Annotated in this window: 114 protein-coding genes (2 of these 114 running past the window's edge); 48 read left to right on the top strand and 66 right to left on the bottom strand. The window is 64.0% G+C overall.

Translation table 11 applies throughout. The features are described from left to right. From AC56PL_RS02820 to AC56PL_RS02770, 11 genes are all read left to right on the top strand, one after another. Positions 1-343, top strand: the 3' end of a protein-coding gene (locus AC56PL_RS02820; RefSeq protein ID WP_495514901.1) for a UTRA domain-containing protein. 428 nt of this gene lie to the left of the window's left edge; only the last 343 of its 771 coding nucleotides appear in the window; its start codon lies beyond the left edge, outside the window; the stop codon is at positions 341-343. After that, entirely contained in the window at positions 340-777 is a 438-nt protein-coding gene (locus AC56PL_RS02815) for a phosphonate C-P lyase system protein PhnG (protein WP_495514900.1), read from the top strand. The genes AC56PL_RS02820 and AC56PL_RS02815 overlap by 4 nt, the downstream gene beginning before the upstream one ends. Next, the gene (gene phnH, locus AC56PL_RS02810) at positions 777-1442 is read left to right on the top strand and encodes a phosphonate C-P lyase system protein PhnH (RefSeq protein WP_497152963.1); all 666 of its coding nucleotides are present in this window, start codon (positions 777-779) and stop codon (positions 1440-1442) included. The genes AC56PL_RS02815 and phnH overlap by 1 nt, the downstream gene beginning before the upstream one ends. 1 nt (position 1443) lies before the next feature. Beyond that, positions 1444-2556: a carbon-phosphorus lyase complex subunit PhnI gene (locus tag AC56PL_RS02805; protein WP_495514898.1), complete on the top strand. Its 1113-nt coding sequence runs from the start codon at positions 1444-1446 to the stop codon at positions 2554-2556. Continuing rightward, positions 2556-4412 (top strand): alpha-D-ribose 1-methylphosphonate 5-phosphate C-P-lyase PhnJ, encoded by a 1857-nt coding sequence (locus AC56PL_RS02800; RefSeq protein WP_497152962.1) that lies wholly within the window; start codon positions 2556-2558, stop codon positions 4410-4412. Before AC56PL_RS02805 ends, AC56PL_RS02800 begins: the two co-directional genes overlap by 1 nt. A gap of 8 nt (positions 4413-4420) precedes the next feature. Continuing rightward, on the top strand, positions 4421-5182 hold the full coding sequence (locus AC56PL_RS02795; RefSeq protein ID WP_497152961.1) for an ATP-binding cassette domain-containing protein: 762 nt from the start codon (positions 4421-4423) through the stop codon (positions 5180-5182). Next, positions 5179-6411: an alpha-D-ribose 1-methylphosphonate 5-triphosphate diphosphatase gene (locus tag AC56PL_RS02790; protein ID WP_497152960.1), complete on the top strand. Its 1233-nt coding sequence runs from the start codon at positions 5179-5181 to the stop codon at positions 6409-6411. The genes AC56PL_RS02795 and AC56PL_RS02790 overlap by 4 nt, the downstream gene beginning before the upstream one ends. Positions 6412-6619: 208 nt before the next feature. After that, complete coding sequence (locus tag AC56PL_RS02785) at positions 6620-7579, top strand: phosphate/phosphite/phosphonate ABC transporter substrate-binding protein (protein ID WP_497152959.1); 960 nt, start codon at positions 6620-6622, stop codon at positions 7577-7579. 60 nt (positions 7580-7639) lie between these two features. Beyond that, positions 7640-8461, top strand: coding sequence for a phosphonate ABC transporter ATP-binding protein (phnC, locus tag AC56PL_RS02780; protein ID WP_495514893.1), 822 nt, complete (start codon positions 7640-7642; stop codon positions 8459-8461). Between the two features lie 104 nt (positions 8462-8565). After that, positions 8566-10203 carry a phosphonate ABC transporter, permease protein PhnE gene (gene phnE / locus AC56PL_RS02775; protein ID WP_495516018.1) on the top strand — a complete coding sequence of 546 codons (1638 nt, stop codon included), beginning with the start codon at positions 8566-8568 and terminating at the stop codon, positions 10201-10203. 25 nt (positions 10204-10228) lie between these two features. Then, the gene (locus tag AC56PL_RS02770) at positions 10229-11023 is read left to right on the top strand and encodes an inositol monophosphatase family protein (protein WP_495514892.1); all 795 of its coding nucleotides are present in this window, start codon (positions 10229-10231) and stop codon (positions 11021-11023) included. Positions 11024-11047: 24 nt separating this feature from the next. Here the strand turns inward: AC56PL_RS02770 and AC56PL_RS02765 are convergent, their stop codons facing one another. Genes AC56PL_RS02765 through AC56PL_RS02725 form a run of 9 tightly spaced genes read right to left on the bottom strand, consistent with a single transcriptional unit; the run spans position 11048 to position 18838 of the window. Next, positions 11048-11935 carry a PaaI family thioesterase gene (locus AC56PL_RS02765; RefSeq protein ID WP_497152958.1) on the bottom strand — a complete coding sequence of 296 codons (888 nt, stop codon included), beginning with the start codon at positions 11933-11935 and terminating at the stop codon, positions 11048-11050. Between the two features lie 34 nt (positions 11936-11969). Further along, a complete protein-coding gene (locus AC56PL_RS02760; protein WP_497152957.1) occupies positions 11970-12842 on the bottom strand; it encodes an SDR family NAD(P)-dependent oxidoreductase in 873 nt (290 codons plus the stop codon). Further along, positions 12839-14095, bottom strand: a complete 1257-nt coding sequence (locus AC56PL_RS02755) for a hypothetical protein (RefSeq protein ID WP_497152956.1) — start codon at positions 14093-14095, stop codon at positions 12839-12841. Before AC56PL_RS02755 ends, AC56PL_RS02760 begins: the two co-directional genes overlap by 4 nt. 7 nt (positions 14096-14102) lie before the next feature. Then, positions 14103-14654, bottom strand: coding sequence for a nuclear transport factor 2 family protein (locus tag AC56PL_RS02750; protein ID WP_495514888.1), 552 nt, complete (start codon positions 14652-14654; stop codon positions 14103-14105). Positions 14655-14669: 15 nt separating this feature from the next. After that, a complete protein-coding gene (locus AC56PL_RS02745) occupies positions 14670-14861 on the bottom strand; it encodes a ferredoxin (RefSeq protein ID WP_495514887.1) in 192 nt (63 codons plus the stop codon). 29 nt (positions 14862-14890) lie between these two features. Further along, a complete protein-coding gene (cyp51, locus tag AC56PL_RS02740; RefSeq protein WP_495514886.1) occupies positions 14891-16243 on the bottom strand; it encodes a lanosterol 14-alpha demethylase in 1353 nt (450 codons plus the stop codon). Then, positions 16240-17034 carry an SDR family oxidoreductase gene (locus tag AC56PL_RS02735; RefSeq protein WP_495514885.1) on the bottom strand — a complete coding sequence of 265 codons (795 nt, stop codon included), beginning with the start codon at positions 17032-17034 and terminating at the stop codon, positions 16240-16242. The genes cyp51 and AC56PL_RS02735 overlap by 4 nt, the downstream gene beginning before the upstream one ends. After that, positions 17034-18251 (bottom strand): cytochrome P450, encoded by a 1218-nt coding sequence (locus tag AC56PL_RS02730; protein ID WP_495514884.1) that lies wholly within the window; start codon positions 18249-18251, stop codon positions 17034-17036. The genes AC56PL_RS02735 and AC56PL_RS02730 overlap by 1 nt, the downstream gene beginning before the upstream one ends. Then, positions 18251-18838 carry a TetR family transcriptional regulator gene (locus AC56PL_RS02725; RefSeq protein ID WP_495514883.1) on the bottom strand — a complete coding sequence of 196 codons (588 nt, stop codon included), beginning with the start codon at positions 18836-18838 and terminating at the stop codon, positions 18251-18253. The genes AC56PL_RS02730 and AC56PL_RS02725 overlap by 1 nt, the downstream gene beginning before the upstream one ends. A gap of 78 nt (positions 18839-18916) precedes the next feature. On the opposite strand from AC56PL_RS02725, the gene AC56PL_RS02720 reads away from it, so the two are divergent. From AC56PL_RS02720 to AC56PL_RS02680, 9 genes are all read left to right on the top strand, one after another. After that, entirely contained in the window at positions 18917-20383 is a 1467-nt protein-coding gene (locus AC56PL_RS02720; RefSeq protein ID WP_497152955.1) for an aldehyde dehydrogenase, read from the top strand. A 12-nt stretch (positions 20384-20395) separates the two neighbouring features. Then, the gene (locus AC56PL_RS02715; protein ID WP_495514881.1) at positions 20396-21133 is read left to right on the top strand and encodes an SDR family oxidoreductase; all 738 of its coding nucleotides are present in this window, start codon (positions 20396-20398) and stop codon (positions 21131-21133) included. Beyond that, positions 21130-22044 (top strand): NAD(P)-dependent oxidoreductase, encoded by a 915-nt coding sequence (locus tag AC56PL_RS02710; protein WP_497152954.1) that lies wholly within the window; start codon positions 21130-21132, stop codon positions 22042-22044. The genes AC56PL_RS02715 and AC56PL_RS02710 overlap by 4 nt, the downstream gene beginning before the upstream one ends. Next, positions 22041-22463, top strand: coding sequence for a carboxymuconolactone decarboxylase family protein (locus tag AC56PL_RS02705; RefSeq protein ID WP_495514879.1), 423 nt, complete (start codon positions 22041-22043; stop codon positions 22461-22463). The genes AC56PL_RS02710 and AC56PL_RS02705 overlap by 4 nt, the downstream gene beginning before the upstream one ends. After that, positions 22460-23452, top strand: a complete 993-nt coding sequence (locus tag AC56PL_RS02700; protein ID WP_497152953.1) for an LLM class flavin-dependent oxidoreductase — start codon at positions 22460-22462, stop codon at positions 23450-23452. The genes AC56PL_RS02705 and AC56PL_RS02700 overlap by 4 nt, the downstream gene beginning before the upstream one ends. A 175-nt stretch (positions 23453-23627) precedes the next feature. After that, complete coding sequence (locus AC56PL_RS02695; RefSeq protein ID WP_497152952.1) at positions 23628-23900, top strand: hypothetical protein; 273 nt, start codon at positions 23628-23630, stop codon at positions 23898-23900. 244 nt (positions 23901-24144) lie between these two features. Further along, positions 24145-24522, top strand: a complete 378-nt coding sequence (locus AC56PL_RS02690) for a hypothetical protein (RefSeq protein WP_497152951.1) — start codon at positions 24145-24147, stop codon at positions 24520-24522. Continuing rightward, complete coding sequence (locus tag AC56PL_RS02685; protein WP_497152950.1) at positions 24519-26144, top strand: TPR repeat domain-containing protein; 1626 nt, start codon at positions 24519-24521, stop codon at positions 26142-26144. The genes AC56PL_RS02690 and AC56PL_RS02685 overlap by 4 nt, the downstream gene beginning before the upstream one ends. Positions 26145-26898: 754 nt before the next feature. Next, on the top strand, positions 26899-27135 hold the full coding sequence (locus AC56PL_RS02680; RefSeq protein ID WP_497152949.1) for a hypothetical protein: 237 nt from the start codon (positions 26899-26901) through the stop codon (positions 27133-27135). A gap of 362 nt (positions 27136-27497) precedes the next feature. On the opposite strand, the gene AC56PL_RS02675 is transcribed toward AC56PL_RS02680, so the two are convergent. Then, the gene (locus AC56PL_RS02675; RefSeq protein ID WP_497152948.1) at positions 27498-27650 is read right to left on the bottom strand and encodes a hypothetical protein; all 153 of its coding nucleotides are present in this window, start codon (positions 27648-27650) and stop codon (positions 27498-27500) included. A 439-nt stretch (positions 27651-28089) separates the two neighbouring features. On the opposite strand from AC56PL_RS02675, the gene AC56PL_RS02670 reads away from it, so the two are divergent. Next, positions 28090-29301: an HNH endonuclease gene (locus AC56PL_RS02670; RefSeq protein ID WP_497152947.1), complete on the top strand. Its 1212-nt coding sequence runs from the start codon at positions 28090-28092 to the stop codon at positions 29299-29301. 175 nt (positions 29302-29476) lie between these two features. Beyond that, positions 29477-30412 (top strand): amidohydrolase family protein, encoded by a 936-nt coding sequence (locus AC56PL_RS02665; RefSeq protein WP_497152946.1) that lies wholly within the window; start codon positions 29477-29479, stop codon positions 30410-30412. A gap of 14 nt (positions 30413-30426) precedes the next feature. Here AC56PL_RS02665 and AC56PL_RS02660 read toward each other — a convergent pair whose 3' ends face one another. Further along, positions 30427-30708 (bottom strand): DUF2277 family protein, encoded by a 282-nt coding sequence (locus AC56PL_RS02660; protein ID WP_495514874.1) that lies wholly within the window; start codon positions 30706-30708, stop codon positions 30427-30429. A 30-nt stretch (positions 30709-30738) separates the two neighbouring features. Next, complete coding sequence (locus AC56PL_RS02655) at positions 30739-31707, bottom strand: NADPH:quinone oxidoreductase family protein (RefSeq protein ID WP_497152945.1); 969 nt, start codon at positions 31705-31707, stop codon at positions 30739-30741. Positions 31708-31748: 41 nt separating this feature from the next. On the opposite strand from AC56PL_RS02655, the gene AC56PL_RS02650 reads away from it, so the two are divergent. Next, positions 31749-32438, top strand: a complete 690-nt coding sequence (locus tag AC56PL_RS02650; protein WP_497152944.1) for a class I SAM-dependent methyltransferase — start codon at positions 31749-31751, stop codon at positions 32436-32438. 11 nt (positions 32439-32449) lie between these two features. On the opposite strand, the gene AC56PL_RS02645 is transcribed toward AC56PL_RS02650, so the two are convergent. From AC56PL_RS02645 to AC56PL_RS02635, 3 genes are all read right to left on the bottom strand, one after another. Continuing rightward, entirely contained in the window at positions 32450-32968 is a 519-nt protein-coding gene (locus AC56PL_RS02645) for a metallophosphoesterase family protein (RefSeq protein ID WP_497152943.1), read from the bottom strand. Positions 32969-32995: 27 nt separating this feature from the next. Then, on the bottom strand, positions 32996-34696 hold the full coding sequence (locus AC56PL_RS02640; protein ID WP_497152942.1) for a class I adenylate-forming enzyme family protein: 1701 nt from the start codon (positions 34694-34696) through the stop codon (positions 32996-32998). Positions 34697-34777: 81 nt separating this feature from the next. After that, positions 34778-35596, bottom strand: coding sequence for an alpha/beta fold hydrolase (locus AC56PL_RS02635; protein ID WP_497152941.1), 819 nt, complete (start codon positions 35594-35596; stop codon positions 34778-34780). Positions 35597-35765: 169 nt separating this feature from the next. On the opposite strand from AC56PL_RS02635, the gene AC56PL_RS02630 reads away from it, so the two are divergent. Together AC56PL_RS02630 and AC56PL_RS02625 are read left to right on the top strand one after the other, a co-directional pair. After that, positions 35766-36746: a zinc-dependent alcohol dehydrogenase gene (locus tag AC56PL_RS02630; RefSeq protein WP_497152940.1), complete on the top strand. Its 981-nt coding sequence runs from the start codon at positions 35766-35768 to the stop codon at positions 36744-36746. Positions 36747-36755: 9 nt separating this feature from the next. Next, a complete protein-coding gene (locus AC56PL_RS02625; RefSeq protein WP_495514867.1) occupies positions 36756-37529 on the top strand; it encodes an SDR family oxidoreductase in 774 nt (257 codons plus the stop codon). Between the two features lie 3 nt (positions 37530-37532). Here the strand turns inward: AC56PL_RS02625 and AC56PL_RS02620 are convergent, their stop codons facing one another. Genes AC56PL_RS02620 through AC56PL_RS02610 form a run of 3 tightly spaced genes read right to left on the bottom strand, consistent with a single transcriptional unit; the run spans position 37533 to position 40737 of the window. Beyond that, complete coding sequence (locus AC56PL_RS02620; RefSeq protein ID WP_497152939.1) at positions 37533-38432, bottom strand: IclR family transcriptional regulator; 900 nt, start codon at positions 38430-38432, stop codon at positions 37533-37535. Then, positions 38429-39394 carry an alpha/beta hydrolase gene (locus AC56PL_RS02615; protein WP_497152938.1) on the bottom strand — a complete coding sequence of 322 codons (966 nt, stop codon included), beginning with the start codon at positions 39392-39394 and terminating at the stop codon, positions 38429-38431. Before AC56PL_RS02615 ends, AC56PL_RS02620 begins: the two co-directional genes overlap by 4 nt. Beyond that, entirely contained in the window at positions 39391-40737 is a 1347-nt protein-coding gene (locus AC56PL_RS02610) for an NAD(P)-binding domain-containing protein (RefSeq protein WP_495514864.1), read from the bottom strand. The genes AC56PL_RS02615 and AC56PL_RS02610 overlap by 4 nt, the downstream gene beginning before the upstream one ends. 99 nt (positions 40738-40836) lie before the next feature. On the opposite strand from AC56PL_RS02610, the gene AC56PL_RS02605 reads away from it, so the two are divergent. Beyond that, the gene (locus tag AC56PL_RS02605; RefSeq protein ID WP_495514863.1) at positions 40837-41442 is read left to right on the top strand and encodes a TetR family transcriptional regulator; all 606 of its coding nucleotides are present in this window, start codon (positions 40837-40839) and stop codon (positions 41440-41442) included. A 44-nt stretch (positions 41443-41486) separates the two neighbouring features. Here AC56PL_RS02605 and AC56PL_RS02600 read toward each other — a convergent pair whose 3' ends face one another. Continuing rightward, entirely contained in the window at positions 41487-42305 is an 819-nt protein-coding gene (locus AC56PL_RS02600; protein ID WP_497152937.1) for an aldo/keto reductase, read from the bottom strand. A gap of 289 nt (positions 42306-42594) precedes the next feature. On the opposite strand from AC56PL_RS02600, the gene fdxA reads away from it, so the two are divergent. Further along, entirely contained in the window at positions 42595-42912 is a 318-nt protein-coding gene (gene fdxA, locus AC56PL_RS02595) for a ferredoxin (RefSeq protein ID WP_495514861.1), read from the top strand. Beyond that, the gene (locus AC56PL_RS02590; RefSeq protein ID WP_497152936.1) at positions 42909-43898 is read left to right on the top strand and encodes an NAD(P)/FAD-dependent oxidoreductase; all 990 of its coding nucleotides are present in this window, start codon (positions 42909-42911) and stop codon (positions 43896-43898) included. The genes fdxA and AC56PL_RS02590 overlap by 4 nt, the downstream gene beginning before the upstream one ends. Positions 43899-44000: 102 nt before the next feature. On the opposite strand, the gene AC56PL_RS02585 is transcribed toward AC56PL_RS02590, so the two are convergent. The 13 genes from AC56PL_RS02585 to AC56PL_RS02525 all read right to left on the bottom strand — a co-directional run bounded on the left by AC56PL_RS02585 (position 44001) and on the right by AC56PL_RS02525 (position 60141). Continuing rightward, positions 44001-44522, bottom strand: a complete 522-nt coding sequence (locus AC56PL_RS02585; RefSeq protein WP_497152935.1) for an aromatic-ring-hydroxylating dioxygenase subunit beta — start codon at positions 44520-44522, stop codon at positions 44001-44003. Beyond that, positions 44522-45862, bottom strand: a complete 1341-nt coding sequence (locus tag AC56PL_RS02580; protein ID WP_495514858.1) for an SRPBCC family protein — start codon at positions 45860-45862, stop codon at positions 44522-44524. Before AC56PL_RS02580 ends, AC56PL_RS02585 begins: the two co-directional genes overlap by 1 nt. Positions 45863-45990: 128 nt before the next feature. Beyond that, positions 45991-47229 (bottom strand): MFS transporter, encoded by a 1239-nt coding sequence (locus tag AC56PL_RS02575; protein ID WP_495514857.1) that lies wholly within the window; start codon positions 47227-47229, stop codon positions 45991-45993. A 226-nt stretch (positions 47230-47455) separates the two neighbouring features. Continuing rightward, positions 47456-48367 (bottom strand): ABC transporter permease subunit, encoded by a 912-nt coding sequence (locus AC56PL_RS02570; protein WP_495514856.1) that lies wholly within the window; start codon positions 48365-48367, stop codon positions 47456-47458. After that, positions 48364-49536 (bottom strand): ABC transporter permease subunit, encoded by a 1173-nt coding sequence (locus tag AC56PL_RS02565; protein WP_495514855.1) that lies wholly within the window; start codon positions 49534-49536, stop codon positions 48364-48366. Before AC56PL_RS02565 ends, AC56PL_RS02570 begins: the two co-directional genes overlap by 4 nt. Then, positions 49533-51191 (bottom strand): ABC transporter ATP-binding protein, encoded by a 1659-nt coding sequence (locus tag AC56PL_RS02560; protein WP_497152934.1) that lies wholly within the window; start codon positions 51189-51191, stop codon positions 49533-49535. Before AC56PL_RS02560 ends, AC56PL_RS02565 begins: the two co-directional genes overlap by 4 nt. Before the next feature lie 3 nt (positions 51192-51194). Next, complete coding sequence (locus AC56PL_RS02555) at positions 51195-52265, bottom strand: BMP family ABC transporter substrate-binding protein (protein ID WP_495514853.1); 1071 nt, start codon at positions 52263-52265, stop codon at positions 51195-51197. Between the two features lie 47 nt (positions 52266-52312). Further along, positions 52313-52999 carry a flavin reductase gene (locus tag AC56PL_RS02550; RefSeq protein WP_495514852.1) on the bottom strand — a complete coding sequence of 229 codons (687 nt, stop codon included), beginning with the start codon at positions 52997-52999 and terminating at the stop codon, positions 52313-52315. Positions 53000-53247: 248 nt separating this feature from the next. Beyond that, positions 53248-54636 (bottom strand): NtaA/DmoA family FMN-dependent monooxygenase, encoded by a 1389-nt coding sequence (locus AC56PL_RS02545; RefSeq protein WP_497152933.1) that lies wholly within the window; start codon positions 54634-54636, stop codon positions 53248-53250. After that, positions 54633-55274 carry an isochorismatase family protein gene (locus AC56PL_RS02540; RefSeq protein ID WP_495514850.1) on the bottom strand — a complete coding sequence of 214 codons (642 nt, stop codon included), beginning with the start codon at positions 55272-55274 and terminating at the stop codon, positions 54633-54635. Before AC56PL_RS02540 ends, AC56PL_RS02545 begins: the two co-directional genes overlap by 4 nt. After that, complete coding sequence (locus tag AC56PL_RS02535) at positions 55271-56326, bottom strand: LLM class flavin-dependent oxidoreductase (RefSeq protein ID WP_497152932.1); 1056 nt, start codon at positions 56324-56326, stop codon at positions 55271-55273. Before AC56PL_RS02535 ends, AC56PL_RS02540 begins: the two co-directional genes overlap by 4 nt. 102 nt (positions 56327-56428) lie before the next feature. Next, positions 56429-58621: a cytochrome P450/oxidoreductase gene (locus AC56PL_RS02530; RefSeq protein WP_497152931.1), complete on the bottom strand. Its 2193-nt coding sequence runs from the start codon at positions 58619-58621 to the stop codon at positions 56429-56431. 68 nt (positions 58622-58689) lie between these two features. Further along, positions 58690-60141, bottom strand: a complete 1452-nt coding sequence (locus AC56PL_RS02525) for an aldehyde dehydrogenase family protein (protein WP_497152930.1) — start codon at positions 60139-60141, stop codon at positions 58690-58692. Between the two features lie 58 nt (positions 60142-60199). Here AC56PL_RS02525 and AC56PL_RS02520 point away from each other — a divergent pair, with 58 nt between their 5' ends. Continuing rightward, positions 60200-61315 carry an alcohol dehydrogenase catalytic domain-containing protein gene (locus tag AC56PL_RS02520; protein ID WP_497152929.1) on the top strand — a complete coding sequence of 372 codons (1116 nt, stop codon included), beginning with the start codon at positions 60200-60202 and terminating at the stop codon, positions 61313-61315. Between the two features lie 79 nt (positions 61316-61394). On the opposite strand, the gene AC56PL_RS02515 is transcribed toward AC56PL_RS02520, so the two are convergent. The 4 genes from AC56PL_RS02515 to AC56PL_RS02500 all read right to left on the bottom strand — a co-directional run bounded on the left by AC56PL_RS02515 (position 61395) and on the right by AC56PL_RS02500 (position 65784). Then, entirely contained in the window at positions 61395-62477 is a 1083-nt protein-coding gene (locus tag AC56PL_RS02515; RefSeq protein WP_497152928.1) for a TauD/TfdA family dioxygenase, read from the bottom strand. Positions 62478-62648: 171 nt separating this feature from the next. Further along, positions 62649-63698, bottom strand: coding sequence for a phosphotransferase (locus AC56PL_RS02510; protein WP_497152927.1), 1050 nt, complete (start codon positions 63696-63698; stop codon positions 62649-62651). Positions 63699-63703: 5 nt separating this feature from the next. Continuing rightward, complete coding sequence (locus AC56PL_RS02505; RefSeq protein ID WP_495514843.1) at positions 63704-64798, bottom strand: TIGR03857 family LLM class F420-dependent oxidoreductase; 1095 nt, start codon at positions 64796-64798, stop codon at positions 63704-63706. 125 nt (positions 64799-64923) lie between these two features. Next, positions 64924-65784 (bottom strand): LLM class F420-dependent oxidoreductase, encoded by an 861-nt coding sequence (locus AC56PL_RS02500; protein ID WP_497152926.1) that lies wholly within the window; start codon positions 65782-65784, stop codon positions 64924-64926. Between the two features lie 251 nt (positions 65785-66035). Here AC56PL_RS02500 and AC56PL_RS02495 point away from each other — a divergent pair, with 251 nt between their 5' ends. Continuing rightward, complete coding sequence (locus AC56PL_RS02495; RefSeq protein ID WP_497152925.1) at positions 66036-67325, top strand: lipase family protein; 1290 nt, start codon at positions 66036-66038, stop codon at positions 67323-67325. A gap of 23 nt (positions 67326-67348) precedes the next feature. On the opposite strand, the gene AC56PL_RS02490 is transcribed toward AC56PL_RS02495, so the two are convergent. Further along, entirely contained in the window at positions 67349-67771 is a 423-nt protein-coding gene (locus AC56PL_RS02490; protein WP_495514840.1) for a winged helix-turn-helix transcriptional regulator, read from the bottom strand. A gap of 134 nt (positions 67772-67905) precedes the next feature. Here AC56PL_RS02490 and AC56PL_RS02485 point away from each other — a divergent pair, with 134 nt between their 5' ends. After that, positions 67906-68781 (top strand): aldo/keto reductase family oxidoreductase, encoded by an 876-nt coding sequence (locus AC56PL_RS02485; RefSeq protein ID WP_497152924.1) that lies wholly within the window; start codon positions 67906-67908, stop codon positions 68779-68781. A gap of 31 nt (positions 68782-68812) precedes the next feature. Here AC56PL_RS02485 and AC56PL_RS02480 read toward each other — a convergent pair whose 3' ends face one another. The 4 genes from AC56PL_RS02480 to AC56PL_RS02465 form a co-directional block, all read right to left on the bottom strand. After that, on the bottom strand, positions 68813-69961 hold the full coding sequence (locus tag AC56PL_RS02480) for a prenyltransferase (protein WP_497152923.1): 1149 nt from the start codon (positions 69959-69961) through the stop codon (positions 68813-68815). Positions 69962-69964: 3 nt separating this feature from the next. Further along, positions 69965-70720: a class I SAM-dependent methyltransferase gene (locus AC56PL_RS02475; RefSeq protein ID WP_497152922.1), complete on the bottom strand. Its 756-nt coding sequence runs from the start codon at positions 70718-70720 to the stop codon at positions 69965-69967. Between the two features lie 9 nt (positions 70721-70729). After that, the gene (locus AC56PL_RS02470; RefSeq protein WP_495514836.1) at positions 70730-71992 is read right to left on the bottom strand and encodes a glycosyltransferase; all 1263 of its coding nucleotides are present in this window, start codon (positions 71990-71992) and stop codon (positions 70730-70732) included. A gap of 120 nt (positions 71993-72112) precedes the next feature. Next, entirely contained in the window at positions 72113-73831 is a 1719-nt protein-coding gene (locus tag AC56PL_RS02465) for an FAD-dependent oxidoreductase (protein ID WP_495514835.1), read from the bottom strand. A gap of 282 nt (positions 73832-74113) precedes the next feature. On the opposite strand from AC56PL_RS02465, the gene AC56PL_RS02460 reads away from it, so the two are divergent. Next, the gene (locus AC56PL_RS02460) at positions 74114-74923 is read left to right on the top strand and encodes an acyl-ACP thioesterase domain-containing protein (protein ID WP_495514834.1); all 810 of its coding nucleotides are present in this window, start codon (positions 74114-74116) and stop codon (positions 74921-74923) included. Positions 74924-74935: 12 nt separating this feature from the next. Here AC56PL_RS02460 and AC56PL_RS02455 read toward each other — a convergent pair whose 3' ends face one another. Genes AC56PL_RS02455 through AC56PL_RS02430 form a run of 6 tightly spaced genes read right to left on the bottom strand, consistent with a single transcriptional unit; the run spans position 74936 to position 78463 of the window. Beyond that, positions 74936-75508: a DUF3558 family protein gene (locus AC56PL_RS02455; protein WP_495514833.1), complete on the bottom strand. Its 573-nt coding sequence runs from the start codon at positions 75506-75508 to the stop codon at positions 74936-74938. Then, the gene (locus AC56PL_RS02450) at positions 75505-76068 is read right to left on the bottom strand and encodes a DUF3558 family protein (RefSeq protein ID WP_495516017.1); all 564 of its coding nucleotides are present in this window, start codon (positions 76066-76068) and stop codon (positions 75505-75507) included. The genes AC56PL_RS02455 and AC56PL_RS02450 overlap by 4 nt, the downstream gene beginning before the upstream one ends. A 43-nt stretch (positions 76069-76111) precedes the next feature. Next, positions 76112-76498 (bottom strand): S4 domain-containing protein, encoded by a 387-nt coding sequence (locus AC56PL_RS02445; protein WP_495514832.1) that lies wholly within the window; start codon positions 76496-76498, stop codon positions 76112-76114. After that, entirely contained in the window at positions 76499-76696 is a 198-nt protein-coding gene (locus tag AC56PL_RS02440) for a hypothetical protein (protein WP_497152921.1), read from the bottom strand. It lies immediately after the preceding gene. Positions 76697-76745: 49 nt separating this feature from the next. Next, positions 76746-77537 carry a DUF4873 domain-containing protein gene (locus AC56PL_RS02435; RefSeq protein WP_497152920.1) on the bottom strand — a complete coding sequence of 264 codons (792 nt, stop codon included), beginning with the start codon at positions 77535-77537 and terminating at the stop codon, positions 76746-76748. Then, positions 77534-78463 carry an AurF N-oxygenase family protein gene (locus tag AC56PL_RS02430; RefSeq protein ID WP_497152919.1) on the bottom strand — a complete coding sequence of 310 codons (930 nt, stop codon included), beginning with the start codon at positions 78461-78463 and terminating at the stop codon, positions 77534-77536. Before AC56PL_RS02430 ends, AC56PL_RS02435 begins: the two co-directional genes overlap by 4 nt. A 146-nt stretch (positions 78464-78609) precedes the next feature. On the opposite strand from AC56PL_RS02430, the gene AC56PL_RS02425 reads away from it, so the two are divergent. Continuing rightward, the gene (locus AC56PL_RS02425; RefSeq protein ID WP_495514828.1) at positions 78610-79113 is read left to right on the top strand and encodes a MarR family transcriptional regulator; all 504 of its coding nucleotides are present in this window, start codon (positions 78610-78612) and stop codon (positions 79111-79113) included. A gap of 31 nt (positions 79114-79144) precedes the next feature. Here the strand turns inward: AC56PL_RS02425 and AC56PL_RS02420 are convergent, their stop codons facing one another. The 6 genes from AC56PL_RS02420 to AC56PL_RS02395 all read right to left on the bottom strand — a co-directional run bounded on the left by AC56PL_RS02420 (position 79145) and on the right by AC56PL_RS02395 (position 85085). Continuing rightward, positions 79145-80578 (bottom strand): aldehyde dehydrogenase family protein, encoded by a 1434-nt coding sequence (locus AC56PL_RS02420; protein WP_497152918.1) that lies wholly within the window; start codon positions 80576-80578, stop codon positions 79145-79147. Between the two features lie 173 nt (positions 80579-80751). Next, on the bottom strand, positions 80752-81621 hold the full coding sequence (mmsB, locus tag AC56PL_RS02415) for a 3-hydroxyisobutyrate dehydrogenase (protein ID WP_497152917.1): 870 nt from the start codon (positions 81619-81621) through the stop codon (positions 80752-80754). Beyond that, positions 81618-82799: an acyl-CoA dehydrogenase family protein gene (locus tag AC56PL_RS02410; protein WP_495514826.1), complete on the bottom strand. Its 1182-nt coding sequence runs from the start codon at positions 82797-82799 to the stop codon at positions 81618-81620. The genes mmsB and AC56PL_RS02410 overlap by 4 nt, the downstream gene beginning before the upstream one ends. A 9-nt stretch (positions 82800-82808) precedes the next feature. After that, the gene (locus AC56PL_RS02405; RefSeq protein WP_497152916.1) at positions 82809-84329 is read right to left on the bottom strand and encodes a CoA-acylating methylmalonate-semialdehyde dehydrogenase; all 1521 of its coding nucleotides are present in this window, start codon (positions 84327-84329) and stop codon (positions 82809-82811) included. Positions 84330-84426: 97 nt separating this feature from the next. Continuing rightward, positions 84427-84588, bottom strand: a complete 162-nt coding sequence (locus AC56PL_RS02400) for a DUF5302 family protein (protein ID WP_495514824.1) — start codon at positions 84586-84588, stop codon at positions 84427-84429. A gap of 80 nt (positions 84589-84668) precedes the next feature. Then, positions 84669-85085, bottom strand: coding sequence for a toxin-antitoxin system YwqK family antitoxin (locus tag AC56PL_RS02395; RefSeq protein ID WP_495514823.1), 417 nt, complete (start codon positions 85083-85085; stop codon positions 84669-84671). Positions 85086-85233: 148 nt separating this feature from the next. Here AC56PL_RS02395 and AC56PL_RS02390 point away from each other — a divergent pair, with 148 nt between their 5' ends. The 3 genes from AC56PL_RS02390 to AC56PL_RS02380 all read left to right on the top strand — a co-directional run bounded on the left by AC56PL_RS02390 (position 85234) and on the right by AC56PL_RS02380 (position 87887). Then, positions 85234-85683 (top strand): flavodoxin domain-containing protein, encoded by a 450-nt coding sequence (locus tag AC56PL_RS02390; RefSeq protein WP_495514822.1) that lies wholly within the window; start codon positions 85234-85236, stop codon positions 85681-85683. An 81-nt stretch (positions 85684-85764) separates the two neighbouring features. After that, a complete protein-coding gene (locus AC56PL_RS02385; RefSeq protein WP_497152915.1) occupies positions 85765-87135 on the top strand; it encodes an FAD-binding oxidoreductase in 1371 nt (456 codons plus the stop codon). A 95-nt stretch (positions 87136-87230) separates the two neighbouring features. Next, positions 87231-87887, top strand: coding sequence for a hypothetical protein (locus AC56PL_RS02380; protein ID WP_497152914.1), 657 nt, complete (start codon positions 87231-87233; stop codon positions 87885-87887). Between the two features lie 86 nt (positions 87888-87973). On the opposite strand, the gene AC56PL_RS02375 is transcribed toward AC56PL_RS02380, so the two are convergent. Next, positions 87974-89335, bottom strand: coding sequence for a dihydrolipoyl dehydrogenase family protein (locus tag AC56PL_RS02375; protein WP_497152913.1), 1362 nt, complete (start codon positions 89333-89335; stop codon positions 87974-87976). A gap of 49 nt (positions 89336-89384) precedes the next feature. Then, complete coding sequence (locus AC56PL_RS02370) at positions 89385-90272, bottom strand: DMT family transporter (protein ID WP_495514818.1); 888 nt, start codon at positions 90270-90272, stop codon at positions 89385-89387. 173 nt (positions 90273-90445) lie between these two features. Here AC56PL_RS02370 and AC56PL_RS02365 point away from each other — a divergent pair, with 173 nt between their 5' ends. Further along, positions 90446-92830 carry a phosphoketolase gene (locus AC56PL_RS02365; RefSeq protein WP_495514817.1) on the top strand — a complete coding sequence of 795 codons (2385 nt, stop codon included), beginning with the start codon at positions 90446-90448 and terminating at the stop codon, positions 92828-92830. Next, positions 92815-93474 carry a hypothetical protein gene (locus tag AC56PL_RS02360; RefSeq protein WP_497152912.1) on the top strand — a complete coding sequence of 220 codons (660 nt, stop codon included), beginning with the start codon at positions 92815-92817 and terminating at the stop codon, positions 93472-93474. The genes AC56PL_RS02365 and AC56PL_RS02360 overlap by 16 nt, the downstream gene beginning before the upstream one ends. Before the next feature lie 18 nt (positions 93475-93492). On the opposite strand, the gene AC56PL_RS02355 is transcribed toward AC56PL_RS02360, so the two are convergent. After that, positions 93493-94566 carry an FAD-dependent monooxygenase gene (locus tag AC56PL_RS02355; protein ID WP_497152911.1) on the bottom strand — a complete coding sequence of 358 codons (1074 nt, stop codon included), beginning with the start codon at positions 94564-94566 and terminating at the stop codon, positions 93493-93495. A 119-nt stretch (positions 94567-94685) separates the two neighbouring features. Here AC56PL_RS02355 and AC56PL_RS02350 point away from each other — a divergent pair, with 119 nt between their 5' ends. Beyond that, positions 94686-94997, top strand: a complete 312-nt coding sequence (locus AC56PL_RS02350; RefSeq protein ID WP_497152910.1) for a hypothetical protein — start codon at positions 94686-94688, stop codon at positions 94995-94997. Between the two features lie 6 nt (positions 94998-95003). Here the strand turns inward: AC56PL_RS02350 and AC56PL_RS02345 are convergent, their stop codons facing one another. Continuing rightward, complete coding sequence (locus AC56PL_RS02345; protein ID WP_497152909.1) at positions 95004-95987, bottom strand: NAD-dependent epimerase/dehydratase family protein; 984 nt, start codon at positions 95985-95987, stop codon at positions 95004-95006. Between the two features lie 45 nt (positions 95988-96032). Here AC56PL_RS02345 and AC56PL_RS02340 point away from each other — a divergent pair, with 45 nt between their 5' ends. Next, complete coding sequence (locus tag AC56PL_RS02340; protein ID WP_495516016.1) at positions 96033-96497, top strand: histidine phosphatase family protein; 465 nt, start codon at positions 96033-96035, stop codon at positions 96495-96497. Between the two features lie 15 nt (positions 96498-96512). Here the strand turns inward: AC56PL_RS02340 and AC56PL_RS02335 are convergent, their stop codons facing one another. Beyond that, complete coding sequence (locus AC56PL_RS02335; protein ID WP_497152908.1) at positions 96513-98132, bottom strand: acyl-CoA dehydrogenase family protein; 1620 nt, start codon at positions 98130-98132, stop codon at positions 96513-96515. Positions 98133-98279: 147 nt separating this feature from the next. Here AC56PL_RS02335 and AC56PL_RS02330 point away from each other — a divergent pair, with 147 nt between their 5' ends. Then, a complete protein-coding gene (locus AC56PL_RS02330; RefSeq protein ID WP_497152907.1) occupies positions 98280-99023 on the top strand; it encodes a type 1 glutamine amidotransferase in 744 nt (247 codons plus the stop codon). On the opposite strand, the gene AC56PL_RS02325 is transcribed toward AC56PL_RS02330, so the two are convergent. From AC56PL_RS02325 to AC56PL_RS02305, 5 genes are all read right to left on the bottom strand, one after another. Then, the gene (locus AC56PL_RS02325) at positions 99008-99964 is read right to left on the bottom strand and encodes an esterase/lipase family protein (RefSeq protein ID WP_497152906.1); all 957 of its coding nucleotides are present in this window, start codon (positions 99962-99964) and stop codon (positions 99008-99010) included. The two genes, AC56PL_RS02330 and AC56PL_RS02325, sit on opposite strands and share 16 nt — an antisense overlap. A 49-nt stretch (positions 99965-100013) precedes the next feature. Beyond that, positions 100014-101090 carry a DNA polymerase IV gene (locus AC56PL_RS02320; RefSeq protein ID WP_497152905.1) on the bottom strand — a complete coding sequence of 359 codons (1077 nt, stop codon included), beginning with the start codon at positions 101088-101090 and terminating at the stop codon, positions 100014-100016. A 79-nt stretch (positions 101091-101169) separates the two neighbouring features. Then, positions 101170-102225 carry an ABC transporter substrate-binding protein gene (locus tag AC56PL_RS02315; protein ID WP_497152904.1) on the bottom strand — a complete coding sequence of 352 codons (1056 nt, stop codon included), beginning with the start codon at positions 102223-102225 and terminating at the stop codon, positions 101170-101172. A gap of 30 nt (positions 102226-102255) precedes the next feature. After that, positions 102256-103200 carry a TauD/TfdA dioxygenase family protein gene (locus tag AC56PL_RS02310; RefSeq protein ID WP_497152903.1) on the bottom strand — a complete coding sequence of 315 codons (945 nt, stop codon included), beginning with the start codon at positions 103198-103200 and terminating at the stop codon, positions 102256-102258. Positions 103201-103227: 27 nt separating this feature from the next. Continuing rightward, positions 103228-104184 (bottom strand): TauD/TfdA dioxygenase family protein, encoded by a 957-nt coding sequence (locus tag AC56PL_RS02305; RefSeq protein WP_497152902.1) that lies wholly within the window; start codon positions 104182-104184, stop codon positions 103228-103230. 215 nt (positions 104185-104399) lie between these two features. Here AC56PL_RS02305 and AC56PL_RS02300 point away from each other — a divergent pair, with 215 nt between their 5' ends. The 7 genes from AC56PL_RS02300 (at position 104400) to AC56PL_RS02270 (ending at position 111486) form a co-directional block, all read left to right on the top strand. After that, positions 104400-105158, top strand: a complete 759-nt coding sequence (locus AC56PL_RS02300) for an IclR family transcriptional regulator (RefSeq protein ID WP_497152901.1) — start codon at positions 104400-104402, stop codon at positions 105156-105158. A 145-nt stretch (positions 105159-105303) separates the two neighbouring features. Beyond that, positions 105304-106377, top strand: a complete 1074-nt coding sequence (locus tag AC56PL_RS02295) for an ABC transporter substrate-binding protein (RefSeq protein ID WP_497152900.1) — start codon at positions 105304-105306, stop codon at positions 106375-106377. Then, positions 106374-107213: an ABC transporter ATP-binding protein gene (locus AC56PL_RS02290; RefSeq protein ID WP_497152899.1), complete on the top strand. Its 840-nt coding sequence runs from the start codon at positions 106374-106376 to the stop codon at positions 107211-107213. The genes AC56PL_RS02295 and AC56PL_RS02290 overlap by 4 nt, the downstream gene beginning before the upstream one ends. Beyond that, on the top strand, positions 107206-108081 hold the full coding sequence (locus tag AC56PL_RS02285; RefSeq protein ID WP_497152898.1) for an ABC transporter permease: 876 nt from the start codon (positions 107206-107208) through the stop codon (positions 108079-108081). The genes AC56PL_RS02290 and AC56PL_RS02285 overlap by 8 nt, the downstream gene beginning before the upstream one ends. 27 nt (positions 108082-108108) lie before the next feature. Continuing rightward, the gene (locus AC56PL_RS02280; protein WP_497152897.1) at positions 108109-109449 is read left to right on the top strand and encodes an LLM class flavin-dependent oxidoreductase; all 1341 of its coding nucleotides are present in this window, start codon (positions 108109-108111) and stop codon (positions 109447-109449) included. Then, the gene (locus AC56PL_RS02275; RefSeq protein ID WP_497152896.1) at positions 109446-110738 is read left to right on the top strand and encodes an MFS transporter; all 1293 of its coding nucleotides are present in this window, start codon (positions 109446-109448) and stop codon (positions 110736-110738) included. The genes AC56PL_RS02280 and AC56PL_RS02275 overlap by 4 nt, the downstream gene beginning before the upstream one ends. Next, a complete protein-coding gene (locus tag AC56PL_RS02270; RefSeq protein WP_497152895.1) occupies positions 110689-111486 on the top strand; it encodes an SDR family NAD(P)-dependent oxidoreductase in 798 nt (265 codons plus the stop codon). Before AC56PL_RS02275 ends, AC56PL_RS02270 begins: the two co-directional genes overlap by 50 nt. A 13-nt stretch (positions 111487-111499) precedes the next feature. Here AC56PL_RS02270 and AC56PL_RS02265 read toward each other — a convergent pair whose 3' ends face one another. The 3 genes from AC56PL_RS02265 to AC56PL_RS02255 form a co-directional block, all read right to left on the bottom strand. Further along, positions 111500-111955 (bottom strand): nuclear transport factor 2 family protein, encoded by a 456-nt coding sequence (locus AC56PL_RS02265; protein WP_497153549.1) that lies wholly within the window; start codon positions 111953-111955, stop codon positions 111500-111502. Then, positions 111939-113708, bottom strand: a complete 1770-nt coding sequence (locus tag AC56PL_RS02260) for an N-acyl-D-amino-acid deacylase family protein (protein WP_497152894.1) — start codon at positions 113706-113708, stop codon at positions 111939-111941. The genes AC56PL_RS02265 and AC56PL_RS02260 overlap by 17 nt, the downstream gene beginning before the upstream one ends. Positions 113709-113815: 107 nt before the next feature. Further along, positions 113816-114857, bottom strand: the 3' portion of a protein-coding gene (locus tag AC56PL_RS02255) for an NAD(P)/FAD-dependent oxidoreductase (protein ID WP_497152893.1). Its footprint extends 113 nt past the window's final position; the window shows 1042 of its 1155 coding nt (coding positions 114-1155); the start codon falls outside the window, past its right edge; its stop codon occupies positions 113816-113818.

The following is a 114857-nucleotide window of genomic DNA, read 5'->3' as shown; positions in this document are numbered from 1 at the left end:
TCAAGATGTGGTCCCCCAATTGGCCGACGGTATGCGGGTCGAGGAATCACTCGATGAGGTCCTGCGCCAGATGGGCCACGTCCGTTCGGTTCGATCCTGGTGCCGGACCGCCTCCGATATTCCACCACCCGAGATCCAGGCACGCCTGCAACTGGTGACCGCAACCCCGGTCTGGGTGGTCGAAAGCGTGAACCGTGACGCCGATTCGGGAAGGGCACTGACCTACAGCAAGGGCTGGATGCGGGGCGATTCCGTGCGGGTCGTCATGGAAATCGGTACATCGCCCGCCGACCGCGACACCAACAACCTCACCACCGACACGAAAGAAGTTGCATGGAAATGACATCCACGGGATACAGCCGGGAACGGATCGCCGAGCTACTCGCTGTGGCCGCCGAGGAAGACCTTGTCGAACTCGCCGACGCAGCCCTGGCATCGGGCGCCGAGCTCACAGTTCTCACCGCACCGGAGATCGGGACGATCGCGGCGCAGGTCCGTGAGCCGATCGCCTACGACCGGTTCTTTCTCGGCGACGTCCTGGCCTGCCGCGCCGAGGTGAGTCTGGCCGGAACTCACGGCTGGGCAATGCGTATGGGAGACAACCGGGCCGCAACCCTGGCCGCTGCCATCTGCGATGCGGAAGTCCAGGCCGGCGGTCCGATCAGCTCAAGGGTGATCGAACTGTGTTCCCGCGTCGAAGCCGATCTCGAGCTCGCAGACCGTGGCGAGTGGGCCCAATTGGCGCCCACCGTCGTCCAATTCGAGGAGTTGACCTGATGACCGATCTGTTCACCGGAACCACCCTGGGGGTTGGCGTTGATCCCCTCGTGTCGCAGAGCATCTTCCGCGCCATCCTCAACGCCTTTGCACGGCCGGGGATCGTCGAGACACTGCCCCAGAGCACCTACCCGGCCGCGATGTTGCCTGCGCTGGCCCTTGCCGACCTCGAGACGGGCACGCACCTGATCGAAGAGTCGCCTGGCACATGGGCTTCGGTGTTGTCCGTCGCGACCGGAGCCCCCGCTGCCGCACTGGACACAGCCAAGTTCGTGACAGCGCTACGACCACTGACCGATCACGAGTTCGGTGCGGTGTCGGTGGGCACTCCACTGAGCCCGGAATCCGCCGCCACCGTGATCCTGTCCGTCGACGCCTTGTCCGGCGGAAGGCGGGTGGCGATCGAGGGCCCCGGCATCGCCTCGCCGATCGACTTCGCGCCGCGCGGTATCTCCGCTGACTTCTGGAACGTGCGGCGCCGACTGGTCTCGGAGTTCCCCACCGGGGTCGACCTTCTGTTCGTCAGTGCCGACGGGAAGCTCGTCGGAATACCCCGCACCACCGTGGTCCACGCCGTCGACCACCACACCCCGACTCCAAACGTCGACCACCACACCCCGACTCCAAACGTCGACCTCAACACACCGACCGCAAAGGCCAACTGACATGGGATATTCGGGAGCACGAGGCGGTCTGGATGCGATCCTCGCCGCAGAGTCATTGGTTCGCGGTGCCAGGAATCAGGACCCGGCGCCGTGGCTGACCACCAAGCAGATCACCGGCCGCATGCGCCTGGCCGTCGACCGGGTGATGGGCGAAGGCAGCCTCTACCACGAAGAAACAGCCGCAGATGCGCTGCGGCAGGCCGAGGGCGACGTCATCGAGGCCACCCACCTGGTCCGCGCACACCAGTCCACGTTGCCCCGACTGGCGGTGAGCGAGCCGATCGACCCCGACGAGATGGTGGTGCTGCGGCGAATCGTCCCGGCGCACCGCGTACCCGACGGCCCCCAGCTCCTCGGCCGCACAAGCGATTACACCGGACGCATGCTCGACCGGAACCAAGAGTCGACGTCCGCGGTCATCGGCCAGACCGAGCACGGCCAGACCGAACGAACCGAGTCCGAGCGTCACCCGCGACGGTTCTCCGACATGCTCCGCGAGATGGATCTTCTTGTCGACAATCGGCCCTCCGACGTCGACACCGACGATGCGCCGTTTGACATCTCGCGTCATCCCGCGCGTCCGCCTGCACCCCGGTCGGCCGTTCTGGCCAGCATGGCGCGAGCCGAAACCGGTTCGCTCATCGGTACCTGGTACCGCTCGATCCGCGGTACCGAAGGGAACTTCCACGAGGTCACCCTCGGTGAGGTACGGCATGGTCGCCTCCCCCTCCGAGTTCTCCACCCTCACACCGGAAAACCGGTGCAGCTCGGTCACATTCGGGCCTCCGAATGCGAGGCCATCGAAGATCTGGACGGCCCGGACGAGGACCGGAGCCGCTTCGACGTCGGATACGGACTCTGCTTCGGACACAACGAACGCAAGGCCATCGCCATGGCCAACCTCGACATCGCGTGCCGACGGTACGGCGACTCCGCCGGTCTCGAACAGGTACTGCTGCTCACCACCGACGGACTCGATTCCTGCGGATTCCTCGAGCATCTCAAGCTCCCGCACTACGTCACGTTCCGCTCGATGATCGACCGCAAACGCGCCGTCCGCGGTGTCGACGACGACACTGCCCGCCCCGCTGAACCCATTGGAAGGACCTGCTGATGACGCTCACCGACACCGTCACCACATCGCCAACCGCCACCACATCCGACGTGCTGGCGACCATCGATTCCGCCGCGTATCCGCAGGGCATTCTCGACGAGGGTTCCAAACGTGAGATCCGCCGTGCCACCCTCGCCGCGGTCTGTGTTCCGGGGTACCAGGTGCCCTTCGGATCCCGTGAGATGCCGGTCGCCCGGGGTTGGGGTTCAGGTGGATTGCAGGTCACCCTCGGAATGCTCGGCACCGACGACACCGTCAAGGTCATCGACCAGGGTGACGACGACGGGGTGAACGCAACCAATCTGCGCCGCCTGATCGTCAACAGTGAACGCTGCCTGCAGACCCAGGACACGCGCGAGTCCACCGTGATCCAGAGCCGTCACCGGATCCCCGAGGAACCGATGGCCGAGGGCCAGACCCTCGTTCTCCAAGTTCCCGTCGCCGAACCACTACGCGGAGTGCAGAAGTCGGTACGCGAATGCGCACGCATGCACTCCGAGGCCGACTACTCGATGATCTGGGTCAGCCTCTACGAGGACCTGGTGCGCAATGGTGTCATCACCAAGACCACCGGCTACCCCGTGCTGGTCAACGGCCGGTACATCATGATCACCACCCCCATCCCCCGCTGGGATGTGCCCCGCCTCGACGACGCACCACATCTCACACTGTTCGGCGCGGGCCGCGAGAAGCGGATCTTCGCGGTACCCCCGTACACAACGGTCGAGCCGATCACCTTCGACGACGTGCCGTTCGAGGTCGAGGGAAGCACCCAACAGCGCTGCGCCCGTTGCGGTTCCGCCGACACGTTTCTTGTCGAAGCCCCCGGTGACCGGCTGGCCTGCAGCGACATCGAGTGGTGCACGCGAACACTGGACGGCGATGTCGATCAGGAACTGCACACGGCGTATGCACCGCTGCACTTCTTGCCCGATACCTCGCGCCGAGTCCGCGGCAGCGCAGCGACCACGGTCCGCGAGCGCCGCGAACCGGTGAGCCGCCCGGCCGAGGCCACCGCCGAGGGTTGGACGCTGGCAGCGCGTGGCGTCGGCAAGATCCACGGACCGGGCGGCGCCGAGGCGGTACCCGGTACCGGCCCCGATGCCGGTACGGCAATCAGCCCACGCACCGGCGCGATCGTCGCCGCCTGGGATGTGAACTTCGATGTGGCGCCCGGCGAAGCACTCGGTCTGATCGGCGAATCCGGCTCGGGCAAATCGACCGTATTGCGTTGCCTGGTCGGCGAGGACATCGCCACATCCGGGTCGATGTTCCTGACCTCCGTGGACGGAGGCCGCACCGACATCTTCGGTCTCGATGCCGCGGCCCGCCGTGCCCTCCGGATCGACACCCTCGGACTCGTCCACCAGAATCCGGCCGACGGGCTGACGATGAACGTATCGGCAGGCGGAAACATCGCCGAGCGTCTGACCGCGGCCGGTTGGCGGAACTATCACGAGATCCGCGACCGCGCAGCCTATCTGCTCGAGAAGGTGGAGGTCCCGCTCGACCGGATGGACGATCCGGTCAAGCACTTCTCCGGAGGCATGCGGCAGCGTGTGCAGATCGCAAAGGCCTTGGCCACCGACCCGCGCGTTCTCCTGCTCGACGAGCCCACCACCGGTCTCGACGCCTCTGTCGCCGCGGGTGTGCTGGACCTGCTGCGCAAGCTACTCGCCGAGCGCGACACCGCAGCCGTTGTGGTCAGCCACGACTTCGCCGTGATCGAAGCCCTCACCGACCGCTGTCTGGTGATGAATGTCGGCCGCGTGGTCGAGAACGGTCTGACCGATCAGCTCTTCCAAGATCCACACCACCCCTACACTCAGCGGCTCGTTGCGGCTGCACGAAGGTGACACCCACGATGTATGAAGCAGTGAATCCGACCACCGACACCCCGGTACTGTCCGTCCGGGATCTACGTAAGACGTTCACCCTGCACACCATTGACGGTCGCACCGTGACCTCACTGCACGGCGTCGACCTCGACGTCGCAGTCGGGGAACACGTGGCGCTGGCCGGCCCCAGCGGCGCAGGCAAGTCCAGCCTGCTGCGATGTGTGCACCGTAGCTACCTCCCCGATTCCGGCACAGTCGCCCTGAACACCGGGTCGGCGACGGTGGAGTTGACTTCGCTGCCAGACCGAGAGATGGCCAGGATACGGGGCCGGGAGCTGGGTTACGTCTCGCAGTTCTTATCCGCCCCACCCCGCACCGCCCCCCTGGAAGTTGTTGCCACAGCGGGCCGTCGGCGCGGAATGTCGCGCGAGGAAGCCCGTGACGCCGCCGCAGCCTCGCTGCGACGACTCGCCCTCGACGAAGCGCTGTGGGACGTCGACTGCAGCGTTCTGTCCGGTGGAGAACGTCAGCGGGTGAATATTGCTGCAGGAACGGTCAATCCACCCAGGCTACTACTCCTCGACGAACCGGTTTCCGCCCTCGACCCCGCCAACCGCGAACTGGCACTTGAACTCATCGCGTCACTGTCGGCACAGGGTGTTGCCGTCCTCGCGGTATTTCACGATCTGGATGCCATGCGGCAGCTGGCATCCCGAGTCATCCGTTTCAGCGACGGTCGCATAGCTCAGCAAGGTACCCCCGCAGAAGTCCTGGAGGCAGCAGCATGACCGAAACAACTCAGACACTCTCCCGGCCCACGGCCTGGTCACTGCCACAGGCACCGAGTAACTATGTGCTCGGACACGTCCGGGCGATCCTGCCCGGCGAGGTCCTCGACGACGCCCGGGTCGTGGTGCGCGACGGACGGATCGTCGAGGCCGGACCCATGGTCACCGGATCACCGATCGACGTCGACGGCGGCGGGCTGTATTGCCTTCCCGGACTTGTGGACGTGCACTCCGACGGACTCGAGCGTGAACGGATGCCACGTCCCGGAGCCGAGCTGCCCTGGATGTTCTCGATGATGTCCTTCGAGGGCAAGTTGCGCGCCGCAGGCGTCACCACCGTCTTTCACGGGGCATCGTTCTCCGACCGGGAGTCGGCACAGCAGCGCAGCGTCCACGCAGCGGTGTCGATGTGCGAGGCAATCGATGCCTGGAACGGCCGCGAGAGTGATGGACGGCTGGTCGATCACCGGGTCCTGCATCGCCTCGACGTGCGCTCCGCTGCCGGACTCGCGGCCTTGCGTCACCGGTACGACCAACAGTGCGCTGTCGGTCAGATCAGCGACACCCTGCCTGCGGTCATCTCTCACGAAGACCACACCCCGGGCATCGGGCAGTACGCCGACCGCACCTTCTACGAGCGGTACATCGCCGGGATGCGCGGTATCTCCGATGACGCCGCCCGCGCGATCGTCGATGACGTTGCGCGCCAACGGGAAAGCAACATCGGTGTTCGCGAAGAGGCGATGGATTGGCTGGCCGGGAGCGCGGCGACCGGCTTCGTCCGCATCTTCGGGCACGACCCCGAATCAGCCGTCGAGATCGCCGACCTGGCGCGGCGCGGTGGCAATGTGGCCGAGTTCCCCACCACCGAGGAGGCAGCTCGAGAAGCGCGTGACCGGGGTATGTCCGTCGTGATGGGCGGCCCGAACGTCCTGCGCGGAGGCTCCCACTCCGGCAACGTCTCCGCCGTGGAGCTCGCAGGACTGGGATTGGTCACGGCACTGGCATCGGACTACCTGCCTTCATCGCTCCTCGGTGCCGCCTTCAGTCTCGCCACCGACAAGACGATGGCTCTGCACGATGCGGTCTCGCTGATCACCAGTGGTCCCGCCACCGCCGTCGGCCTGTCCGACCGGGGCGCTCTGGAACCCGGGCAGCGCGCCGACATGGTGCTGGTGGGAGTCGAACACGGTTGTCCCGTCGTCCGTTCCGTTCTGCGCGGGATCTGACCGAGAGCTTTGTGGGACAACCTTCGGTTACCGACGCCTGGCCGTTTCGTCTGGTTCATCCAGGGTTGTCCCACTCGTTGCCGCGGTAGAGGACGCTCAGTTCCGACCGCGTTTTCACACCCACCGCGAGTCCCAGTCACTTGCCCGACTTCCCTCCTGAATCCGGGTTCAGCAATACCTGATTACAGACAACAAGGAGCACACCTTCATGGGTAGCCGACCACACCGCTCACTGGCCACCATCGCCTGCGGCGCCGCAGCCCTTTTCGCGCTCGCCGCTTGCGGCTCGAGCGCAGCTGACACGTCCTCTTCGGACGCTTCGACGAGTTCTGATCCGACAACGCTGGTCCTGGCGTCCATTCCTTCCGAGGACTCACAGAGCCTTCAGCAGCAGTACGCCACCATCGGCTCGGTCATCGAAAAGGAAACCGGCCTCAAGGTCGAGTTCCAGAACGCCACCGACTACGCCGCGGTCATCGAGGGGCAGCGGGCAGGCAAGATCCAGATCGCCGCGTACGGTCCGTTCTCGTATGTCACTGCAAAAGACAGTGGCGTCAACACGAATCCAGTCGCCGTCCCGGTCAATTCCGCCGACGAGGAGCCCGGGTACCAGTCGTACGCGATCACCAAGTCCGGGTCAGACATCAAGAGCCTCGAAGATTTCCGCGGCAAGACCATCTGCTTCGTCGACCCCTCCTCGACCTCCGGGTATCTGTACCCCTCTGCCGGACTCCTCGCGGTGGGCATCGACCCCGTCAAGGACGTGACCCCGGTCTTCGCAGGCGGCCATGATGCGTCTGTACTGGCGGTCAACAGTGGCCAGTGCGACGCCGGATTCGCCTACGACACCATCGTCGACAAGGTCCTCATCGAGAAGGGCCAGATCAAGCCCGGCGACATCACCACGCTGTGGAAGTCCGACTTGATCGCCGCGAGCCCGATCGCCATCTCCGGCGACCTCTCACCCGGGCTCCAGGCCGAACTCACCGACATCTTCCAGAACAAACTCACCCGACCGGCACTGGTGGCGGCGGGCTACTGCGATGACGAGGCATCCTGCCCGCTCCCCGACGACGTCGAGTATGGCTACGTGGCGGTGAACGACAGCATCTACGACGGTGTCCGCAAAGTCTGCGAGACCACCAAAGCCGAAGCCTGCCAGGGCTGATCAAGGCCAGTCGCACCGAACCAGCCCCGTCCGAACATCCTCCACAGCAGGGAGAGCCCGATGACCGACTCCGACCATGCCGCGCTCGGCGCGTCCATCGACCGCATCCTCACACCATCGATTGTTCTCGAGAATGTGACCAAGGATTTCGGCCCGCAGGTACGCGCACTCGACGACGTATCACTCCAGATTCATCCGGGAGAGGTCGTTGCCTTGCTCGGCTTGTCGGGGTCGGGTAAGTCGACCCTGCTGCGGCTACTGGACGGATTACATCTCCCCACCGACGGCGCGGTGACCGTACTCGAGCACAACGTGGGCACCGCCCGCGGGCGCGAGCTACGCGAACTGCGCCGCCAGGTGGGATTCGTGTTTCAGCAGTTCCATCTGGTCGGCAGCATGTCCGTCCTCGAGAACGTGTGCACCGGTGCTCTCGGTGCTCTGCGGGGACCACGTTTCGGTTTGTTCACCTATCCGAAGTCGGTACGCCTGGCCGCCATGGAACAACTCGATAGAGTCGGGCTCGCCGACCGGCCATTTCAGCGGGCCGACACGCTGTCCGGCGGCCAGCAGCAGCGAGTTGCGGTGGCCAGGGCCCTCATTCAGCGCCCGAAGATTCTTCTCGCCGACGAGCCCGTCGCATCCCTCGACCCGGAATCGTCGGTCCAGGTGATGGCACTGATCTCGCGCATCGCCTCCGAGGACAACCTGACCGTGGTGTGCAGCCTCCATCAGGTCGAGCTCGCACTGTCCTGGGGCCACCGCCTGATCGGGTTGCGCTCGGGCCGGGTCGTTCTCGACAAGGTGGTCGAGGGGATGAGCCGCGAAGAGGCGATGAGGATCTACACGAGCGTCGCCTCACCGACATCACCGCAACTGGTTTGACGCCGGTGTCCGTTCTCTCACCACAGCGGCCCGACAAGACCCGGGATTCCCTGCCGCACACTCTTCCCCGCCCGTCCCCCACCTCGATCGGCGTGAGCGTGGTGATGGCCGTCTGGTTGATCGCCTCCATCTGGTCGATCGCTTCCCTGAAGATCAACCTGGCAACGTTTGCGGACAGCTTCCACAACGCCACCGACTTCATCTCCAGGATGTTCCCGCTCGACTTCCCGCCGGTCGATGAAATCCTCACCATGACCGGTCAGACCCTGGCCATCGTCACCTGCGCGACCGCCCTCAGTGTCGCGCTCAGCATGCCCGTCGCCCTGATGGCAGCCCGCAACACCACCGCAGGCACGCCGCTGCAGTGGGGCGCCCGGGTGATCATCGTAATCACCCGTGCGGTTCCCGAGATCGTGCTGGCCATCCTGTATCTGCGGCTGTTCGGCCTCGGCGCCGTCGCCGGGATCCTGGCACTGGGAGTCCACTCGGTGGGCATGGTCGGCAAGATGTATGCCGACGCCATCGAGGACACCGACGCAGGCCCTCGCGACGCCCTGCGCGCCGCAGGCGCCACCTGGTGGCAACAGATCACCGGTGGAGTCATCCCGCAGGCACTTCCCGCATTTGTCGCAATTGCCCTGCACCGCTTCGACATCAACCTGCGCGCCTCGGTGATTCTGGGTTACGTCGGGGTGAGCGGCATCGGCATGGAACTGTCTCTTGCGATGAAGACCCTCAACTACCAACGAGGGATGGCGCTGGCGCTGTTTGTCGTCGCACTCTGCGTCGCGGTCGAGATGATCTCCGGTGCGATCCGGAAATCCCTACTCGGAGAACAACTGCCAACGCGCATAAACCTGTGGGGACGTCTGCGGCGACGCGTGACCCGCTCCTCCGGTGGTTGGCTCGACGCCGAGGTCGGCACCGCACAAACCGCCGTGCGCACCAAATCCGGCGAGTACCGGGTGAGCCCACCGTGGACCGGCGAACGCATTCGGCGAACCCTTTACATCGGGCTCACCGTGGCTGCTCTTGTCCTGGCGACCTGGGGCGCAAAGATCGACTTCTCCCGCGTGCTGGATGGCCTGGCCACGACCTCGACCACCCTGGGACTGTTCTTCCCACCCGGCACCGGCGGCATCTGGGACGAACTGGTCGCGCAGCTGATCATCACGGTCCAGATCGCGCTGGCGGCAACCTTTCTCGGTTTGATTCTGGCGATTCCCATCGGTGTCCTTGCGGCACGCAACGTGTCCCCCACGCCGGGTATCGCCAGAATGTTCCGCATCATCATCGTCCTGGTCCGCGGAATCCCCGACCTCATCATCGCGATCATCTTCATCGTCATCACCGGCCTCGGTGCCACCGCGGGGGCGTTGGCCTTGTCGGTCGGCGTGGTCGGCCTCTTCGGAAAGCTGATCGCCGACTCGCTCGAGGAAACCGACGTTCGGGTACAACAAGCCGTCACCGCAGGCGGTAGCAGCCGCAGCCAGGTGTTCGTTGCGGCCACGCTGCGGCAGTCCGCGCCGGCGCTGATCGCACACCTGTTCTACCAACTCGACGTCAACATCCGCGCAGCCACACTCCTCGGTGTGGTCGGTGCAGGCGGCATCGGTTTCTACCTGATGAACGCTGCCCGCGTCATGCAGTTCGACGTGGTCACGACCATCGTCCTGATGGTGTTCGCCGTGGTGATGGTCGTCGAAGGCATCGCCATGTGGATGCGTCGTGCAATGTCGTGAAACCCCAATTGATGAAAGAGATTCCGTGAGCTCAATCGAAAGTGTCAGAACCCGAACCAATTCCGCGCTCCAGGCGGCCTCGGATGCGGCGATGGAGGCCCATCGCCGGGCCATCCAGAGCCACACCCGAGAGGAATTGCGTTCGGTCGTGATGGAGGGTGCCGACGGGACCCCCACCATGCTCATCGACGTCCTCGTCGAGGACGCGATCATCGATGCTTCGACCGCGGCAGGCGTCAACGTGCTGTCGGAAGAGCGCGGATGGGTCGACGTCGGATCTGCCGTCACGCTGGTCATCGATCCGGTGGACGGGTCGGCCAACGCTGCCGCCGGGGTGCCCCTGGCCTGCTTCAGCGCGGCAGTGGTCGTCGACGGGGTGTTCGTCGAAGCGATGACCACCTGGCTCCACACCGGCGAGAGTTGGTGGGCCTCGAGAACTGCCTCGCCCTACCGCACGAGTGGATGCACCAGCGTCGCGAATGCCGCCGTCTCCGTGCTCCGTCCTCACGAGCGCAACTGGGACGCCTGGTCCCGGGTTGCCAAGCGCGCCACCAGGGTCCGAATCCTCAGTTGCAGCACCATCGATTCGGCATTCGTGGCCACCGGAGCCGTCGACGCATTCCTCGATGCCGGCAGTGACACGCACCGCCTCATGGACATCGCAGCCGCGGTTGTGCTGGTCGAGTCGTCCGGTGGGGCCGTCATCGACGCCTACGGACGCCCCATCGAGTTCGATACCGACCTCACCCGCCGTTGGAGCGGAATCGTCGCGGCCACCCCGGATCTCGCCGAGGAACTGCGCGCACTCGTGGTCGGGTAGTGCCTCGCGCTTCCGCCGGGCAGGTCAGGCGATGGCGTCGGCGGTTGCCTGGGCGACAACTGTGCCGTCCGGGTGACTCATGGTCGCGGTGACAGAACAGATCCTGCGGCCGGACTTCACAGCGTGGACCGTGACCGTCAAGTCGCCCTGGTCGATGGCGGGTGAACGGAGGAAACTCACGGTGAGGTCGGACACCTGGTAACGGCCGCCTGCCCTGGCTGACAGCTCGGCACCCAGTGAGCAACCTTCGGCCATGATCGACGTCACGATCCCGCCATGCATCGTGCCCATCCGATTCGCCATGCCTGGACTCGGCGTCACCGCGAGCTCGACCACGTCGTCACCGACAGCAGCGACGCGCAGGCCCAGAAGACGCTGGATCGGCCCGGGAGCAATCGAACCGTCCGTCAGACCCGCCAGGATCTGCCTGCCGGTCAGATCCGGGTCGAGGGGCTCCGGCAGCGACGACTGTTCGCGATCCTCGCTCGCACCGACCTGCCTGCCGAGTTCGAGCTCCGGGATTTCCCCGATGGCACGGCGGACGAGGACACCCCGCCCGGTCGCCACACAGACCACGGTGCCCGCATCGTCGACCAATTCGGCAGAGGTGACCCCGTGGTGACCGGTGGCACCGACCAGGCGGCCTGTGCCTCGCACGCGACTGCCAGATCTCGCCGGGACGGGGGCGGACAACGACAACCGCGCCTGAACCGTCGCCGAACCCTCCGGATGGGAGCGATAGAAGGCATTGCCGCCGACGATTTCCGCCAACGTGGCATACGACGACATCCCGGCGATCCCCCGATGATCGACGACATCGGTCCCGAGGAACTGGCTGAACGTCCGAGCCCCTTGGTCGTCGACAACATGTTCGATGCCGAGTACTTCCATGGGATCTTTCGTCTGCGTCATGAAAACATGCCTATCACGCGCACGGAACCCAAGTTCAATCGGCGAGGATGGCCTGCAGTTCGGCCAACGAATACGGCGGTTCGGGATCGTGGCCGCGGTAGGCCACGAACGCCGGCTCGAAAGCCGGATACTTTCCGATGAAACCACCTGCTGCACTGTAGATCTGGCCGGTGATGCCGTCGGCCAGATCACTTGCGAGATAGGCATACAGCGATGCCACGTACTCCGGCGGCGCCGGATCCAGCGCGGCGTCGCGGGTGAACTCGTCAAGCAGGCCACGCTCGTGCAGGTCCCGGATATGAGCTTCATATCCGGCGCCCGTCGACAACCGCGTTCTGCCGCCCGGGCAGACGACGTTGACCCGCACACCATGGGGACGCAGATCCGCGGCCAGCGCCAGCGACAGACTGTTGACCCCACCTTTGGCGGCTGGGTACCCCGTCCCTCCGAAGTTGCCTGCCGACGCCGCCGACCCGGTGGTGACAATCGCACCGAAGCCCTGTTCCACGAGGATCGGTGCGGCCGCGCGCACTAGTTCGAATGTGCTGACCAGATGCGCATCGAGCTGGGCAAAGAACTCATAGGTACTCATGGTCAGGATCGACGATCCCTCCGGTTCGGCAACACCGGCGCAGTTGATCACCACATCGAGCCCACCGAACTCACGCATCGCGGTGGACACCAACTCCTGCGCGACATCCTCCTCCGCGACGTTGCCAACCACTGGAACCGCGACGCCGCCATCGTCGACGATCTGCGCTGCGGCGGCCTTGACCGTGGAGTCGTCGCGGCCATTGACCACCACCGATGCACCCTCCGCGGCAAGCTTGCTCGCGACCGCCAGGCCGATGCCGCGACTGGATCCGGCGATCACGGCCCGCTTGCCCTGCAGGTGTTGCGAACTCACACTGCTGAGACCGGTGTGATCGACAACGGGATCCCGCGGTCCGCGAACTCGAACGTCGCCCCGCCGCTGAAGCGCGCGATGGCGACCTCGCCGGACTCCTTGATCGCCTCACCGCGCGCGATCTCGATCACCACGTCATCCCCCTCGAGATGACCGGTGACCGAGGACCACGTGGGATGTACAGCCGACGACATCGCCAGGACCGGCTCGAGGTGTTCGGGATCGATATATGCAATCCATCCGTTGTCGGCGACCGCGTCGGAGTTCCCGGGCAGCCGCAACCGAACCGTCACCTCGTCCCCCACACCGTGGATCGACACCTGCGCGCCGACATACTGTTCGGGCCCCAGGATCGGGTGAATCCGCAACACCGCTGCCAGCCCCTCGGCGTCTTGTTCCACGCCCAGACAGTGGCGCAGTCGATCAGCCGTCAGGCCCGAGATGCCGGTCAGCTGCTTGCGGAAGATACTGTCGGCCTGGTCCTCGTCCTCGGACTTCTCCCGCACCGACATCGCAAACCCGAGCGCCAGCAGTTGGTGTTGCAGCGCAACCTCTTCCGCCATCCGGATCAGCGCAGAGTGTGACCAGTCCGCGAACCGCAGATCGTCCCAGACCGGGCCTCGGTAGTCGTCGTGGCCTTCGCCGCCTGCGATGATCGGCGACAGTTCGACGTTCGCCGCCCGCGTCGCCGACATGATGATCGACTGCTCCGGCAACGGTAGTTCGTCGCGGTCGGGTTCGATGGTCACCGTCCACGCGCAGTGGGGATGTCGGTCCGCCGGCCGCCGTGGTGGCCGGTGGATCGGACGGATCCGCGCCCGCCTGTTGGTGGCGATGGCGGTCGCGTCGAAGGTCGGATCCTCGATGTCATGACACATCGAGGTCACGTAGTCGTCGCCCATCGGCTCGACATCCATCAGTGCGCCACAATGATTCAGGACGAACTCACCGTGGTAGTCGTCGAAGATCGTGTACCGGAAGTCCATGAACTGCGGCGGTGCACCGATGTCGAGCTGCAGGCACTTGAACATGTCCGCGACGCCATCGCCGTCGATCTGCAACGCGGAACGCATCCGTTTGGTGTAAACCGGGCTGGCCGCCATCCACTCTTCGATCGCGATCTGGGCCATGGTGTCCCGCCCGAAAGCACCGATACAGTGGGCCATTCCGGAACGGTCGATCAATTGCCCCGAGAGCAGCAGCTCCGGCAGGAGTCTGGCCAATGTCGGGCGATCGAGGTCTGCGTACGACATCGAGTCGTCACCACATCTCGACTGGAGTCTTGCCCAGCGGATACCAGCCCGGCAGAAGCTCTTTGGCGTTCATGACCCGGTCGATCCGGCCCTGCATTCCCTTGCTCATCACACCGTCGGTCATCATTTCCATGAACAGTGCGGTGACGTTGCCGTAGTCGAAGAAGTCGCGCTGCCATCCCCACTGGAAGTTTCCGGCGTATTTGAACCAGCTGCCCTGGATACCCTCGAGTCCGTAGTGGGTGCCGTCGTCGCGGGTGGCCTCGAAGATCTGCTTCCACAGACCCATCATGTCGCCGGTCTTCTCGTCGATCACCCAGGTCTGGTACGGGTACGTCCAGCCGTCGAGACCGTCCATCTCGAAACCGATTGCATAGTCGCGGATCTGGTCGCGGCCGATGGCCATGAAGTCATGCTTGGCACCGTAATTCCACCCGTAGGTGGCATCTTCGGTGTAGTACTCCGCGAGCGGCCGCCAATCGCCGGTCTTCTCGCAATCGATGTTGGCCTGCAGCCAACGCTCCACCATCTCGTCGAGTTCAGCGCGTTCAAATGACATGGGAGTATCCAACTTTCATTCTTCAACAATTTTGAGGGCTTGGGTCGGACAGTAACGCACCGCACGCTCCACGTCTGCCAAATGACTGCTATCCGGTTGGGGATCAAGCAGTTTCACCGATTCGCGTTCGGCTTCGAAGATGTCGGGTGCTTCCATCTCACACATGCCGTGCCCCTGGCACAGGTCCAGATCTACTTCGATTTTCACAGGAACCACCTCCACCGCAGCTCTGGGTACTACCTGTTGCGCTTGCGGTACTTGACCTTGCACGGCTGTGCGAGCTGCACAACCATCTTCGAGTGATCGTTCTTGTACGACTCCGGCGGCTGGGCCATCTCGAACTCGTAGTTCTGCAGCAACACCGAGAAGATCGCCTTGAGCTGCATGATCGCGAATTGCGCTCCGACACAACGATGCCGGCCGGCGCCGAACGGGATCCAGGTCCAGCGGTTGACCAGGTCCTCCTGCCGGGGCTCGAAGTAGCGGTCCGGGTCGAAGCTGTCGGGATTCGGGAAATCTTCGGGCAGGCGGTTCGAGATCGCCGGTGAGACCGCGATCAACTGTCCGGGCTCGAGCTCGACGTCCTCGACGACGAACCCGTGCTGGACGACCCGCATCAGCACGATGAGAGGCGGATGCAGCCGCAGCGCTTCTTTGAGTGACGCCTCAAGTTTGGGGATCTGACGCATCGCGCCGAAGCTGTATTCCGCTCCGCCGGCGTAGATCTCGTCGAGTTCGGCGGTGACCTGATCCATGTATTCCGGATGGCGCAGGAGCTCGATCAACGTCCACGCCGCTGTGCCCGAAGTGGTGTGGTGGCCTGCGAACATCATCGAGATGAACATGCCGGTGATCGTGTCGGCGGTGAAGCGCAGGTTGCCTTCGTCGTCCTTGATCGAGATCAGCACATCAAGCAGGTCACGGTCTTCATCGGTCGGCGGATCCCCCGCGATCCGGGTGTCCATGATCTCCTGCACCAATTCCACGAGCCCGACACGGGCGGCATCCCGCTTGCGGAAGCTCTCGATGTCGGCGTAGGCGTCGACGTACGCGATCGGGTCGGTGCCCTTCTCGAGGTCGTGGTAGAGGTGCGCGAACCGGCCGTCGAGCTGTTCGCGAAACTTCTTGCCCACCAAGCACGCCGACGACGTGTAGATGGTCAGCTCGGCAAAGAACTCCAGGAGGTCGATCTCACCTTCGTCGCCCCAGTTGGCGATGATGCGCTCGGTCTCTTCGGGAATCGTGATGGCGTGCTGCTTCATGTGAGCGCCCTTGAGCGCCTGGTTGTGCAGCATCTCCGACCGACGTTCGGGGCTCGCGTCGAATACCACGCCCTCGCCGAAGATCGGCGTCATGAACGGATAGGCGGCGGCCTGATCGAGGTCCTCTTCCGAAGCGCGGAAAAACGTCTCATTCGCGGGGGCACCGGAGACCAGGGCCACCTCGCGGTCGGCGAGCTGGAATACCCCGACATCACCGCACTCCTCGCGAACCCGCCAGAACAGGCCGATCGGGTCGCTGGCCAGTTCGTCGAGGTGTCCGTGTTCGCCTTCACCACCGGATACGCGCTTTGGCTTCGTGAGAGTCACTTCTTGTCTCCTTCGATACGGGGGACCGGGGCTTCGGCCTCGACCTCGACCAGGCGCATGTGCGCTCCGCGAGGCATGGAAACGATCGTCAAAACTGCGGTGGCCAAATGTTCTGGCTTGAGGAAATTGCTGTGCCGCGCCAGGCCCCACGGAATCCAGTCGTTGAGAACGGATTCGGCGACCTCGGGCGTGAAGTTCATGCCCATGCCGGTCATCACCTGTCCGGGACGGACGAGGCTGGCCCGGACACCGGTGCCTTCGAGTTCCATCTGGGCCACTTCGGCGAGGCCTTCGACCCCGCGCTTGGCTGCCACATACGCACCCATCTGAGGCCTCGGACGTTCGACCACATCAGAGCTGATGAACACGAAATCGCCACGCCGCCTGTCGATCATCTCCGGGACCACACGCCGATAGATCCGTTGGGCACCGAGCAGATGAATGTTCACCTGGGCGGCAAAATCGTCGTTGCTGAACTCGTGCACACGGCCCGGGTCCAGATCGCCTGCGCCAGAGACCACGATCTCGGCTGGTCCGAGTTGCGCTTCGGCCTTGGTGACGAACTCATCGATCGATTCGGCGTCGGTGACGTCCAGCGGCAATGCCACCGCTTCACCACCCGCGGCGACGATCTGATCGACGAACTCCTGCGACTTCGCAACCCGCCTGGCGCCCAGGGCAACCGGATATCCGGCGGCGGCCAACATCACCGCGGTTGCGGCACCGATGCCGGACGACGCGCCGGCGACGATGACAGGACGGCGATCGGGATGAGCGGGGAAACGGGGCATCAGCGCACCTTCACCTTCATGGGGAGCGAAGCAAATCCACGGACGTTGACCGAGTGCACGCGGACGGCGTTGTCGATATCGATGTCGACCTGGTTGATCGACTGCACGATCTGTTCCAGGGCCACATTCGCCTCCAGGCGCGCCAGATGCGCTCCCAGGCAGAAGTGGGTGCCGAGACCGAAGCTGGTGAGTGTCTGCGAGCTGTCCCGGCCGATGAGGTAGCGATCGGGGTCGTCGAAGACATCCTCGTCGCGATTGGCCGATCCGAGGAGCAGCAGCACCCGCTGACCCGCGGCGATGGTGTAACCGCCGTATTCGACGTCTTCGAGCACGCGACGCAACACGATCTGCGTCGAATTGTCGTACCGCAGAGTCTCTTCGGTCCACTGGGGCACGGTTTCGGGGTCGGCCATCGGAATCGCCAGCTGATCCGGGAAGCGCCAGCCCCAGTACACCGCATTGGACAACAACTTGGTGGTGGTCTCGTTGCCCGCGACGATCATCAGGATCATGAAACCGATGATCTCGTCGTCGGTGAGTTTGGTCTTCTCGCCGGTTTCGTCGTCGAGGATCTCGGCGTCGAGCAGCGCCGAGACCAGGTCGGTGCCGGGGTTCTTGCGGCGGTCGACCAGCAACTCGGTGTAATAGCGGGTCAATTCGAAGTAGGCGTAGATCGCCGCTTCGGGGACGTCGAACACGCCTTCGTCGCGGTGGATCAGCAGATCCGACTGGGTCCGCAGGTTGGCGCGGTCGCTCACCGGCACGTCGAGCAGCTCGGAGACCACATCCATCGGCAACAGACCGGCGAACTCGGTGACGTAGTCGAACTCACCCATCTCCAGGCAACGGCTCCAATGTTGCTTCGTGAGTTCACCGATCCGGTCGGCGAGTTCGGCGACACGCTTGGGGGTGAAGCCCTTCGACACCAGCTTGCGGATCCGCATGTGCTTCGGATCATCCAGCGCCAGAAAGGACATCGATTTGTGTGCGTCGGGTCCGTATGCCGCCGGGTCGAGCGAGACACCCCAGCTGTTCGACAACCGCGCGGCATCCCGGAACCCGTTGCGGACATCCTCGTGCTTGGCAAATGCCCAGAAGTCCATGTCCGCGTTGTGATACACCGGCGCCTCGGCGCGGAGCCGTGCGTAGGTGGGATAGGGATCCTCGTGGAAGTTGTAGTCGTACGGATCAAATGAGAGCTTCGTCGGGACGGTCATCAGCGCTCCAGCAGTAGTTTTGCCGCGGCGACAAGCCGATCGGCGATGGCGGAATACGTTTCGTAACCCATGCCGGCGCGGACGAGAGCGCCGGAGTACAGCATTTCGAGGGCTTCGAGCTCCCCTTCGTCGACGGCCTCACCCGAATCACCGACCAACGCATCTGAGATTCGTTGCCGGATCAACACGCCGATCCGAAGCCGGAGATGCTCGACGTCGGGGTCGGAACCCAACAGCGATGCGGTGACCGCCCGCGCGAGATGGTGATCGTCGTCGACCGCAAGGGACACCGAACGCAGCACAACGGCCACCCGGTCCGCACGGGGGGCAGACGGATCGGGTTCGGTGATGCCCTCTGCCAGCCGGCGCCAGAACAGTTCGGCGACGACGTGCCCCTTCGAGCTGAAGTATGTGTAGGCGGTTGCCGGGGCAACCCCGGCACGCTTGGCCACCGACCGCACCGTGAGGGCGTCGTAACCGACCTCACGAAGAACTTCGACCGCCGCCTCGGTGAGCTTGGTGACGGTCTCTGCCTGCGCGGTTGTGAGTCGGCGGCGAGTGGATTCGAAAGAAACCGGACTGGACATGGACAGTGACGTTACACTACGTTCAAACCACAGTCCAGACACGTGTCCAGCCAGTCATCCACGAAGGAGAGACCAGCAATGTCGCTCAGACCAGAAACCAGCTCCGAGCTGCTGATAGATGGGAAGTTGGTGCCTGGATCGGGGGGCACGTTCGCGATCATCAACCCGGCAACCGAAGAGGTCATCGGCCACGCCGCCGACGGCACCACCGAGGACATGGAAGCCGCCATCGGCGCCGCTCGGACCGCGTTCGACACCACCACGTGGCCGGTCGACCATGCCTTCCGGGCACATTGCCTGCGCCAACTCCGGGACGCGCTGCAGGGCCACATCGAAGAACTCCGCGAGATCACCATCGCCGAGGTCGGCGCCCCGGCATTCCTCACCTCCGGCCCCCAGCTCGAAGGACCGATCGCCGATCTCGGCTACTTCGCCGACCTGGCCGAGAGCTACGAGTGGGAGACCGACCTCGGCCGCGCGAAGCCGATGGGCATCAAGACCCATCGCAAGGTGCAGCGTGAGGCGGCCGGTGTCGTCGGTGCGATCACCCCGTGGAACTTCCCACACCAGATCAATTTCGCGAAGATCGGTCCCGCGCTGGCCGCTGGTTGCACCGTGGTGCTCAAGCCCGCCCCCGACACTCCGTGGTGTGCGGCGCTGGTCGGCAAGGTGATCGCCGAGGAAACCGACTTCCCGCCCGGTGTCATCAACATCGTCACGTCAAGTGATCACAGCGTCGGGGCGTTGCTGTCGTCCGATCCGCGCGTGGACGTTGTCTCCTTCACCGGTTCAACGGCCACCGGCAAGAAGGTGATGGTCGCCGCGGCAGAGACACTCAAGCGGGTCTTCCTCGAACTCGGCGGCAAGTCGGCGTACATCGTCCTCGACGACGCCGATCTGGGGGCCGCCTGCTCGATGGCGGCGTTCTCCGTGGTCACCCACGCCGGCCAGGGCTGTGCACTCACCACCCGCATGCTGGTACCCCGCGAGAAGTACAACGAGGCAATCGAATTGGTCAAGGCCGGTCTGGCCGGGCTCCCCGCCGGCGACCCGACCAACCCCGGAACCATATGCGGTCCGGTGATCTCCGCGGTCCAGCGCGAGCGGATCGAGGGTTATCTACAACTCGCCCGCGACGAAGGCGGCACCATCGAGATCGGCGGCGGGCGTCCGGCCGACAAGGACAAGGGCTTCTTCATCGAGCCGACCTTGATCTCGGGGCTGGAGAACTCCGCGCGGGTGGCACAGGAGGAAATCTTCGGGCCGGTTCTGGTGATCATCCCGCACGACGGCGACGACGACGCGATCGCCATTGCCAACGACTCCCCCTACGGCTTGTCGGGTGCGGTCTGGGGCACCGATCCGGATCGGATCAAGAAGGTCGTCGACGGCGTACGCACCGGAACCATGGGCATCAACGGCGGTATCTGGTACGCCGCCGACGTTCCGTTCGGCGGCTATAAGCAGTCCGGTATCGGGCGCGAGATGGGCGTGGCCGGATTCGAAGAATATTTGGAAATCAAAGCGGTAGCGACACCTGCATAAGGAGATCGACTGATGAGCAACAACAGATTTGAAGGCAAGACCGCGATAGTCACCGGAGCTGCGGGTGGCATCGGCGAGGTCTACGCTCGCCGGCTCGCTGCCGAAGGTGCGAATGTGGTGGTCGCCGATCTCAATGACGAGGCCGGTAAGCAGGTGGCCGCCGACATCGGTGGTCTGTACGTCAACACCGATGTCGCCGAACCCGAATCGGCCCAGGCCCTGGCCGCGGCGACACTGGAAACCTACGGTCAGATCGACTATCTGGTGAACAATGCGGCCATCTACGGCGGCATGCAGCTGGACTTTCTGATCACCGTTCCGTGGGACTACTACAAGAAGTTCATGAGCGTGAACCTCGACGGCGCATTGAACGTGACCCGCGCGGTCTACGGGCACATGAAGCCCGGTAGCGCCATCGTGAACCAGTCCTCCACTGCCGCATGGCTGTACAGCGGCTTCTACGGCTTGGCGAAGGTCGGGGTGAACGGTCTGACCCAGCAGCTCGCCACCGAACTCGGCGGGTCCGGGATCCGCGTCAACGCGATCGCCCCCGGCCCCATCGACACCGAGGCCACCCGCTCGACCACCCCGAGCAACATGGTCAAGGACATGGTCAGCAAGCTTCCGTTGTCGCGCATGGGAACTCCCGATGACCTCGTCGGCATGTGTCTGTTCCTGCTCTCCGACGAGGCCGGCTGGATCACCGGGCAGATCTTCAACGTAGACGGCGGACAGATCATCCGATCATGAGCGAACAACAGGCATCCGACACCGCAACGGACCAGAGCGCACCGGTCGGGTTCATCGGACTCGGCAACATGGGCGCACCGATGGCCGAGCGACTGGCGAAATGGCCGGGCGGCCTGGTGGTCTGCGATACGCGACCCGAGGCCACGATCGAAGGGTCGACCCGCGCCGACTCCCCCGCCGAAGTGGCCAAGACCGCCACCGTCATCGGCGTGACCGTCCTCAACGACGAGCAGGTCAACACCGTGGTCGCCGGGTCACACGGCATCCTCGAGACGGCCGCACCGGGAACCGTCATCGCCATCCATTCCACAATCGGGCCGCAGACCGCGATCGATCTGGAGAAGGTATGTGCCGCGCAGGGGGTTTCGCTGGTCGATGCACCTGTCTCCGGCGGCGCGGGTGGCGCCAAAGAGGGCCGTCTGGCCATCATGGTCGGCGGTGAGCGCGAGGCCTACCTGAAGTTGAAGCCTCCGTACTCACTGATGTCCGACATGCTCATCCACGCCGGCCCGATCGGCGCCGGCACCAAGATGAAACTGGCCCGCAACCTACTGCATTTCATCTCGTTCACCGCCGCCACCGAGGCGTCTCGGCTCGCCGAAGCTGCCGGCATCGACATCGTCAAACTCGGCAAGGTGGTCCGTCACACCGATGCGATCACCGGGGGCGCCGGTTCGATCATCCTGCGGGACACCACAGCTCCCATCCCGCCGGACGACTTCTGGTACGACATCTTGAGCCACGTGCGTGACCTCGGCGAAAAGGACCTCGGTCTGGCGCTGGCCCTGGGCAGCGAACTCGGCATCGAACTCCCTCTTGGCGAAGTAGCTCTCGACCGTTTCGCCGACGGCCTGGGCGTGGGCGGAGACGCAGCGGAGCGTAGCTCGACCCGTGGAAAGGAAAAGAAATGACAACCGAACAGAGTTCCTCGAACGGCGAACTGCCACCGACATCGGAGCTACGCCAAAAGGGCATGGACACGATGGCCAAGGTGTACGGCTTCGAGATGCAGGATGGGCCGGGTGACTTCTACGCCTACCTCACCGAACATCTCTTCGCCGACGTCTGGAACCGCGAGGGCCTGAACTTCCGGGATCGTCGCCTGCTGATCTTCGGCGTCCTGGCAGCAACCGGTCAGATCGATGTGGCCGAGATCCAGGCCGGCGCCGCACTCGCCAACGGTGAAATCACCGGCGACGAACTTCTCGAAATCGCCCTGTTCCTCTGCTATTACGTGGGATGGCCGCAAGGTTCGAGAATGAACATGATGTTTGGTTCCGTCATCCAGAAGCACGAGGCCAAACTCGCAAAGCAGAACAAGTCGACATGACCTTCTTCGCGACGCGCTACGACTTTCGTGCGCCCGGGGCCACACCGCAGGGGCGGGCCGAACTGTTCAAGCGCGCCGTGGAGCAGGTCACGTATCTCGACACCCATGATCAGGACGCCGTGATGCTCTCTGAGCATCACGGCTCACCTGATGGCTATCTGCCGAATCCACTGATCGTCGGCTCGGCATTTGCTGCCTGTACCACCCGAATCCAGATCACCATCTCGGCGATCGTGGTGAACCTGCACGACCCACTGCGCCTGGCCGAGGACATCGCGCTCCTCGACAACCTCAGCGGTGGCCGGGTGTCGTACACGCTCGGTCTCGGTTACCGGCGAGAAGAATACGAACAGTTCGGCAAATCCTGGACCACCCGGGGCGACGACATCGAACGCGCCATCGGCGTGCTGCGTGAGGCCTGGACGGGTGAGGAGTTCGAGTACAACGGCAGAAGGGTTCGCGTCACACCGACTCCCCTGTCGCAGCCACATCCGTTCCTGTTCTACGGCGGCGGTTCTCGGGCCGCCGCACGCCGCGCCGGCCGACTCGATCTGGGCTTCGCACCGCAGGTCGCCGACCCCGAACTCCGCAAACTCTACGACGACGAATGCCGTGTCCACGGCCGGAATCCCGGCTTTGTCATGACACCACCACCAGGACCATCCACCGTTTTCTGCGCCGAAGACCCCGACAAGTTCTGGGACGCCTACGGCGAATACCTCCTCGCCGACGCCCGCGCCTACGACGCCTGGCACGGCGATCATGCTTCTCACGTCCGCGACAGCTCTACCTCTGTCGACGAACTTCGAAGCGGCACCGGATATGTCGTCTGCACACCGGACGAAATCATCGAACGCTGCCGCAGCAAAGAGTTCCGGCTGGTGACCAGTCATCCACTCTGCGGCGGCATGCCGGAGGAGCCATCCTGGGACAGCGTGCGGTTGATCGGAGAGAAGGTCATCCCGACCCTGCGCACCCACCCCAGATAGTTCATTCAGGGGCCGCGCTCGCGGTCTTTACGTCACAGTCGGACCTATCGTCACGCCCCGGTATCGTCGCGCTACTCTCACAGAGGGAATGTGTTAACACACATAGGGGGATGCAATGACAACACAGGTAGATCCGGAAGATCTGCGTACTGCGGCGCGACAGATCGGGAGCGGCATGACCGGCACCACCTCGTATGGTGGTGCCACGCCCGACACAGCGACGAGTTCCTTGCGATTCGGTGGAACGGGCATACCGGGCACGGATACATCAGCCGCCTTGACCACAGCAGCCAGCGCCGCCGCGACGGCAATCGAGGTGGTGCGTTCGCGAATCAGCGAATGGAACACGGTTCTGACCACGTCAGCTGACACCTTTCAAACAACTGGGGAAGACAGCACACGACGTCTAGAAGCCCTTGGCGACTTCAATACGCGTCCGCAGAGCTGACCCGTGCGACCGACCAAGAGTCAAGTCTCCGGCTTCAACTTCGGCAACATGCCCGCTGCTGCCACCGACTCCACCACCATTGGCGACCAGATCGATGGGGACGGACTGAATATTCAGCGCACCATCAGCGGAATGGACTGGTCTGGCACGTTTCGGAATGCTGCCGTAACGCGCGCCGATCGTGAGAGAGTGCAGTTCGCCAGGGTTGATGATGCCTTCGAGAAGCTCTCAACAGCCATCACCGATGGCCACGTCGATGAGCCACATCTCCGAGAGGCTCAAAACCGGAGCCGCGGGGTGCGAGGCGACGGGCTACGTTGTGGCCGAGGACTGGACGGTCACCGACAGCTACAACTACGCCTTGGCCGAGTCTATGTACAAGGATGACGATGCAGCGCTAGAGCTCCTCGCCACCATGAAGGCCACGCGGGCGAACAACGCCGCCACCTCAACGACCCAACTGCAGCGCTTGGCCGGCGAATTCGAAGTAGCAGATACCAATTGCGCCGCGGCCATCGGTGTAGCGAGTTCTTCGATTTCCACTCTCACACCATTGGAGTCTGCACTCGGTGGTGGCGTCGCGGATCGGATCGGAGAGAAGCTCCGAGACGGGAAGCAGTGAGCGACTTCGAGCGGCGGGTGTTGGAGGCCGGCACCAATCTCGACGCAGACGAGTTGGAAGCACTCAAGTATGGGAAGCCCGCCACGATGACTCAGGGCGAGTTCGATTTCCTCAAGGAAATTGTCGGCGACCTCGACGGGCTGTCCATGGATGAGATAGCCGAACTCGGAGCGGGCGCCCACCACAACGATATTCAAAGCAATCTCGCGAACGCGACCCAGCTGCTGGGGACCCCAAATCTGGGCACCTCCAGCGGAGACCGCGGTGGCATGGCAGCGCTACCAGCAAATATGCGTAGAATCCTGACCACAAATCCAGTGGATGACAACGGATATCTCTTTTCACACTTCCCGGAATTTTCATCATTCGTCTACTTCGTCGCGTCGGGCGATCAGAACGCGCGTCACGGGTCGGATGTGAATCGAGGATTGCTCAAGCAATCATCTGAGATTGCTGGCGCCGACAGCGCGATCAACCCTAATCCCGGCAGCCAGGCCACCATCGACGAGCTCTTGAATACCGCACTGAACGTCGGCGGTTCCGACAGGATAGCCGCCCACGATTTCATCACAGGCGAAAATATGAACGTCACCTGCGACAATGGCGGACAGTACAATGCTGGAATTCATCTCAACAACATCTCCGAATACAAATGGACAGACGTCAGTGGCCTACACACCGTGTTTGACACCATCGGCCAAGACGTTGGATCCTCCAATCCGTTCTACGCGGAAATGTCCCGAGAAAGCGCCAGCTCGCTGGCTCACTACCTCGGGTCACCGGGAGACTTGGCCACCAATGAAGACGTTGGCGTCACCAACCCCGTCGCCCGCATCTACGCGAACGCGTTGAGCCCCTACCTGGGAGACTTCACCGGAATCGACGCCACCAGCACGGGTTCACCGAGCTACGGAGCAGACCGCCTCAACCCTGGAGAACTGGAAAACATATTCCGCTCCCTGAATACTGACGGAGAGGCTGCCGCAACCATGAACTCCGAAGCATACAAGTGGCAGAATCTGATGGCCTTGCAGTATGGAGTGACCGACCAGGCCCACTTCTCAGAATTGGCCGGAATTCTCAGCCAGGCAATGGTCGATGGAAATGGCCAGGCCGTAAATCATCTCTCCGAGACGGATCTAGCAGAACGGACTGCAAGCTACGACAACAAGATGGCGCTATTTTCCACTGTTAAGGATCTGACCGGACTGTTGCCGGTGGGTAGCGAAGCGGGCATAGCGATGCAACAACCTCTCGCCGACGCGATCTTTGGCGAAGCGCCGACACTCGAGGATGAATCCAACCAAGGAAACGATCCCAACTGGGTGGCCCAACTCAACGACCCTGACATTCGCGACTTCTATGAACTTCAAGGGTATATCGCATCACACCCAGAGTTCAGATCCGAGATGCCGGATGAGTTGTTTCGCGACGGAAATCTGGACTGGAATGCGGTCAACAGTCGAGATAATAAGAACCTCTTCGACGATTCGGTCGGACTAATGAAGAGCGATTGGGAAGACGGTTTTGATAAGGGAACCCAAGCGCCCGATTGGCCAATGGACAACATCGACGGATCAAAACCGGAAAATCCCAATGCCCCTGCCAAACAACCACGTTAGGCCGACTACCGGCCTCCGCCGTCGATGGCCGGTAGCCTTTCTATTGCGCGGTGCGGTCATAACGATAGTGCTCACATTTGCCATCTCGAGTTGCGCTGGGTCCGCGGAAGAAGGCAGCGATACATCTGCCCCGCCTAGTGCGCTACGCACGGTCGATGATTACCCGGTCGTCTGGTTCGACACCCCACACCTCGCCCTCACCACCCCAGACGGCACATTCGCCCGAGCCATCTTCGAGTCTTACATTCTACGATCAGAACTCGGCCCATCCGCATACTTCCCAGGCTGGGCCGAAGCCACTGGGGACAGTTGGTACCACTGGCCCAGTAGACGTAGCAACGGCCCTCGCAATGGACCCCCCTTCACCATCTTCGCCTGGGTTGTTCCCTTCATCGACCCTGACCCCGCCGGTGTCGCCGACTGGACTCCACCCTCCACTACGGTCGGCAGAGTCATGATCTGCTCACGAACCAGCCAGAACATTGACTACGCCATGATCTTCACCTACCAGCGCACCGGCGCCACACCACCAGCACACCAACACGGCAACCAGCCAACTCCGACCCGCAACGTCTACGGCGATTGGACAGTCCTCGATAGCATCACCCAAACTGGCAACCACATCGACCGCACCTACCGATGCAACACCCCACCCGCCCCGATCACCCAAGACACCCACACCTCCAACCCCGGCTGGCCCGCAAGCAGCCAATAACCCATGACCACAAGAGAACCCAGCCTCCCACCGCATATTATGGCTACCCTCCGCGCCCCCGAAGGCACCACCGCCGAAGACATCTACCGGCAGTTCCCCGACGCACGCCCCGCCCACACACCCCCACCCATCGACCACGACGAACTCAACGCCCGCCTACACCAAGCACACGACGACTGGCACCGCCACCACGGTTGGCACATCGACATACCACCAGAGACGAGAGAGCAACTCGCCCAACAAGTCCGCGACGATTTCGCCTGGGAACAACGATGATCCGCACCCTCACCCGACCTGCGGCGTCGGCGTTCCGGCAGATATCGACCTAGCCGAGGTCATGCCTCCGGTTGGAACCGACGGACGGGCCGATCCCGACCCTCTTTCTACCTGCCTTCGCGCCCGGTGCGCTGTTCTATGCCGGCGTGCACGGCCATATCTACAACGACCATTTCATTGCTCCGATCCCGACCGGTCGAGGTGGCACGTGAAACACTCTCGCACGCAGTCAAGTGTCACAACCCGTTTCGAGTCGTTGCGCCGTAGCCTGCGAACATGAGAACACCATCCTGGGTAGAGCTCGCCGGCCGCAATGCTGCCCCGAGTCGTTATGTCTCACCGGAACTCTCGAGGTCGTCGAATCACCACCAGATCGCGCCCGATTCGACTTCCATCACGCACCGGGCGGGAAATGGCGTATCGAACACGGCGGATATCCGATCTACATCGCCACCGATAGAACCGCCGTCATCCACATCGGCGATCAGATGCAGCAGATCGAGGGCGACATTCACTTGCCGATATTTGGGGCACAGTTCAGCCCGCTCGATCTATTCGGAGTCGCGCCGTCGCCGACGCCGACAGCGAAAGATCGGCGCGGGCTTCGCTTGTTCGCCTTCTGGGTGTCACCGATTTCGGCGCAGACTCGATCATGTCGACGCCACTCGCGCACTTCCTTGGAGACCACGTTGAGGGCATTCGGCGCACGCTCGAAACGATGGAGCGCCAACACCGCGGGCGATAGCAAGGCGGCGACCTGCACGAGTTGTTTCGTCTGCCTTCCGAAAGATGTTGTGGTCGAACCAGATACACCACTTTCGGCCTTGCGAACACGCGTTCGACTCGGTAGAGTGGAGTCAGTTGACCACAAGCACGACGTATCTGACGCCTTCCCCGCAGAGAACACTCCGGTCGACGCCCCCGGTTTGCTCTCTCCTTGGAAGGTGCTGTGCCATGCGACTTCTCGAGATGGTCGACGATCTGGTCGACCTGGTCATACCCGATGATCCAACTGCCACGTTGGGCATGGCTAAGGATCTGATCACCCTACGTAACGCCACCGAGCATCAACTCGCGGTGTGCACCGCGGTGATCGACGAGTCGGGTATCGCCCGTAAGGAGGGGTCTACCACGTCAAAGTTGTTGCAGTCCAACGGAGCAGCGCCAGTATCTGCGTACCGCTGGTTACGTATCGGCGCAGGCTTGACGGGTCTGGATCGTACCGCCGGGTATTCGCGGGACGGGTTCCTGTCCTCCGAACACGTGGACGCAGTGGTCAAGGGCGTCGCCCATATCGTTGGCCGGTCCGAAGAGGCTGTGACATCCGAGCAGCAGGTCGGCTTTGAGCGGAAACTGTTGAACCACGCCATCTCCGGAGCACCACCCGCAGAGATCAGCGCGGCGGCCCGAGCGCTGGGGAACGAGGTGGCGAAAGACACGGGTGGTCCGCCGCCGGCGGAGGACCGGTCGCTGAACAGTCTCGAATACAAAGTTCACGAGGGCCGCTGTGTCGGCACATTCGATCTTGATGCGGTGATCGGGGAAAAGCTGTTCTCCGCGTTGGACTTCTGGTCAAGGGCGCGTCCTGAACCCGACGGCTCCGATGATCCGCGTTCCCCAACCCAGCGCCGCGCTGATGCGTTACATCAACTGTTGGATTGCGGCGGCGGCGGGCAAACACTGGTGTCGGCGCCCCGGACCGAGGTAATGGTCACCGTGCCCGCCGACCACCCCGAGGCTGCCACACTGCCGTGGATGGGGCCGGTCACCGAAGCGACCGCCGCGATGTTGGCGTGCGATTCGCTGATCACGTCGATCACTCTCGACGGGGAACAAGTCCCCATCGATCTGAGTCCGCCGAAACGTCTGTTCAAGGGTTTGGTCCGCAAGGCGATCATCATCCGTGACGTCTGCTGCGTGAAATGTGGGGCGAAAGCGACCTGGTCGGACTGTCACCACATCGTGCACTTTGTCGACGGCGGTGCCACCACCCTCGAGAACGGGTGTCTGCTGTGCCGCACCTGCCACATGGCGGTTCACAACACCGACTGGGACGTCATCATGGGCTCCGACGGACACCCGTGGCTGATCCCACCCGCCGACATCGACCCACAACGAAAACCTTTACCGGCCTACAACCGACGAACCCTCACCCTCGCCGCCTGAACCAACTCTCCACCACCGTCACCACTTCTCCCCCCACCGGCGCACCCGAGATCTTTTCGGGACCGCGCACGCATCCTTGACAACTCCATAGTGTGAAACGCACGGTGCTGCCGTCCGGACGAAGTCCGCTCCATCGGACAGACGGGCTGGGCGGCAGCACCACCCCGGCCTCGCCATGGGTAACGTGAAGGCCGTGTGTGAAGCAGCAGGCCTTCCCGTCGCAGAGGCGAAAGCCGTCCAGTCGATCTGGCAGGAGCTCGATCTGCCTGGACTCATCGACGTACACACCCACTTCATGCCGAAATCGGTGATGGACAAGGTGTGGGGCTACTTCGATTCGGTGGGCCCGCTGGTCGGTCGCGAATGGCCGATCACCTATCGCGCCGATGAAGACCAACGGATCGAGACGCTGCGGGACTTCGGCGTCCGTGCATTCACGTCGATGATCTACCCACACAAACCGGACATGGCTGTCTGGCTGAACAGTTGGGCCGCCGATTTTGCGGCCCGCACACCCGACTGTCTGCATACGGCCACGTTCTACCCGGAGGTATCGGCGCCGAAGTACGTTGCCGACGCCATCGAAGCCGGTGCAGCAGTGCTCAAGTCGCATATCCAGGTCGGCGACTACAGTCCCCTCGATCCACTACTCGACGATGTCTGGGGCACGATCTCCGACGCTGCCGTACCCGTGGTGATCCACTGCGGGTCCGGACCAGCACCGGGAACGTACACCGGCCCCGGGCCCATCGCCGAACTACTGCAACGCTTTCCACAGCTGCCACTGATCATCGCGCATATGGGCATGCCCGAGTACAACGATTTTCTGGACCTGGCAGGCACCTACGGCAACGTCCACCTCGACACGACCATGGCGTTCACCGCTTTCGCCGAGGAAGGCGCACCGTTCCCGGTCGAATCGCGGCACAAGCTGATCGACCTGGGTGATCGCATCCTGTGGGGCAGCGACTTTCCGAATATTCCGTACACCTACACCAGTGCCCTCGAAGCCGTCACCGCACTCGGCCTGGGCGACGACTGGGTACGCGGCGTCCTGCACCACAACGCGGCGCGCCTGTTCGGTCTCGAAACTCCGGAACTCGACCGGTAGCCCTTCTTCCCGGGCTAGCTCTGCCGCGCCGCCTGCGCCGCGATCCGCGCCTGCACTTCGGGGCGCCGCAGCGGGGGCACCGTCTTGGGCGGCTGCCGTCGTGGCGGCAACGCTTGCAGCAACTCCATGGTCGCTGCCGTGACCCGTTCGACGGCGAGTTCGAAGGCTTCGACATTCGCCGGCGACGGTTTTTGTACGCCGCTCACCTTGCGCACGTATTGTCGCGCCGCCGCTTCGATCTCAACGTCACTTGCGGGAGGCTCCAGCCCTCGGAGCTCGGTTATGTTGCGGCACATGGGCTCAACTCCTCATGGTTTTCGAACTGATCATTCGGCTATCTTGACAACCGCCTTGCCCAGGACTTTTCCGTTCGCCAGATCGTCCAGGGCTTGCGGGAGATCGGCCAGCGCATAGGTGCGGTTGACCGGCGGGCGCATACCGGCGGCGACCATCGCGGTGAGGTCTTCGTGAAGCTGCGCGGGCAGACCGGGATGGGTTCGCACGTACTCACCCCACGCCGCACCGACAACGGAAATGTTGCGGAACAGCACGCGGTTCAGCTTCACCGTCGGAATCCCGCCTGCCGCGAATCCGATCACCACAAACCTGCCGTCCGGGGCGACCTGACGTAGGGCCTCGTCGAACACCTCACCGCCGACCGGGTCGATCAGCACATCGACACCGGTTCCGGTGAGTTCCTTTATCTTTGTGCCCCAGCCCTCTTCGAGCTGAACCACCTCGTCGGCCCCGACGCTGCGCAGCAACTCCTCGGCACCCTTGCGGTGCACGATCGCGATGACCTTCGCGCCCATCGCTTTTGCCACCTGAATGGTGGCAACGCCGACGCCGCCTGCACTGCCGAGCACACCGACGGTCTCACCGGGCTGCAGATTGGCCCTGATCTTCAGCGCAAAGATGGCGGTCTGCAGGTTGATGCCCATCGCCGCGCCTTCGTCGAAACTCAGCTCCGGCGGAATCGGAAGCAACTGCTCATCGGTGGCGACAACCTGCTCGGCAAATCCACCGACCACCGACATCACCTGAACACGGTCGCCGACGGAATATCGGGACGTTGCCGGAGCCTGGGCTACAACGCCCGCCACCTCGGTGCCGGGTGTGAACGGGGTCGGGATCCGGAGCTGGTATTTGCCCTGACTCATCAGGAGGTCGGGAAAGCAGATCCCGCAGGACTTCACGTCGATGAGCAGCTGGTTGTCGGTCGGTACCGGATCAGGCACCTCTGACAACATCAATCCGCTCGGACCAGTCTCTTCGTTCAGTATCTGAGCCTTCATATCGCCCAACCCTACGCGGGGACGCCGATAGGATCACCGGTATGACATCTGTTCCACAGAAGCACGATGACCAGCCCAGTGCGCTCCAACTCCAAGCGGCCGAAGACGCGCCCGGTTTCATGCCGATCGACGAGGCGATCGCTCTCTATCGGGTTGCGCAGCAGTATCTGTCAGCCCCCGACGCAGTGGGAATCGGCGTCGAGATCGGCACCTATTGCGGTAAATCCACTGTCTTTCTCGGTGCCGCGGCGCAACCGCTCGGTGCGGTGATCACCACCATCGATCACCACCGCGGATCCGAAGAACACCAGGCGGGCTGGGAATATCACGACACCAACCTCGTCGACCCGCACACCGGCACACTGGACACCTCAGCCAGGTTCCGGCGGACGATGTGGGACGCCGGACTCGAGGACACCGTCATCGGGTTGCTGGCCACCTCGACAGCAGCAGCCCGCATCTGGGGCCGACCGGCTGATTTTGTGTTCATCGACGGCGGGCACAGCAGCGAGGCCGCGCAAAACGACCTGGCCGGATGGGCACCGTGGGTTCGTCTCGGCGGAGCACTGCTGATCCACGATGTGTTCCCCGATCCCGCCGACGGAGGGCGACCTCCCTTCGAGATCTACGAGAAGGCCCTGAAGACGGGCCAGTTCACCGAGGTCGACGCGCAGGGCTCACTGCGGGTTCTGCGACGCGACGCCGGAAACCCAGGTCAGTCCCTGTTCTAGCCGGGTCTGTTCTAGACGGGTCGGTTCTGAACGGGTCTGGGCAATCGGTGCAGTTGCACGTGAAACACAGAATCGTCGTCGATCGTGGCGGTCATGTACGTGCAGTGCGGTTGCCGCCGGCGATCGGTCGGCGACCCCGGATTCAACAGCCGCAGCCCGGTGTCGGTTGTGGTGTCCCAGGGGATGTGACTGTGGCCGAACACCAGGACGTCGGTGTCCGGATATGCCGCCGACATTCGCTTTTCCCGTCCCGTCGCGGCCCCGGTCTCATGGGTGACGGTGAACCGTAGGCCACCGAGTACGACGTCTGCGCGCTCGGGCATCCGAGCGCGCAGATCGTCACCGTCGTTGTTGCCCCAGCACGCGATCAACCGCGCCGCACGCGCCTCGAGGGCTTCGAACGACGCCAGATTCACCCAGTCGCCGGCGTGGATGACCACGTCGGCGCGGTCCACCGCCTCCCAGACCGGTGCAGGCAGGTCCCGGGCCCGCTTGGGGATGTGGGTGTCAGAGATGAGAAGAAGTTCCACACCTCAACCGTAACCCGCCACGGGACCTCACCCCGAATACTGCTCGCGCACTTTTCGTTTGAGGATCTTCCCGGTGGCACTACGCGGAAACGGCGCCAGGTCGAACACCACGGCTGCGGGCACCTTGTAGTCGGCCAGCGCGCCGCGCACGATGTCTTGAACGTCGGCCACCGTCAGGTTCACACCCTCCCGCGGCGCAACCGCAGCGACCACCACCTCGCCACGCCTCTCATCGGGAACACCGAACACCGCGACTTCGGTGAACTTGTCAGAGGCCATCAGCGCCAGCTCGACTTCGGCGCAGTAGATGTTCTCCCCCGCCGAGATCACCATGTCTTTCTTCCGATCGACAACGAACACCAGGCCGTTGCTGTCGAGGTAGCCCAGATCGCCACTGCGATACCAGGATCCATCTAGAGCCGCGGCCGTCTCGGCGGGTCGATCGAGGTATCCCGCCATCACCAGCGGACCCCGGATCTCCAGCTCGCCGATCTCCCCTGCGGGCAAGACCGTGCCGGTATCGTCCACCACCCGTACCGACATCACCGGGCTCAACGGCCCCGACGAGTCCGGGTATGCGGCAAGCAGATCACCACCCGCGGTGCACACGCTTCCGGCAGCCTCTGTCATCCCCCAGCCCACACTCCGTCCGGCTGATGGGAGTACCTGGCTGATCCGATTCACCAGGTCAGGTGGTGTTGCCTGCCCGGCAGGTGCCACGTTGACCAGGCTTGCGAGGGCCTCCGGCGGCGGGTTGGTGGCCAGCAGGTCGGTGATCACCATCGGCGGACCCGCCAGCATCGCCAGCTTGTGCTTGGCGATCAATCCCATCGCGGTTTCCGCGTTCCACCGATTCTGGATCACCACGAACCCACCGGAGGTCATCGAGGTGAGGATGCAGACCAGGCCAGAGGTGTGGAACAGCGGAAAGATGAGCAGCGCCGACAAACTCGGCATCAAACCGCGCAGCGCGTCAGGCTCCATCCCGTACTTGTGGGCGTTCGTGAGGATGTTGACCTCTTTGATCATCCGCAGGTTCATGACCATCGTGCAGATGTTGCGTTGCGTCAGTAGAACGCCTTTGCTCCGGCCAGAGGTGCCCGAGGTGAACAGGATCAAACACAATGATTCCGGGTGGACCGAGACCGGCGCCGGTGGATCGAACGACTCCCCCATGACATCGGCATACGATCGAGCGGGCCCGCCGGGCAGTTCGTCGCCAACCACCAACAGCGATACATCTGAGCCCGCCGCACGCACCAGCGACGCTCGCTTGTCATCGACGATCACGACCGCGCAGTTGGCATCGGCGAGCGCGTGACCGATCTCCGCGACGGACTCCCGGCTGTTGAACAGCACCGCCGCGCCGCCACAACGGGCTATGGCCATGATCGAAACCACGTACGCCAGTTGGTTTTTCATCAGGACGCCGACTCGACTCCCGGGTCCGACGCCATACTCGGCCACCAGCGCACCTGCCAGATGTCCGGCCTGCTCGGCAACCTCTCGATAGGTGTATTCGACGCCATCGGAGATCAGCAAAGTGTTGTCGGAATACGTTTTGACGAGCTCGCGGAACACCACGTCCAGCGACGCCGGAGCGTCACGATAGACCGGCATGGACTCCCCGCGGACCGTGGCCGTTGCCAACGCAAAAGGGCCGTCCGGCCCGGTCAGCTCAGATTCCAGCTTGCGATAGAGGGATATCGGTTCGAGGACTGCGGTCACGTTCGGCTACCTCCTTGGCTGCATATGCCACCGAGCATATGAGAACAGGTTCTAGTTTATGAAGAAAAGCCGGAACCCGCCTCACCCGGCCTGCTCGATGATTGCGTCGGCGACAACCTGCGGGAACTCTTCGGGTATCCAATGGGTGCCGCCTGCGACCTCGACGTACCGATACGGCCCGCTCACATGTTGCGCGCAGCGCGCCGGACCGGCAGCGGTGATCGCGATGTCATCGGTACTCCAGATGAACGTCGTCGGGACTGCGACGGCGCCGATGTCATGGGTGTCGAGCGGCATGGCCCGATACCAGTTCAGCGCTGCGGTCAGGGCGCCCGGCTCGGACAACACCGCGAGGTGCCGCTCGACGGTCTGACCCGGTACGGCATCGCCGTACCCCAACCGCAGGGCCACGCAGTCGTCGGCCAACAGCGCCTTCTCTGGCTCGTCAGGCGTGGCGAAGTACTCCATGTAGCCCGATCGTTCCTGCTGGTCAGGATCATTGTCGCGCGCCCAGGCAAACGCCGCCGGATGCGGCACCGACACCGCGGTCAACGTATGCAGCCGTTCCGGGTGCGCAGCGGCGACCGCCCAGGCGACAATCGCGCCCCAGTCATGTCCGACCAGATGCACCTTCGACAGGTCGAGAGCATCGCAGAGTCCGATGACGTCGGCGATCAACTCCGGCAACCGATAGTCGCTGATCGACCCGGGCCGCGCTCCCGGCGAGTAGCCACGCTGATCGGGGGCCACCGAGGCGATGCCGGCGTCGGCCAGTAGCTCCGAGACCGCCGACCACGAGGCGGACGTCTCCGGGAACCCGTGGAGCAGGACTGCCACGTCACCCGATCCCGCCGGGGGCGTCCACGAGGTGACCGTGAACTCGAGGTCGCGGGTGGACACTGTGGAAACCTTCGCATCTGCGGGGCACATGAAGGGGATTCTCATCGATCGCGGCGGACTCTGCAAGGATTTGCACTGTGCGAACAGGCGGCGAAAGTGTTTGGGCGACAACGTCTGCCAATTGACCGATTCATCAACACATCCGGCGACTCCCCGCTAATCTGCAGCAATGCGCGCAGCGGTCATCGAAGGTGGAAGGTTTGTCGTCCGCGACGTCGCCGAGCCGGAACCCGCACCCGATGAGCTGTTGATCCGGGTCCACGGCTGCGGGGTCTGCGGCTCCGACCTCAAGACCTATCCCCTGCTGCCCGACGGCGCGATCATGGGGCACGAGTTCGCCGGCGAGGTTGTCGGCGCCGGAACCGCTGTCGCCGATCAGTGGGCCGAAGGCACCCCGGTCGCGTCGATGCCGGTGATCGGATGCGGCACATGTCAGCACTGCGTGGCAGGCGACCCGGCCCGGTGCGCCACACCGCAGGCCCTCGGACTCGGGATCCGGCCAGGCGCATTCGCCGAATACGTCACCGTGTCCGCATCCGGCACCGTGGCACTCGATCCGGCCGTCGACCTGCGGTTCGGCGCACTCGTCGAACCACTGGCCGTCGGCCTGCACGCGATGAACCGGGGCAGCGCGACCAGCGACGACCGCCTATTGGTTGTCGGGTCCGGGCCGGTGGGCCTATCCGTGGTGATCTGGGCACGGGCGCAGGGAATCACCGACATCACCGTCTGCGATCCGGTGGCACAGCGACGGCAGGCGGCACTCGATCTCGGTGCCACCCACGCTGTCGACCCGGCCGGCGAAAGCGTCGGAACGGACTTCGATCTCGTCGTCGAATGCGTTGGCAAGACCGGAATGATCGCCACCTGCCTCGACGCGGCCGGACCAAGCGGCCGGATCGTCATTGCCGGGGTCTGCATGGAACCGGACACGTTCATGCCGCTTGGCGCCATCGTCAAAGACGTCACCATGAACTTTGTCAGCTACTACACAGTCGACGAATTCCGCACCGCTGCCGCAGCATTGGCTGATGGCAGCCTCCGACTCGACGGCTTTGTCAGCGGCTACTCGACCCTGGACGACCTCCAAGAGGTCGTCGATGGTCTATCCCATCCGAGTGACCAGCAAAAGGTCATCATCACGCCTTAGGAGAGCACCATGGAATCAAGCCCGCTTGCCATCATCACCGGCGGCGCCTCCGGCATCGGATGGGCCAGCGCGCAAACGCTGAGCGCCAGAGGATTTCAGGTGGTGATCGCCGACATCAACGCCGACGCCGCCCGCGAACGCGCCGCCGAACTCGGCGATGAGGCAGTGGCCGCCACCGTCGATGTCGCGGACGAGGATTCGGTGCGTACGCTATTCGAGTCCGTCAGCACGAACCACGGTCAACTGACCTCGGTGGTCAACTGCGCAGGTCTGACCATCCCCGGCGCGCTGGCAGACCTGAGTCTGGCCGATTGGAACACCACCATCGCAGTCTGTCAGACCGGCACGTTCCTGACGTTCAAATATGCTGCGCGGCATATCGCCGACGGCGGTTCCATCGTCACCATCGCCTCACTCAACGGCCGTCAACCCGCGCCCGGCCTGGGCGCCTACTGCGCGGCAAAGGCCGCGGCACTGATGCTGACCCAGGTTGCCGCCCTCGAACTCGGCGAGCGCGGCATCCGTGTGAACGCGATCTCCCCGGGTTTGGTCGACACACCACTGGTCGCCGGATTGTCCCTGGTCCCAGGGATGACCGAGGACTACATCGAGAACACCCCACTCGGGCGAAGTGGCAAACCCGAAGAGATTGCCGCGATGGTTGCCTACCTGTTGTCCGACGAGGCTTCCTGGATCACCGGCTCAGCCTTCGACATCAACGGCGGCGCCCACACCAAGCGCTATCCAGATCTGCTCAAACATGTTGCTGCAATGGGCTTGTGAATATCACACCCAGGGAACCGAACCGCCGAGTTGACCGGTCACCTCATCGGCGACCGAGCTGACGAGCGCGCCCCGCCTGTTCACTTCCGTACCCGCCATCGGCGCAGAACAGCCCAGAACACAGAGTGCCCCGACCACCTCACCTCCGGCATCGAAGATCGGCGCATTCACCGACAGCGGGTGATACCAGGCGCTCTCGTCGATGGCACCGACCAACACATCGGCATCCAGGTTCTGTTGACCGTCCACAAACGCAGCGGTGCGTCGCGAACCCCGAACACCGGAACCCGTCGCAGCCGAGGCCAGGGCATGAATGCGCCCCGCGTCCGTCGGGTACTGCTCGACCGCAAAACGCCGGGCCCGCACCGCGGCGAGGCGTTCGGCAAGGCGTTGATCGTGCTGCGCAGGCACCGGACTGCGGTCGAGCCAGTCGGCGATGGCCAGGTCATCCGACCACGCAACCAGCACGGAACCCAGCGGGGGCCGAAAGGTGATCCGGTCACCTGATCGCAGATTCAGCCCACCTCCGCTGACCTGCCCGGCATCCCGAACACCGGCTATCAACAGGTCGTCCCCGGAAGGTACTACAACACAACATGATTGGCCGGTCATCTCGGCGAGCTCCGCGATCGCGCGCGACGTCGGCACCAGTTCGGCGATACTGCGACCGGCTGCTTCACCGATGCGCGCCAGTGCCGGACCCAGTCGATAGACCTTGCTGCTCGGATGTTTGACCACCCATCCGACCCGCGTGAGCTCGGTGAGCATCGGATAGACGGTGGCCTTGTCGAGCCCGAGGAGCGCCGCTATGTCGGTGAGACTGCAGCGCCGGCCCGGTGGATCACTGAGCATCTCGACCACGTCGACGAGGCGTTCGGTCTGCGGGGACCGCCGTACTGTCATTTCCCGGGCGACATCCTGCCGAGATGACGTGTCAAGAACTGGATCTGGTGGCGTGCAGCGGCCTCGAACCACGGTTGCCCGGAATAGATGCCGAAGTGATCGCAGGGATAGTGGCGCACTTCAGCTCGGGCCTTCACTGCGGCGTTGGCCGCCGGATGCGTCGGCGCACTCCGATCGAAGTCGGCAATCTGCATCAGGACCGGGCACCCGATGTCGCCGGCGTCCCGATCGGGCCGATAGCCACCGATCTCCGGACCGATCGCCGCATCGATGGTGTTCTGCCACGTCGGCCCGGCGATCGCGAGGTAGTCCTGCCGATAGCCCGGCAACGTCAAGGCACCGATCTCACCCGGCTCGGCGACGATCGGCATCATCTTCGGTGTCCGACCGGCGGCCCGACGAACCCGGCTCCGCAATCCCAGTGCGGTCGAGCGCGCTATCGCCGACGCCGGCAGGTTCGCATACGCCAGCCGTCCGGCCGCCAGACCGTTGACCAACGGTGTCATCGAGACGATCGCAGCCAGGTCGTCGCGTCCGGCACCCACGGAGAGAACATGTCCTCCGGACAACGAAACACCCCACAGCACAACCCGGTTCGGGTCGACGCCCTCGATCGTCTTCACAGCCGCGATGGCGGCACGGTAATCCTCGAGCTGACCCTCGATCGACACCGTCTGCCGATGTTGGCCACCTGAAGACCCGAATCCACGGTAGTCGAAGGCGAACACATCCAGACCACTGGCGGCCAGCGCCGTGGCGAAGGGCTCCAGGCCGGAATCCTTTGTCCCACCGAGTCCGTGCGCCATCACCACTATCGGGGTACCCGCGGGACCTTTGAAAGCATCGGTGCCTGCCCGGAAGTACCAGGCATCGCATTCGACCCCATCGCTGTAGAAGGTCCGGGTCAGGTAGTGCCCGGAGTCCGAACTGCCGGTGCCGGGGGTGACTGTCTGCGCGGTCATGCGGTCACCGCCCAACGGGGCGCACCGAGGTCGGCGGCCCGGGCCAGACCATCCGGCAACTCCTTGGTCCGCATGTCGTGCTCGTAGATGAAGTAGTCGACCTGCTGGGTGTGCCGCGGCCGATCGAGCATGTGGCCGGTGTACTTCTGCTGGTCACTCACGATCACCTCCTCCATCACCTCGGTGGTCGGCAGCCGGTATCTGCCTGCGGCATAGGCGCCGAGTAGCCGGGACTGGCATTCGACGAACGGGAACAGTGTGGGGGTCGACTGCGCGAATCCGATGAACACCAGGTCGTCGATCCCCGGCTTGAACATCCGCTTGTACAGCGGAATCTGGTTGTCGGGCGCGCTGATGAAGTCTTTGTCGAAGAACGGGAAGGTGATGTTGTACCCGGTGGCATAGACGATCACATCGAACTCACCGCTGGTGCCGTCCTCAAAATGCACGGTGGCCCCGTCGAGTTCGCGAACATTCGGCTTGGGGATCACATCACCCGAGCCCAGTCGCAGTGGCAGCTCCACCGACTGTGTCGGATGTGCTTCGAACAGTTTGTGGTTGGGCGTGGGCAGTCCGTAGTTCTCCGGCCGACCCGACAGCATCGGGTGTCCCAGCTGGACCAGCTTGCGCTGCCAGGACAGGGGCAGATACGGCGTGGTCTGGTAGTACTTGTCCGCAGGTTTACCTGCTATGTACTTCGGGACGATCCAGGCGCCCGATCGCGTCGACAGTGTCACCTCGTTGCGCAATGTCTTGGACGACAGTTCCACAGCGATGTCGGCCGCGCTGTTACCCAGGCCGACAACGAGTATCCGCTTGCCGGTCAGGGGCAACGGATCCTGCGGATCGATGTAGTGATGCGCATGGATCGACTGGCCACTGAAGGTTCCAGGGAAATCGGCGCGGCGCGCATCCCAGTGATGCCCGTTGCCCACCACGAGCAGATCGAACCTTCGGGTCTCGCCGGCCTGGGTCTGCAACTCCCAGCCTCCGCCGTCGAGCCTGCGGGCGTGGGTCACCCCGTTCTGGAACTCGATGTTGTCCTTGAGGTCGAACGCGTCGGCGTAGGCATCCAGATACGACTTGATCTGGGAGTGATGCGGAAAGTCGGGATAGTCCTCCGGCATCGGGAAGTCCTTGAACGACAGACGATGCTTGGAGGTGTCGATGTGTAGCGAACGGTAGGCGCTGCTGTACCCGTTGGGATTCTTGAACGCCCAGTTGCCGCCGACCCGATCCGAGACCTCGAAACAGGTGTACGGAATGCCGTAGTCGTTCAATATCTTTCCGGCTGTCAATCCACTGATACCGGCGCCGATGACAGCCGTGGTCGGACCCTGCATGAGAGCTCCTGAGGCATCTAGTTGACACATTCTGCAATCTGTTGACCCGAGAGTACACAGATCGAAGAATGTGTCTACCAGTTTTGCTATGTTTGCCTCGTGACAGATTCCGTCGATGCCCGCACCGTTCACGATCGACTCCTCGATGCCGCCGAAGTATGCCTCGCGGCCAAGGGCATTCGGGCGACCACCGTGCTGGAGGTCGCCGAGACCGCAGGTGTGTCGCGGGCCTGGCTGTACCGGCACTTTTCGGACAAGTCGGCGCTACTCGGCGCCACGATAGTCCGACTCAACGATGCATTCTGGGCGGATGCACGGCAGAGACTGGCCGGATTTGACCAGTTCGACGCCCAATTGGCCGCAGGCGTCGCCCACGGCCGCAGCGCATACGATTCGCCGGGAGCGCTGACGATGAAGCTACGCATGAGTGAACCCGAGGAGTTTGCCGCCTGCGCGGGTATCGGGGTACAGGGTCTGGTGCCGGACCTCGCGGCGTTCTGGCGAGACTATGTGATCGCCGCCCGCGACCGCGGCGACATCCATCCGCAGACCGACATCGCCGAGGCCTCCGAGTGGGTGGCCCGGGTACTCATCAACCTGACAACGGTTCCCAGTCCCAGCCTGGACCCCGACGACCAAGCCGCGGTGAGGCGCTACTTCCGGCGCTACGTGATGCCGGGACTGCAAACCGCTCCCGCACAGTAGTTCTCGGCCGGACGCGTCTCAGGAGTGATGCCGAACGATATCGTTCACCACATGATGTCCGGATCGGCACCGAGCCGATCGCCGGTGTTGAGCCCATCGATCTGCGCCATCTGGTCGTCGGTGAGCTCGAAATCGAATACGCCGAAGTTCGACTCGATACGGTCGGGTGCCGACGACTTCGGGATCACCACCGTATCGCGCTGCAGATGCCAGCGAAGGACCACTTGGGCCGGCGTCTTCGACTGGGCTGCAGCGATATCCACGATCTCCGGGATGGCAAGAGTACTTCCCTGCCCCAGCGGTCCCCAGGCTTCGGTGACGATTCCGAGCGATGCATGGAACTCGCGTATTTCATTCTGTGCGAGTCTCGGGTGCAACTCGATCTGGTTGACGACGGGGACCTCACCGGTACCCTCGATCAACTCCTCGAGGTGCGCGCGGGTGAAGTTGGAGACACCGATCGAGCGGATCACGCCGTCGGCCTTCAGCTTCTGGAAGGCCCGAAACGTATCGACGAACTTGCCCTCCTTCGCCAGCGGCCAATGAATCAGGTACATGTCGACATAGTCGAGACCCAAAGTGGCCAGCGACTTCTCGAAGGCCCGCATCGTGGTGTCGTAGCCCTGATCGTCGTTCCACAACTTCGTGGTCACGAATAGTTCAGATCGCGGAACCGGTGATGCCCGAACCGCCCGGCCGACACCTGCCTCGTTTCCGTACATCGCCGCGGTGTCGACACTGCGGTAGCCACACCCGATCGCGTGCGTGAGCGCCTCCTCGGCGGCGTCGTCGGCCACCTGATAGACCCCGTAGCCGACTGCCGGAATCACATTGCCGTCCAGCAGGTTCACAGTCTCACCCATGATGTACTCCTCAGATCTTCTTTCGCGGACGAACTGGCCTGATCGCGGACGGCCGATACTCGGCACCACAGCCTGAAGAAAAGACTAAGTTGCCTACGCTGTCTCGTCAATGTGAAACACCATCTTGCAATCCGAGAGACTTCGAACTCTGAGCAACAGTGTTACGTCTTCATGAAGAGACATCGATCAGGTGCGATTCGCGTTGACAGGACGTCGACTTAGCCAGGATTCTGTCTCATATTGCGAGTCACTAGCTTGCATGAAGAGACGGATAAGACAGGAGCGCCACATGGCGTACGTCATCACCAGCCCGTGCATCGACGAGACAGACAAGTCGTGCATGGAGGAATGCCCCGTCGATTGCATCTACGAGGGCGATCGGATGATGTACATCCACCCCGACGAATGCGTCGATTGCGGTCGTTGCGAACCGGTCTGCCCGGTGATCTCGATCTTCCACGAGGAGGACGTACCCGAAGATCGGACCGTGTTCATCGGCATCAACGAACAGTTCTTCGCGAACATCGGATCCCCCGGGGGCGCCAGAAAGGTCGGGGTCATCGGCAAGGACCACCCGACCATCGCCGCGTGGGAGGTCACCGAATGACAAATACGGCACCGACGCAGATCACGGTGGACCTGTTGGTCATCGGGGCCGGACCGGCCGGTCTCTACGGGACGTACTACGCCGGCTTCCGGGGCATGTCCGTCGCGTTGATGGACTCGCTGCCGCAGGTGGGTGGACAAGTGGCGGCCCTGTACCCGGAGAAGCAGATCTTCGACATCGCCGGCTTCCCCGCTGTCAAAGGGCAGGAACTGATCGATTCCCTGTACACACAGGCACTGCAGAGCGAACCGAACCTGCTCCTCGGCCAGACCGCAGCGAAACTCGAAACCCATCCCGACAGCGTCTCGGTCACCACCGATACCGGAACCACCGTGCACGCCAAAGCCGTACTCATCACCGGCGGCGTCGGTAGTTTCGAACCTCGCCAGTTGCCGGTCGGCTCCGACTACGAGGGCCGTGGTCTGCGCTACTTCGTCCCGCGCCTGAACGACCTCGCCGGCCATGACGTCGTCATCGTCGGCGGCGGCGACTCCGCCCTCGACTGGGCACTGGGGCTCGAGAAGATCGCGGCGTCGGTGACCCTTGTACACCGCAGGCCGGTGTTCCGCGCTCACGAACGCAGCATCGCCCTGCTCGCACAATCGACGGTCACGGTCATGACGCCGTATGAAATCGCGGCTGTCACCGGCGACGACAACGTTGCCGAGGTGACCGTCCGGCACGCGAAGAACTCAGAAAACGTTGCCCTGCCCGCGAACTCGATCGTGGCGGCCCTGGGGTTCATCGCCGACCTCGGACCTCTTGATTCCTGGGGCTTGGAACAAGACAAGCGGCGCATCGTCGTCGGGCGCGACATGCAGACGTCGATCCCCCGGGTCTTCGCGGCCGGGGACATCAGCGAGTACCCGAGCAAGACACGTCTGATGAGTGTCGGATTCGGTGAAGCGGCGGCCGCGGTGAACAATCTCGCGCCGCTTGTCGATGCGAACCTGTCCGTGACACCGGGACACTCTTCCGACAGCTAGTGTCGCGGTACCAGAAACGACGACGGCGAGTTGTGGTCACGTTCACCACAACTCGCCGTCATCTGGTTCTCGTCAGCGCCGGCCCTGAAGAGGACAAACCCCTCAGAGGATGAAGCTCAGTCGCGCACCGGGGTCCATCGCCTCGTTCGTCAGAGTGGCGCGCCGCAACGTGAACGCGAGGGCCTCGTCGGTCACGAGCAGCTCGTGATCGTAGCGACCGACGTAGTAGAACGCACCCCCGTCGCGGAAACGGTGGATCACGAAGTTGGCACTCACCCGCAACCTGGCTCCGTCACGCCCGAGGATCCGGACGTTGCTCACCAATCGAGTTGTTCGCGAATGCGGGTTCTCGGCGTGCGCTTTTCGGCTCTTGAGGCGTTTGACCCGCGCGTTCAGCAGATCCCAGTCATCGGCGACAAAGTATCCCGCCGCCTCGGGGCCCAAGCCTCGCGCGTCGGTTGTCGGGACGAGCATCGACGCCCCTGGAACAAACCGGGTCAGCCATTCTTCGAGCTCCCAGTCATCGAGAAGTGCTGCCTCGTCGTAGAAGAACTCTTCGACCTCCCCACGGGAGACCGCCCGGTCACTTCCGGTGGACACATCCAATTCGATTGCAGCAGTCATCATCCGACCTTTCCGCTGACGCCGTCGATTTCGCCGACGCGCCTGCTCCAGTGCCTCCAGAAGCTGCGCATCGCACCTTCATCGATCGATCGTCCGCGCGGGCCGCGCAGGTCGTCTCCCATACCGCGGGACATGTCACTCCAGTCCAGGTCCACGGAATCGAAGCCTGCGGTGGCGGATACTCCGCGCTGAACCGCTTCATACGCTTCGATGTCGTCCGGTGTTGCCAGTCCGCCCGGACCGACGAAACTCGCCATCGTCTTGAGCCGCAACGCCCGCACATCCGCAGGCTCACCGTTCTCGACGAACTGCCAGGCGCGGACATCGGTCACTCCCGGCTCCACCGGCTCTAGCTGCCGGATGGTCAGGGATTCGAGGTCGAAGAGCAGAAGATTGGGGAATACGAACAGGATTCGTGATGCATTCGCCACGTCGTCCGCACGCTCGGCACCCAGTCGCTCTGCCATCTCCGCGCGCTTGCCCTCGATACGGGTCTTCTCCGCTTCACCGAAGCGCGGTTCCCAGATCATGCCGATGCGGCCGTTGTGGCCGGTCAGGATGAGCAGTCCGTGGCCTTGTCCGAGATCATGGGCGTACTGGTCGTGGTCGGTGACGGCGAAGCCCGTCTCCCGCAGGTAGCCGACAAACGTGTTGTGGGTGGGTGCGAAATGATAGCCATCCATGGCATTTTCGACAGCGAGCTTCCAGTTGCCGCGCACGCTGTACTTCTGCACGCCGGGAAGGGTGGTCATCCCGTCTTTGCCGATCGACGCGGTCATGGTCATGTAATCCGCGGCCGGACCGAGATGTTCGAGCAGTGGCGGGACGCCTTCGTCGAAGGCCACGAAGACAAAACCTTCGTGGATGTCCAGACGCGGGACCCGGCGCAGCGAAAGCGAATCGACGAACTCGCTTGCCTCCGGGTAGGCGCCACTATCCGGCAGGGCGGCGAGTTCACCGGAATTGCGGAAAGTCCAGGCGTGATAGAAGCACTGGAAGTTCTTGGTACGCCCTTCGGCTTCCCGGCAGAGGATCGTTCCGCGGTGGGGGCACGCATTGAGATACGCCTGCACAACACCGTTCGAGTCCCTGACAAAGATCAGGGGGCGTCCGCCGAGTGTTCGGGTCTTGAAATCACCGGCGACCGGGATCTCGGTTTCGTGACCCAGGTAGAGCCAGGTACGGCCCCAGATCTCGTTGCGCTCCCGATTGAAGACGGCATTTTCCCGGTAGGCGCCACGGTGAACTTTGAAGGTCAGCGCATCCCAATCCTGCGCGATCAACGAGTTCCCGACGTCCAGACGTTCAGCATCCGGCGCTGCGGGCAGCGTAGTGGTCATGGTGCACTCACATTTCGTTGTGGTTGTTCAGTGCGAGACATCGTCTCGCACTACGAGATATTCGATCAAGCCCTCGATGCCTTGTCAATTCGTCCGGAGAGCCGGAAAGCGAGGTTTACGAGCATGTTTCACGGCCGTAACCTCCCGGCCCGGCCGCCGGTTCTGATCCGGTGCAACAACACGGCCGCAACGCCCGCGATCGCGGCGAGGATACCGAAGGCCAGGGGCCACGAGGTCGCCTCGACGATCACGCCCATCAAGGGGGGCGTGATCGCCATCCCGAGCGCGACGGCCGTGTTCTGAACACCCAGGATCAGACCGATCTTCTTCGGATCGGCCAGCTCCCCGATGGCCGTGAATGCGAGCCCATTCCAACTGATCGCCGCGAATCCTGCACAGACCAGCACGATCACCGCGACAACTCCACCGACCAGTTCGCCGAGCACCGCGAGTGCGAACAGCACGCTCGTCACCACCGCGACGTACTGCAAGGGGGCGATGCGGACACCTCGCCGGTCGGAGAGGACCCCGAGTCCGATACGAGCCGCGCCACCGCCGAGCTGAACGAGGGCCAGCAGTCCGGCGGCAGCCACCGCCGACATGGCATGCCCGTCGACCAGGTAGACGACCAAGAACCCGACGACCGTGAGTTGGGGCACAACGAGGAGGAATGAGACCAGACACAACTGCACGACGGCGCTGCGATTGCCGGTGCGGATCTCGGATCCGTCTGCGCCGGAGGGTGCTTCGACGGGCCCACCCGGATCGCGGACGAATATCCACACCACAATTGCGCCGGCACCGCAGGCTCCCGCCGCGACCAGCAAAGCGCCCGCGAGCCCCCACATCCCCGCGACGGCAGGCAAAGTCAGCGATGCCACTGCCGCACCGAGTGGGATCGCCGTCTGCCGCGCTCCCATCGCCAGACCACGCTCGGAGCGCGGGAACCACAGGATGACCGCACGCCCGCTGGCAGCGTTCACGCTTGCGCAGGCGGCGCCCGCCAGAACCATCGACACCATCAACGCCCACACCGTTGTCGAGACTGCGGCACAGACCAGGGCCGCGGCACTGAGAAAGAGACCGACCGTCATCACCCGACGCTCACCGATCCGGTCGGCGAGCAGGCCCCAGGGTACGAGGAACAGCAGCAACCCGATCGTGCTGGCGGCCAACACGAACCCGAGTTCGGTCAACGACAGCGAGAACCGGGAACGCAGGATCGGCGACAAACTGGGCATGCCCTGTAGCACCGAAGCCGCAGATGCCTGGGCGAAGACGCCCGCAGCCAGGACCACCCACCGGTATCGGCGGGCCGGGCGGTCGCCGGGCACCGGGACGAACGCCTGTTCTTCCGTATGCGTCATGTCGGGTCGCCCCAACTCATAAACACCGGGGACCATCTCATGAATCGGCCCATCTCATGATTCATCGTGCACTGCGTGATACTCCTCGTTGAGTGACGTCAGCGGGTCGTGGGCCCGCGTCGAATCACCGTTGCCAGGGCCAACATTCGCGTTGACTGCCCGACAATCGGTGGATTCGCTTCAGATACGAGGCGGGGTCGACCCCGTCAAGGGCCGACCCCTACATCTAGACGATGCCTCGAACGAATGGTTTGCCCAGCGCTCTCGGTTCTCGCAGCGCGCCGCTGATCACCACCATCGCGACCAGCGCGAGCACATACGGTGCCGCGATCAACATCTGCGAATTGAGCTCGAATCCCAAGGCGGGCAATGCGAGCCGGAGCGCATCGGCGAATCCGAAGAGCAGGCATCCGAGCAGCGTGCGGCGCAAGCGCCACGCACCGAAGATGACGGCGGCCAGAACGATGAAGCCGCGACCTCCGGTCATGTTCGCGTTGAACGAACCGACTTCGCCGACGGCCAGATACGCCCCACCCAGACCCGAGCAGAGCCCACACCACAGCAATGCCTGCCTGCGCAGCCTGTTCACGTCCAGACCGGTCGCGTCGGCGGCCTGCGGGTTGTCACCGATGGCGCGCAGATTGAGGCCCCAGCGACTACGTTCGACCAACCACCAGGTCAGTGGGATCAGAACCACCAACAGATACATCGGCCAGCGTTCGACAAACAATGCCTGCCCGATCACCGGTATGTCCCGGAGTATCGGAATGCTCATCAGTGACACCTGATGATTCGAGAAGTCGGCCAGTGAGATCAGGTACGTGGTGAGACCGAGGACGAGTGTGTTGAGCACCAGGCCCACCACAAAGGTGTTGACGTTCAGGCGATGTGACAGGTTGCCGTGGATCAGACCGACGATCATGCCGATGATTGCACCACCGATCAGACCGATGGTCGCGCTGCCCGTTTCACTGGCGATCGCGATGGACGAGAATGCGCCGGCCAACATCATCGACTCGACCGAGATGTTCTGGGTACCTCCGCGTTCCGCCAGGTACTCGCCGCACGCGGCGAATGCCAGTGGCGCGGTGAGCCGCATCGCGCTGGACAGGATGATTCCGATGTCGTCTGGACTCATGACACTTGCTGCGCTTTCTTCGACAGTTTGTTACTGGCGAACGACAGTGCCGGGGCAATGACACATGCCAGCACCAGCAGTGACTGCACGACGTTCACCAGATAGATGGGCACGCCGGTCGCCGACAGGAATGCCGAGCCTGTTCGCAAGGCGCCGAACACGATTGCGACCGGAATCGCGACCATCGGCCGGTTTCGGGCGATCAGTGCGATGAGCATGCCATCCCAGCCGATGTTGTTGGCCACCGCGGGCTGGAGCCGGAAAACCGAACTCTCGACCACTACCGCGCCTGCGAGTCCGGCGCAGGCGCCGGAGATCATCAGAGCCACCGCACCGGCGAGCGCCACCCGTACACCCGCATGCTGTGCGGTCAACGGGTTCAGGCCGACGATGCCCATGGTGAAACCCCATCGGCTGCGGGCCAGTACCACCGCGATGATCACGGTGAGCACGAGGCCGATGATCAGTCCGACGTTGACGCTCAGATCGGGATACTGCCCGACCGAAGGCAACCGGTAATCCTTGGGCAACAGCGCCGATTGGTTGGCACCCGTGCTGGAGGCGTCGGTCTTCGGTTCCTGCAACAGCCACGGAACACTGACCATGTAGCTGACGACCTGGACCGCGATGAACGACATCAACAACGTGCTGACAACGATGTTCACACCACGGATACGGTGCAGTAGAGAACTGACCCCGGCCCACAGCCCACCGAAGATCGCGCCGACCACGATGCTCACGGTGATCACCAGTATCGGCGGACCGGACATACGGAGCCCGATGAACATCGCCATCAGGGCGCCGATCAGTACCTGCCCCTCCTGACCGATGTTGAAGGCGCCCGCCCGGTTACAGACACAGGCACCCACTGCCACGATCAGCAGTGGCGCCGCGGCGAGAAGTGTTTGCGACCACGATGCGGCATCGGACATGCTGCCCTCGAACAGGGCAACCGCCACTGCGCTCGGCGAGCCGCCGGTTGCCGCGACCAGGATGGTCGAGAGCAGTAGCGCCACCGCGAGCGCGAGGATCGTCAGCCACGCTTGCGCAAGCGCACCGGGCCCCGGCGCGATCCGTGTCACCGCGCGTCGGAGAAACTCCGAAGGCGGCCGAGTACTCGACGGCGGTGGCGGCGCGGGCTCCTTGTCCAGGATCGATGTGGTACTCATGCTGCTTCCTCACCGCCCAAGAGCATTCCGAGCCGCTCGGCAGTGGCGTCGGGTGTCCGGACCACGCCGGCGATCCGACCGTCGGAGATCACCGCGATCCGGGAGCACAGAGCGGTGACCTCTTCGAGTTCTGTACTGATCAGCAACACCGCGACTCCCTGTTCTGCGGCCTTACGCAGATGCATGTACATGTCCTCGATCGCGCCGATGTCGAGTCCGTGTGTCGGCTGGGCCGCAACGAGCACTGTGGGGTTGGCGGCCAGTTCACGCGCCAGCACCACCCGTTGCTGGTTGCCACCGGAGAGGTTGCGAACCGGAGTGTCGATCGACGGGGTCGAGATCCGGTGACGGGCAACCAGTTCCTCGGCGTGCTTCCGAATCTCTCTGCGTCGCAACCATCCTCGTTTCGATAACGTGTCAAGGTCCTTGAACACGAGATTGTCGGCAACGCTGAGATCGAGCACAACGCCGCAACGGTGCCGGTCCTCGGGGATGACACCGACGCCGGCTTTGCGCAGCGCGCCCGGCTTCGACATCGGGACGGTGCGTCCGGCCACCTTGAGTTCGCCTCCCACCGAGGGCACCAGTCCGCACAGCACGTCACCGAGCTCTGCCTGACCGTTGCCCTCCACGCCGTAGAGCCCGACGATCTCTCCCCTGCGAAGTTGCAGTGACACACCGTCGAGCACGGCCCGGCCATCGGCATTCTTCATCGTCAGGCCATCGAGTTCCAAAACCGCAGGCTCCGAATCGGTTTCCTGGACCTCGGGGGCGTCGACGCCGAGCGAGCGGGTGGCAACACCATCGAGCGCGACCCCGAGTGCGGGGGCCGAGTGGTCGAGCGAGACGTCCCGGCCCACCATCTGCCTCGCCAGGATCTGCGGGGTCGTGTCGGCCGTGGCGGCACGGAAGACCACCCGCCCCTTGCGCAGCACGGTCACCCGGTCGGTGGCGGCCGAGATCTCCGCCAACTTGTGACTGATCAGGACCACGGCACGGTTTTCGGTGGAGACCACCGTGCGAAGCACCTCGAACAATTCGGCCGACTCGGCCGCCGTCAGCACCGATGTCGGTTCGTCCAGAATCAGGATCTGCGGGTCCCGCCGCAGACACTTGACGATCTCGACCCGCTGGCGTTGCCCGGCGGACATCTCCCCAACCACCGCCATCGGATCGATCGGGAGGCCATATCGGCTCGAGACCGCTTCGACCTCACTGCATGCCCGATCACGGTCAATCGCACCGCGCTCGCCCAAAACGACGTTCTCCCAGACGGTCAGGGCATCGATGAGGCTGAAGTGCTGATGCACCATGCCGATTCCCAGTTGCAGGGCGTCGTACGGCGACCGTATCTCGACCCGCTTGCCGCTGCGCATGATCGTTCCGTCGTCCGGTTGCACGAGCCCGAGCAGCACCTTCATCAAGGTCGACTTGCCGGCACCGTTCTCACCGAGCAGTCCGTGGATCTCACCCGTTCGTGCCGAGAGGTCGATGGCGTCACAAGCCACAACCGACCCGTATGCCTTGGTGATCCCGCGGGCCGCCAGAGCAGGCGGGGGAACTCCCACTTCGAAAACCTCAGAGAGCGGTCCGGTTTCGACCACCCGCGTCAGCGGCGTCCGATCCCCCGGCGCCCACACCTGCTCACCGGTCATGGTCTACACGCCCGACTTGGCGACGACGTCGTCCGGCACGATCTCACCGGTACCGATCTTCTCGATGAAGGCGGCCAGTTCAGCGTTCTGGGCTTCGGTGCCGTTACACAGCTTGACGGTCGGAACAGAGTCCTTGCCCATGTGCCATTCGCGCACCTCGCCCATCTTGAGCTCACCGTCCTTGAACTTCTCCAGCGCGGCGGCGAAATATGCACCCGGATCGAAGATCACCGAGACACCCCATTTGATGGCCGTCTCGCCGCAGCGGTCGGTACCCGGGGTCGACAGGATGACGCCTGCTTCGGTTCCGAGCTCACCAACGCTGTCCGTCGCACCACCCAGATACGGGTAGAGAGCCTCGACGCCCTGGCTGATCTGCGCCTGAGCCGCTTCCCGCGCCTTCGCAGAGTCGTTGAAGTCACCGGTGTACGTGGTCGCGAGAGTCGCATTCGGGACCAGCTGTTTGATCCCCGCCTCGAACGCCTTGGCAGCCATCACCGAGAAGTCGAGCTCGGGACCGGAAATGTAACCCGCCTTGGTGGCGTTCCGCTCCCGCATCAGGATGCCGTTTGCGTAACCGGCGGCGAGCATGGCCTCGTTGACGAAGTCCTTCGACACGGTGACGTTGGGTGTCGGCGTGATCCCCGTGCCGGCCGGGGAATACCAGTTGGTGTTGGCGCAGACCGGTTCCTCCGCCGCAGGCAGCGCATCCTTGAGTTCCTGCGCGGCGATCGCGATGAGGTCGACGTTCTGCCTGCACAGGTTACGAGCCTGTTCGAGCACAGCCGCCGGGTTGACCGAGCCGACTTTGATCAGGGTCCAGTCATTCGCGTCGACGACCTTCTGCGCGTTCGTCACGAACGTTTCGTAGTACCCGTTGTCGTTCAGGTCACCGGGACTGAGCACGCCGACAACAACTTTGCCGTCACCGTTCACGTCGGGCTGAGATCCGGACGTCGACTGTGCGGACCCGCCACCGCCGGTGTCACTGTTACCGCGGTCCGAGCACGCGGTGAGTGCGGCCAGCGCGACGCATGCGACCGCCGCAGTTTGAATGATGCGCGATTTTGACATTGTTCAATCCCTCCAAGGGAGTGAGATGGATCAGGGATGGGGGCAGATCACAGGTCCGCGTAGGCAATCCGTTCTTGCTGGAACAGCGCGCCGCCTTCGGCCCGGACGAAATGGGGGAAGCCCATCCGGCCGACCGGCGCGACACGTGTGGGGTCGATGCGATCCGGTTCCAGGAGTATCGATTCGTCGACGGTGATCGAGACGACCTCGGCGAGCACGATGTGTACCCCGGAGAATCGAACGTCCGGCTCACCCCGGTCGATCACGTCTAGCACACGGCATTCCAGGTTGGCCGGGCTGTCGATGAGGGACGGCACGGCGACAACCTGGGATTCGGTTGTCCCCCACCCCGTGATATCCAACTCCGACACGTCATTTGGGTATTCGCGTGCGACCGCTTCGATGTGATCGGCCATGGCGCCGCCGGTGACGTTGACGACGAACTCACCCGTACGTTCGATGTTGGCCCAGGTGTCCTTCGGTCCGTCGGTTGCCTCGCGGAGGGTTCCGATCGTGATGGCGATCGTCGGCGGTTGACCGCAGACCGGCATGTAGTAGCTGTACGGCGCGACATTGACCGTGCCGTCGGCGGAGACGGTGGTGATCATGGCGATCGGCCGAGGAATGATCAGATGCGAGAGCAGGCCCTGCTTCTGCGCCGGGGTTCGACCAGCCAGATCGACGACCTGCCGGGTGGACGAGCGACTGCTCGTGGGTGACTGGGAGGCGTTCACAGAGTTTGTCCTTTGACTCAATACGGGATGGCGTACCGCTTTATGAGATGGTTTCCGGTTTCCGTGGCCGTGTCAATCGGCAGAGGACGCCATCCCGAAGACGAAACACAGTATTAAGGGATGTAATGCATCAGTAACGAAAGATGCTGCTGACAGCGGGAATCTGCCACATTTCGACCAGAACCAAAGAAGAGGCCACCCGTCGCCTCGGCAATGGGTGGCCTCTTCCAAGTCGGCGAAAGTGTCGCTTATACCGAGACGCTGTTCTCAGATCCCCCCGATGGTTTGGCACCGAGCAGGTTGGCACGCAACGTCGTTCCCGGGTAATCGGGTGGACGAAGGCCGCGCGACCGCAATTCAGGAACGAGATGGTCGACCACGTCGCCCACCGCCCCCGGCGTCCGAAGCGGGTTCGAGATCATGAAACCACCGAGCGAACCCGTCGCCTCGAATTGGCCCTCCATCTCGTCGGCGACGTCAGCGGCCGTTCCGGCGATGGTCTGGTCGTACCCGGTGGAGTATCGCCAGCCCTCATCGAAGAATTCCTTTCTGCTGAAACGGGTTTGGGCACCATGGTCGGAGATCAGCCGGTCCACGAAGCCCGACTGTGTGCCCTGCGCGTCGACAATCGATTGCCGCAGTTCACCGAGCACGAAAGAGGCAGGCAACACCGAGAAGTCGTAGCCGGTGTTGTAGGAGAGATAGGCTCCGACGCCTTCCATGGGAAGCATCCCGAGCAGCTCCTCACGCCGGGCGATCGCCTCACTCCTGCTCGCACCGAGTACCACCTGAATGGCCCACAGGATGCCCACCGACGTCGGCTCCCGCCCGGCCTTGTCCAGAGCCTTGTCCAACTCGGATCTGTGTCGCCGCTGGGAATCGAGGTGTCCACCGGAGCCGAACACCACGTCGGCGAACGCCGCGGATGCCGCGATCCCCCGAGGCGATGAACCGGCCTGTACCAGAAGAGGTCTGCGCTGGGGACTGGGCACACTCGGAAGTGGACCCCGCACCTTGAAGTGTTTGCCGTCGTGGTCGAGGCGGTGAACCTTGGTCGGGTCGGCGAACACCCGGGTCTGGTGATCGCGCACGATCGCCCTGGGTTCCACCGAATCCCACAACCGCTGACAGACGTCGACGAACTCTTCCATCCGTTCATACCGGGAACCGTGATCCATCAACGTGTCGAAACCGTAGTTCGCCGCATCCGACGTGCGCGCGGAGGCCACCACGTTGAACGCCATTCGCCCCCCGGTCACGTGATCAAGCGAATTGAGCAGCCGCGCAACGTAGAACGGATGCATGTACGTCGAGGAATACGTCAGTCCGAAACCGATCCGCGATGTCGCCTGACCGAGTGCGGCGATGATCGGCGACATGTCATGGCGCGGCCACGAGATCCCCCACCGGATCGCGGCGTCGGCCGAGCCTTCCCACGTATCCGGGATCCCGACGCCATCGCCGAAGAACAGCATGTCGATGCCGCCGCGTTCGGCGGTCCTGGCCAATTCCGTGAACATACCGACGTCGGGATAGTCCGCGCCGACCCAGGAACCCGGGACTGCCCAGCGACCCTCCGTGTGGGTGAACGACAGATCGAAGGCCAGTGCCATCTGCGCCGGTTCGTTCACACTCACCGCGATCCCGCAGCGATGTGTGACGCCAGCGCATCCACACCGTCGGCAGTGGATATCTTCTTTGCCGCGTGCAGAGTCAGTGCGGTGAGCGCACCCTCGTGTGTCAACTTGTCGTAACTGGCTGTTGCATCCTCGGCCAGAACGACGTGGTATCCGAGCTGCGCAGCATCGAAAACCGTCGCCAGCACGCAGCATTCGGTTGTCAGTCCGGCAACCAACAGCCACTGCACCCCGGCTTCACTCAACCGGGCGTGCAGGTCCGTCTCGAAGAATGAGCTGTATCGTTGCTTGGCGATATGCCAGTCCCCGGGCGCCGGGTGCAGCGAGTAGATGTCGGTGCCTGATGTGCCTGCGACACAGGGTTCGGCCGGACCGGGCCAATCCTCCGGTTCGATATCGCGTAGCCACAACGATGCCGCCCAAGGCTTCTCGCGATCCTGCACGAGGGAAACCCAGATCACCTGTAAACCAGCGGCTCTGGCCGCCTCGACGAGCACGTCCGTTTGCTCGACGGCTGACGCGACTGCCGCGAGACCCTCCTCACTGACCCAGTCGAGCACGGCCGGATCAGCGAAGGAGTTCTGCACGTCGATCACGAGCAATGCGCCGGCGGCAATCGGGCCGGGTAGTGCGCTCACGAGGTCACCACCTTGGACAGCGCGGGGAGAACGGCCTCGGCGAACGCGTTCATGTCGGGCACGTAGTCGGGGAAGATCAACATCAGACCGTCGAGCTCGGCGTAGTCGACCATCTCGTGGATCTTCTCGGTGACCGTCGACGCCGAACCCTTGATGACCTCGGTCTGAAAGCCGCTCTGCTCCAGCGCCTTCGCCCCCGGCGCGTCATTCTTGTCGACCGGCATGCCGTAAGCGATCGCCATGTTGCGCAGGGCTTCTTGATCCGCACCCGCACCGTACACATCGAATCTGCGCTCGGCGTCCGCGTCCGTATCGCCCATCACGATCGTCGCCATCGCGTAGGCACGAAGGCTCCGTCCATGGTCAACCGCGGCCGCCTTCGCTTCCCTGCTCACCTTTCGCAGGCCGTCGAGCTCATGCGCCGACAGAAACGATGCGTCGCAGTACTTCGCCTGGAATTGCAGACCGGCCGGTGATCGTCCTGCCGAGATGAGAGTCGGTGTCGCCGCCGGGTGTGGCCGCGACGAGCAAGCATTCATATCAAAGAATTCGCCATGGTGGGTCACTTCATCCTGGCTCCACAACGCCAGCAAAACCTGAACCCATTCTTCCGAATAACGGTAGCGCGCCGCATGATCGAGCTCTTCTGGCCACATACCCATCTGTGCGAACTCTTCAGAGAACGAGCCGACCACGATGTTCATGCCGCAACGCCCACCGCTGATCTGGTCGAGTGTGGTGAACATCTTTGCAACGATCGCCGGGTTGAACAGGATGGTGTGCACTGTCGACCAGATCTTGACGCGCTCGGTTGCCTCGGCCAGGCCCGACATCATCGTCATCGACTCGAGGGTTCTGCCCCAATGATCAGTCCGGCCACCGTATCCGCGCCATTTGCCCTGCGACATGATGAAGTCGAACCCGAGTTGATCTGCCGCCACGGCGACCTCGCGGTTGTAGTCGTAGGTGGCCTCGATGCGCGGTGCGGTGTCGGAGACGATCCAGCCGCCGTTGCTGATGGGTAGGAATATGCCGTATTCGTGTTTATTCACGTTCTTTTAGACTTTCTTCACTGAAGTATGTAGGGGACCTTCGTCTCTGCGGCACCGAACGATGCATGCCTGCCGGATATCTCTTACCTGCTGATTCCGAACTCACACGTCCAGAATCAAACCATCACCGCACGCGCGGCCGACGCAAACCATCATCGATCGGTTCGCGGTCCGTTCTTCCTCCGTCAACACCGAATCCCGGTGCAATGGCTTCCCGGCGAGTACCCGCGTCTCGCAAGCGCCGCAGTACCCTTCCTCGCAGTCGCGCGAGATGCCAGGAACCGCCACGGATATGGCATCGAGCAGCGTTCGGCCGACGGGTACGGTCAGGGTTGTCCCACTGCGCGCCAAAGTCACCGAGAACTCCCGGTCCGGCACGCTCGGCGCCGTCCCGAGCGAGGTGTCCGGAACCGTGCCGAAGTGTTCTCTCCGGAACCTCTTCGACGAACCCGCAGCGCGACAGGCATTCTCGACTGCTGTGGTCATCGAATACGGACCGCAGCAATAGATCAGCGCATCATCACCGATTGTGCTCACCCATGACGCGATGTCCGGGCGGGTACTTTCGGCCGTGTCCACGATCGTCATGGACTCGCCGAGCAGGTCGCGCAATTCGTCGACGTAGGCCATCGATTCGCGGCCGCGGCCGCAGTAGAGCATCGTGACCCTGGCCTGCTGCGCCAGCGCATGTTTCACCATCGGCAGCATCGGAGTCACACCGATGCCACCGGCGATGAAGAGATACTCCGGCGCGTCCTGCAGCCGGAACTTGTTGCGCGGAGGTTCGATGTTCAGGGTTGATCCGGCGCCGAGCCGCTGATGGATCTCGGCGGAACCGCCCCGCCCGGATTCCTCAAGCAACACCGCGATTCGGTAGCTGCGCAGGTCCTGCGGGTCACCACACAGCGAGTAATGTCTGCGCGTACCCGATGGCAGGGTCACCGGGAGGTGGGCACCGGGTGTCCACTCCGCCAGTCGCTGTTCCGCAGGATGCTGCAGTGTCAGCTCGACGACCCCGTCGGCGACCTGTCGGACGGATTCCACCAGGACGGTTCCGAGTGCGAACGTGGTGGCCGGATCGACCGGGCCGGGTGTGAAGGTGGCAGGCACCCGATCCCAGCCCGCCTGGTTCCCGAGCGTCGGGTAGGGCACCACCGCGTCCTCGTCGATCACGTAATCGGGCAACCGGGTCAGGACCTGAGTGATCATCTCGGTGAACATCGCGCGGGCCAAATGCGCACCGGGACAACGGTGGCTGCCGATTCCGAAGGACAGGTGCCTGCGCGCGTCGCGGTCGAGCCGCACCGACTCTGGCTCGTCGAAGACCTCTGGATCGTGATTGGCCGCCACCCAGGGAAGCAACACCCTCTGGCCTGCCTGCACCGGACAACCGCCGACGGTGGTGTCGGTGACCGCGGTCCTGGCCATCGCCTGCGAGGGCGCGAAGACCCGGAGAAACTCCTCTGTCGCGTTCTCCAGGATCTCCGGTTGCGAGATCAGGCGATCACGCTGCGCGGGGTTCCTGGCCAACCAGACCAACGTCGATCCGGTCAGCGACGTGGTGGTGTCCACGCCTCCGGCGACCAGCAGGTAGGTCACCGAGACCAGTTCGTCGTCGGTGAACGGCCGTCCTTCGGGGTGGACGGCCTGCACCAGAGTGGTCAGGACATCCGCGGCCGGTTGTGCTCGCCGCGCGGCGAGCAATTCACGCACCCGTTGCTCGAGGTAACCCAGTCCGGCGACCCCGCGCATGCTGCGCTCGCTGCCTGCCGGAGCCGCGAAGATGTCGTGGACGGGACCGGCGAGCAGCGGGAAGTCCTCCTCGGGAAATCCCACCCAGGTCAAGGTGACTGCCGTCGGCAGCGGATTCGTGAGATCGGTGACGAGATCGCAAGAACCCGACTCGATGAACCGGTCGATGACGCGAGTCGTCAGCTCGGCGATCATCGGCTTGAGTGCATGCACCGCGTCCGGTGTGAGAAGCGGATTGATCAGGTCTCGGTACGGCTGCGACGCCGGTGGATCGAGTTCGATGGGGTACTGCACCAGGCCGCCGCCCCGGGGGATGACAAACGAGACCCCGTCACCGGGATTCTGGCGCTCCGAGGAGTACTCCTCATCGTCCCTGGCGATCGCCGCGATGTCGGACCACCGCGTGGTGTACCAGTAGCCCTCGTGGGCGTCCGTCCACCCGACCGGGCAGCCGGCTCGCCGGTCACGGTAGTACGCAACGGGATCGGAGTTGCACTCGTCGGAGTGATGGTCGAATGACGTGTTGCCAAGCTGTGCGGTCATGATGTGGTCTTTCAGCATCGAATCTCATGCGCGGTGTTTCCCGGCCGCGCCACCGGGGTTCGGACGGGTCAGGCCGGCAGCAGCCGGATCGCCACGCCCTTTTCCTGGGTGTACTCGCGCATTGCGCGATAGCCCCCGCCGCTGCTGAAGCCGCTGTCTTTGCTCATGTTGAACGGGAATCCGATGACCCCGGAATCGGCGAACTGGTTCACCGACACCTGACCGGCCTGCACGGACGCCGCCATCCGCAGTGCACGTGAGACGTCGCTGGTCCAGATCGACGCCAGCAGACCGAAATCCGTGTCATTGGCGATCGCGAGCGCCTCGGCATCGGTGGAGAAGGTCTGCAGCGCGAGTACCGGCCCGAAGACCTCCTCGCGAATGATCCGTGAGGACGACTCGGCGTTGTCGATCACCGTCGGTTCGATGAACCAGCCGGTGTCCCCGACTCCCGTCGGCCTGCCACCACCGGTGAGGATCTTTCCGCCCTCTTCCGGCGCAGCGTCGAGGAATCCCTGAACCCGTTCGTACTGAACCCGATTGACCAACGGACCCATGTCGAGGTTTGCCTCCCAGGCACCGACCCGCACGCCCCGCATCAGCTCAACGACCCGCTCGCGAACCTCACCGATGATCTCGGTGCTGACCACCAATCGGGAACCGGCATAACAGTTCTGGCCTGCGTTCTCGGTGATCGAGCCGACGATCGCAGGCAGCGCGACATCCAGATCGGCGTCGGCGAACACGACGTTGGGTGATTTGCCACCCAATTCGAGCTTCACCGGTGTCAACGACTCCGCAGCGGCGTGCATGACCGCACGACCTGTCGCCGTCGACCCGACAAACGAGATGTGGTCGATACCGCGATGCGCGGTGAGTGCGGCACCGGCGTCGGACAGTCCGGTGACCACGTTGAACACACCGGAGGGGATGCCGGCCTGCGCAGCCAACGCAGCCATGGCCAGGATGACCCGCGGGGCCTCTTCAGAGGGCTTGAGTACCACGGTGTTACCCGCGGCGAGCGCAGGCGCAACGTTGGCGGCGGCCAACACTGCAGGCACGTTCCACGGTGTGATGACCGCGCACACGCCCAGCGGCTGAAGCAAGGTGTACCCGTGAAAGTCGGGCGTGCGAGTCGGCAGCGTGGCCCCGGTGAGCTTGTCTGCCGCACCCGCGAAATAGTCGACGATCGAGGTCGCGATGGCGATGTTCATCGCACCACCCCACAGCGGCTTGCCGACGTCGCGGGATTCGAGTGCGGCCAGCATGTCCGCGTTCTCTTCCAGTGCGCGTGCCCATCTCGCCAGAGCGGCACCGCGATCGGAGGCCGAGGTCGCCGCCCATGCGGGTGCGGCCTCACGCGCCGCGGCAACGGCCACATCGACCGTCGAGGCGTCCCCGCGCGCCACGGCGAAGAAGGCTGCTTCTGTCGAGGCGTCGATCAGCTCGATTGGGTTGCCGCCGCCCGGGACCCAGCCACCGGCGATGAAATGAGAAGCTTCGGGTACGTCGATTACCATAAGCAAATACTCGCAGCTTGATCGCGCAAGTCAAGACGGCATCTCTTATTCTAAGACAATGAAACCTGATGTTTACGCCGTCACCGCCGCTGTGGTCCGCCACGAGGGCGGCCCCTTCGAACTAGAAGAACTCGTCCTGGAAGGCCCCGCAGCAGGAGAAGTACTCGTCCGGGTGTCGAGTTCGGGCATCTGCGGCACCGACCTCGAGTTTGCCACGATGATGACCACTCCGGTGGTTCTCGGGCACGAGGGTGCCGGAATCGTCGAGGCCCTCGGCGCCGGTGTCACCGATCTCGCCGTTGGCGACAAGGTCACGATGACCTTCGCGCGATGCGACACATGCAAACCGTGCCGGTCCGGCGCCCCGGCTTACTGCGAGCACTTCTGGACCCACAACTTCATCGGTTCCCGACCGGACGGCACAACGGCGTTGTCCTACAGCGGCAGCGCCTACCCGCACTCGCCTGTCGGTGGGCACTTCCTGGGACATTCCTCCTTCGCCACCCGCGTGGTCGCCCGCCGGAGCAGCGTCGTCCGGGTCCCCGATCACACCGATCTCCACACCTCCGGACCCTTCGGATGCGGATTCCAGACCGGTGCCGGGGCCGTGATGAACGTACTTCGCCCCCAGCCGGATTCGACCATCGCGGTGTTCGGGGTCGGCGGCGTCGGGGCGGCAGCGGTGATGGCCGCAGCCATCGAGAAGTGCGGAGCGATCGTGGCTGTCGACGTCAGCGACGTGAAGCTCGCACAGGCCCGTCGCATCGGCGCCACGCACACGGTGCGCAGCGACGACCCGGACCTGCTGACGATCCTGGACGAGATCGCGCCGGGCGGTTTCGACTACACGGTCGAGGCCACCGGTCGCGCCGACGTCGTCCGCAACGCGGTGTCGGCATTGGCGCCGCTCGGTCGATGCGGCGTTGTCGGCGTCGGCGCCAGTGCCGAGATGTCGTTCGAGTGGCGCTCAATCCTCGCAGGCCGCAGCGTGACCGGCATCACCGCGGGCAACAGCGTGCCGGAGACATTCCTGCCACGACTCCTCGAGCTGCACCACGACGGACTCTTTCCAGTCGACCAACTGATGACCAAGTTCGCATTCGCCGACATCGACAAGGCCATCGACGCGGTCCGACAGGGTTCTGTCGGCAAGGCCGTGCTCATCATGGAGTGACCCTGCGAAACCACGGGGCGCCCACCCGGAAAGAATCCGGGTGGGCGCCTGCGTGTTCAGATCGCAGATCTCAGCGCGGTCATGCACCCCAATCAAGATCAGGGACAACCGCTTCGGCGATGTGCTTCACTCGGCTCGCCACCGTGGACTCATCGCCACCGCGCGCTTCATCTCTTCCTTGCACGACGTTCTTACCGAAACCCTCGACCATCGGACGGCCGACATCACGCTTGAGCCACAGGCGCAGCAGATGACGTCGACGTTCCGGTTCGGGATGGTCTTCGAACGAGGTACGCGAATGCAGCGCAGCGTAATTGAGCAGCCACTGCACGTCGCCGGGCTGAAAATCCATGTCGATGGCCAGACCCGGTTCCTGCGCGATCTCGTCATACAGTTCGAGAAGTTCGATCTGGGCAGGCGTCAGGCGCGGCACCTCCGGGTAGTCCTGCGCCGTGAAGATGATCGAACTGCCCGCGTAGGTGGAAAAGATGCCGTCGACGTAGCTCGCGATCGGGCTCACGTAGAACTTCGCCGGAGCGTCGTGGTCCTGCCGGTACCAGTCGAAGTACCAGTCCTCGAACAGCAATGGGGCCAGATCCGGTCTGCGCTCGAGGATCTCGTTGTAGATCGTGGTGCCGCTGACCAGGCTGCTCGCGCCGCCCGACTTCGAACCGCGCAGACACATCAACGCAACAACGTCCGAGCTGTCGGAATGGAAGGGCAGCCGGTCACGCACGCGCGACGGTAGCGCCGACGGATCCGACCACATCTTGTTCGAGGTCGCGATCACATGGTCGATCAGGTCTCCGACCTCGTTCTGCTTCATCGGCAACCCGAGATGCAGACCCATCACGAAAAAGATCGCCCCGGCGACCGCGTCGCCATACTCCTCGGTATTCAGACCCCGCACGAGGACGAACCCACGACCCGAGTCCATTGCGGCGGCGAAGGCCTCGATCGCCTTGGCGCAGACCGGCAGTGGATACTGCTCGGCGCTCACGCTGCGAAGGTCCGGATCATCGGCGACGAACGCACGGCCGACTTCTTCGAGCTCGATCCGCTCGGCATCGGAGAGCCGGTAGATCCATTCATCTGTCTTCATGAGCTCGTCGCCGCGCCAGGCACTCGGGCCGGTGATCGGCTCCAGTATTCGAGTTGTCATCTGTAATCCTTCAGATTGATGTCAGCTAGAGCGGCGATCACACGACATTGCGGAACGCCATCTCGCACTATGCGATAGTGCCAAGCTGCTGAAGGGCTGTCAATCGGGCATTGCAGCGTTAACCGTGGCGTTCCTCGGTGGTAACACGCCGAGTTCGCAATGACGCTTGGATCAGTGCGTCGAGCGCGCCAGCTCCAGGGTGCCCAGATCTCGAATCGCTGCACACGATCGCGCGACCATCGCCGCGAACATGGCGTCGCCACGATCGGTCCGGGTGCCGTAGGCGCATCCGAACACCGAGATCAGCGGACCCTGGATCATGGCGAATCGATAGTCATCCCAGCAGTCGTCGGCGCCGTAGTCCGCCACGCCGTGATCACTCAGCGCTCGGCGGTAGTCGTCGACAAGCCCGGCTTCGTGCTCACGCCGGAGATCCGGCGACAGGCTGGTTCCGATGAAGTAGGCGAGATCGCGCGCGGGCAGCGCCAGACTCAAGGTCTGCCAGTCGATGGCCGTGACTCCCTGACCGCCGCCAGGCGGGAAGAGCAGGTTGTCGAGCCGGTAGTCGCCATGGACCAGCGCAAACCGCTCGGCCCGGCCCAGGGCCCAACCTTGCGCCACCTCAACACAACTCCGGAGCGTCTCCTGGTCATCATCGGAGATCAGGCCTCCGAGTGCGTCGATGAAGATCTCGGTCGCCGGACCGTACATTTCTGCTAGCAACTTCGCATCGTCGGGGCTGTTGACCGAGAGTCCGTCGACGTCGAGGAGTGTGGGATCACACCACCGCGGACCATGGAGCCCCGCGAGATTGATCACCGCATCCCGAGCCTGCGCAACCGAGCATCCGGTGAGCTGATCACCCTGCTGCGACGGACTCATGTCCTCGAGCAACAGGGTGAAATCGGCGCCACTGTCAGAGATCGCCGCATAGTGACAGTGCGGACTCTTGACGGCGACGGTCGACGCGATGTCGGCGTAGAAGCGGGCTTCGGACCGGTACACCCCGGACAACATCTCCCGCGTTGCCGGGTCGGCGGCGGGCAGCTTGGCAAGAAGTCGCTGCGGCACAGCCGTTCCGGTCAGTTCCAACCGGTAGCAGGTCCCGATCTGTCCGGTACCGACCGGTGCCGCCGTGACGGTATCGACGGTCGCTCCGAGTGCGGTCGAGAGCCATCGGGCGGTCAGCCCATCAGGTGAGGTCACGATGGGAGCGGTCACATGTGTCATGGTGCAACCCGTCCGGGGTTTGCGGGCAAGTGGTCGAAACGGCCGGCAGGCCGCACGCAGCGCCAGGCATCGATGACCGGGATGAGTTCTGTGGGTGTCGCGCCGTGCATGATGACTCCGTCGGCACCGCAATCGAATTGGTCCGCGATCCGGGCCGCACACGCCTTCGCACTACCTGTGGCCGATGCGGCAAGCCAGTGGTCCGGGAGCAATTCGGCCACCCGGTTCAGGTCGTCGACCGTACCGATCGCATCAAAGGCGCCTGCGAAGTTCTGCACGAACTCGTCATTGCGGAACCGGTCGAGGTCGCTCTGATCCCAACCGTTCATCTGGACCAGGACCTGGCCATAACCCTGCAGGTAGGTTGCCATCCGTCCGACGAGTTTCCGCAGGCGAAGCTCCTCCGGAATCGAATCCTCGATCGTTGCAAGTACCGACCAGATCCGCACCGAGGCCGGGTCTCGTCCCGCTTCGGTAGCAGCCTTCCGGATCGTCTGCACCGCATTGTGCAGCGTTTCATCACTGAAAAAGGTATGCAGCACAACACCATCGGCGATCCGCCCGGCGAGCTTGAGCGTCTTCTCACCGATGGCGACCATCATGATCGGGATGTCTTCATCGAACGACGCATCCTGCATGAGGAATGGATATTTACCCGCAGGCCCGTCGTGACCCGCCACCGCACCACCGGACCAGAGCGTCCGGTAGATACCGACCACATCCTCCAACTGCGCCGACGTCACCCGCGGCAGACCCATGACGTCGAAGAGCATGTCGAAGCCGCGCCCGAGACCCAGCGCATAGCGCCCACCGGTCAGCCGATGCAGCGTCGTGGCCATGGTTGCCGTGACCAGCGGATGGCGGGTGTTGTGATTGGTTGCCGCCGAGGCGATCCCGATCCGTTCGCTGACCGCACCGGCCGCACCCGCCATCACCGCGGCATCCTTGGTGTTGAACCGCTCGGACAGAAAGATCGACCCGATGCCCAGACGTTCGGCGAGCGCAACCTCGCCGAGCAGATCGCGCGGGCTGTTCGCGTGCCCGGCGAGTCCATAGCAACCGAGCTCCGGAAGATCGACGTGAGCATCCATCTGCAGCGTCCTTGGTGTTGAGTGAATTCTCCTGGGCTACGGCTACTTTGGCACGCTCGGCGGCAATATGGGCTTGTTCGGCGGTATTGAACGCGGTCGAGGGGTTTTATCCCCTCGGTGGACGACTAGACGCTGACGGGACGCAGGCCGAGCTTGCCTGCGAGCTTTGCCAGATAGGCACCGGCCTTCTCGACATTGTCGTCGGGCACGCCGTACAGAACCGTGGTGACGCCGAGTTCGCGCCACTGGTCGAGCTTTTCGGCGACCGGCTTGAAGTCGAGCACCACGATCTGCGGCGCGCCCTCACGCCCGGCGTCAACCCAGATCTGTTGCAGCAGCCTCACCGAACCCTCGATGTCCTGCTCCCCCGGCGTGGTGATCCATCCGTCCGCACTGCGGGCTATCCACTTGAAGTTCTTCTCGTTGCCCGACGCCCCGACGAGCACCGGCGGGCCCGGCTGCTGGACGGTCTTGGGCCAGGCCCACGAGGGCCCGAAGTTCACGAACTCCCCGCTGTACTCGGCTTCCTCCTGCGACCAGAGCGCCCGCATGGCCTCGATGTACTCGCGCAACATGGTCCGACGACGCTTCGGCGGAACGTGATGATCGCCGAGTTCGTCCAGGTTCCAACCGAATCCGACGCCGAGGGTCACCCGACCGCCGGACAGATGGTCCAGCGTTGCGATGCTCTTGGCCAGTGTCAGCGGATCGGACTGCACCGGAAGCGCAACCGCGGTGCCGAGCCGGACCCGCGAGGTCACCGCAGCCGCACCACTGAGGGAAACCCAGGGATCGAGCGTGCGCATGTAGCGGTCGTCGGGCAGCGACGAGTCACCGGTCTGCGGATGGGCCGCATCGCGCCGGGTGGGGATGTGACTGTGTTCGGGGACGAAGTACGCATCGAACCCCGCCTCCTCGATGAGCGGCGCGAGCACCGACGGCGCAAGGCCCCGATCGCTCGTGAACTGGACGATCCCGAAGTCCATGGTTACAGCCTTTCCGCAAAGAATCCGACGTACCGAAGGGATGTGGACTGGTGACTGGACACCAGTCTGGCGAACTCCCGAAATATAACACGTTCCACATTGACCGGTCCGCCATTCACCCACCCGAGACAACGGTTAGCGCCGCTTATGACATGCGTGTGCTTGCGACCACACATCCTTCTGATAGCGTCCCGACTCACATAAGTTACTGGCGGGTAATACCGTCGACGGAGCGCCGACGGGGGCGATGAATGCGGATATCTCGATTGGTATCGACGATTGCGATTGCGGGATTGGTGCAGGTCGCAGGGGTGACAGCGATTGCACAGGCCGAACCTGACACCTTTGGGGGCTTCTATGTCCCGCCTACAGACATCAGCGCCGACGCCGGGACCGTGTTGAAGACCCAGTCGATGCCGTTGTACGCCTCGGTACCCGGCCGCAGCGGTTCGTGGCCGGGCGAAGGACAGCGGATCATGTACACCTCCGCACTCCAGGACGGCACCCCGACCGCCGTCACCGGCAGCTTCGTCGAACCCGCGGTCCCGTGGCGGGGTGAAGGTGACCGGCCGACGATCGTCATCGGCCCGGGAACCGTCGGCCAGGGTGACCAATGTGCGCCCTCCCGCAACTTCTCCACCGCACTGCGCGTGAGCGACGATCCGCTCTCCGCATCGATCAACTACGAAGTGATCGCCGCGGACCGCTGGCTTGCCGAGGGAGCCCGGGTCTTCATGACCGACTACATCGGGCTCGGCACCCCCGGCACTCACACCTACGTCAACCGCGCCGAGGAAGCACACGCGATGCTCGACGGCGCCCGGGCGGCTCTAACGCTCGGCGACGACCCTGAGGCACCCATCGCCTTCTGGGGCTACTCCCAGGGCGGTGGCGCGGCAGCATCGGCGGCAGAGCTTCAGCCGACCTACGCTCCGGAACTGAACGTCAAGGGAACGTTTGCCGGCGCACCGCCCGCAGACCTTCTCGACGTGCTGCCCGCGATCGACGACAACCTCATCGCCGGAGCGATCGGCTACGCGTTGAACGGATTTGTCGAACGCAACCCGGAACTGGCCACGATCGTCGACGGTCAGGTCACCGCGTTCGGCCGCAGCGTCCTGAAACAGATCAGCACCGAGTGCATCGGTGACAGCATCCTCTCCCACCCGTTCCTGTCGACCTCGGACCTGACCAAGGACGGCCGGTCGATGCTCGACAATCTCAAGGGGATCCCGGCCGCGCTCGCGATTCTCGAGGACCAGGAGATCGGCAAGCTCACACCGACCTCGCCTGTCCTGGTGACCAACGGCCTCAATGATGACGTCATCCCGTACGCGCAGGCCCGGCGGATGGCACAGAACTGGTGCGATCAGGGCGCAACGGTGGAGTTCCGCAGCAACGGCATCCCGCCGATCCTGTCGGGCACTGCCGCCAATCACGCACTGCCGATGATCACCGACGGCGTACTACCCGGCGGTGGCGTCGACTACCTGCTCGATCGCTTCGCCGGAAAGCCCCTGTCTGGCTGCCAGTTCAACTGATCGAGTACGCGGCGATCGGGCCGTCAGGCCGCGCGGGCGTCGTGTGCCGCGCGGTTCTGGTCCACCTCGTCCATGTGCGTCTCGGCCCAGTTCTTCAGGCCGCTCATCAGGTGACGCAGTGACAGACCGAGATCGGTGAGTTCGTAGGAGACCGTGACGGGGACGGTGGCGGTGACGGTTCGCGTGATGAAGCCGTCCCGCTCCAGCGAACGCAGTGTCTGCGTGAGCATCTTCTGACTGACGCCCGCGAGCGCCCGGGACAGTTCCGAGAAGCGCATCGGACGGGGTTCGTCGGCACCGTACCCGCCGCCGAGCGCGCACAGGATCAGGGTGACCCATTTGTCGGAGAGCCGATCGAGCAGTTTGCGGCTCGGACAGACATCCAGGAATGCGTCGTATTGGGTCTTGGCCCGCTCTCGTTTTTGTGCCGCCGTCGTTGTGCTCATCGTCTGCTCCGCCTCACCTACAGGTAACCAAGGCACTTGAAAGTGCCCACTTCCCAATAGGAAGTTACCGGACGATCGTGAAGTGGCGGCGCCACGAGGCGCCAACGCGCGATCGACATGAAAGTTGCAGACACATGAGCACACTGTCCCCAACCCTGCCCGGTGGCACCTGGGCGCTGGGCGATCTGACCGTCACCCGCTTCGGCTACGGCGCTATGCAACTCGCGGGCCCCTGGGCCATGGGCCCGCCCGCCGATCCGGACGGCGCGATCGCCGTCCTGCGCGAGGCCGTCGGCCTGGGGATCACCCACATCGACACCAGTGACGCCTACGGACCGCGGATCACCAACCAGCTGATCCGCGAAGCACTGCACCCCTACCCGGACTCGCTGCACGTCATGACGAAAGTCGGTGCGCAGCGCGACGATCAGGGTGGCTGGCCGACGGCACGAGAGCCGGATCAGCTGCGTCGTCAGGTCGAGGAGAACCTCGAATCGCTCGGGCTGCAGACCCTTGATCTGGTGAACCTCCGACTCGGCACCGCCGAGGGGACGGCGGCGGACCCGGTCGATGAAGCGTTCACGACGCTCGTCGACCTCCAACGGCAGGGCCTCATCCGTCACCTCGGCCTGAGCAACGCCACCCCCGAACAGGTTGCCGAAGCACAGGGCATCGGACCGATCGTGTGCGTACAGAACATGTACAACCTCGCCCACCGCCTGGACGACGAGCTGATCGACCAGCTCGCCGCGCAGGGCATCGCCTACGTGCCGTTCTTCCCGCTCGGCGGGTTCAGCCCACTCCAGTCCTCGGCGCTCTCCGCCGTGGCCACCCGGCTCGGCGCGAGTCCGATGTCGGTTGCCCTGGCCTGGCTGCTGGACAGATCACCGAACATCCTGCTGATCCCCGGCACGTCGTCGATCGCGCACCTCCGCGAGAACATCGCAGGCGCCGGGCTCACACTGTCCGAGGACGACCTCGCCGAGCTGGACACCATCGGACGCGAATGACCGCAACGCGCCGCGGATGGCCGGAACCCGGTCACGCAGTGGCGCAACCACACCCGCCCGAACCGGTCACCCGGATCCGGGTCGCCACCTGATCGGCGTCCCGGAAGATGCCGTTGCCTGCGGTGGTGCGACTGAGCGCATCGGCGGCAAGCACCACCGCAGCCGAGGTCCAGCAACTCTTCTCGACCGGCCAGCGCTTGCCGTCGGCGAACACCAGTCCGGTCCAGTACGAGCCGTCGGGGTCACGCAGATGCTGCATGTCACTGAGCAGCAGCGTGGCATCGGCGGTGTCGCCCAAGGCATCCAGGGCCAGCACCAGTTCACAGGTCTCGGCGCCGGTCACCCACGGCCGGTGATCCACACAGCGGATGCCCAGATCGGTGACCACGAAGTCGTGCCACCGCGCAGCGATCAGTTCCTGTCCGGCGCGACCACGGATCGCGCCGCCGAGCACCGGGTAGTACCAGTCCATCGAGTATTCGGGCTTGGGCTCGAACAGTTCCGGATGACTACGCAGCGCGTGACCAAGCGCCAGCAGTGCGGTTTCCCAGTCACCGACCGGCCGGCCCAACTCGTTGCCGATCAGGATCGCGCAACCCAGCCCCTGATGAATGCTGGCGTTGCCGGTGATCAGCGCGCTGTGGTACATCCCCTCGTGGGCACCGGTCTGCGGGGGTAAGGGATGGGTTGCGCCCCAATAGAACTCCCCGCCCGATGCCTGGAACTCGGCAATCAGGTCCATCGCCGACGACACCGTCGGCCACATCTTCTCCAGGAATCGGAGGTCTCCGGTGATCAGGTAGTGATGCCAGACGCCGACGGCGATGTACGCGCAGAAGTTGCTGTCGGTGTTGGCGTCGGTCACCTCCCCGACCACGAGCCGGATCGGCCAGGACCCGTCTTCTCGCTGCATCCGCCGGGACCACTCGTAGGCTGCCTCCGCCTCGGCGATCAATCCGGTGGCGGACAACGCCATTGCCGACTCGATGTGGTCCCACGGGTCTGTCTGTCCACCCGGGAACCACGGCAACGCACCGGTCGGCTCTTGCATCGCCGCGATGGCCCGTCCGGTGGCCAGCCACTCGCCGACCGTGAGGATCCCGGCGAGGTTCGGCAGGTCAAGGTTGTTGGGCAGTTCAACAGTGTTCGGCGCGTCCGTCAGGTTCGGCAGGTCGGCCATGGATCAGGCCGACCCGGGGCCGGAGCCGGAGGCGGAGCTCGACCCGACTGCGGGCTTCTGCAGATACAGGATCACGCTCTTGCCGATCACCGGGTTGAGGATCTGCTCGCCAACCCGCGTCAGTTTCGGCGCGCTCATCATGTCCCACACCAGCAGCTTGTGATAGGCCTTCACCAGTGGGTTGTCGTTCTTCTCCACGCCCACCGCACATTTGAGCCACCAATATGGCGCATGCAGTGCGTGCGCGTGTCCCGTTCCGGTCACCTCGAGTCCGGCGCTGCGCAGTTTTTCGGCCAGTTCGGACGCCTTGTAGATCCGGATGTGCCCGCCCTCATTGGCGTGATACTCATCCGAGAAAGCCCAGCAGACCTTTTCCGGCCAGTACCGCGGGACCGTCACCGCGGCCAGCCCGCCGGGCTTCAGGATGCGCGCCATCTCCGCGATGGCGTCGGTGTCATCCGGGATGTGTTCGAGGATCTCCGACATCAGCACCACATCGAACTCACCATCGGCGTACGGAAGGCGCAGTGCATCACCGACTTCGGCGCGGGCCTTGGACGAGGCCGGAACCTGCCCCTCCGCGATCATCGCGTCGAACATCTCCGCGACCGAAGCCATGTCGCTCTCCGACTGATCGAACGCGATCACGTCGGCGCCACGCCGGAACATCTCGAACGAGTGCCGTCCCTGCCCGGCCCCGATGTCGATCGCCTTGCACCCCGCACCAACACCGAGTCGATCAAAATCAACGGTTAACAACGCTGCCCCCTAGTGCCCGAACGTTTCTGACTGATTGAACTCATCGATCGCCTGCTGGTAGTTCTGTGCGGTCTTGGCCGCGACGGCCGACCAGCTGTACCGGTCCTCGACCCGGGCGCGACCACCGGCACCGAGCCGATCCCGCAACTCCTTGTCACCGAGCAGCGACCCCAAAGCCGTTGCCAATGCACCCGAATCCATCGGCGGCACAAGCAGCGCCGCTTCTTGCGCCTCCCCGACAACCTCGGGGATGGCACCGGCGCGCGTGGCAACCAACGGTGTCCCGCAGCTCATCGCCTCGACCGCGGGCAACGAGAAGCCCTCGTAGAGCGACGGCACACAGGCGACCTCGGCCGAGGCCAGCAACGCCGCGAGTTCGTCGTCGTCCAGGCCCGAGACGACCTCGACCGAATCGCGGATCGAGAGCTCGTCGATCCGGGTGTCCGACGGTCCGCCCGGCACCAGCTTCGACACCAGCTTGAGCTCGACATTCCGTTCGGCACGCAGCTTCGCCACCGCTTCGAGCAGATACGACACACCCTTGAGCGGCGCGTCCGCACTGGCAACACACACGATGCGGCCGGGCACCCGCTGTGTCGAGGGTCGGAATTGCTCGGTGTCGACACCGAGCGGGATCGTTGTCAGGCGACCTTCGGGGATGCTGAAGGCCTTGCGGATGTCGACCTCGCTACTGCGCGACACCGTGAGCAGCCGTGGTATCCGCCGGGCCACCCGGCCCTGCATGGCCAGGAATCCGTGCCAGCGTCGCGCGGTGATCTTGCGCCAGCCCTTCGCCGCCTTCACCGCGAGCTCCCGGTCCCGTGTGATCGGGTGGTGGATGGTCGCCAGGACCGGCAACCCGTCGCGCTCGATCTGCAGCAGTCCGTAGCCCAGGCACTGGTTGTCGTGGACGACGTCGAAATCTTCGGTCCGCTTCCGCAGGAGCCGAGCGGCGCGCAGGCTGAATGTCAGGGGCTCCGGGAATCCCGCGGTCCACATCGTCAGAACCTCGAGGGCGTCGATCCAGCTCTTGATCTCCCACGGCCACGGCGTCCGGAACGGATTCTCGTCGTTGTAGAGATCCAGGCTGGGCACCTTCGTGAGCGTGACGCCCGCGGCGATCGCCTTGTCGTCCAGATCGGGATACGGCTGGCCGGAGAAGACCTCGACCTGATGCCCCAGCAGGGCCAACTCCCGCGACAGATGACGCACGTACACGCCCTGTCCACCACAATGAGGCTTACTTCGGTAAGACAGCAGTGCTACGCGCATTGTGACCTTTCGTGCCGGGCCTGGTGGCCGTAACCGTATCCGTCCAGAACGTGCCTTGCTGGTTCGGCAGAACACTGCCGGGGCCGGCCGGATTCATCCGGCCGGCCCCACTTCGGGTGCCTAGGCCTTGGCGGCAGCCTCCATGGCCTCGATGCTGACGAGCTTGATCCGCCGTCGTCCGGCCTCTTTGCCTGCGGTGCGTTCGGCGAGATCGATCTTCTTCCAGCCGGCGCCATCGATCCGGTCGGCGCCCCGCTCCGCGATCAGTGCCGGGATCTCCTCGCGCGACTTCACCGGCTCGGCGAGCTTGCCCTCGGTGAAGTCCGCGATGACCGCGAGTGCCGTCTCCTGACCGCACAACCGGTTCATACCGATACCGCCGGTGGCCCCGCGCTTGATCCAGCCGGTGACGTACACGCCCTCGAGTCGTTCACCGCCTGGTGTCTCGAGCACGCGCCCTCCGGTGTTGGGCACCACGCCCTGACCCCCGTCGAACGGCACACCCTGCAGGGGCAGACCGGTGTAACCGATTGCCCGCATGACCACACCGGCAGGCAGATCGAACTCTTCACCCGTCGGCCGGATCGCAACCCGGCTCGATGCCGGCCGCGGTGAATCGCCGGAGTTGTCCGCCGACTCATCCGGAGCGTTCACGAACTCGTTGCGAGCACAACGGACCGTTTCGACACCCTCACTCGAACCCTTGATCGCCAGCGGCGACACCAGGAACCGGAACACCACCCGCTTGTTGCCCTCGGTGGGCACGCGCGCGGCGAACTCCTCGGCGATCCGCACCTTCGTGGCGATCGTCGAGTCGAGGGTGCCGGCGTCTCGTGCGGCCTGGTTCGCCGCGTCGAGCACCAGTTCTTCGGGGTCGATGATGACGTCGACTCCGGGTATGTCGCCCATCGCGAGGAACTCCGAGTTGGTGTACGCGCCCTGTGCCACACCGCGACGGCCGAGCAGGACGACCTCCGAGACATTGCTGCTCCGCAGCTTCTCGAGGGCGTGATCGGCGATGTCGGTCTTGGCGAGCTTGTCGGGACTGTCCAGCAGGATCCTGGCCACGTCGAGGGCGACGTTGCCGTTGCCAACCACGACGACCCGCTGCGCCGACAGGTCGAAGTCTTTGTCGGTGTAATCGGGGTGCCCGTTGTACCAGGCCACAAAATCGGTCGCGGCGATGCTGCCGGGCAGATCCTCACCGTCGATACCCAGGTGCTTGTCGGTCGATGCACCATGGGCGTAGATGACGGCGCCGTAGTGGTCGGTCAGGTCACCGTGGTCGAGATGCTTGCCGACCTCGACATTCAGGAAGTACTCGAAGGTGCGCTTGGCGGCGGTGGACGCAAACGTCTTCTCCACGCCCTTGGTCGACGGATGGTCGGGCGCGACCCCGGCCCGGACCAGGCCGTACGGGGTGGGGAGGCGGTCGAACATGTCGACGCGGATCGAGCTGTGCCGGACCAGTTCCTCCGCCGCATAGAAGGCAGCGGGCCCGGCCCCGACGATCGCGACGTGGAGTTCTTTGTCTGCCGGTAGCGGGGGCTTCTTGCGCGGGGCGACCAGACCGCCCGACACGTCGTGGTCGGTGTAGTAGTCCGCGTTGATCTGGAGGTAGCGTTCCTGGCCTTCGTCGAGCGAGTCGTCCGGGAAGATCGCCTCAACCGGGCACTCATCGATGCATGCACCACAGTCGATGCATGTATCCGGATCGATGTACAACATCTCCGCGGTGGCGAACTCCGGCTCATCCGGCGTCGGGTGAATGCAGTTCACCGGACATACGCTGATGCAACTGGCATCGTTGCAACAAGGCTGCGTGATCACGTGTGCCATACGGCCCCTACCTCGACTACTCTCTTCGTTCCAAAAGTGGAACCTGTTCCAATTTTTACCCTGAATTCGCCCGGCGTCCAACTACCAGGCCGCGACGAGGAGTTTTGGCTGAATCCCCCGCGGCCGAGTAGACGTGTCGGAAGTCATCTTTCGACATTTTTTGTTACGCCGGTCCCACAAAGGTAATGCCACCCACCCGATTACGAGAAGCCCATATGCTGCGATCCTGGTGTGGACCTTCGCGACACCGGTTTGCCACCGCGGAAAACGAGAGGACCCGAAATGCCGGATTCGCCGATCGACGCTGCATTGCACCCCATCGAGCTGCCCGATCTCAAGGAAGGCGCCCGCCACTTCGAGTCGAATTACCGGGTTCGTACAGGTGATGTCGACCAGTACATGCGCTTGCGGTTCGACGGACTGACCCGCTACCTGCAGGACATCGCCAACGACAACCTCGAGGCGACCGACTTCCACACCACCGATCCGTTCTGGATCGTCCGTCGCACGGTGATCGACGTGATCCGCCCGATCTCCTGGCCGGCGGAGGTGAAGCTGGAGCGCTGGTGCGGCGCGCTGTCGACCCGCTGGACCAATATGCGGGTCCGGGTCACCGCGACCCACGAGACCAATCGGTTCAATCCGGAGCCTCGCGAGGACGGACTCATCGAGACCGAGGCGTTCTGGATCAACGTCAACGATCAGGGTCTGCCTTCACGGCTGACCGACGATGCGTTCGATCTGCTGAGCCAGTCGACCGACGAGCATCGACTGCGGTGGAAGTCGATGAACACCGCAACCGCGCCCGAGCCGTCGGAGGCCGACCGCCCGCATGTTCTCCGGGCCACCGATTTCGATCCGTTCAAGCATCTGAACAACGCCGCATACTTCGCCGTTGTCGAAGATGAGGTCCTCGACCACGAGGACCTCGTCAAGGGCCCGCATCGCGTCGTCATCGAATACCTGCGTGCGATCGAGCCCGGAGCAACGGTGACGATCCGGCGCCGACGAGAAGCCGATCAGCTGCAGATGTGGATGATCGACGGCGACAAGGTGGCAGCGACCGTCACCATCACCAAACGCCCCGACTGATCCCCCGGCCCGTCACTGTCCCCCGCCGAGCAATATCTCCATCAGCTTGGTGGGCGCCGCGCAGGGATCGCCGATCGGTGTCGCGCTGCGCGGTTCGACGAACCAGGTGTAGATCCCACCGCCGGGCGCCCTGGCGGTGATCCCGCATGCCGCCGGACGCGCCGGGTTCACCTGCGTGAAGGCTGTGACGCTGGCGACCTTGACGTTCTCGGTGGTGTAGCCGAGTTGTTTGGCCGTCGACTTCTCCACCTCGATGTCGCCCCACTCGAACCAGTTGAACGTGACCTCGGTGACCACCGGGCCGTTGACCGTCCACCGGCAGATCGCACCGTAGAAGCCCGGTTCTGCGACCGTGCCGCCGACCGCGTTCGCGATGGACTCCGGTGCGATGATCTCGCACTCGTACAGGAGGCGTTTGTAGTCGTCGGTGTCGACGTTCCCGTCGGCGGTGCCGCTACCGCCGCCGATCGCGGTGGCATCCCCGTCGACCGCCCGGGTACAACCCGCCAGCAGGGCGACGGTGGCCAGCACAGCCAGCAGGACCGGCCCGACGACTCGGCGGCGAACCCCGCCTCGCCCGATCATTTGGCGTTCTCGATCGATTGGGTGGCAAGCGTTTTGGCCACTTCGCAGATCTCGGCCCGGCTCGGGTATGCCTGATCCGGTGAGGCCAGGCCGTAGGTGACCGACCACTCGAAGAAGTCGGCGCCGAAGTCGATACCGATCTCGCAGATGCCCTCACTCGAGCCGATGAACCCGGTGTGGCCGTCGATCGTGATGTCCTCGACCACGTCTCGGGAGAGCTGGATGGTGGCGCGTTCGCGGCCGATCGGGCTGCCGCGATACCAATTGAACGACAGCTGCGGACCGAGTTGGTCCTGCGCGGTGACCCATTCGCAGACAGACGTGTTGTTGATCGTGTTCGTCAGCCCGCCGATCTTGGAGACCGCGGTGACGTCCTCGGTGGTGACACCACCACATTCACCGAAGAACGGGCCCTCCCCGGCCTTACCGGTGGGTGCGTCCGCCTTTGTTGTCCGGTCGGTGTCGGCGGAGCTGTCATCGGAGCAACCCACCACCATGAGCATCGCCGCGAACGCCGCCGCCATCACCGCCCCGATCCGATTCCTGCGCGCCGAGGTCATCACAGGTTGCAGTGTAGAGAAGTGCCCGCCTGCGACCGACTGATCAGCCGACATCGGGTCGGCCGAGCAGCCGGTCCGTCTCGCGCCGTTCACGTTTGGTGGGACGACCGCTGCCGCGATCACGCAGCGGGAGCGCGGCGAGCAGTTCTTTGGGAGGAGGAGGTGGGCTGCGGTCGATGAAGCACTCCGCCGCAACGGGTGGGCCGACCCGCTTGGAGACGACCCGGGTGACCTCCACGATGCGGTCGCGGCCGGCAGCCCGGATCCGGACCTCGTCGCCGATCGCCACATGCTGTGCCGGCTTGGCCGGGGTTCCGTTGACCTTGACGTGTCCACCGCGACAGGCGGTGGCAGCGGCGGACCGGGTCTTGGTCAGCCGGACCGACCAGATCCAGCTGTCGACCCTGGTGCTGGGTTGCGCGCCTGACATCTACTTGCTGAGCAGCTTCCACAGGACGGCGCCGCCTGCGACCACCCCGACGATCAGGGCAATCCAGAAGTTGGTGATGAGCCACAGGACACCGAAGACGATCACCGCCGGGGCCAGAGCGAACAACACCATGCCGGGATGGGCGGAGACGGTCTGCTTGACCGCCTGGGTACGAGCTCTGTCGATTTCTTTGGCCATGGTTCCTCCTCGACCTGGCGCGACCTCGTGCGGTCGCGCGCTGCCCAGTCTACGGAGAATTGCCCGGTACAGGAATCAACTGCGAACCAGGCCCGAAGCCGCGGACCAGAAGCTCGGCGTCGTCGAGCGGATAGGGCGGTGCTCCGATCCCGGTGATCCGCACGGTCCCCCACGGGGTGACCTCCGAGAGGCGGGCCGGTGCCGGTTCGCCATCGCCGACCACGACCTCCACCGCGGTGACCTTGGCGTCCTTGAGAGCGCGGACCTCGTCACCGAAGGCGATTCCGGCCCAGTGGAACTGGCCGTCGAGGGGGTCGACATAGCCCTGGACCCGGATCCGGGAGGTCACCTGATCCTCCTCGTGACCGATGGACGCCGGTCCGTCGTAGACGCCCTCGTCCCGGATCTCGGCAGAGCTGAAGTCGTAGTCGGAGGCGTCGAACCGCTTGAGCTCACGGGAGCGTTTGTGCTCACCGCCATTGGCGCGGACGTAACCGAGCCATGACCGTTCGATCGGTATCCGCACCTGCACCCGGGTCGAACCGGACAAGACGAGTTCGTCGATGGCCGCACCGATGTAGTCGACCGCCGATGCATCGACGTGAAAGAGGTTGGGCTGCCGACTGCTGATGATCCCGAGGTAGTTGTCGTCGGGTGCGGCGTCCGAGGTGATCAGGATCCGGCTGCGGTCGTCGTTGTCCCAGAGGTCGGTGGTGGCGTCGAACTCCCCGACCGCCGCCACAGTCGAGAACTCGATGTCGATGGGCGATCTGCGCAACCGCTCCACCATCGCCGACATGGCCGGTCCCGATCCGACCAGGCCCACTCGTAACCGGCTCATTCGAGGAAGCCCGCCTTGCGCCACGCCCCGCGCGAGAACCGGGTCATCAGACCGTTGTCCTCGAGGAACTGCGCGAGGTCGGCGAACCCGAGCAGCTGCATCTGATGAAAGTTCGGATTGCTGCGGGCGGCTTGCGTGGCCTCGTTTCTGTCCAGGCCTGCCCGGGCGTACATGGCCGGATTGGTGAAGAGGTACTTGAACCGCAGCGCGGCCAGGCCGTGCAGGTTCGCGGCCAGAAAGGTCTCCCAGCGCCCGCGCGTGCCGCGACGACGGACGATCCCGTCCCTGGCGAACCCGATGTGCCGGGATTCTTCGGTGACGTGGATCCGCATCAGCCGGGAGACCAACGGCTGCAACTCGGGATCGTCGAGCATCTCACGCTGCAGGGCATCGAAGATCTCCTCGCCGACCAGCGCGGCAACCCACATCATCGAACCCCGCAATCCGAACGGGAGCACCAGCATGAGCCTTCGCTCCCACCCCGCCAAGCCATAGGCCCGCGCGCCGCTACGTTCTATGGCCCGCCCGAACATCACCATGTGGCGGCATTCATCGCCCATCTCGGTCAGGGCGTAGTGACTGACCGACGACGCCGGATCCTGCTTGAGAAGTCGTTGCAGCAGAGACCGATTGAGCAGGTTCTCGAACCAGATGCCGATCGAGAGGATGTTGGCGAGTTCTTGTCGGGACACCTCGATCCGCTGCTCCTCGGACAGTCCGTTCCACAACTCGGTGCCGTACAGACTGCACACCCGCGGTGGCAGGAAGTACTTGTCCGGATCGAGTGGGGCGTCCCAGTCGAGGTCGACGATCGGTGAATACGACCGCTTGACCGAACCGCTGAGCAATCTCGCGGCGATCGCTTCACGACCGCCGGACACCTCGGCCTTCTGGGATGTGGATCGGGATCGGGATGGGGCTGACATCGGGCCTCCTGGTGGCGTTGTGTTCGCTGAACCCGACGCTATGCGCCACTCGACAATGTGTCAACGCTCACTGTCACATAAACCGGTGGCGACATTGAGGTCGGGACCTCCCCGGCCGCGCGTGGCCGCTGCTGTTGAATGGGAGGATGCCGAGCGACTTCCCAGACGACGACCCCATCGCCGAGGCTCGCCGAAATTGGGAGGCGGCCGGGTGGGGCGACGTAGCGGTCGGCATGCAGGCCGTGACGTCGGTGATGCGTGTCCATCAGATCCTGCTCGCCCGGGTCGAATCGGTTCTCAAGCCCTGGGGGCTGAGCTTCTCCAGATTCGAACTCCTGCGACTACTGGCATTCAGCAGGCGCGGCGCATTGCCGATCACCAAGGCCAGCGACCGGCTCCAGGTGCACGTGACGTCGGTGACCCACGCGATCCGCCGCCTCGAAGAGGCCGGCATGGTCCGCCGCGTACCGCACCCGACGGACCGTCGCACCACACTCGTCGAGATCACCGATTCCGGGCGCGAGACGGTGGAAGAAGCAACCCTCGCGCTCAACCGCGAGGTCTTCGGTGACGTCGGAATGACCGAGTCCCAGGCCAATTCACTGGTCAAATCCATCAACGCGGTACGCAAGCACTCCGGCGACATCTGAGAAACCGATGCCGCCGGGGTGAGATTCGGACTCAGTCGTTGTCGCCGAAGATCGCCTTCGCCTCGAGGAACTCCTCGATCCCGAACTTGCCGAACTCGCGGCCGTTGCCCGACTGCTTGTAGCCACCGAACGGGGCGCTGCGGTCCAGCGGGGCCCCGTTGACGTGCACCGTGCCGGTCCGCATGCGGCGCGCGATGCGGCGGGCCCGCTGCGGATCGGCCGATGAAACCAGCCCGCCCAGACCGTAATTCGAGTCGTTGGCGATGCGGACGGCGTCGTCCTCGTCCTGGTAACCGATGAGCGTCATCACCGGACCGAAGATTTCTTCGCGGGCGATGGTCATGTCGTTGGTGACGTCGGCGAACACCGTTGGCCTGACGAAGTAACCCACCTCGACACCTTCTGGTCGGCCCGGACCACCGGTCACCACCGTGGCACCCTCATCGATGCCGGCCTGGATCAGCCGTTGGATCTTGTCGAACTGCGCTTTCGAAACCACCGGTCCGATAACGGTATCGGCGCCATCGGGTGCGCCGACCACGATCTTCGCCGCCGTCGTCCTGGCGATCTCGGCGGCCTCGTCCATCCGCGATGCCGGCACCAGGATGCGTGAACCGGCGTTGCAGGACTGCCCCGAGTTCACCACCATCGCGGCGACGTCGCGTGCCACTGCCCCGGCGAACGCGTCGTCGTCGACGATGATGTTGGCCGACTTGCCACCGAGTTCCTGCGCCACCCGCTTGACCGTCGGTGCGGCGTTCTTGGCGACCTCGATACCGGCGCGGGTCGAACCGGTGAACGAGACCATGTCGACCTCGGGATGCGACGACAGGGCCGCACCAACCGTCGGACCATCTCCGTTGACCAGGTTGAACACACCCGCGGGTACGCCTGCGTCATGCATGATCTCGGCAAACACCAGAGCATTGAGCGGAGCGATCTCCGACGGCTTGAGCACCATCGTGCAGCCGGTCGCCAGCGCCGGTGCCACCTTTGCCACGATCTGGTTCAGCGGCCAGTTCCACGGGGTGATGAACGCGCAGACCCCCACCGGCTCGTAGACAACAGTGGTCGAACCGAGCTTCTCTTCGAACTCGTAGTCCCGCAGTGCCCGGAGCGTGGCCTTGAGATGTCCTAGCCCGGACGGCGCCTGGGCGGCAGCGGCCAGCTTCGCCGGCGCACCCATTTCCGCACTCACCGCCGCGGCCAGATCATCGAGCCGCGACTTGTACACCTCGATCACCCGTTCCAGCAGCGCAATTCGGTCGTCGCGGCTGGTGGCGGCGAAGCCGTCGAAAGCCGCCCGAGCCGCGGCGACGGCCCGTTCGACGTCCTTTTCATCGCCGAGCGCGATGGTGGCGATACTGCGCTCCGTTGCCGGATTGACGACGTCGAGCGTCGCTGCCCCGACGGGATCGACCCACTTACCGTCGATGTAGAACTTCTGGGCATTGGCGGGCGTCATCGGTTTTCTCCTCGCACCTGGATCGGTTACCTACCTCTCTACCAGTGGCGGGCCACTCAACCAAGATCGGCGCCGATACAAACAACTTCGCTCACTGTCCTCACCTCCGCGCGGTCTGCGGTGCAGACTGCGCGGGCATGAGTTCAGTGAGCGAAGTGGTGGTGCGAGGGCGATCAGCGCAGGGTTTCGATGATGGCGCTGAAGTCCTTGGCGCCGTTCTCCTGTGCGTAATCGGCGTAGAGCGTCGCGGCGTGCTCGCCAAGCGGGGCGATCGCACCGGTCGACTCGACCGCGGCCATGGCCAGGCCGAGGTCCTTGTTCATCAATGCGGTGGCGAACCCCGGCTTGAAGTCGTTGTTCGCAGGCGATGTCGGAACCGGTCCCGGCACTGGACAATTCGTATGGACCGCCCAGCAGTTGCCGGTCGCGCCGGTGATCACGTCGAAGAGTGCCTGAGCTTCCAGGCCCAGCTTCTCGGCGAGCACGAATGCCTCACCGATCGCGATCTGCTGCACGGCGAGCACCATGTTGTTGCAGACCTTCGCGGCCTGACCCGCACCCGATCCACCACAGTGGATCACCTTGCCTGCCATCGGATCCAGAATGCTCTGCGCGGTGACGAAGGCTTCGTCGCTGCCACCGACCATGAAGGCCAGGGTGCCCGCGTCGGCACCCTTGACCCCACCGGAGACGGGGGCATCGAGCTGGGCGAAACCGTGGTCGGCCGCCTGCTGATGCACCTTGCGTGCCTCCTCGACGGAAATCGTCGAGGAATCGATGAGCAGCGCACCGGTTTTGGTTCCCGGAAGGATCTGTGAGTAGCAGTCGACGACGGCCTTGCCGTGCGGCAGCATCGTGATCACGACGTCGGCGTCTGCCACCGCCTCGATCCCACCGGCGAACACCTCGATGCCGTTGGCCGTTGCGGCCGCGGAAGCCTCGGGCGACGGATCGAATCCGTGCACGGTGTGTCCGGCCTTGACCAGGTTCTTGGCCATGGGTCCACCCATGTGGCCCAGACCCAGAAACGCGATGGTGCTCATAGGTATTGCCCCTTTGTCGACTTGTCGGCCTCTGCCCGGCCGATCACAACCCGCATGATCTCGTTGGTGCCTTCCAGTATTCGGTTCACCCGGAGATCGCGGACGATTTTCTCCAGACCGTATTCCTTCAGATACCCATAACCACCGTGCAACTGCAGCGCCTGGTCGGCGACGTCGAAGCAGGTGTCGGTGACGTAGCGCTTGGCCATCGCGCATAGTTCGACCTTGTCCGGATGGCCCGCGTCGAGTGCGCTGGCAGCCTTCCAGAGGATCAGCCGCGACGTCTCGAGCGAGGTGGCCATGTCGGCGAGTGTGAACCGGATGGTCGGCTCGTTGATCAGCTTGCCGCCGAAGGCTTCTCGATCCGAAACGTACGTGATCGCCTTGTTGTACGCCGCCTGTGCGCCGCCGAGCGAGCAGGCCGCGATGTTGATGCGGCCGCCGTTCAGGCCGTTCATGGCGATCCCGAAGCCCTTGCCCTCTTCTCCGCCGAGAAGATTGGCGGCCGGCACCCGGGCACCCTCCATGATGACCTGCGCGGTGGGCTGCGCGTTCCACCCCATCTTCTGCTCGTTGGCACCGAAAGACAGCCCGGGGGTGTCCGACGGCACGATGAACGTCGAGATGCCACGCGGCCCTTCGGCACCGGTGCGCGCCATGATGATGTACACGTCGGAGACACCACCGCCGGAGATGAACTGCTTCACCCCGTCGAGGATGTAGTGGTCACCGTCCCGAACCGCCTTGGTACGCAACGCCGCAGCGTCACTTCCCGCGGCCGGTTCGGTCAGGCAATAGCTCGCGATGGCTTCCATCGACGCCATCTTCGATGCCCACGTGTGGCGTTGCTCGTCGGTGCCGTAGGAATCGACCATCCACGTGCACATGTTGTGGATCGACAGAAACGCGGCGGTGGTCGGATCGGCCTTGGCCAGCTCCTCGAAGATCCGGACACCGTCGAGACGACGCAGCGCGCTTCCTCCCACATCCTCACTGGTGTAGATCCCGGCCATGCCGAGCTCGGCGGCTTCGCGCAGTTCCGCGGCCGGGAAGTGCTTGCGCTCATCCCAGTCGAGGGCGCTGGGCGCCAAGCGCTTACGCGCGAAGGCCGCCGCGGTGTCGACGATGACCTTGTCATCCGCGCTCAGATCAAACGGCGAGAAGGTCTCAACTGACATCGGAAAGCCTCAGTCCATGGTCGGGATGACGAACTCGGCGCCATCCTTGATGCCCGACGGCCACCGGGTCGTGATGGTCTTGACCTTGGTGTAGAAGTTGATCGACGCGGTCCCGTGCTGGTTGAGGTCGCCGAATCCGGAACGCTTCCAGCCACCGAAGGTGTGGTAGGCCACGGGCACCGGGATCGGCACGTTGACGCCGACCATGCCCACCTGAACCCGCGAGGTGAAGTCGCGTGCGGCGTCGCCGTCCTGGGTGAAGATCGCGACACCGTTGCCGTATTCGTGGTCGGTCGGAAGTGCCAGTGCCTCTTCGTAATCGGCGGCCCGGACGATGCAGACAACGGGTCCGAAGATCTCGTCGGTGTAGATCGTCTGGTCCTTCTTCACGTGATCGAAGAGGGTGGGTCCGATGAAGTAGCCCTCTTCGAGGCTCTCACCGTTGTAGGTCAGGTCGGAGGCAGCACGCTCGCGGCCGTCGATGACCAGCTCGGCGCCTGCGTCGACACCCTGCTGGATGTAGTCCTTGACGCGCTCGAGGGCTGCCTTGGTGATCAGTGGGCCGTAGTCGGCCTTGATGTCGTGGCTGTGGCCGACGCGCAGTGCGTTGACCTTGTCGATCAGCTTCTCGCGCAGGCGATTTGCAGTGGCCTCTCCAACCGGAACGGCAACCGAGATGGCCATGCAACGCTCGCCTGCACTGCCGTAACCGGCGCCGATCAGCGCATCGACGACCTGATCGAGATCGGCGTCGGGAAGGATGATCATGTGGTTCTTGGCGCCACCGAAGCACTGTGCGCGCTTACCGTTGGCAGCTGCGGTGGAGTAGATGTACTGCGCGATGTCAGAGCTGCCGACAAAGCCGAATGCCTGGACGTCCTTGTGGTGCAGCAGACCGTCGACGGCTTCTTTGTCGCCGTGGATGACCTGGAAGACGCCGGCGGGCAGACCGGCTTCGAGGAACAATTCGGCCAGACGAACCGGCACCGACGGGTCGCGCTCAGAGGGCTTGAGGATGAACGCGTTGCCACAGGCAAGCGCGGGCCCGGCCTTCCACAGCGGGATCATGGCCGGGAAGTTGAACGGCGTGATGCCGGCGACCACGCCGAGGGGCTGGCGGATCGAGTGCACATCGATGCCGGTGCCTGCACCTTCGGTGAACTCACCCTTGATCAGGTGCGGGATGCCGATGGCGAACTCGATGACCTCGACGCCGCGCTGAATGTCACCCTTGGCGTCGGGGATGGTCTTGCCGTGCTCGATGGAGAGCAGCTCGGCGAGCTCTTCGATGTTCTGGTTGACGAGGTCGACGAACCGCATCATCACCCGGGCGCGACGCTGCGGGTTCCACGCGGCCCACACCTTCTGCGCCTGCACCGCGCCTGCGACAGCGGCATCGATGTCGGCCTGATTGGCCATCGGTACGGTGGCCTGCACCTTGCCGGTGCTCGGGTTCAGCACATCAGCGGTGCGGCCGCTGGTTCCAGCGGTGCGGACGCCGTCCACAAAGTGGTCGATTTGCCTGGTCATGGGGTCCTCACAAGTCATCTACGAACGTGTTGTCTCGATCACTATATACTAGGACTTCCTAGTAATGCGAGGGTTCGTAGATGACCTGCGCGGAGGACTACCCGGTCTTACGGCGGAACTGGTGCGGGCCACCCTCCGCACCGTGCTGACCACCGGCTTTCGAGCCGGCATCCTTGTGATCTTCCGCCAGTTTCCCCTTCTGATTCTTGCGATCGAGAGCCTCGCGGAACTTACGTTTGGTTTCTGAATCGGCAGCCATGCCATATCCCTTCATTGGGGTCCTCTTGCGAGCCTATCCACCACAGAATGCGATGTCAGGCGATTTTCTTGCGGTCCGGCTCAGGCCGAATGGGGACGATGAACTGTGGTGCGTTCCACTGATCCGTCCGCGGCGAAGTACTGCCACTCCCCTGTCTTCTTGCCGTCCTCCCGATGCCCACGATCGATGAGGTTTCCCTCCGGGCTCCAACGCTCCCAGAGGCCGGTCTTCTCACCATCGACAAAGGTCCCCTTTTGCAGCAGACCCCCGTTTTCCCGGTACCAAACGCTCTCGCCGTGGAGGATGCCGAATCGATAGTTCGCCTCCGAACGCACTGTGCCGTCACGAAAGTAGTGCCGCCACAATCCTTCTCGACGGCCGTTGTGGTAGCTGCCGATGAAATCACCCTTTCGCGCATCGGCTTCGCGCCACAGTCCGGTTTTGTGACCCTTCGGGTCACGGGCATTCTCGGGCTGGTCACCAGCGTCGGGTTTCATCCACCCAGGCTACCGAGCATTACGGGTGGCCTGTGACCACCGGATCGGATTCGCTAGCATCACGGACTGGGTACGACTTGCCCGAAGGCCGAACAATCGTCATTCGGGTAACCTCAGTCGGCACTGATCCACGTAGAAAGAGATGTAAATGTCTGTTGTGATCCTGTACGGCAGCGAGACCGGCACGGCGGAGCTCGTGTCCGATGCGATCTCCGACGTCCTGGCCGGGCAACACGATGTCTCGATGTACGACATGTCCGACTTCGCGGTCGAAGACCTCACATCCGACGACTTTCTCGTGGTGGTCTGTTCCACGTACGGCGAAGGCGAGCTCCCCACCGGCGCCGAGCCGTTCGCCGAAGCGCTGGACGACGAGAAGCCCGATCTCTCCGGACTGCGTTTTGCCGTCTTCGGGCTCGGCGACAGCGTCTACGACGAAACCTTCAACCGCGGCGGCGAGATCATGGCCGAGAAGCTCACCGAACTCGGCGCGAGCCAGGTCGGCGAGCACGGACGCCACGACATGTCGTCGAAGGTTGCCGCGAAGGTGCAGGCCAAGGAGTGGGCCGAGGGCATCAGCAAGGTCATCGGTTCCTAAAGGTCGAGCTCCGCTGCGCTTCGTCTCCTCCTGACCTCCGTCTCTCCACCCGCCTCCGGCGTCGCGGATTACGCTGCGAGCATGTCGACAACAACAGTGGTGGCAGACCTGGTGGCCGCTTTGCCGGACGGCGTGGTCGTCACCGACCCCGACATCGTCGCGGCCTACCGGCAGGATCGGGCGGCTGACCCCGATGCCGGCACCGCCATCGCCGTTGTTCGCGCAACCAGTACCGCCGATGTCCAGGCGACTGTCCGATGGTGCGCCGAGCATCAGATCCCGGTGATCCCCCGTGGCGCCGGAACGGGCCTGTCCGGCGGCGCCACCGCGATCTCCGGCGGCATCGTGCTGACCACGGAGAAGATGCGCGACATCACCGTCGACCCGGTGACCCGCACCGCCATCTGCCAGCCCGGCCTGCTCAACGCCGAGGTGAAAGCCGCGGTCAAAGAACACGGGCTCTGGTATCCGCCGGACCCGTCCTCGTTCGAGATCTGCTCCATCGGCGGCAACGCCGCCACCAACGCCGGTGGCCTGTGCTGCGTGAAGTACGGCGTCACCAGTGACTACGTCCTCGGACTCGAAGTGGTCCTGGCCGACGGGCGGGCGGTTCGCCTCGGTGGACCGCGACTGAAGGACACCGCCGGGCTGTCGTTGACCAAGCTGTTCGTCGGCAGTGAGGGCACGCTGGGCATCATCACCGAGGTGACACTTCGACTGTTGCCGCCGCAACCGCCGGCATCCACGGTGGTGGCGTCGTTCGAATCGGTTCATGCCGCATCGAAGGCAGTGCTGGCCATCACCTCGACCATCCGCCCGGCGATGCTCGAGTTCATGGACAAGGTGGCGATCAACGCCGTCGAGGACCACCTCAAGATGGGGCTCGACCGCAGCGCCGGAGCACTGTTGGTCGCCCAGTCCGACGCACCCGGTGCCGCTGCGGCCGCCGAGGTCGCAGTCATGGAGCAGGCCTTCACCGACTGCGGGGCCACCGAGGTGTTCTCCACCACCGACCCCGACGAGGGTGAGGCGTTCACCGCCGCCCGCCGATTCGCGATCCCCGCCATCGAGAAGATCGGACCACTGCTCCTCGAGGACGTGGGCGTACCGCTGCACAAGCTGCCTGATCTGATCGACGGCATCGAGGCGATCGCCGCCAACCGCCGGGTGCTCATCTCCGTGATCGCACACGCCGGCGACGGCAACACCCATCCGCTGATCGTGTACAACCCCAGCGACGCCGACGAGACCGCGCGGGCCAATGCCGCATTCGGCGAGGTCATGGATCTGGCGATTGCGTTGGGCGGCACCATCACCGGTGAACACGGTGTGGGTCGACTCAAAAAAGGTTGGCTCCCCGATCAATTGGGCGATGACGTCATCGAACTGACGAGACGCATCAAGGACACCCTCGATCCGCTCGGCATCCTCAATCCGGGGACCATGCTGTAGGCCGCTGACAGTCAAACGAATTCATCTGCTGGCCACAGTCGCCCTGCGGGCGTTACGTTCTTGATCGATCCACACATCGTTCAAGGAGAACCCTCGTGTCCGCCAACCGATCTGCGCGCCGTCTGACCACTGCACTCGGCGTGGGCGCCCTTGGCCTTGGCCTGCTCACCGCCTGTTCGGACAGCTCCGAAGACGGCGCCCCCGTCGCCCAGTCGACAACGACCGAAGCGACGACCAGCACCGCAACCGGGTGCGGTGTTGCCGCACCCGCCGGTCGCCTCACGGTACCGACATCATCAGTCGAATACACCACCGGCACAGCGGCATATTCGGTGACACTGTCCGACGGGACCACCCAGTGCATCACCGCCGAAACCGATTCGAGCGCAGGCGAATACGACGCCACCGACAAGGAGACCGAGATCCGTTTCGGTGACCCGTCGGCAGGCATCCTGATCACCATCGACGGCGAGGCCGACGGCAATCTGCCCATCGAGGTGCCACACAAGGTCGAAGACGCCTTCATGGGCCTGCAGGTCGACGGCGGGTATTTCGCCGACAGCATGCATACCGGCTGCGACGTCACCCTGACCGGTTTCGACGGCGAGACGATCACCGGCACATTCACCTGCGCCGGTGTGGCGTTGCTCGGCGACGGACCGTTCACTCGCGACGGCAACGAGACCGTGACGCCACAGCCCCTGGACACCTCCATCGAGAAGGCGCAGGGCTGGTTCGCGGTTCGCGTGTAGGTCCAACGAAATTCGCGCCGCTTGCCTGCGTTCGCGCCGGTTGCAACGGGCGCGAATGCAGGCAGGTGGCGCGAATTCGGTACGGGTCAGTCGAGCGACTCCAGTAGCCGTAGCCAGACCTCACTCACCGAGGGATACGACGGCACCGCGTGCCACAGCGTTGCAATCGGCACTCGCCCGACGATCGCGATGGTCGCGGCATGGACGAGTTCGTCGACCTCGGGTCCTACAAACGTGGCGCCGACGATGACGCCCGCGCCACGATCGATCACCAGACGGGCCTTGCCTTCGGCGTCGTCGCGGAGCAACCCGAAACCGGCAACCGAGCCCATGTTCACGTCGGCGAGCTCCACGTCGATTCCCTTGGCAACCGCCTCGCGTTCGGTCAGCCCGACGCTCGACACCTGCGGATCGGTGAACACCACCTGTGGGACCGGTACATCGGCGGGCACCGCAGGCGGGACCCGGTTCTCGGCGTGGGCGGCGATGGTGTGACCGACATTGCGGGCCTGGTATTTACCCCAATGTGTCAGCGCCGGACCGCCAGTGGCATCGCCCACCCAATACAGCCACGACGCATCTTCATTGACCAAATCAAGCCCGATTCCGCCGCGCGCGGGGCGTCTGCCGGTGGCCACCAGGATCTCGTCGGCCGTGATCGACTCGCCACCGGCCCTCACCGTCACCGCATCACCGTGAATCCGGCCCACCCCGGTGTCGGCCGCGACCGGGCGAACCACCTCGGTCACCTCCACGCCCAACCGGACGTCGATGCCGCTGTTGGTCAGACCCTGCGCGACCAGTTCGCCGGCAAACGGCTCGGATTTGCCGAGCAACGTGCCTCGGGCCAGCAGCGTGACCTTGGTGCCGAGCGCGGCCATCCATGTCGCGGCTTCACAGGCGACCACACCGCCGCCGACCACGATGAGTGACGCCGGGATGTCCCGGACACCGGTGGCATCGCGGGACGTCCAGGGATGCGCGGTGGCGTAGATACTCGGGATGACGGGGGTGCTCCCGGTCGCCACGACCACCGCCTGCCGGGCCTTGATGGTCTTGCTGCGTCCACCGTTGTCGACCTCGACCGTGCGTTTCCCGGACAGGATTCCATGACCCCGGACTACCTCGATGTCGAGCCCATGAGCCCACTTCACCTGGCCCTCGTCCTCGTAGTCGTTCACCCAGTCGTCGCGGCGGCGCAACAGTTCTTCAGGGAGCATCTTCTTGCCGACCTTGATGCCGTCGAGGTGGCGGGCGGCGGCGTGGACGGCGATCGGTCGCAGCATCGCCTTGCTGGGCATACAGGCCCAGTAGGAGCATTCGCCGCCGAGGAGTTCGTGCTCGATGATCACTGCGGTTCGTGAGGATCCGGCGATGGCGTATTGCGCAGCCACCTCTCCGGCTGGGCCACCGCCGATCACCACGACGTCGTACTCGGTCTCTGCCATCACCCCACCTTGCCACTGGAGGTGAACGTGTTCCAGACTTACGGGCGGTTCAGTGGTCCGGTGGACCCGTGGCGTTGCCCCCGGACGCGGGCGCAACCTTCTTGATCAGGTCGACTTCGAACTCGGTTTCGCGTTCAGCGGCGTGACGCGCCAGCACAAAGACCGCCCGCAACATCGTCACCAGCGCGACACCGGCCACAACGCCTTCGATCCAGTTGACGTCGATCCGCTCGCCGAGGATCAGCACACCCATCGCCATGGCGACCGCAGGCTCCCACACCGTCATCGCGGGGAACGACGTCTGCAGGTCATGGGCTGCGAACGCAAGCTGCTGGGTGACCACCGACCCGGAGGCGACCAACAGGATCAGATAGACCTCGGGGTGGACCAGGATTTCGACAACACCATCTTCGAGCTGGGTCATCACACCTTTGAGCAGAAACGCCTGCACACCGGTGAGCAGACCGGATGCCGAACCGAGCAGGAGCGCTCGATGATGGGCGGACACGAACCGCGACGTCACGACCAACGCGGCCAGGACGGCGATCACCACCACAATCGTGCCGGCGAGCGTACCCACCGACACGTGGCCCAAGCCTGCCTCGGGCTGTGCGATCACCACGAACGCCGCAACGCAGACCGTCAGGATGATGCCCCATTTCCACTCGTGGAAATTGAGACGCCGATGGTCCAGATAGGCCTCCATCGGCAAGGCGAACAGCACCGACAGCACGATGAGCGGCTGCACCAAAAGCAGCGATCCCATGCCCAGCGCCGCGGCCTGCAATGCGAAACCGCCCGCCGCGATCACCACCCCCAGCCACCACCGTTTGGTGATGCCACCAGAGGGGGTCGACGAGCGCTGGCGCACGAGAGTTCCGCTGGCGACGAGCAAAGCTGACAGCGTCGCCAACAGCGCCGGGAGGAACAGGTGCACGGCCTCGACATTACTTGCCGAGGGTGGCAGAAAGCTGAGAGCGGCAGCCTGTTGTGAGGCAATCGGCAACGACGTTCGGATGAACTCTCGACATTTGGGTACTTGTCCTCCTGCGATCGTCGCGGCAGCGGCTGATAATCGAGAAGCACTGTCCGTATCAGAGAGGTGCCACCATGTCCTTGGCCGATTACGCCGAATCAGAACTCGACCTCGACCTGCGCTGGTGGGACGCTGCCAACTACCTGACCGTCGCCCAGATCTACTTGCAGGACAACGTCTTATTGCGCGACCCGCTGAAGAACGAACACATCAAGCCGCGCCTCCTGGGACATTGGGGCACCAGCCCCGGACTCTCTCTGATCTACACACTGATCAATCGCCGGATCCGCGACACCGGGTCGAAGTGGCTGTACATCACCGGCCCCGGACACGGCGGCCCGGCGCTGGTGGCCTCGACGTACCTCGAGGGCACCTACAGCGAGATCTACCCGCACGTCTCCCGCGACGCAGCCGGTGTGCGCGCCCTGTGCCGGCAGTTCTCCACCCCGGGCGGCGTCCCCAGTCATGTCAGCGTCCAGACCCCGGGTTCGATCCATGAAGGCGGCGAACTCGGATACGCCTTGATCCACGCCGCAGGCGCGGCCTTCGACAATCCCGAACTGGTGGTCGCCTGTGTGGTCGGCGACGGTGAGGCCGAGACCGGCCCGTTGTCCGGATCGTGGAAGATCCCGGCCTTCCTGAACCCGGCACGCGACGGAGCGGTGCTCCCCATCCTTCATCTCAACGGGGCCAAGATCGCCGCCCCGACAGTGCTCGGCCGGACCAGCGACCGCGACATCGAGGCGTATCTGTCCGGCCAGGGCTGGGCTCCGGTGTTTGTCGAGGGCCACGACCCCCGCCAGGTGTTCACCGACCTCGCCAGGGCATTGGTCGACGCCCACGAGGAGATCGCGAGCATCCAGGCCGACGCCCGCGGCGGGGCGCCCAGCGGCAACAAGTGGCCGGCGATCGTCTTGCGGACCCCCAAGGGATGGACCGGCCCACACACGGTCGACGGCAAACTGATCGAGGGCACCCATTGGAGTCATCAGGTTCCGCTGTCGGGGGTGCGTGACAACCCCGAACATCTTGCACTCCTGGAGGATTGGCTTCGCAAGTACCGCCCCGACGAACTGTTCGACGACAACGGCACGCTCGTGCGCGAACTCGCGGAACTCGCACCCGCGGGCGACCTGCGGATGGGTGCGACCCCGTACGCCAACGGGGGCCGCAACCTCGTCCCGCTGAGGATTCCTCCGCTCGAGTCGTATGCACTGCAGATCGATGCCCCCGGCGCCACGTCATACGAGACGACCAAGGTCCTCGGTGAACTGATGCGTGACATCTACCGCGACAACTCCGATGCCGACCACGGTGGCAACTTCCGGCTGTTCAGTCCGGACGAGACGGCATCGAATCGCTTGCAGGCCGTCTTCGAGGAGACCGACCGGTGCTGGCAACTACCGCGTACCGAGTTCGACGACGGGCTCTCCCCCGAAGGTCGGGTCATGGAGGTTCTCAGCGAACATCTCTGCCAGGGCTGGCTGGAGGGTTACCTGCTGACCGGACGGCACGGTCTGTTCGCCACCTATGAGGCGTTCGCGATGGTCAGTGTGTCGATGCTGGTGCAGCACGCCAAGTGGCTGCAGCATGCGGTGGCCCTGCCCTGGCGCGAGCCGGTCGCCTCGCTGAACATCCTGTTGACCAGTACCTGCTGGCGCAACGACCACAACGGATTCTCCCACCAGGGCCCGGGAATGATCGATGCCGTCATCCCGCTCTCACCCGAGGTGGTCCGGGTCTGGTTGCCGCCGGACTCCAACACGTTGCTGTCGGTTGCCGACCACTGCTTCCGCAGCAAGGATCACGTGAACGTGCTTGTCGTCGACAAGCAGTCACATCCGCAGTACCTGACACTCGAGCAGGCCAACGAGCACTGCGCCGCCGGGGCGTCGATCTGGGAATGGGCAGGTACCGAGAAGACTTCGGTGGTTGGCACCGAAGACGAGCCCGACATCGTGCTGGCCGCCGCCGGTGACGTACCCACCGAAGAGATCCTGGCCGCGGCCCACTTGCTGCGCGAATGGGTGCCGTGGCTGCGTGTCCGAATGGTGAATGTCATTGACCTGATGGTGCTTCTGCCGCAGAACGATCACCCGCACGGTCTGCCCGAGCAGGCCTTCATCGACCTGTTCACCGCCGACACCCACGTCGTCTTCGCGTTCCACGGCTATCCGCGCGCAGTCCACCAACAACTCCACGGACGCACCAACGCCGACCGGTTCCACGTCCGCGGGTTCAGCGAACAGGGCACCACCACAACACCTTTCGACATGGTCGTGCTCAACAAGATGAGTCGCTACCACCTGGTACTCGAAGCTTTGCGACGCACCAGGCGAGTGCCCGAGAAGACGGCCGAACTCGCCGAGTACTGCCAGAACCAACTCCAGCGACACCACGAGTACGTCCGCGAGCATTTTGAGGACCTGCCCGAAATCCGCGAATGGCAATGGTCCTGAGTTCGGTCGACGGGGCGGTTCGCATCGCCGGGGCCCTGCTGGCCCGGCCCCTGCGAAAACAGCGGACGACCTGGGGCGCGACCCCGACCGAGATCACGGCCACTTATCCCGGCGATGAGCTTGTACCGCAACCGAAATGGGGCTACACCCACGCGATCGACGTCGCTGCACCTCCCGAGCGGATCTGGCCGTGGTTGGTCCAGCTCGGGCAGGGCCGCGGCGGGTTCTACAGCTATCAGGGCCTGGAGAACCTCGTCGGCTGCAAGCTCCGGAACACCGCGGCGATCCTGCCGCAATTCCAGTCACTGATGATCGGCGACGAGGTGAAGCTTCACATCAAGGCCCCTGGCCTTCGGGTGGAGATGGCCGAACCGAACAAGTCGCTGGTCCTGTTCGGCGGCACGGATCGTTCACCAGACAAGTCGCTGTGGGCTTTTCACATCGTCGATACCGGAAACGGGCGCAGTCGGCTGATCGAACGCGGCCGCTATTCGTACGGCGACAAACTCTCCGGCCGAATCGGGTTCTCGCCGACGTTCCTGGAACCGATCTCCTTTGTGATGAGCCGAAAGATGTTGCTGACCATCGCCGATCTGGCCGGACGCACCGAGGGCGCCCTGCCGACCCACCACGTGGGCGGGTGATGGTCGGCCGTAACCGGATCACGAACCCGGCGGACGCCAGCGATTGATGGCCGTGAGCGGCGCGAGGACCAACCTGTCCGGCAGTACCCGCACCACGGCGTCGCGCAGAGCGGTCGTGGTCGACCCCGGGGGCATCAACAGTGGTGAGGCAGCTCTGGCCGCCGCCGCAACCGCCCGGACCCGCCGCCTGCGGACCCGCGAGTAGGAATCCAGGTCCGGTGCGCGGGACGCCAGGACAACGGCATCCTCGATCGCCAGCCCGGCGCCCTGCCCGAGATGGGGTCGCAGGGTGTGTGCCGCATCCCCGACCAACGCGATACGGCCGCGTACCAGGTTCTTCGGGACCGCCAGGTCGAGAAGCCGATGTTCGATGACACCGGCGGCTTCCGCGACCAGAGCGGCGACGGGCTCCGGCCAGAGCGCGAAATCGCCGAGGTCGCCGCTCTGGTCGCGGCCGAATGCAGCAGCGAACACATACGTGCGTTCACCGGGTAGCGGAACGACACCGAACTCGGCGCGCTGCGCCCAGATGGCGCCGACGAAGTCACCTGGCGGTCGGTCGACGATCCAACGCCACACGCGTATTCCGGTATCCCGCGGACGGCCGTCGTCGGGCCACCACGTTCGGCGGATCGTGCTGTGGACGCCATCTGCTGCCACCACCAGATCGAATGTGCTCACGCCACGCCCGGTTTGGACCCGACCGTCAGGGTGCACGTCGTCGACCGGCTCGCCCACACACAGCGTCCCGGGTACAGCCGAGGCAAGCACCTCGATGAGATCGGCGCGGTGCATCGCAAACACTTCCGAATCCGGTCCGGTCACCTGCGTCAGCTGTGCGTTGATGAGCGTCCTGCCGTCGCGAGCCCGCACCTGACCGGCACGTGCCGCGATCGCCCGATTCCGGATCTGCGCTCCGACACCAAGATCATCAAGCGCTGCAAGCGCGTTCGGCCACAGCGCAATGCCGGCACCGACGTCACCGAATGCGTCCGCACGCTCGAACAGCACCACGTCCCAGCCGGCCCGACCCAAACCGATCGCTGCCGACAATCCCGCAACACCACCCCCGACCACCGCAGCCCGGCCCATCGCCCGAACCTACCGCGTGGCGGGGCCAACACCACAGCATCGCCGGGACGGCCGCCGGCAACGGGCCTGGTCGGCGCGGCGACTGGCAGTTACTCGCAAAGTAGGGCACCCTGGTTCAGGTGAGTGGCCTTTCCGCACCGACGCGAGCGATGCTTCGTGATGACCTCGAACGGCTGATGACGTTGAGCCGGGACCAGATCGAATGGGCCTGCTCCGACACCACCGCGCTGGCCGAACTGATCGAGTTCGGATTCGATGAGGTCGTCGAACTGCGCGAGAACGCCGAACGCGAATGGGTCCGCGGCCACGCCGAGTGTGCACGACACCTCGAACAAGAAGCGTCCGCCTGGAACGCCACCGTCCGCCTGCTCCGCACCGCGCTGGCCGAGGCCCGCAGCGCATCCACCGGTCGGCATCGCCGCACCGCCTGAGCGCGTTCACTCGGTGTACGGCCCGGTCGAAACCGGGTGATATCCCTTCCTTCCGATTGCCACCGCGAGATCGCTGCGGTACTCCCCGCCATCCTCGATCGCAGCCAACGCGCTACGGAAATCGATCCGGGGCTGCCAGCCGAGTTCGTCGCGGGCCCGCTGATTGTCGTAGACCCGATCGACGGAATTCAGCATCGTCCACCCGCGCCGCGCGAACACGGCGGCATACTCCGGAACCCGGGCGGCAAGCACAGACGGTGCATCCGTCCGCAACCTGACCACGTCGGATCGCTCAAAAGGTGTTGTGGCGGTGACGATGTATCTCGCGAACCCGAGGTCAGGCGCCCGCGTCGCAGCGCACGAGATCGCCTCGACCACGTCGGCGATGTCCACCCTTCGGTAGAGCAACTCGTTCACCTTCAGGTTCGTGTCGTCGAACGTACGGCGAACCTCGGCCCGATCGTCGACCTCTGGAAAGAAACGGGCCGTTCGTAACACCACGACAGGCAGACCGGACGCATCGTGCACCAACCTGCAGATGTCCTCGGCAGCGACTTTGGTGACGCCGTAGATGTTTCGCGGCACCCCGATGGTGTCCTCGGTGGTCCACGTTGCCGGCTCCCCTGGCCCGGGATACAGCGCTTGCCCGAAAGTGCTTGTGGTGCTGATGAACACGAAGGCGGACACTCCGGCGAACGCCGCTGCCTCCACCAGCGTGGTGGTACCCGAGACGTTCACGTCGATGAAGTCGGCACGGCTGTGGGTATTGATGTGAGGTTTGTGCAGTGTGGCCGCATGCACCACCACATCCACTCCGGCCATCACAGAATGCACCAACTCGCGATCACATATCGACCCGACCGTCGTGGTTGTCGGGGCAGGCAAGACGTCAAGTCCCACGACGTGATTGCCCTCGCTGCGCAGGCTGTGGACCAGCGCTTCACCGAGGTGTCCGGAGCTGCCGGTCACCAAGAACCTTTGTGCGTTCACCGCGGTGAGGCTACCGTCGAAAACGTGACAGGCACATTGATTTTGATGCGGCACGGCAAATCGGGCTATCCCGACGGTGTTGTGGACCATGAACGTCCCCTGGCCGAGCGCGGCCGGCGAGAGGCCGCACTTGCCGGACGGTGGATGGTCGACTCCGGACTGTCCGTTGACTTCGTGCTCTGCTCCACCGCCACCAGAACCCGCCAGACGCTGGAACGTACCGGCATCACCGCACCGACCACTTACGTCGACGACATCTACGGTGGTGATCCCGACGACGTCTGCGAGGCCATCCGGATATACGTCCCGGCCGACGCTGCGACGGTCTTGGTGGTCGGTCACGAACCAGGTATGCCGGCAACCGTGTTCGCGCTGGACCCCGACGCGGATATCCCGCGGTTCCCGACCTCGGCGTACGCCGTCCTGCACATCGAGACCCCGTGGGCCGAGATCGGATTGACGCCGAATCCCGGCGACCGAATGGTCGAGATGCAGGTACCGCGGGATTGACTCGTCCCCTCGTCGCTACTTGACGAGGGCGCGTTCCAGGATCGGTGCAAGGTCCAGTCCATCCGGCAGGGTTCCGTACGCGCCTGCCCAGTCGCCACCGAGGCGGGTGGCGGCAAATGCCTCCGCAACGGCCGGGTGACCGTGTCGCAGCAGCAATGAACCCTGCAGCGCAATACAAATCGACTCGGCGATTCGACGGGCTGCGGGTTCGGATGCGGTGGTCAACTGCTTCTTCAATCCGGTCAGGTACCTGTCATACCGTTCATCGAGTCCGGCGGCCCGATCCAGCTCATCGAACAGCGCGTCCACCGACTTCGGGGCGGTGGCCATGGCGCGCAACGTGTCCAGCGCGCTGACGTTGCCGCTGCCCTCCCAGATCCCGTACAGCGGCGCCTCCCGATAGAGCCTGGGCATACCGGAGTCCTCGACATACCCGTTGCCGCCCAGGCATTCCATCGACTCGGCCACGTGCCCGGTGGCCCGCTTGCACAACCAGTATTTCGTGGCGGGCAACCCGATCCGTCGGAGCATCGCCTCGGTGTCGTCACCACGTTCGGCGGCATCGGTGGCGCCGGCCATCCGCATCGACACCATCGTCGCGGCCTCGGACTCGATGGCCAGATCGGCGAGCACATTGCGCATGAGTGGCTGGTCGATCAGATACTCACCGAACACTTTTCGGTGTTGGGCGTGATGCATCGCCTGCGTGAGGCCGTGTCGCATGTTGCCTGCACTGGCCAGCGCACAGTCGAGCCTGGTCAGGTTCACCATCTCGATGATGGTCCGCACACCGCGACCCTCATCTCCGACCAGCCATGCAGTGGCCCCGTCGTATTCGACCTCAGAGGACGCATTGGCATGATTTCCGAGCTTGGTCTTCAGCCGTTGCAGACGCATTCGGTTGCGGGTGCCGTCCGGCAACACGCGCGGCAAGAAGAAACACGACAATCCACCCGGCGCCTGGGCGAGCACCAGGAACAGGTCCGACATCGGCGCCGACGTGAACCATTTGTGCCCGGTCAAGGTGTAGCTGCCGTCCGGATTCGGCTGCGCGGTGCTCCGATTGGCCCGTACATCGGAGCCACCCTGCTTTTCCGTCATCGACATCCCGGCGATCAGGCCGGTCTTGCCCGACGGCACCGACAGCGTCGGGTCATAGCTGCGCGAGCTCAGCAACGGCTCGTAGATCGCGGCGAGTTCAGGATTGTGGCGCAGCGCCGGAACCACGGCATAGGTCATCGAAATCGGGCAGACATGTCCGGCTTCGACGTTCCAGACCCCCAGTTTGGCGGCACGCACCACATGGGAACCGGCCCGGGCGTCGGCCCACGGCGCACCGTGCAGTCCGTGCTCGACCGCCACCTCCATCAATTGGTGGTAAGCGGGGTCGTATTCGACCTCGTCGATGCGATGTCCGTATCGGTCGTGGGTCCGCAGCACCGGTTCGTTGCGGTCGGCCAGCTCACCCCAGCGCTGCGCCTGCGCCGATGCGGCGATGGCACCGAGAGCCGTGACCTCGTCGGAACCCCATGCGCCACCTTCTCGAACCAGCGCCTCCGACAGCGCCGGACTGGTGGCCGGGTTGTACCCGACCAGCGGTGGAACCTGATTGATCACCTCATGTGTATCGGCCATCACACCATCGTCCCACCAAACGAATGGCGCGTTTCGAGGTCCCATCCGACGTCGCTATTGTGCGATTTGCACGGTTTTCGTTCCGCGAGGTGTCAGCGGTTCGGGCCATACTGAACGTGACGCAACCAGCGATCAGGAGTACGCAAGGTGAAGTTCTCAGCATCGGGGGCCAGTGCCCACGCAGACACCGCTCCGACTCGAGCGCTGTTTCTTGTCCACGACAACGACACCGATCGCGGGATCGCTGACACCGGCACCCTCCGCGAACATGTCGCCGAGCGCGGATACGAGATCGACATCGTCCATCCGGCGGATGAGTTCCCCGATGTGACCGCGTACGAGTTCGTGATCGTCATGGGTTCGGCGGAATCGGCGTACGACGATTCCGTTCCGTGGCTCGCCGCCGAAATCGCATACCTACGTTCAGCCCTGGCTGCCAACGTGCCGATCTTCGGTGTCTGCTTCGGCGGACAGCTACTGGCCCGGGTTCTCGGCGGCAAGGTCAAACGTTCCGAGATGCCGGAACACGGATACACCATGGTCGACACCGTCGCACCGGATCTCGTGTCCCGTGGTCCGTGGATGCAGATGCATTTCGACCGATTCACGCTCCCACCCGGCGCACGAGAGATTGCCCGCAATGGTGCTGCGCTGCAAGCTTTCACATTCGGGAAAAGCCTGGGTGTCCAGTTTCATCCGGAGATCTCACCGGCGGTCTGGGCGACCTGGCAGGCGAGCTGGGCGGCCACCCGCGAGGGACAGTTGGTGGTCGAACGCGGCATCGACCTGCAGCAGATCACCGCCGAGATCTCCGCGCGCGCCGAAGAATCCCGCCGGAACTGCGGCATCCTCCTCGACGCGTTCCTCGCCCTCGCTCAGGCTCCGGTGTAGGGCGGCACCGCCAGGCAGGGCACCGCGCGGGGGTGCGCCGGATCGAGCGCATTGAGGACGATGGCGGCCGAACGTTGGTTGGAGACGATCGACAGATGGTCGGACCGATCAGCCGAACAGGTGTCCTGGACAACGATATTCGTGACGTTGGTACCAGCCGGTCCGTCCAGGATCCCGCTGGTATAGGGCACTACCAGCTGGTCGTAGCGGGTGACGATGTTGGTGTAGGTGATGCCCTCGACATACGGTCCACCGCCGGCATTGATGGCAGCTTCAAAGGACTCGTCACCGGGTGCGGCAACACAGTCAGGGCAGTCGGTGTCCGGGACCGCGATCGGCGGCAGGCCCAGGCCGTCGATGAACACCGCGGTCAGGTCCGAATAACTCGCACCGTCGTCGGAACCCTGCCAGTACGGCGCCAACGACACATACCTGTCGATCTTGGAGGCGCCGCCGTAATACTTGGCCCAGTACGTCGGGATCTGGGTGCCCTGCGAATGACCCACGATGTCAACCTTTTCCGCACCGGTTTGCGCGAGCACGTTGTCGACGAAAACCTTGAGCTGCCAGGCACTGACGTCCTTCGGGCCGAGTCCACCGATCCGCGACGACGGCCACACCGACGACAACTCCCCGTACGTCGGCGCGAAAACGCAATAGCCCTCGTTCTTCAGCACCGGGACCATCGAAATCCAGTTGGTCTGCTGACTGCCCGCGGTTCCGTGCACCAGTACCACCGGATTCGGATGCTCGGCAGACGGCTTACAGCTGTAGTCGTTGGATCCGGGCAGCGATCCACCGGGATTGGCGAGTTCGGCCGGGATACCGGCCAGGAAGTTGTAGGTCACCGGTAGCGGTGCGGCATGCGCGGCCGGCGCAACACCGACCCCGACCACCAGCAGGATTGCCGAAATCAGCACCGATCGAAATGTCCACCGCATGACATCCATCCTTCCGGGTTCGCCCTTTGTGAAGCTAGCACTCCAACGTTCAATCCTCGGCCGGCATCAGCAGATCGAAGCGCACCCCCAGTAGCCGGATCGGGCGATCGAGTTCGAACTTGTGCAGGACATCGAGCATCGCGGGTTCCAGGACGGCAAGGTCGGTGGTCGGTGCCGGCAATTTGTGCGACTTCGTGCGGGTGTAGAAGGTCTTCGTTCGCACCGTCACCGCCACCCGAAAAGGTATGCGTTGCTCGGAGATCACCTGATCGAGCAGTTCACGGGTGAGCCGGCGCACCGCGTCGTCGATCTCCACAGGATCGGTGAGATCGGTCGGAAAGGTCTCGACCTTGCTGTGCGAGCGGGCGATGAACGGCTCGGTACTGACATTGATGTCGCCCCCGCCGCGCGAGAGCAGATTCAGCCAGTTGCCCAGATGCGGGCCGAACTCCGCGATCAGGTGGCCGCGGTCCTCCGCTGCCAGCTGCGCCACCGTCATGATGCCGAGCTTCTCCAGCTTTGCTGTTGTCTTCGGCCCGACACTCCACAGGTCGCCGACCCCACGCGCCCCCATGATCGGCATCCAGTTCTGGTTGTCCAGCGAAAAGACGTGGTCTGGTTCGCGTTTGGCAAAACCGGTGGCCATCTTGGCCCGTTGCTTGTTGTCGCTGATTCCCACCGCCGACGACAGCTGGTTGTCGGCGAGGATGCGCAGACGGATCGTCTCGGCAAGCCCGCGCAGGTCGACGTCGATGTCGTCGGCAGGCACACCGAGAAATGCTTCGTCCCAGCCGATCACCTCGACCGGATATCCGAAGCTCCGCAGCGTTGCCATCACCTCATCCGAGGCCACGTCGTACGAAGGGTGATCGAGCGGGAGGTAGATGGCATCCGGCATCTTGCGAAACGCCGACCGCAGCGGCATACCTGCCCGAACCCCTAGGTCACGGGCTTCGTAGGACGCGCACGTGACAACTTTGCGCGGCTCCATGGGGTCCCCGGTGCCCCCGACTATCACCGGTACACCGATCAGATCCGGGTTTCGGCGGCGCTCCACCGAGACCTGGAACTGATCCAGATCGATGTGTATGATCGCGCGAAAACGGCGGGTCGGGGGCGATGTCATCGATGCCGACGATATTCGACAACGAGGTCAGGCGCCTGGAGAATCCCCCAGACGCCTGACCACCCCGCGATGTGTGTGTCTACACACCGTCCTCATTCGAGTCCGGCGGATACGTTCCGTTCGCGTACGGATTGAAATCGTTGGTGTAGAGCTCCTCCACCTTGATTCCGGTCGGAAGCTCACCGAGTCGAACCGCTTCGTCCACCCAGACGGTGAACTCTTCGGGTTTGATCACGCCGCCCGGCACCGGAATTCCCGGACTCTTCCACTTCTTCACGAACTCGGTGTTCTCATTGCGACCGCGGGCGTCGATGATCTCGACGAATCGGTTGACGACTTCTTCCCGTGGACGCAGTTGCGCCCACCGGATCGCGCGTGAGACGCCCTGCACGTAGTCCCCGACCACTTCTGGATTCTCGGCGATGTAGTCGTCCCGGAAGACCTGTGTGGCGATGGAGAGGCTGCCGATCAGGTCCGTGTCCCGGAAGATTTCGTGCAGGCCACCCTTCTCCAGGGCAACGTCTTTGAAGATCGTCCCGAGGTTACCGGCCTCGATCCGACCCTGACGGAGCGCCAGTTCGGTGTTGATCGGCGGCACCACGGTGAGCGCCACCTTCTTGATGTCGTCGTCCGAAACACCTTCACGATGCAGCCACTGTTTGATGGCGTACTCGTGATAGGCGCCAAGGGTGTTGATGCCGAACGTCTTTCCCACCAGGTCCTGCGCTGTCTCGATACCACTGCCCTCCAGGGAGTAGTAGCCGTGGAACGTCTGATCATCGGACCCGTTGGTCGAGAGAACCCCGGTCACCTCCGACCCGGCCTGCTGGAGCTTGGCGACCGAGCCGTTGAACGCGCCGCCGGTATCGACCTCACCGGTTGCGACCGCCTGAATGTCCTGTGGCCCACTGGTTGTGTCGCCGACCCACTCGAGTTTGACCTTCTGGAAGTACCCGAGTGATTCGGCGAGTTCTGACCATCCGACCTGCGACGCCCACCCCTGGTAGCGCACCGAGACCTTGCCGTCCTCACCCACCTCGGCGGTGGCTCCCGACGAACACGACGCGAGCAGCATCGTGATGGCGGCAAGCACCGCGACAACGGTGCTGGTGGCGACCTGTGGTCGATTGGTCATGGGACTTCTCTCTGTCAGTGTGGGCGCGGCCTATGAGCCGATGAACTGTTCGCCGGAGATGGACACCGATGGACGGCCGTCGACGCCGACCGGGACATCACCTTCGATGGTGGTGCGGTACAGCGTCCGCGTCACGTCCAGATGATTGATGTCGCCCGGCGCCAGATGTGCCGTCGCACGGTTGTCCCAGACCGCGATGCTGCCCGGCAGCCACCGGAAACGCACCGTATACGCCGGCCTGGACACCTCCTCGAACAGCAGATCGAGGAGCGCATCACTCTGCCGCCTGCTGAATCCGATGATCCGGTTCGTGAATCCGGGCTGGACGAACAGAATCCGCTCCCCTGTCACCGGGTGGACCCGCACCACCGAGTGCTCACTGATCAGCGGGGCCTTGCTCACCTTCTCTCCATAGCTGCTGTCGGACTTGAAGATCGGGTGCCTGCCACCGAAACGGTGCTCGGCCCGCAGTCCGTCGACGAGTTCCTTCAGCGAGTCCGGAAGTCCTTCGTAGGCAGCAGCCAGGTTGGTCCAACTGGTGTCGCCCCCGCGCACCGGTGTGACGTCGGCACGCAAGATCGTCACGGCCGGCGGATTCACCAAAGCCGTTACATCCGTGTGCCATTCATTGGTGTAGCTGGCTGCCTTGATCCCGAACTTGCGTTCGTAGTCCCGGTTGTCGACCTTCAGGATCTCGGGGAACTCGGTGGGCGCATCATCGTCGTAGGGGTGTGATGCCGTGACCCGGCCGAAGGTGCGCGAAAACGCGATCTGCTGAGCATGATCGATGTCCTGATCGCGAAAGAACAGCACCTTGTAGTGGTGCAGACCCTTCGTCAGGGCCCGGGACTGCTCCGGCGTCAGGGGGTCTCGCAAGTCGATTCCGTCAACCTCGGCTCCGATGTGTCCGGCGACGGGAAAGAACCGGAGATCGGCCCGGGTGGTGTTCTCGCTGATGTTCTCGGTGATCGTCATGGCTGTTGGTGCCTTTCTGGTTGTTTCTCAGGCGCTCTTGCGCGCGAAGAATGGTTCACCCGAAACGGATCGGGACTGCTTGCCGCCAACCCCTTCGGGCACATCACCTTCCACGGTGGTGCGGTGCAGAACGCGAACGACGTCGAGATGATCCAGGTCGGTCGGGGCCTGGTGGATGGTCGCCCGGTTGTCCCAGACACCGATGCTGTCGGGCGTCCAGCGAACTCGGACGGTGATGGCCGGGTTGGTGATCTCCCCGAACAGCAGGTCCAGGATCCGGTCGCTCTGCGACGGGCTGACACCGAGGATCCGGCTGGTGAATCCCGGGTTGACGTAGATCAGCCGCCGGCCGGTGACCGGATGCACACGGATAACAGGATGTTCGCTGATGATCGGGGTCTGAGTGGTCAGCGCCTCGGACTCAGAGCCACTCTCCCAGCGCTTTTCGCGCCCTCCGAACCGGTTCTCGGCGTACAGACCTTCAAGGAACCCCTGCAGCGAGGACGGCAGGTTGTCGTATGCCGCACCGAGATCCGCCCACGTCGTATCACCGCCGACCTCGGGAACCAGTTCGGCCCGCAGGACGGTCACCGCCGGAGGATTGATCAGCGCTGTGACGTCCTGGTGCCAGAAGTTGGCGTAGCTGTATCGCCGCGAACCACTCCGGCTGGCGTAGGTGCGTGAATCCACCTCCAGCACTTCAGGATAACCATCCGGTGACTTGTCGGTGTACCCGAGCGGATGTGCATCGGTCACCGGTCCGAAATACTTCGTGAACCGGATCTGCTGCGCATGATCGATCTTCTGATCCCGAAAGAACAAGACCTTGTACTCATACAGCGCGTCCCGAAGTTCTTGTTGCGCCCGCACATCGAAGTCCTCGGTCAGACTCACTCCCGAAACCTCGGCACCGATATAACCGGCAATCGGCTCCACCGACAACCTGGTCGCCACCGATTCCCCGCTGTTGATAACTGCCGTCATTTGCTTTTCCATTCTTTATTCGATAGGCGGACCATCCGCTTTCTGTGATGGAACTCAATTGATCATCGAGGGTGCAGTTGATGGCAAGGATGCCTTCCACAATGTGAAATCCCTGGCTAGATAGGTTCACTGCGCGCACAAATGTATGCGGCGGGCGGCGGGGGCACCACCATGTCAACCAAGGACTGCACGCACACTCCAGGGGGGAGGACCAGGTGACCGAACTGACCGGGACGGAGCAATCGGGGCGAACCGGATCGCAGTCGGTCGAGCGCGCGATCTCGGTGCTGTACGCGATGGAAGGTGCGGAACGCTCGCTCACGATCAGCGAACTGGCGGGCCGTGTTGACCTGCCGGTGAGCACGACGCACCGCATCGCACAGGCGCTTGTCCGTGGCCGGCTGCTGGCACGGGAAGGGCCGAGTTCGTACCGGATCGGCGACGGGATCACCGCGCTCGCACACACAGCGGCCCGCCAGATCGACGTCGATGCCGCGGCCCCTCACCTGCACGGTTTGTCGTCAGGAATCCGGATCACCGCCAGCCTCGGGGTTGTTGAGCACAGCGAGGCCGTCACGGTCTATTCAGCACGGCCGCCATCGATGTTCTGCGATCATCAGTTGCCGAGCCGCCGGTCCAAGCTCGAGGACAGCGCGATGGGGCAAGCGATTGTGGCCTTCGGTCAACGTCGGGACCGGCGTATCGCGGCCATTCCCGACGTACAGGCATCACGACGGCGCGGTTACTCGGTGTCCTCCGCGGACGGCGTCACCGCGATCGCGGTACCGGTGTTCGACGCCGACGGTCAGGTCCGGGCATCCATCGGCGTACAAGCACGAAGTGTTCGGCTCAACCATGAACTGATCAACCAGATCCATCCCGCGATGCGGCAGACCGCCGAATTGCTGCGCGGTGTGGTGGCCGAGGGTCCGATACGGACCAACATCGATCAACTTATACGCGCCACGATTTAATCGTGGCAAATCTTCCACAATGTGAAATACGTTGTTGAGGCCAGGGGGTCCGAGCCTGAGAATCGGTCCATACACCAATTCTGTGTCCGTATTCAGACGTTGTTCTCGAACGCATCAATAAATCGGACAAATCGAAAGGAAAGCAGTGAGTCACATTCACAAGTGGCGCGTAATTGTCGCAGCCGCACTTGCATTGACCGTCGGAGTGAGCGCTGCCGCCTGCGGTTCGTCCGACGAGGCAACCGTCACCGCAGACGGCAAGACGGAGCTGCGCTACCTCGGTTCGCCTGCCACCGTACAGTTCCCGGAGCTGGCGGCCGATCTGGGCTACTTCACCAAGGTATCGATCAAATCAGTCGGTGAGACAACCAGTGGGCCCCAATCGATTCAGGCCACAGCGACTGGGGATTCCGACTTCGGTGGGGCCTTCAACGGTGCCATCGTCAAGCTGAAGTCAGCCGGCTCGCCCATCACGGCGGTTGTCGACTACTACGGCGCCGATGACAAGACGTACAACGGATTCTATGTCGCCGAAGGATCCCCGATCCGCGGTGCGCGCGACCTGATCGGCAAAAAGGTCGGCATCAACACACTAGGGGCGCACTCCGAGTTCGTCATTCGTGAATGGCTTGCCCGCGAGGGGCTTTCGAAAGAGGAGATCACATCGGTGCAACTGCTCGTCGTACCGCCCATCAACACCGAATCCGCACTTCGTCAAGGACAGATCGACGTCGGGGCCTTCAACAACATCTTCCGCGACAAGGCTCTCGAAACAGGCGGTCTACGGGAGCTGTTCACCGATGCGGTATTCGGAGACTTCAGCTACGGCAGCCTCGTCCTGCGCGATGACTTCATCGAGAAGAACCCGGAGGCCGTCAAGGACTTCGTCCAGGGCACGGCCCGCGCCATTCGCTGGACGCAGGTGACACCGCGCGACGAGGTGGTCGCCCGATACAAGGACATCATCACCAAACGCGGAAAAGGTGAAGACCCCGCACTGGCCGACTACTGGCAGAGCTCGTCCATACCGACCCCCGGCGGAGTCATCAAGCCAGAAGAGTTCCAGCTCTGGATCGATTGGCTCGTCCGCAACAACGAGTTGGATGAAGGTCAGCTGACACCGGACGATCTGTACACCAACGCCGACAACCCCTATTCCGACGGCACATACCAGCCAGACTCGGGCCCCGACGGCCAAGCGGTGGTGGCAGCGCGATGACCACTCCGAAACTGGAACTGCGAGGCGTGCGAAAGTCGTTCTCCTCCACCGGAAAGCCCGACTTCGTAGCCATCGACGACATCAGCATCGCATCCCCCGAAGGTGAGTTCCTGGTGCTCGTCGGGCCAAGTGGCAGTGGCAAGTCCACGCTTCTCGACCTGGTGGGCGGGCTCACCACGCCGACCGCCGGCGAGATCCTGCTCGACGGCAAACCCATCACGGGTCCGGGCCTGGACCGCGGCGTGGTCTTTCAGCAGTACGCTCTCCTGCCGTGGCGCACAGCCCGCGCCAACATCGAGTTCGGGCTGGAGGCCAAAGGGATCTCCCGCAGGCAGCGCCGCGCGATCGCCGACGAGTACCTCGGGTTGGTCGGTCTGGGCGGATTCGCCGACCACTATCCACATGAGCTCTCGGGTGGCATGAAACAGCGCGTGGCGATCGCGAGGAGCCTCGCGTACGACCCCGAGGTATTACTGATGGACGAACCGTTCGCCGCGCTCGACGCGCAGACCCGAGAATCGTTGCAGGACGAGCTTCTTCGCATCTGGCGGGCGACCGGCAAAACGATCCTGTTCATCACACACGGCATCGACGAAGCCATCTACCTCGGCCAACGGGTCGCCGTGCTCACCGAACGTCCGGGCCGGATCAAGGAAGTCCTCTCGATCAGTATCGACCGCGAGGCAGTCGACGACATCCGGTCGTCCGAACAATTCCGTGACTACCGGCACCGCATCTGGCTGTCGTTGCGGCCTGAAGTCCAGAACACTTCCCGCGGAGACGAAGCGCAGCGGAGCTCGACCATTCCACTGATCGGAGCAGGAACCCATGTCTAGTGTCACGTTGGAGAAGGCAGTAACCGCAGCACCGGTCGAGGCACCATCCGACTCGGCGCAGCCCTCGACCCAATCGCCGGGCCGCCAAATATTCAGTGGGGCAACCACATCAGGCAAGTGGATCTTTCGTTCGACGATCGCGCTGGCATTGCTGATCGCCTTCTGGGAGATAGCACCACGCGCAGGACTCGTCGACCGGACGTTCCTGCCGGAGTTCTCGGTGGTGGTGAAAGCACTGGTGGATCTGGCCGAGAGCGGCCAATTGTGGGAGCACATCTCCGCCAGCCTTAGCCGAGCTCTCAAAGGTTTTGTGATCGCCGTGATCGTTGCGGTGCCGCTCGGCATCGTGATCGGTTGGTACCGACCGGTGGCGCAATATCTCAACCCGGTACTCGAGTTGTTCCGCAACACCGCCGCTCTCGCCCTGCTGCCGGTCTTTGTCCTCATCCTGGGCATCGGCGAGACCTCGAAGGTGGCGCTGGTGATCTACGCCTGCGTCTTCCCCATCCTGCTCAATACGATCTCCGGGGTCCGGACCGTCGACCCGCTGTTGATCAAATCCGCTCGCTCCCTGGGACTTCCCTCCTATCGGCTGTTCCAGAAGGTGATCCTGCCGGCCGCGCTGCCCACCATCTTCACCGGCATCCGACTGTCGGCGGCCGCGTCGATCCTGGTGTTGATCGCCGCCGAGATGGTCGGTGCGCGGTCAGGGCTGGGTTACCTGATCATGGCCAGCCAGTTGAACTTCCAGATCCCGCAGATGTACGCGGGCATCCTCACCATCGCCCTGGTCGGGTTGGCCTTCAACTTCGTCCTGGTTCTGTTCGAACGTCGGTTCTCCCGTTGGCGCACACCCGCCAACGTCTGAATCACTCTCACAACAAAGGAACTCATCATGTCTCGTCAACTACATCTGAACGCCTTCTTGATGGGAGTCGGGCACCACGAGGCCGCCTGGCGCCATCCGAGGACGGACGAACAGGACATCCTCGACGTCGGCCATTTCGTCAGGCTCGGCCAGATCGCCGAACGCGGTCGCCTCGACTCCGTGTTCTTCGCGGACGGCCTGGCTGTCGGTCCCAACATCCGCCGGAACACTCAGGCGATTTTCGAACCGATCACTTTGCTCTCCGCCATCGCCGGTGGGACCAGCAAGGTCGGGCTGATCGCGACTGCCTCAACGGGTTACAACCATCCGTACACACTGGCCAGGGCCTTCGCATCACTTGAGCACATCAGCGGGGGGCGGGCAGGCTGGAACATTGTGACGTCGGGACAGGAACTGGAAGCACTGAACTTCGGCTACGACGCGATCCCCGATCACGCCGGCCGATACCGGCGGGCCCAGGAGTTCGTCGACGTCGTCAATCGACTCTGGGACAGCTGGGACGACGATGCCGTGGTGCTCGACGTCGAGCGGGCCGAGTTCGCGAATCCAGATCTGGTCAGCCCGATCCACCATGTGGGCGAGCACTTTTCGGTACGCGGTCCGCTGAACTCTCCGCGATCTCCGCAGGGAAGGCCGGTGCTGGTCCAGGCCGGATCGTCGGAAGACGGCAAAGAACTCGCCGCCCGGTACGCCGAGGTGGTGTTCACCGCCCAGCGCACCATCACCGAGGGCCAGGACTTCTACCGCGACCTGAAGGGCCGACTGGCGCGCTACGGCCGAAGTCTCGATGATCTACAGATCCTCCCCGGCATCGTGCCGTTCATCGGGAGCACCGAGAAAGAGGCCCTTGACCTCGAGCGGGAGTTCACCGACCTGATCTCCCCGGACTATGCGCTCGGCCAGCTCTCGAACTTCTTCAACGTCGACCTCACCGGGCTCTCACTCGACGCCCAGCTCCCCGATCTACCACCGGAGTCCGAGATCGAGGGCCACAAGAGCAGGTCGACACTGGTCCGCCAGCTCGCCGCCAACGGCAATCTGACGATTCGCGAACTCATCGGGCGCCTCGGCGGAGGTCGCGGTCACCGCAGCATCGCCGGTACGCCCGAACAGATCGCCGACAACCTGATCGACTGGGTCGACGCAGGCGCCGCCGACGGCTTCAACGTGATGCCGCCGTACCTGCCCGGCGGACTCGAGGACTTCGTCGACCACGTGGTGCCGATCCTGCAGGCGCGCGGGCGATTCCGTGAGGACTACACCGCCTCGACATTGCGTGGGCACTACGGCATCGAGCTGCCGTCGAGCGGCACTCGGGTTCGGGAGACTGTGTCCACGTCGGCATGACGTCACTCGGCGACCCCGAGCCGGAGACGAAGCCTGCGGACCCGATTGGACAGGGTTCGGTCGAGCGCCCACTGCGGTCACTGGCCGGTACGGTCTATCTGCCTGCCGCCGCCTACGGGATCGGGCAGGGGGCGGCAGCACCGGTGATGGTGCTGTCCGCCCTCGAGCTCGGCGCCTCAGTTGCGGTCGCCGGGCTGATGGTGGCCATCGTCGGGCTCGGACAGGTCATCGGCGATACCTGTTCGGGGCAGATCGTGGCGAGGATCGGTGAACGACGGTCGATCATCGCCGCCAGTTCGGTTGCGGCGGCAGGCGCACTCACCTGTCTGTTGGTGAACACCCTGTGGCTGTTGGCCTTTGGAATCCTCCTCGTGGGTCTGGCCAACGCAGTCTGGGGTTTGGCGCGACAGAACTATTTGTCGCTGGCAGTGCCGTTCGCCTGGCGCGCGAGGGCGATGTCGTTGTTCGGCGGGGCGATGCGGTTCGGGTTCTTCGTCGGGCCGCTGGTGGGGGCAGGCGCAATCGTGCTGATGGGGTCCAGGGGCGGATTTGTCGTTCAACTGGCGGCCATCATCGTCGCCGGACTGATGATGGCGCGGTTGCCGGATCCACCAGGCGCCGGTGCCGTGGCCTCACCGCGGAGCTTGCGAGGGGTGTTCTCCGAACACGGCCGTCTGCTGGCCACCCTCGGTGCCGGATCGCTACTGCTCGGAGTGGCCCGCAGCTCGCGAGACGCGATACTGCCGTTGTGGGCCAACCACATCGGATTGTCCCCCGCTGTGGCGAGCCTGTTGTTCGGCGTCGGCGCCGCGGCGGACGTATTGTGCGCGTACCCCGCCGGACATCTGATGGATCGCTTCGGGCGCACGTTTGTGGCCATCCCGTCGATCGTGGTGCTCGCGGTGGCGTATCTGACGCTTCCCCTCACCTCGACCGCCGCTGGTTTCGCCGCTGTTGCCGTCGTGATGGGCATCGGAAACGGATTCGGGAACGGGGTGATCATGACCATCGGCGCCGATGTCGCACCGGGGTCGGGGCGGGCCGAATTCCTTGCCGCGTGGCGGTTGACCCACGATGCGGGATTTTTGGCCGGCCCGCTGTCGGTCGCGGTGTCGGCAGCGGTCTTCCCCTTGTCGGCCGCAGCATTTGCCGCAGCAGGACTTTCCGCGGCGGGCGCCGGACTCCTTGGCAAGTATGTTCCGAAATACACCCGTACCAACAAACACAAGGAGCGAATCGATGGACCTGGCATTGACCGGAAAACGAGCGATAGTCACCGGCGGCAGTAAGGGCATCGGATTGGCGATCGCGGGGGCGCTGGCCGCCGAAGGCGCCGACGTGGTGATCGCCGCCCGCGGTATCGAGGCGCTCGAGAAGTCCGCCGCCGACATCGCCGAACGTTCCGGTCGGCGGATCTTGGCCATCCCTGTCGACACCGGCGACGACGCCTCCGTCCAGAATCTGGTGGCTCGCACGGTTGCAGCGCTGGGTGGCGTCGACATCCTGGTGAACTCGGCGGCGACCCCGTGGAGCGCAGGTGCGCCGACCGACTTCGCCGCGACCACCGACGACGTCGTTCGTCGCGAGGTCGAGATCAAGGTCCTCGGCTACCTGCGCACCGCGCGGGCCGTTGCGCCGCACCTCATCGACCAGGGGTGGGGCCGCATCATCAACATCAGCGGTCTCGGTGCGCGACAGGCGAACTCGATCGCCCAGACCATTCGTAACGTCAGTGTGTCGGCGTTGACCAAGAACCTGGCCGACGAACTGGGGCCGCACGGCATCAACGTCACCGTCGTCCATCCCGGTCGCACCCGGACCGCCCGGCTCGACGAGCAACTGGCCGCCCAGTCGGCGGAGACCGGCACCCCCGTCGCGGAACTGGAAGATGCGTTGGCCACCAACTCCATCCGGCGGATCGTCGATGCCAGCGAGGTCGCCGACGTGGTGACCTTCCTGGCGTCGCCACGCAGCATCGGCATCACCGGGGACGCGATCGCCGTCGGTGGCGGTGTGCCGGGGTCGGTGTACTACTGAGGCCCGCTCGCCATCAAATCTGTCCGGTGGCGTCGTACATCCAGGACATGTCGGAGGCGGCCAGCTTTTCCGTCCAGTCCGACGGAGCGGTGGATGCCAACCCGCCGAAGTCCCAGTAGTCCTTCCACAGGGTGATCTTGCCGCCCGACACCTTGTGAATCGTCACGAAGGCCAGTGTGGCGGTCTCGCCGGTGGGCCAGGTCCAGGTCTCGCTGTGCTCGTACATCACGTCGGGGCCGCTGGAGATCAGGAGACCGTCGTGGTTGCTGTAGTCGGACAGTGGCTCCAGGCCCACCTTGAGCCGCTTGACTATGTCGTCGGGCCCACGCGCCGCGGCGGCGGGTCCGAGCGGCATGTCGACGTAGATGCAGTCGTCGGACACGAATCCCTTGACCCCCTCCCAGTCCCGTTTGCTCAATGCTGCCCAGAGACCCAGGACTGTGGACTTGTTGTCATCTGACACGCTCAGACCTCTTTTCAGTTGTTCTCGCGGGTAGGAAACGGCCGAACCTCTTGTGTCCGAGCACCTCTGCCGGACGGCCTCCGGTGAACACCGTCTCACCGCCCACCATGACGGCGCGGACGGTGCTGTCGTTGCGGTTGACCATCCGCGACAGCCCTCCGAACTGCTCGACCTCGGCCTCCTGGTAGTCCTCGAGCGAGGCGTCCAGATGCTCGGGGTCGAGGAGGAACAGGTCGGCCCGGTCACCGACGCGCAGGTGTCCGGCATCGATCCCATACCAGTCGGCGAGCTCGCCGGTCAGCCGATGCACCGCATGTTCGACCGTCATGAACGGTTCACCGGCTTCGGCGGCCGAATGCACGTGCCGTAGCAGTCGCAGTCCGAAGTTGTAGAACGCCATACTCCGCAGGTGTGCGCCCGCGTCGGAGAATCCGATCTGGATCCCCGGCTCCTTCGCCAGCTTCTTGAGGAGCTCGGGACGGTGATTGGAAATGGTTGTGCGCCAACGCACCTTCGTCCCGTGCTCGAGAAGGAGGTCGAGGTACGCGTCGACCGGGTGAACCCCGCCGCGGTCGACACCCACCTGCCCGAACGTCTTCCCGACCACAGCGGGATCCGGGCACTCGACGATCTCGGCGTCGAAGAAGTCCCGATGCCAGACGCGGGGTCCGTACTTTTTGTCGTAGTCCTTGCGGAAGGCGCGGCGGTAACCCTCATCGCGCATCAGCTCATTGCGATCGATCTCGTCCTGCAGGTGCAGCGCTGCCGCGCCGGATCCGAACTCCTCGAACACGGCGAGTTCCATACCGTCGGCGTACACCTCGAACGGAACGGGCAGGTGCTGCCACCGGAAGTCGGCGCCGAGTCGGTTCACTCCCCTGGCGATGGGACCCATGGCGTGGATGACCTCCGGGCGGGCCTTGATGTCGGCCGCCGAGAGCAAGCTCGTCTTCAGTTGTGGCCGAACCCATCCCAGTGACGTGAGCACCTGCGACAGCACGTTGAGTGGGCGTGAGATGTCGGGCCCGGTCTGTAGGACGCGCTTGCGGCTTCGCAGGATCGCGTTGAGCTTCCGCAACTCGCGCCGCTTCGCATACGTGGACGGGAGCGTCCGGGACCGGCAGACATCGCCGTCGAGTTTATCGAAAAGGAGCTGCTGCGAGGACAACCCCAGGAAGCCCGCATCCAGCGCCTCGGTGAGCATGCGTTCCATTCGGAGTTGCTCCGCAGGTGTGGGCCTGACATCGCCTCGGGTGGCGCGGTCGAGGCCCATCGTCGCGGCGCGGATGTCGGAGTGCCCGATGAAGGCCGCGACATTGGGGCCAAGGGCGAGGGACTCGAGCGCCTCGACGTACTCGCCCGCGGTCCGCCATGTTCTGTGTTGTTCGATGTTCGAGATGACATGTTGCCGCGGGATCGCCTCGACCCGCCCGAACAGGTCACCGGCAACATCGGCGTCCACGTGGATCGTCGACAGCGAGCAGGAGCCCAACAACACCGTGGTGACGCCGTGGCGCAGCGATTCGCTCAGCTCCGGCCCTCCGAGCACCTCCACGTCGTAGTGGGTGTGGATGTCGACCATCCCGGGCAGGACCCACAAACCGGATGCGTTGATGACGTCGGAGCAACCGTCCGCGTCGAGAGGTTCAGCGGAGATCTCGACAATGCGGCCATCGCGGATCCCGATGTCGCGGATCTCTGACGCGGAGCCGGTGCCGTCGAACCACCGCCCGCGACGAATCACGGTGTCGTAGGTCATGGACGGATTACAACCCAGGCCGGCAAGTCACGTCAGCCGAATCACCAAGCTGGTGGCAAGTTGCCGAACCTCGTTGGCATAGTGCAAATGATCCTCGATGGGGGCCGTCAGGCCGGTGCCGGTTTGTGTTCGGCGACGAGCTTTTCGGCCAACTCGTAATCCTCGTCGCTGTTGTAGGTCAGACCTCCGACGGTGACTCCGTCACTCTGGTACCAGACCACGAATCCGCCGTCGCGTTCGATCAGATGGGCGTTGTCGAAGCCATCACCCCAGGCGGCGTACTTGAGGGTGTGTTCGCCGATGGTGGTCCAGAAACCGGGAACCGCATCCCACGATCGTTCGACACCGGCGGCCGTGGCACCGGCGACTTCCCCCTGATCGGCGGCGTCCTGCCAGTGCTCGGTCGCGATCCGGCGTCCGGCCGTCGGATTGTGGGCGACAGCTACATCACCGACCGCAAAGACGCCGTCCGCACTGGTGCGCATGTGTTCGTCGACGACGATCCGGCCCTGTTCTGTGGCCAGCCCCGCGTCCTGCGCAATGTCGACGCAGGGCGTGATGCCGGTGGCCGCGAGGATCAGGTCGGTGTCGATCCGTACGCCGTCGTCCAAGGTCACGACCCCGTCATCGAGTCGGGTGACCGTCGCCCCGCCGACGTATCGAACACCGGAATCTTCGAGCATCCCGAGTATCTTTCTGCCGGCGTCGGGACCGAGCCGTCGTGCCTGGGGCACCTGTGACGGCGCGACGAGAGTGGTCGTGATCCCCCGCGCCGACAACGATGCAGCCGCCTCGCATCCGATGAAACCCGCACCGATGACCACCGCCGAACCGGCCTGCTGCGCGGTGGTGCGCAGGGCCCTGGCCTCGGCGAACGACCGCAGTATCAGCGCATTCGCGGCGCCGGGCACAGGCATCGTCGCCGGCCTGGCACCCGTCGCCACGATCACGGTGCCGAAGTCGACGGTCTCGCTTGTCGACAGTTTTGCGGTCCGGGCGTCGACGTCCAGTCCGACAACCGATGTGGCCGTGCGCATTTCGATGTCCCGGTCGGCGTACCACGGTTGCGGATGCTGGGTGATGTCATCGAACTCGCTCGCCCCCTGCAGAAAGTCCTTGCTGAGGGGCGGACGAAAGTAGGGGGCATCG

Source organism: Williamsia sp. Y721, assembly GCF_059683565.1.
The sequence above is the reverse complement of the archived record's forward strand: the minus strand, read 5'-3'. Positions and strand labels throughout refer to the sequence as shown.

Bases quoted from the DNA above. Each gene is read 5' to 3' on its own strand.
- AC56PL_RS02815 (WP_495514900.1), top strand. From the start codon at position 340: ATGACATCCACGGGATACAGCCGGGAACGGATCGCCGAGCTACTCGCT.
- phnH (WP_497152963.1), top strand. From the start codon at position 777: ATGACCGATCTGTTCACCGGAACCACCCTGGGGGTTGGCGTTGATCCC.
- AC56PL_RS02805 (WP_495514898.1), top strand. From the start codon at position 1,444: ATGGGATATTCGGGAGCACGAGGCGGTCTGGATGCGATCCTCGCCGCA.
- AC56PL_RS02800 (WP_497152962.1), top strand. From the start codon at position 2,556: ATGACGCTCACCGACACCGTCACCACATCGCCAACCGCCACCACATCC.
- AC56PL_RS02795 (WP_497152961.1), top strand. From the start codon at position 4,421: ATGTATGAAGCAGTGAATCCGACCACCGACACCCCGGTACTGTCCGTC.
- AC56PL_RS02790 (WP_497152960.1), top strand. From the start codon at position 5,179: ATGACCGAAACAACTCAGACACTCTCCCGGCCCACGGCCTGGTCACTG.
- AC56PL_RS02785 (WP_497152959.1), top strand. From the start codon at position 6,620: ATGGGTAGCCGACCACACCGCTCACTGGCCACCATCGCCTGCGGCGCC.
- phnC (WP_495514893.1), top strand. From the start codon at position 7,640: ATGACCGACTCCGACCATGCCGCGCTCGGCGCGTCCATCGACCGCATC.
- phnE (WP_495516018.1), top strand. From the start codon at position 8,566: ATGGCCGTCTGGTTGATCGCCTCCATCTGGTCGATCGCTTCCCTGAAG.
- AC56PL_RS02765 (WP_497152958.1), bottom strand. From the start codon at position 11,935: ATGACGCAGACGAAAGATCCCATGGAAGTACTCGGCATCGAACATGTT.
- AC56PL_RS02755 (WP_497152956.1), bottom strand. From the start codon at position 14,095: ATGTCGTACGCAGACCTCGATCGCCCGACATTGGCCAGACTCCTGCCG.
- AC56PL_RS02750 (WP_495514888.1), bottom strand. From the start codon at position 14,654: ATGTCATTTGAACGCGCTGAACTCGACGAGATGGTGGAGCGTTGGCTG.
- AC56PL_RS02735 (WP_495514885.1), bottom strand. From the start codon at position 17,034: ATGCCCCGTTTCCCCGCTCATCCCGATCGCCGTCCTGTCATCGTCGCC.
- AC56PL_RS02730 (WP_495514884.1), bottom strand. From the start codon at position 18,251: ATGACCGTCCCGACGAAGCTCTCATTTGATCCGTACGACTACAACTTC.
- AC56PL_RS02725 (WP_495514883.1), bottom strand. From the start codon at position 18,838: ATGTCCAGTCCGGTTTCTTTCGAATCCACTCGCCGCCGACTCACAACC.
- AC56PL_RS02720 (WP_497152955.1), top strand. From the start codon at position 18,917: ATGTCGCTCAGACCAGAAACCAGCTCCGAGCTGCTGATAGATGGGAAG.
- AC56PL_RS02715 (WP_495514881.1), top strand. From the start codon at position 20,396: ATGAGCAACAACAGATTTGAAGGCAAGACCGCGATAGTCACCGGAGCT.
- AC56PL_RS02710 (WP_497152954.1), top strand. From the start codon at position 21,130: ATGAGCGAACAACAGGCATCCGACACCGCAACGGACCAGAGCGCACCG.
- AC56PL_RS02705 (WP_495514879.1), top strand. From the start codon at position 22,041: ATGACAACCGAACAGAGTTCCTCGAACGGCGAACTGCCACCGACATCG.
- AC56PL_RS02700 (WP_497152953.1), top strand. From the start codon at position 22,460: ATGACCTTCTTCGCGACGCGCTACGACTTTCGTGCGCCCGGGGCCACA.
- AC56PL_RS02695 (WP_497152952.1), top strand. From the start codon at position 23,628: ATGACCGGCACCACCTCGTATGGTGGTGCCACGCCCGACACAGCGACG.
- AC56PL_RS02690 (WP_497152951.1), top strand. From the start codon at position 24,145: ATGGCCACGTCGATGAGCCACATCTCCGAGAGGCTCAAAACCGGAGCC.
- AC56PL_RS02680 (WP_497152949.1), top strand. From the start codon at position 26,899: ATGGCTACCCTCCGCGCCCCCGAAGGCACCACCGCCGAAGACATCTAC.
- AC56PL_RS02670 (WP_497152947.1), top strand. From the start codon at position 28,090: ATGCGACTTCTCGAGATGGTCGACGATCTGGTCGACCTGGTCATACCC.
- AC56PL_RS02665 (WP_497152946.1), top strand. From the start codon at position 29,477: ATGGGTAACGTGAAGGCCGTGTGTGAAGCAGCAGGCCTTCCCGTCGCA.
- AC56PL_RS02660 (WP_495514874.1), bottom strand. From the start codon at position 30,708: ATGTGCCGCAACATAACCGAGCTCCGAGGGCTGGAGCCTCCCGCAAGT.
- AC56PL_RS02655 (WP_497152945.1), bottom strand. From the start codon at position 31,707: ATGAAGGCTCAGATACTGAACGAAGAGACTGGTCCGAGCGGATTGATG.
- AC56PL_RS02650 (WP_497152944.1), top strand. From the start codon at position 31,749: ATGACATCTGTTCCACAGAAGCACGATGACCAGCCCAGTGCGCTCCAA.
- AC56PL_RS02630 (WP_497152940.1), top strand. From the start codon at position 35,766: ATGCGCGCAGCGGTCATCGAAGGTGGAAGGTTTGTCGTCCGCGACGTC.
- AC56PL_RS02625 (WP_495514867.1), top strand. From the start codon at position 36,756: ATGGAATCAAGCCCGCTTGCCATCATCACCGGCGGCGCCTCCGGCATC.
- AC56PL_RS02620 (WP_497152939.1), bottom strand. From the start codon at position 38,432: ATGACAGTACGGCGGTCCCCGCAGACCGAACGCCTCGTCGACGTGGTC.
- AC56PL_RS02615 (WP_497152938.1), bottom strand. From the start codon at position 39,394: ATGACCGCGCAGACAGTCACCCCCGGCACCGGCAGTTCGGACTCCGGG.
- AC56PL_RS02610 (WP_495514864.1), bottom strand. From the start codon at position 40,737: ATGCAGGGTCCGACCACGGCTGTCATCGGCGCCGGTATCAGTGGATTG.
- AC56PL_RS02600 (WP_497152937.1), bottom strand. From the start codon at position 42,305: ATGGGTGAGACTGTGAACCTGCTGGACGGCAATGTGATTCCGGCAGTC.
- fdxA (WP_495514861.1), top strand. From the start codon at position 42,595: ATGGCGTACGTCATCACCAGCCCGTGCATCGACGAGACAGACAAGTCG.
- AC56PL_RS02590 (WP_497152936.1), top strand. From the start codon at position 42,909: ATGACAAATACGGCACCGACGCAGATCACGGTGGACCTGTTGGTCATC.
- AC56PL_RS02585 (WP_497152935.1), bottom strand. From the start codon at position 44,522: ATGACTGCTGCAATCGAATTGGATGTGTCCACCGGAAGTGACCGGGCG.
- AC56PL_RS02580 (WP_495514858.1), bottom strand. From the start codon at position 45,862: ATGACCACTACGCTGCCCGCAGCGCCGGATGCTGAACGTCTGGACGTC.
- AC56PL_RS02575 (WP_495514857.1), bottom strand. From the start codon at position 47,229: ATGACGCATACGGAAGAACAGGCGTTCGTCCCGGTGCCCGGCGACCGC.
- AC56PL_RS02570 (WP_495514856.1), bottom strand. From the start codon at position 48,367: ATGAGTCCAGACGACATCGGAATCATCCTGTCCAGCGCGATGCGGCTC.
- AC56PL_RS02565 (WP_495514855.1), bottom strand. From the start codon at position 49,536: ATGAGTACCACATCGATCCTGGACAAGGAGCCCGCGCCGCCACCGCCG.
- AC56PL_RS02560 (WP_497152934.1), bottom strand. From the start codon at position 51,191: ATGACCGGTGAGCAGGTGTGGGCGCCGGGGGATCGGACGCCGCTGACG.
- AC56PL_RS02555 (WP_495514853.1), bottom strand. From the start codon at position 52,265: ATGTCAAAATCGCGCATCATTCAAACTGCGGCGGTCGCATGCGTCGCG.
- AC56PL_RS02530 (WP_497152931.1), bottom strand. From the start codon at position 58,621: ATGACCGCACAGCTTGGCAACACGTCATTCGACCATCACTCCGACGAG.
- AC56PL_RS02525 (WP_497152930.1), bottom strand. From the start codon at position 60,141: ATGGTAATCGACGTACCCGAAGCTTCTCATTTCATCGCCGGTGGCTGG.
- AC56PL_RS02520 (WP_497152929.1), top strand. From the start codon at position 60,200: ATGAAACCTGATGTTTACGCCGTCACCGCCGCTGTGGTCCGCCACGAG.
- AC56PL_RS02515 (WP_497152928.1), bottom strand. From the start codon at position 62,477: ATGACAACTCGAATACTGGAGCCGATCACCGGCCCGAGTGCCTGGCGC.
- AC56PL_RS02505 (WP_495514843.1), bottom strand. From the start codon at position 64,798: ATGGATGCTCACGTCGATCTTCCGGAGCTCGGTTGCTATGGACTCGCC.
- AC56PL_RS02500 (WP_497152926.1), bottom strand. From the start codon at position 65,784: ATGGACTTCGGGATCGTCCAGTTCACGAGCGATCGGGGCCTTGCGCCG.
- AC56PL_RS02495 (WP_497152925.1), top strand. From the start codon at position 66,036: ATGCGGATATCTCGATTGGTATCGACGATTGCGATTGCGGGATTGGTG.
- AC56PL_RS02490 (WP_495514840.1), bottom strand. From the start codon at position 67,771: ATGAGCACAACGACGGCGGCACAAAAACGAGAGCGGGCCAAGACCCAA.
- AC56PL_RS02485 (WP_497152924.1), top strand. From the start codon at position 67,906: ATGAGCACACTGTCCCCAACCCTGCCCGGTGGCACCTGGGCGCTGGGC.
- AC56PL_RS02480 (WP_497152923.1), bottom strand. From the start codon at position 69,961: ATGGCCGACCTGCCGAACCTGACGGACGCGCCGAACACTGTTGAACTG.
- AC56PL_RS02470 (WP_495514836.1), bottom strand. From the start codon at position 71,992: ATGCGCGTAGCACTGCTGTCTTACCGAAGTAAGCCTCATTGTGGTGGA.
- AC56PL_RS02465 (WP_495514835.1), bottom strand. From the start codon at position 73,831: ATGGCACACGTGATCACGCAGCCTTGTTGCAACGATGCCAGTTGCATC.
- AC56PL_RS02460 (WP_495514834.1), top strand. From the start codon at position 74,114: ATGCCGGATTCGCCGATCGACGCTGCATTGCACCCCATCGAGCTGCCC.
- AC56PL_RS02455 (WP_495514833.1), bottom strand. From the start codon at position 75,508: ATGATCGGGCGAGGCGGGGTTCGCCGCCGAGTCGTCGGGCCGGTCCTG.
- AC56PL_RS02450 (WP_495516017.1), bottom strand. From the start codon at position 76,068: ATGACCTCGGCGCGCAGGAATCGGATCGGGGCGGTGATGGCGGCGGCG.
- AC56PL_RS02445 (WP_495514832.1), bottom strand. From the start codon at position 76,498: ATGTCAGGCGCGCAACCCAGCACCAGGGTCGACAGCTGGATCTGGTCG.
- AC56PL_RS02440 (WP_497152921.1), bottom strand. From the start codon at position 76,696: ATGGCCAAAGAAATCGACAGAGCTCGTACCCAGGCGGTCAAGCAGACC.
- AC56PL_RS02435 (WP_497152920.1), bottom strand. From the start codon at position 77,537: ATGAGCCGGTTACGAGTGGGCCTGGTCGGATCGGGACCGGCCATGTCG.
- AC56PL_RS02430 (WP_497152919.1), bottom strand. From the start codon at position 78,463: ATGTCAGCCCCATCCCGATCCCGATCCACATCCCAGAAGGCCGAGGTG.
- AC56PL_RS02425 (WP_495514828.1), top strand. From the start codon at position 78,610: ATGCCGAGCGACTTCCCAGACGACGACCCCATCGCCGAGGCTCGCCGA.
- AC56PL_RS02420 (WP_497152918.1), bottom strand. From the start codon at position 80,578: ATGACGCCCGCCAATGCCCAGAAGTTCTACATCGACGGTAAGTGGGTC.
- mmsB (WP_497152917.1), bottom strand. From the start codon at position 81,621: ATGAGCACCATCGCGTTTCTGGGTCTGGGCCACATGGGTGGACCCATG.
- AC56PL_RS02410 (WP_495514826.1), bottom strand. From the start codon at position 82,799: ATGTCAGTTGAGACCTTCTCGCCGTTTGATCTGAGCGCGGATGACAAG.
- AC56PL_RS02405 (WP_497152916.1), bottom strand. From the start codon at position 84,329: ATGACCAGGCAAATCGACCACTTTGTGGACGGCGTCCGCACCGCTGGA.
- AC56PL_RS02400 (WP_495514824.1), bottom strand. From the start codon at position 84,588: ATGGCTGCCGATTCAGAAACCAAACGTAAGTTCCGCGAGGCTCTCGAT.
- AC56PL_RS02395 (WP_495514823.1), bottom strand. From the start codon at position 85,085: ATGAAACCCGACGCTGGTGACCAGCCCGAGAATGCCCGTGACCCGAAG.
- AC56PL_RS02390 (WP_495514822.1), top strand. From the start codon at position 85,234: ATGTCTGTTGTGATCCTGTACGGCAGCGAGACCGGCACGGCGGAGCTC.
- AC56PL_RS02385 (WP_497152915.1), top strand. From the start codon at position 85,765: ATGTCGACAACAACAGTGGTGGCAGACCTGGTGGCCGCTTTGCCGGAC.
- AC56PL_RS02375 (WP_497152913.1), bottom strand. From the start codon at position 89,335: ATGGCAGAGACCGAGTACGACGTCGTGGTGATCGGCGGTGGCCCAGCC.
- AC56PL_RS02365 (WP_495514817.1), top strand. From the start codon at position 90,446: ATGTCCTTGGCCGATTACGCCGAATCAGAACTCGACCTCGACCTGCGC.
- AC56PL_RS02360 (WP_497152912.1), top strand. From the start codon at position 92,815: ATGGCAATGGTCCTGAGTTCGGTCGACGGGGCGGTTCGCATCGCCGGG.
- AC56PL_RS02355 (WP_497152911.1), bottom strand. From the start codon at position 94,566: ATGGGCCGGGCTGCGGTGGTCGGGGGTGGTGTTGCGGGATTGTCGGCA.
- AC56PL_RS02340 (WP_495516016.1), top strand. From the start codon at position 96,033: ATGCGGCACGGCAAATCGGGCTATCCCGACGGTGTTGTGGACCATGAA.
- AC56PL_RS02335 (WP_497152908.1), bottom strand. From the start codon at position 98,132: ATGGCCGATACACATGAGGTGATCAATCAGGTTCCACCGCTGGTCGGG.
- AC56PL_RS02325 (WP_497152906.1), bottom strand. From the start codon at position 99,964: ATGCGGTGGACATTTCGATCGGTGCTGATTTCGGCAATCCTGCTGGTG.
- AC56PL_RS02320 (WP_497152905.1), bottom strand. From the start codon at position 101,090: ATGACATCGCCCCCGACCCGCCGTTTTCGCGCGATCATACACATCGAT.
- AC56PL_RS02315 (WP_497152904.1), bottom strand. From the start codon at position 102,225: ATGACCAATCGACCACAGGTCGCCACCAGCACCGTTGTCGCGGTGCTT.
- AC56PL_RS02310 (WP_497152903.1), bottom strand. From the start codon at position 103,200: ATGACGATCACCGAGAACATCAGCGAGAACACCACCCGGGCCGATCTC.
- AC56PL_RS02305 (WP_497152902.1), bottom strand. From the start codon at position 104,184: ATGACGGCAGTTATCAACAGCGGGGAATCGGTGGCGACCAGGTTGTCG.
- AC56PL_RS02290 (WP_497152899.1), top strand. From the start codon at position 106,374: ATGACCACTCCGAAACTGGAACTGCGAGGCGTGCGAAAGTCGTTCTCC.
- AC56PL_RS02285 (WP_497152898.1), top strand. From the start codon at position 107,206: ATGTCTAGTGTCACGTTGGAGAAGGCAGTAACCGCAGCACCGGTCGAG.
- AC56PL_RS02280 (WP_497152897.1), top strand. From the start codon at position 108,109: ATGTCTCGTCAACTACATCTGAACGCCTTCTTGATGGGAGTCGGGCAC.
- AC56PL_RS02275 (WP_497152896.1), top strand. From the start codon at position 109,446: ATGACGTCACTCGGCGACCCCGAGCCGGAGACGAAGCCTGCGGACCCG.
- AC56PL_RS02270 (WP_497152895.1), top strand. From the start codon at position 110,689: ATGGACCTGGCATTGACCGGAAAACGAGCGATAGTCACCGGCGGCAGT.
- AC56PL_RS02260 (WP_497152894.1), bottom strand. From the start codon at position 113,708: ATGACCTACGACACCGTGATTCGTCGCGGGCGGTGGTTCGACGGCACC.